Source organism: Pseudomonas sp. NUPR-001, from assembly GCF_052147955.1.
GTDB lineage: Bacteria > Pseudomonadota > Gammaproteobacteria > Pseudomonadales > Pseudomonadaceae > Aquipseudomonas.
On record NZ_CP197353.1, the window covers coordinates 1,415,760 to 1,528,899 of the forward strand.

100 protein-coding genes, 2 tRNA genes, 1 pseudogene and 1 riboswitch (2 of these 104 only partly in view) are annotated in these 113,140 nt (G+C 61.3%); of the genes and pseudogenes, 60 read left to right on the plus strand and 43 right to left on the minus strand.

Annotated features, from left to right (window positions below; genetic code table 11):
- The 7 genes from ACP6KB_RS06550 to ACP6KB_RS06580 form a co-directional block, all read right to left on the minus strand.
- Nucleotides 1-276 carry the 5' portion of a DUF1365 domain-containing protein gene (locus ACP6KB_RS06550; protein WP_442112664.1) on the minus strand. 534 nt of this gene lie to the left of the window's left edge, so only the first 276 of its 810 coding nucleotides appear in the window; its start codon is at nt 274-276; the stop codon falls past the left edge of the window.
- Nucleotides 273-1,520, minus strand: coding sequence for an NAD(P)/FAD-dependent oxidoreductase (locus ACP6KB_RS06555; RefSeq protein WP_442112666.1), 1,248 nt, complete (start codon nt 1,518-1,520; stop codon nt 273-275). The genes ACP6KB_RS06550 and ACP6KB_RS06555 overlap by 4 nt, the downstream gene beginning before the upstream one ends.
- 6 nt (nt 1,521-1,526) lie before the next feature.
- Nucleotides 1,527-2,279, minus strand: a complete 753-nt coding sequence (locus ACP6KB_RS06560; RefSeq protein ID WP_442112668.1) for an SDR family NAD(P)-dependent oxidoreductase — start codon at nt 2,277-2,279, stop codon at nt 1,527-1,529.
- The gene (locus ACP6KB_RS06565; protein ID WP_442112670.1) at nt 2,276-2,698 is read right to left on the minus strand and encodes a nuclear transport factor 2 family protein; all 423 of its coding nucleotides are present in this window, start codon (nt 2,696-2,698) and stop codon (nt 2,276-2,278) included. The genes ACP6KB_RS06560 and ACP6KB_RS06565 overlap by 4 nt, the downstream gene beginning before the upstream one ends.
- A 229-nt stretch (nt 2,699-2,927) precedes the next feature.
- Complete coding sequence (locus tag ACP6KB_RS06570) at nt 2,928-3,464, minus strand: BRO-N domain-containing protein (protein WP_442112672.1); 537 nt, start codon at nt 3,462-3,464, stop codon at nt 2,928-2,930.
- Nucleotides 3,465-3,817: 353 nt separating this feature from the next.
- Nucleotides 3,818-5,332, minus strand: coding sequence for a nucleobase:cation symporter-2 family protein (locus ACP6KB_RS06575; protein WP_442112674.1), 1,515 nt, complete (start codon nt 5,330-5,332; stop codon nt 3,818-3,820).
- Nucleotides 5,333-5,459: 127 nt separating this feature from the next.
- Entirely contained in the window at nt 5,460-6,818 is a 1,359-nt protein-coding gene (locus ACP6KB_RS06580) for an 8-oxoguanine deaminase (protein ID WP_442112676.1), read from the minus strand.
- Between the two features lie 700 nt (nt 6,819-7,518).
- Between ACP6KB_RS06580 and kynU the strand changes: the two genes are divergently transcribed.
- The 7 genes and pseudogenes from kynU (at nt 7,519) to ACP6KB_RS06615 (ending at nt 16,687) form a co-directional block, all read left to right on the plus strand.
- Entirely contained in the window at nt 7,519-8,763 is a 1,245-nt protein-coding gene (kynU, locus tag ACP6KB_RS06585; protein WP_442112678.1) for a kynureninase, read from the plus strand.
- A gap of 31 nt (nt 8,764-8,794) precedes the next feature.
- Nucleotides 8,795-10,210: an amino acid permease gene (locus tag ACP6KB_RS06590; protein WP_442112680.1), complete on the plus strand. Its 1,416-nt coding sequence runs from the start codon at nt 8,795-8,797 to the stop codon at nt 10,208-10,210.
- A 127-nt stretch (nt 10,211-10,337) separates the two neighbouring features.
- Nucleotides 10,338-11,666: an OprD family porin gene (locus ACP6KB_RS06595; RefSeq protein WP_442112682.1), complete on the plus strand. Its 1,329-nt coding sequence runs from the start codon at nt 10,338-10,340 to the stop codon at nt 11,664-11,666.
- 119 nt (nt 11,667-11,785) lie between these two features.
- Entirely contained in the window at nt 11,786-13,546 is a 1,761-nt protein-coding gene (locus ACP6KB_RS06600) for a hypothetical protein (RefSeq protein WP_442112684.1), read from the plus strand.
- Nucleotides 13,547-13,643: 97 nt separating this feature from the next.
- Nucleotides 13,644-14,705 carry a porin gene (locus ACP6KB_RS06605; RefSeq protein WP_442112686.1) on the plus strand — a complete coding sequence of 354 codons (1,062 nt, stop codon included), beginning with the start codon at nt 13,644-13,646 and terminating at the stop codon, nt 14,703-14,705.
- A gap of 92 nt (nt 14,706-14,797) precedes the next feature.
- Nucleotides 14,798-15,829, plus strand: a pseudogene (locus tag ACP6KB_RS06610) (HAMP domain-containing protein); the annotation flags it as partial.
- 93 nt (nt 15,830-15,922) lie between these two features.
- The gene (locus ACP6KB_RS06615; protein WP_442114266.1) at nt 15,923-16,687 is read left to right on the plus strand and encodes a methyl-accepting chemotaxis protein; all 765 of its coding nucleotides are present in this window, start codon (nt 15,923-15,925) and stop codon (nt 16,685-16,687) included.
- Between the two features lie 118 nt (nt 16,688-16,805).
- On the opposite strand, the gene ACP6KB_RS06620 is transcribed toward ACP6KB_RS06615, so the two are convergent.
- The 11 genes from ACP6KB_RS06620 to ACP6KB_RS06670 all read right to left on the minus strand — a co-directional run bounded on the left by ACP6KB_RS06620 (nt 16,806) and on the right by ACP6KB_RS06670 (nt 29,513).
- Entirely contained in the window at nt 16,806-17,792 is a 987-nt protein-coding gene (locus tag ACP6KB_RS06620) for an amidohydrolase family protein (RefSeq protein ID WP_442112688.1), read from the minus strand.
- Entirely contained in the window at nt 17,789-18,361 is a 573-nt protein-coding gene (locus ACP6KB_RS06625; RefSeq protein ID WP_442112690.1) for a 3-hydroxyanthranilate 3,4-dioxygenase, read from the minus strand. The genes ACP6KB_RS06620 and ACP6KB_RS06625 overlap by 4 nt, the downstream gene beginning before the upstream one ends.
- 10 nt (nt 18,362-18,371) lie before the next feature.
- Entirely contained in the window at nt 18,372-18,797 is a 426-nt protein-coding gene (locus ACP6KB_RS06630) for a RidA family protein (RefSeq protein ID WP_442112692.1), read from the minus strand.
- A 24-nt stretch (nt 18,798-18,821) separates the two neighbouring features.
- A complete protein-coding gene (locus tag ACP6KB_RS06635) occupies nt 18,822-19,592 on the minus strand; it encodes a 2-keto-4-pentenoate hydratase (protein ID WP_442112694.1) in 771 nt (256 codons plus the stop codon).
- Nucleotides 19,589-20,617, minus strand: coding sequence for a 4-hydroxy-2-oxovalerate aldolase (gene dmpG, locus ACP6KB_RS06640; protein ID WP_442112696.1), 1,029 nt, complete (start codon nt 20,615-20,617; stop codon nt 19,589-19,591). Before dmpG ends, ACP6KB_RS06635 begins: the two co-directional genes overlap by 4 nt.
- A 10-nt stretch (nt 20,618-20,627) precedes the next feature.
- On the minus strand, nt 20,628-21,566 hold the full coding sequence (locus ACP6KB_RS06645; protein WP_442112698.1) for an acetaldehyde dehydrogenase (acetylating): 939 nt from the start codon (nt 21,564-21,566) through the stop codon (nt 20,628-20,630).
- Nucleotides 21,567-21,577: 11 nt separating this feature from the next.
- Nucleotides 21,578-22,390 (minus strand): 2-keto-4-pentenoate hydratase, encoded by an 813-nt coding sequence (gene mhpD, locus ACP6KB_RS06650; RefSeq protein ID WP_442112700.1) that lies wholly within the window; start codon nt 22,388-22,390, stop codon nt 21,578-21,580.
- Nucleotides 22,391-22,404: 14 nt separating this feature from the next.
- The gene (locus ACP6KB_RS06655; protein ID WP_442112702.1) at nt 22,405-23,871 is read right to left on the minus strand and encodes a 2-hydroxymuconic semialdehyde dehydrogenase; all 1,467 of its coding nucleotides are present in this window, start codon (nt 23,869-23,871) and stop codon (nt 22,405-22,407) included.
- 104 nt (nt 23,872-23,975) lie between these two features.
- Nucleotides 23,976-24,938, minus strand: coding sequence for a LysR substrate-binding domain-containing protein (locus ACP6KB_RS06660; RefSeq protein WP_442112704.1), 963 nt, complete (start codon nt 24,936-24,938; stop codon nt 23,976-23,978).
- A gap of 234 nt (nt 24,939-25,172) precedes the next feature.
- Nucleotides 25,173-26,420 carry a ribonucleotide-diphosphate reductase subunit beta gene (locus ACP6KB_RS06665; RefSeq protein WP_442112706.1) on the minus strand — a complete coding sequence of 416 codons (1,248 nt, stop codon included), beginning with the start codon at nt 26,418-26,420 and terminating at the stop codon, nt 25,173-25,175.
- A gap of 210 nt (nt 26,421-26,630) precedes the next feature.
- Nucleotides 26,631-29,513, minus strand: a complete 2,883-nt coding sequence (locus tag ACP6KB_RS06670) for a ribonucleoside-diphosphate reductase subunit alpha (RefSeq protein ID WP_442112708.1) — start codon at nt 29,511-29,513, stop codon at nt 26,631-26,633.
- Nucleotides 29,514-30,293: 780 nt separating this feature from the next.
- Here ACP6KB_RS06670 and ACP6KB_RS06675 point away from each other — a divergent pair.
- The 3 genes from ACP6KB_RS06675 to fhuF are packed head-to-tail and all read left to right on the plus strand — an operon-like array spanning nt 30,294 to nt 33,174.
- Nucleotides 30,294-31,016 (plus strand): response regulator, encoded by a 723-nt coding sequence (locus tag ACP6KB_RS06675; RefSeq protein WP_442112710.1) that lies wholly within the window; start codon nt 30,294-30,296, stop codon nt 31,014-31,016.
- Complete coding sequence (locus ACP6KB_RS06680) at nt 31,013-32,629, plus strand: ATP-binding protein (protein WP_442112712.1); 1,617 nt, start codon at nt 31,013-31,015, stop codon at nt 32,627-32,629. Before ACP6KB_RS06675 ends, ACP6KB_RS06680 begins: the two co-directional genes overlap by 4 nt.
- Complete coding sequence (gene fhuF, locus ACP6KB_RS06685; RefSeq protein WP_442112714.1) at nt 32,626-33,174, plus strand: siderophore-iron reductase FhuF; 549 nt, start codon at nt 32,626-32,628, stop codon at nt 33,172-33,174. Before ACP6KB_RS06680 ends, fhuF begins: the two co-directional genes overlap by 4 nt.
- 3 nt (nt 33,175-33,177) lie before the next feature.
- On the opposite strand, the gene ACP6KB_RS06690 is transcribed toward fhuF, so the two are convergent.
- The gene (locus ACP6KB_RS06690; RefSeq protein ID WP_442112716.1) at nt 33,178-33,879 is read right to left on the minus strand and encodes a 4'-phosphopantetheinyl transferase family protein; all 702 of its coding nucleotides are present in this window, start codon (nt 33,877-33,879) and stop codon (nt 33,178-33,180) included.
- Between the two features lie 202 nt (nt 33,880-34,081).
- Between ACP6KB_RS06690 and ACP6KB_RS06695 the strand changes: the two genes are divergently transcribed.
- The 4 genes from ACP6KB_RS06695 (at nt 34,082) to ACP6KB_RS06710 (ending at nt 38,421) form a co-directional block, all read left to right on the plus strand.
- Nucleotides 34,082-34,684 carry an outer membrane protein gene (locus tag ACP6KB_RS06695; RefSeq protein ID WP_442112718.1) on the plus strand — a complete coding sequence of 201 codons (603 nt, stop codon included), beginning with the start codon at nt 34,082-34,084 and terminating at the stop codon, nt 34,682-34,684.
- 106 nt (nt 34,685-34,790) lie between these two features.
- Nucleotides 34,791-35,468 (plus strand): response regulator, encoded by a 678-nt coding sequence (locus ACP6KB_RS06700; protein WP_442112720.1) that lies wholly within the window; start codon nt 34,791-34,793, stop codon nt 35,466-35,468.
- Nucleotides 35,465-36,811 (plus strand): ATP-binding protein, encoded by a 1,347-nt coding sequence (locus ACP6KB_RS06705; RefSeq protein WP_442112722.1) that lies wholly within the window; start codon nt 35,465-35,467, stop codon nt 36,809-36,811. Before ACP6KB_RS06700 ends, ACP6KB_RS06705 begins: the two co-directional genes overlap by 4 nt.
- Before the next feature lie 287 nt (nt 36,812-37,098).
- Nucleotides 37,099-38,421, plus strand: coding sequence for a dicarboxylate/amino acid:cation symporter (locus ACP6KB_RS06710; protein ID WP_442112724.1), 1,323 nt, complete (start codon nt 37,099-37,101; stop codon nt 38,419-38,421).
- Nucleotides 38,422-38,492: 71 nt separating this feature from the next.
- Here the strand turns inward: ACP6KB_RS06710 and ACP6KB_RS06715 are convergent, their stop codons facing one another.
- Nucleotides 38,493-38,987: a SprT family zinc-dependent metalloprotease gene (locus ACP6KB_RS06715; RefSeq protein ID WP_442112726.1), complete on the minus strand. Its 495-nt coding sequence runs from the start codon at nt 38,985-38,987 to the stop codon at nt 38,493-38,495.
- Between the two features lie 205 nt (nt 38,988-39,192).
- Nucleotides 39,193-39,792 (minus strand): Yip1 family protein, encoded by a 600-nt coding sequence (locus ACP6KB_RS06720; RefSeq protein ID WP_442112728.1) that lies wholly within the window; start codon nt 39,790-39,792, stop codon nt 39,193-39,195.
- Nucleotides 39,793-40,063: 271 nt separating this feature from the next.
- On the opposite strand from ACP6KB_RS06720, the gene ttcA reads away from it, so the two are divergent.
- Both ttcA and ACP6KB_RS06730 read left to right on the plus strand, forming a co-directional pair.
- On the plus strand, nt 40,064-40,888 hold the full coding sequence (ttcA, locus tag ACP6KB_RS06725) for a tRNA 2-thiocytidine(32) synthetase TtcA (RefSeq protein WP_442112730.1): 825 nt from the start codon (nt 40,064-40,066) through the stop codon (nt 40,886-40,888).
- A 5-nt stretch (nt 40,889-40,893) separates the two neighbouring features.
- Nucleotides 40,894-41,565: a DNA-3-methyladenine glycosylase I gene (locus tag ACP6KB_RS06730; protein WP_442112732.1), complete on the plus strand. Its 672-nt coding sequence runs from the start codon at nt 40,894-40,896 to the stop codon at nt 41,563-41,565.
- Nucleotides 41,566-41,646: 81 nt separating this feature from the next.
- Here ACP6KB_RS06730 and ACP6KB_RS06735 read toward each other — a convergent pair whose 3' ends face one another.
- The 3 genes from ACP6KB_RS06735 to arsC are packed head-to-tail and all read right to left on the minus strand — an operon-like array spanning nt 41,647 to nt 43,005.
- A complete protein-coding gene (locus tag ACP6KB_RS06735) occupies nt 41,647-42,057 on the minus strand; it encodes a DUF2069 domain-containing protein (RefSeq protein ID WP_442112734.1) in 411 nt (136 codons plus the stop codon).
- Entirely contained in the window at nt 42,050-42,655 is a 606-nt protein-coding gene (gene wrbA, locus ACP6KB_RS06740; protein WP_442112736.1) for an NAD(P)H:quinone oxidoreductase, read from the minus strand. Before wrbA ends, ACP6KB_RS06735 begins: the two co-directional genes overlap by 8 nt.
- The gene (arsC, locus tag ACP6KB_RS06745) at nt 42,652-43,005 is read right to left on the minus strand and encodes an arsenate reductase (glutaredoxin) (RefSeq protein ID WP_442112738.1); all 354 of its coding nucleotides are present in this window, start codon (nt 43,003-43,005) and stop codon (nt 42,652-42,654) included. Before arsC ends, wrbA begins: the two co-directional genes overlap by 4 nt.
- Before the next feature lie 86 nt (nt 43,006-43,091).
- Between arsC and ACP6KB_RS06750 the strand changes: the two genes are divergently transcribed.
- A complete protein-coding gene (locus ACP6KB_RS06750) occupies nt 43,092-43,556 on the plus strand; it encodes a TlpA disulfide reductase family protein (protein WP_442112740.1) in 465 nt (154 codons plus the stop codon).
- 74 nt (nt 43,557-43,630) lie between these two features.
- On the opposite strand, the gene ACP6KB_RS06755 is transcribed toward ACP6KB_RS06750, so the two are convergent.
- The 4 genes from ACP6KB_RS06755 to ACP6KB_RS06770 form a co-directional block, all read right to left on the minus strand.
- Nucleotides 43,631-44,035, minus strand: coding sequence for an META domain-containing protein (locus ACP6KB_RS06755; protein WP_442112742.1), 405 nt, complete (start codon nt 44,033-44,035; stop codon nt 43,631-43,633).
- Nucleotides 44,032-44,469 (minus strand): hypothetical protein, encoded by a 438-nt coding sequence (locus ACP6KB_RS06760; RefSeq protein WP_442112744.1) that lies wholly within the window; start codon nt 44,467-44,469, stop codon nt 44,032-44,034. Before ACP6KB_RS06760 ends, ACP6KB_RS06755 begins: the two co-directional genes overlap by 4 nt.
- 31 nt (nt 44,470-44,500) lie before the next feature.
- Nucleotides 44,501-45,490: a 2-hydroxyacid dehydrogenase gene (locus ACP6KB_RS06765; RefSeq protein WP_442112746.1), complete on the minus strand. Its 990-nt coding sequence runs from the start codon at nt 45,488-45,490 to the stop codon at nt 44,501-44,503.
- A 65-nt stretch (nt 45,491-45,555) separates the two neighbouring features.
- Nucleotides 45,556-48,309, minus strand: a complete 2,754-nt coding sequence (locus tag ACP6KB_RS06770; protein ID WP_442112748.1) for a response regulator — start codon at nt 48,307-48,309, stop codon at nt 45,556-45,558.
- A 217-nt stretch (nt 48,310-48,526) separates the two neighbouring features.
- On the opposite strand from ACP6KB_RS06770, the gene ACP6KB_RS06775 reads away from it, so the two are divergent.
- From ACP6KB_RS06775 to ACP6KB_RS06805, 7 genes are all read left to right on the plus strand, one after another.
- Nucleotides 48,527-49,243 (plus strand): response regulator transcription factor, encoded by a 717-nt coding sequence (locus ACP6KB_RS06775; RefSeq protein WP_442112750.1) that lies wholly within the window; start codon nt 48,527-48,529, stop codon nt 49,241-49,243.
- The gene (locus ACP6KB_RS06780; protein ID WP_442112752.1) at nt 49,215-50,588 is read left to right on the plus strand and encodes a histidine kinase sensor domain-containing protein; all 1,374 of its coding nucleotides are present in this window, start codon (nt 49,215-49,217) and stop codon (nt 50,586-50,588) included. The genes ACP6KB_RS06775 and ACP6KB_RS06780 overlap by 29 nt, the downstream gene beginning before the upstream one ends.
- Before the next feature lie 186 nt (nt 50,589-50,774).
- Nucleotides 50,775-51,677, plus strand: coding sequence for a cysteine synthase CysM (gene cysM, locus ACP6KB_RS06785; RefSeq protein WP_442112754.1), 903 nt, complete (start codon nt 50,775-50,777; stop codon nt 51,675-51,677).
- Nucleotides 51,677-53,035, plus strand: coding sequence for a 23S rRNA (uracil(1939)-C(5))-methyltransferase RlmD (gene rlmD / locus ACP6KB_RS06790; RefSeq protein WP_442112756.1), 1,359 nt, complete (start codon nt 51,677-51,679; stop codon nt 53,033-53,035). The genes cysM and rlmD overlap by 1 nt, the downstream gene beginning before the upstream one ends.
- A gap of 99 nt (nt 53,036-53,134) precedes the next feature.
- A complete protein-coding gene (relA, locus tag ACP6KB_RS06795; RefSeq protein ID WP_442112758.1) occupies nt 53,135-55,375 on the plus strand; it encodes a GTP diphosphokinase in 2,241 nt (746 codons plus the stop codon).
- A 67-nt stretch (nt 55,376-55,442) separates the two neighbouring features.
- Nucleotides 55,443-56,273, plus strand: a complete 831-nt coding sequence (gene mazG, locus ACP6KB_RS06800) for a nucleoside triphosphate pyrophosphohydrolase (RefSeq protein WP_442112760.1) — start codon at nt 55,443-55,445, stop codon at nt 56,271-56,273.
- A gap of 25 nt (nt 56,274-56,298) precedes the next feature.
- Complete coding sequence (locus ACP6KB_RS06805) at nt 56,299-56,838, plus strand: DUF2058 domain-containing protein (protein WP_442112762.1); 540 nt, start codon at nt 56,299-56,301, stop codon at nt 56,836-56,838.
- Between the two features lie 46 nt (nt 56,839-56,884).
- Here ACP6KB_RS06805 and ACP6KB_RS06810 read toward each other — a convergent pair whose 3' ends face one another.
- The 4 genes from ACP6KB_RS06810 to purM all read right to left on the minus strand — a co-directional run bounded on the left by ACP6KB_RS06810 (nt 56,885) and on the right by purM (nt 59,728).
- Complete coding sequence (locus ACP6KB_RS06810; RefSeq protein WP_442112764.1) at nt 56,885-57,067, minus strand: hypothetical protein; 183 nt, start codon at nt 57,065-57,067, stop codon at nt 56,885-56,887.
- A gap of 230 nt (nt 57,068-57,297) precedes the next feature.
- A complete protein-coding gene (locus ACP6KB_RS06815) occupies nt 57,298-58,008 on the minus strand; it encodes a DUF3108 domain-containing protein (RefSeq protein WP_442112766.1) in 711 nt (236 codons plus the stop codon).
- A gap of 8 nt (nt 58,009-58,016) precedes the next feature.
- Nucleotides 58,017-58,670, minus strand: coding sequence for a phosphoribosylglycinamide formyltransferase (purN, locus tag ACP6KB_RS06820; protein WP_442112768.1), 654 nt, complete (start codon nt 58,668-58,670; stop codon nt 58,017-58,019).
- Nucleotides 58,670-59,728 carry a phosphoribosylformylglycinamidine cyclo-ligase gene (gene purM, locus ACP6KB_RS06825; protein ID WP_442112770.1) on the minus strand — a complete coding sequence of 353 codons (1,059 nt, stop codon included), beginning with the start codon at nt 59,726-59,728 and terminating at the stop codon, nt 58,670-58,672. Before purM ends, purN begins: the two co-directional genes overlap by 1 nt.
- A 409-nt stretch (nt 59,729-60,137) precedes the next feature.
- On the opposite strand from purM, the gene ACP6KB_RS06830 reads away from it, so the two are divergent.
- From ACP6KB_RS06830 to ACP6KB_RS06855, 6 genes are all read left to right on the plus strand, one after another.
- Nucleotides 60,138-61,193, plus strand: a complete 1,056-nt coding sequence (locus ACP6KB_RS06830; RefSeq protein WP_442112772.1) for a DUF2066 domain-containing protein — start codon at nt 60,138-60,140, stop codon at nt 61,191-61,193.
- A gap of 25 nt (nt 61,194-61,218) precedes the next feature.
- On the plus strand, nt 61,219-62,292 hold the full coding sequence (locus tag ACP6KB_RS06835) for an AI-2E family transporter (protein WP_442112774.1): 1,074 nt from the start codon (nt 61,219-61,221) through the stop codon (nt 62,290-62,292).
- 157 nt (nt 62,293-62,449) lie between these two features.
- Nucleotides 62,450-63,154: a DnaA regulatory inactivator Hda gene (gene hda, locus ACP6KB_RS06840; RefSeq protein ID WP_010220358.1), complete on the plus strand. Its 705-nt coding sequence runs from the start codon at nt 62,450-62,452 to the stop codon at nt 63,152-63,154.
- A gap of 116 nt (nt 63,155-63,270) precedes the next feature.
- Nucleotides 63,271-63,903, plus strand: a complete 633-nt coding sequence (locus ACP6KB_RS06845) for a C40 family peptidase (RefSeq protein ID WP_442112777.1) — start codon at nt 63,271-63,273, stop codon at nt 63,901-63,903.
- Nucleotides 63,904-64,037: 134 nt separating this feature from the next.
- A complete protein-coding gene (locus ACP6KB_RS06850) occupies nt 64,038-64,571 on the plus strand; it encodes a C40 family peptidase (RefSeq protein WP_442112779.1) in 534 nt (177 codons plus the stop codon).
- Nucleotides 64,572-64,587: 16 nt separating this feature from the next.
- Nucleotides 64,588-65,235, plus strand: a complete 648-nt coding sequence (locus tag ACP6KB_RS06855; protein ID WP_442112781.1) for an O-methyltransferase — start codon at nt 64,588-64,590, stop codon at nt 65,233-65,235.
- A gap of 69 nt (nt 65,236-65,304) precedes the next feature.
- Here ACP6KB_RS06855 and ACP6KB_RS06860 read toward each other — a convergent pair whose 3' ends face one another.
- Nucleotides 65,305-65,883 (minus strand): hypothetical protein, encoded by a 579-nt coding sequence (locus ACP6KB_RS06860; protein WP_442112783.1) that lies wholly within the window; start codon nt 65,881-65,883, stop codon nt 65,305-65,307.
- Between the two features lie 149 nt (nt 65,884-66,032).
- A riboswitch (cobalamin riboswitch) is annotated at nt 66,033-66,257 on the plus strand.
- 166 nt (nt 66,258-66,423) lie between these two features.
- On the opposite strand from ACP6KB_RS06860, the gene cobO reads away from it, so the two are divergent.
- From cobO to ACP6KB_RS06930, 14 genes are all read left to right on the plus strand, one after another.
- A complete protein-coding gene (cobO, locus tag ACP6KB_RS06865; RefSeq protein WP_442112785.1) occupies nt 66,424-67,035 on the plus strand; it encodes a cob(I)yrinic acid a,c-diamide adenosyltransferase in 612 nt (203 codons plus the stop codon).
- Nucleotides 67,032-68,327 carry a cobyrinate a,c-diamide synthase gene (locus tag ACP6KB_RS06870; protein ID WP_442112787.1) on the plus strand — a complete coding sequence of 432 codons (1,296 nt, stop codon included), beginning with the start codon at nt 67,032-67,034 and terminating at the stop codon, nt 68,325-68,327. Before cobO ends, ACP6KB_RS06870 begins: the two co-directional genes overlap by 4 nt.
- Nucleotides 68,324-68,971 carry a 5,6-dimethylbenzimidazole synthase gene (bluB, locus tag ACP6KB_RS06875; RefSeq protein ID WP_442112789.1) on the plus strand — a complete coding sequence of 216 codons (648 nt, stop codon included), beginning with the start codon at nt 68,324-68,326 and terminating at the stop codon, nt 68,969-68,971. Before ACP6KB_RS06870 ends, bluB begins: the two co-directional genes overlap by 4 nt.
- Nucleotides 68,971-69,879 carry an adenosylcobinamide-phosphate synthase CbiB gene (gene cbiB, locus ACP6KB_RS06880; RefSeq protein ID WP_442112791.1) on the plus strand — a complete coding sequence of 303 codons (909 nt, stop codon included), beginning with the start codon at nt 68,971-68,973 and terminating at the stop codon, nt 69,877-69,879. Before bluB ends, cbiB begins: the two co-directional genes overlap by 1 nt.
- A complete protein-coding gene (cobD, locus tag ACP6KB_RS06885) occupies nt 69,872-70,864 on the plus strand; it encodes a threonine-phosphate decarboxylase CobD (protein ID WP_442112793.1) in 993 nt (330 codons plus the stop codon). The genes cbiB and cobD overlap by 8 nt, the downstream gene beginning before the upstream one ends.
- Nucleotides 70,861-72,315 carry a cobyric acid synthase gene (locus ACP6KB_RS06890; protein WP_442112795.1) on the plus strand — a complete coding sequence of 485 codons (1,455 nt, stop codon included), beginning with the start codon at nt 70,861-70,863 and terminating at the stop codon, nt 72,313-72,315. The genes cobD and ACP6KB_RS06890 overlap by 4 nt, the downstream gene beginning before the upstream one ends.
- 1 nt (nt 72,316) lies before the next feature.
- The gene (cobU, locus tag ACP6KB_RS06895; protein ID WP_442112797.1) at nt 72,317-72,838 is read left to right on the plus strand and encodes a bifunctional adenosylcobinamide kinase/adenosylcobinamide-phosphate guanylyltransferase; all 522 of its coding nucleotides are present in this window, start codon (nt 72,317-72,319) and stop codon (nt 72,836-72,838) included.
- On the plus strand, nt 72,835-73,890 hold the full coding sequence (gene cobT / locus ACP6KB_RS06900) for a nicotinate-nucleotide--dimethylbenzimidazole phosphoribosyltransferase (protein ID WP_442112799.1): 1,056 nt from the start codon (nt 72,835-72,837) through the stop codon (nt 73,888-73,890). The genes cobU and cobT overlap by 4 nt, the downstream gene beginning before the upstream one ends.
- Complete coding sequence (gene cobC / locus ACP6KB_RS06905; RefSeq protein ID WP_442112801.1) at nt 73,887-74,456, plus strand: alpha-ribazole phosphatase family protein; 570 nt, start codon at nt 73,887-73,889, stop codon at nt 74,454-74,456. The genes cobT and cobC overlap by 4 nt, the downstream gene beginning before the upstream one ends.
- Before the next feature lies 1 nt (nt 74,457).
- Entirely contained in the window at nt 74,458-75,186 is a 729-nt protein-coding gene (locus ACP6KB_RS06910) for an adenosylcobinamide-GDP ribazoletransferase (protein WP_442114267.1), read from the plus strand.
- Between the two features lie 51 nt (nt 75,187-75,237).
- Complete coding sequence (locus ACP6KB_RS06915) at nt 75,238-75,642, plus strand: MarR family winged helix-turn-helix transcriptional regulator (protein WP_442112803.1); 405 nt, start codon at nt 75,238-75,240, stop codon at nt 75,640-75,642.
- Nucleotides 75,643-75,706: 64 nt separating this feature from the next.
- The gene (locus tag ACP6KB_RS06920) at nt 75,707-76,909 is read left to right on the plus strand and encodes an MFS transporter (RefSeq protein ID WP_442112805.1); all 1,203 of its coding nucleotides are present in this window, start codon (nt 75,707-75,709) and stop codon (nt 76,907-76,909) included.
- Nucleotides 76,906-77,028, plus strand: coding sequence for a hypothetical protein (locus ACP6KB_RS06925; protein WP_442112807.1), 123 nt, complete (start codon nt 76,906-76,908; stop codon nt 77,026-77,028). The genes ACP6KB_RS06920 and ACP6KB_RS06925 overlap by 4 nt, the downstream gene beginning before the upstream one ends.
- Before the next feature lie 43 nt (nt 77,029-77,071).
- A complete protein-coding gene (locus ACP6KB_RS06930; protein ID WP_442112809.1) occupies nt 77,072-77,629 on the plus strand; it encodes a glutathione peroxidase in 558 nt (185 codons plus the stop codon).
- Nucleotides 77,630-77,686: 57 nt separating this feature from the next.
- Here the strand turns inward: ACP6KB_RS06930 and ACP6KB_RS06935 are convergent, their stop codons facing one another.
- From ACP6KB_RS06935 to ACP6KB_RS06945, 3 genes are all read right to left on the minus strand, one after another.
- Complete coding sequence (locus ACP6KB_RS06935) at nt 77,687-78,946, minus strand: OmpP1/FadL family transporter (protein ID WP_442112811.1); 1,260 nt, start codon at nt 78,944-78,946, stop codon at nt 77,687-77,689.
- Nucleotides 78,947-79,092: 146 nt separating this feature from the next.
- Nucleotides 79,093-79,575, minus strand: coding sequence for a hypothetical protein (locus ACP6KB_RS06940; RefSeq protein WP_442112813.1), 483 nt, complete (start codon nt 79,573-79,575; stop codon nt 79,093-79,095).
- A 312-nt stretch (nt 79,576-79,887) separates the two neighbouring features.
- Nucleotides 79,888-80,112 carry a hypothetical protein gene (locus tag ACP6KB_RS06945; RefSeq protein ID WP_442112815.1) on the minus strand — a complete coding sequence of 75 codons (225 nt, stop codon included), beginning with the start codon at nt 80,110-80,112 and terminating at the stop codon, nt 79,888-79,890.
- 954 nt (nt 80,113-81,066) lie between these two features.
- On the opposite strand from ACP6KB_RS06945, the gene ACP6KB_RS06950 reads away from it, so the two are divergent.
- Both ACP6KB_RS06950 and rmuC read left to right on the plus strand, forming a co-directional pair.
- Nucleotides 81,067-81,495, plus strand: a complete 429-nt coding sequence (locus ACP6KB_RS06950; protein WP_442112817.1) for a tetratricopeptide repeat protein — start codon at nt 81,067-81,069, stop codon at nt 81,493-81,495.
- A 179-nt stretch (nt 81,496-81,674) separates the two neighbouring features.
- Entirely contained in the window at nt 81,675-83,063 is a 1,389-nt protein-coding gene (rmuC, locus tag ACP6KB_RS06955; protein ID WP_442114268.1) for a DNA recombination protein RmuC, read from the plus strand.
- Here rmuC and ACP6KB_RS06960 read toward each other — a convergent pair.
- Nucleotides 83,035-86,508, minus strand: coding sequence for a hybrid sensor histidine kinase/response regulator (locus ACP6KB_RS06960; protein ID WP_442112819.1), 3,474 nt, complete (start codon nt 86,506-86,508; stop codon nt 83,035-83,037). The two genes, rmuC and ACP6KB_RS06960, sit on opposite strands and share 29 nt — an antisense overlap.
- 366 nt (nt 86,509-86,874) lie before the next feature.
- On the opposite strand from ACP6KB_RS06960, the gene ACP6KB_RS06965 reads away from it, so the two are divergent.
- The 4 genes from ACP6KB_RS06965 to ACP6KB_RS06980 are packed head-to-tail and all read left to right on the plus strand — an operon-like array spanning nt 86,875 to nt 92,411.
- On the plus strand, nt 86,875-90,357 hold the full coding sequence (locus tag ACP6KB_RS06965) for a T6SS effector BTH_I2691 family protein (RefSeq protein ID WP_442112821.1): 3,483 nt from the start codon (nt 86,875-86,877) through the stop codon (nt 90,355-90,357).
- Between the two features lie 8 nt (nt 90,358-90,365).
- Nucleotides 90,366-91,118 carry a hypothetical protein gene (locus ACP6KB_RS06970; protein ID WP_442112823.1) on the plus strand — a complete coding sequence of 251 codons (753 nt, stop codon included), beginning with the start codon at nt 90,366-90,368 and terminating at the stop codon, nt 91,116-91,118.
- 49 nt (nt 91,119-91,167) lie between these two features.
- Nucleotides 91,168-91,656, plus strand: coding sequence for a hypothetical protein (locus ACP6KB_RS06975; protein WP_442112825.1), 489 nt, complete (start codon nt 91,168-91,170; stop codon nt 91,654-91,656).
- Nucleotides 91,657-91,664: 8 nt separating this feature from the next.
- Nucleotides 91,665-92,411 (plus strand): hypothetical protein, encoded by a 747-nt coding sequence (locus ACP6KB_RS06980; protein ID WP_442112827.1) that lies wholly within the window; start codon nt 91,665-91,667, stop codon nt 92,409-92,411.
- Nucleotides 92,412-92,528: 117 nt separating this feature from the next.
- Here ACP6KB_RS06980 and ACP6KB_RS06985 read toward each other — a convergent pair whose 3' ends face one another.
- Nucleotides 92,529-93,704, minus strand: coding sequence for an MFS transporter (locus tag ACP6KB_RS06985; protein WP_442112829.1), 1,176 nt, complete (start codon nt 93,702-93,704; stop codon nt 92,529-92,531).
- 186 nt (nt 93,705-93,890) lie between these two features.
- On the opposite strand from ACP6KB_RS06985, the gene ACP6KB_RS06990 reads away from it, so the two are divergent.
- Both ACP6KB_RS06990 and ACP6KB_RS06995 read left to right on the plus strand, forming a co-directional pair.
- Nucleotides 93,891-95,036 (plus strand): TDT family transporter, encoded by a 1,146-nt coding sequence (locus ACP6KB_RS06990; protein WP_442112831.1) that lies wholly within the window; start codon nt 93,891-93,893, stop codon nt 95,034-95,036.
- A gap of 79 nt (nt 95,037-95,115) precedes the next feature.
- The gene (locus ACP6KB_RS06995) at nt 95,116-96,990 is read left to right on the plus strand and encodes an MFS transporter (protein ID WP_442114269.1); all 1,875 of its coding nucleotides are present in this window, start codon (nt 95,116-95,118) and stop codon (nt 96,988-96,990) included.
- Nucleotides 96,991-97,005: 15 nt separating this feature from the next.
- Here the strand turns inward: ACP6KB_RS06995 and sugE are convergent, their stop codons facing one another.
- Nucleotides 97,006-97,323: a quaternary ammonium compound efflux SMR transporter SugE gene (sugE, locus tag ACP6KB_RS07000; RefSeq protein WP_442112833.1), complete on the minus strand. Its 318-nt coding sequence runs from the start codon at nt 97,321-97,323 to the stop codon at nt 97,006-97,008.
- 256 nt (nt 97,324-97,579) lie between these two features.
- The gene (rdgC, locus tag ACP6KB_RS07005; RefSeq protein ID WP_442112835.1) at nt 97,580-98,500 is read right to left on the minus strand and encodes a recombination-associated protein RdgC; all 921 of its coding nucleotides are present in this window, start codon (nt 98,498-98,500) and stop codon (nt 97,580-97,582) included.
- A gap of 159 nt (nt 98,501-98,659) precedes the next feature.
- Between rdgC and ACP6KB_RS07010 the strand changes: the two genes are divergently transcribed.
- The 3 genes from ACP6KB_RS07010 (at nt 98,660) to ACP6KB_RS07020 (ending at nt 100,675) form a co-directional block, all read left to right on the plus strand.
- Nucleotides 98,660-98,735 (plus strand) — tRNA-Val (locus ACP6KB_RS07010).
- Between the two features lie 16 nt (nt 98,736-98,751).
- Nucleotides 98,752-98,828: transfer RNA gene (locus ACP6KB_RS07015), tRNA-Asp, on the plus strand.
- A gap of 155 nt (nt 98,829-98,983) precedes the next feature.
- Entirely contained in the window at nt 98,984-100,675 is a 1,692-nt protein-coding gene (locus ACP6KB_RS07020) for an Hsp70 family protein (protein WP_442112837.1), read from the plus strand.
- Here the strand turns inward: ACP6KB_RS07020 and ACP6KB_RS07025 are convergent.
- Nucleotides 100,672-103,344: a DUF805 domain-containing protein gene (locus ACP6KB_RS07025; RefSeq protein ID WP_442112839.1), complete on the minus strand. Its 2,673-nt coding sequence runs from the start codon at nt 103,342-103,344 to the stop codon at nt 100,672-100,674. The two genes, ACP6KB_RS07020 and ACP6KB_RS07025, sit on opposite strands and share 4 nt — an antisense overlap.
- A complete protein-coding gene (locus tag ACP6KB_RS07030) occupies nt 103,341-104,039 on the minus strand; it encodes a DUF1266 domain-containing protein (RefSeq protein WP_442112841.1) in 699 nt (232 codons plus the stop codon). The genes ACP6KB_RS07025 and ACP6KB_RS07030 overlap by 4 nt, the downstream gene beginning before the upstream one ends.
- Before the next feature lie 326 nt (nt 104,040-104,365).
- Between ACP6KB_RS07030 and ACP6KB_RS07035 the strand changes: the two genes are divergently transcribed.
- Nucleotides 104,366-108,409: a molybdopterin-dependent oxidoreductase gene (locus ACP6KB_RS07035; protein ID WP_442112843.1), complete on the plus strand. Its 4,044-nt coding sequence runs from the start codon at nt 104,366-104,368 to the stop codon at nt 108,407-108,409.
- A 38-nt stretch (nt 108,410-108,447) separates the two neighbouring features.
- Here the strand turns inward: ACP6KB_RS07035 and ACP6KB_RS07040 are convergent, their stop codons facing one another.
- The gene (locus tag ACP6KB_RS07040; RefSeq protein WP_442112845.1) at nt 108,448-108,654 is read right to left on the minus strand and encodes a hypothetical protein; all 207 of its coding nucleotides are present in this window, start codon (nt 108,652-108,654) and stop codon (nt 108,448-108,450) included.
- A 28-nt stretch (nt 108,655-108,682) separates the two neighbouring features.
- Here ACP6KB_RS07040 and nirB point away from each other — a divergent pair, with 28 nt between their 5' ends.
- The 4 genes from nirB to ACP6KB_RS07060 all read left to right on the plus strand — a co-directional run.
- Nucleotides 108,683-111,241 (plus strand): nitrite reductase large subunit NirB, encoded by a 2,559-nt coding sequence (gene nirB, locus ACP6KB_RS07045; RefSeq protein WP_442112847.1) that lies wholly within the window; start codon nt 108,683-108,685, stop codon nt 111,239-111,241.
- On the plus strand, nt 111,241-111,603 hold the full coding sequence (gene nirD, locus ACP6KB_RS07050; RefSeq protein WP_442112849.1) for a nitrite reductase small subunit NirD: 363 nt from the start codon (nt 111,241-111,243) through the stop codon (nt 111,601-111,603). The genes nirB and nirD overlap by 1 nt, the downstream gene beginning before the upstream one ends.
- 176 nt (nt 111,604-111,779) lie before the next feature.
- The gene (gene pcaQ, locus ACP6KB_RS07055) at nt 111,780-112,712 is read left to right on the plus strand and encodes a pca operon transcription factor PcaQ (RefSeq protein ID WP_442112851.1); all 933 of its coding nucleotides are present in this window, start codon (nt 111,780-111,782) and stop codon (nt 112,710-112,712) included.
- A 227-nt stretch (nt 112,713-112,939) separates the two neighbouring features.
- Nucleotides 112,940-113,140, plus strand: the start of a protein-coding gene (locus ACP6KB_RS07060; protein ID WP_442112853.1) for an FKBP-type peptidyl-prolyl cis-trans isomerase. 522 nt of this gene lie beyond the right edge of the window; the window shows 201 of its 723 coding nt (coding positions 1-201); it begins with the start codon at nt 112,940-112,942; its stop codon lies off the right edge, out of view.

A 113,140-nucleotide genomic window follows, 5' to 3' on the forward strand; every position in this document is an offset into this window, starting at 1 on the left:
CACGGCGCCCTCGGGGAGGCGCCCGGTGGCCTGTTCGACCAGCAGGCGTGCGGCTTGGGCCAAGGGTTCACCGTTGCGGGTGAGCTGTGGCAAGTAATCGGTCTGGCGCCAGCTCAGGGGTGCCCACCGCGAGCGACCTAACCAGCAAGACAGGCTCAGCAACCAGGGTTGCTCATCCAGGTCCAGGTAGAACATGCCGACCCGATAGCGGAAGGCATGCTGGCGAGGCGTCAGGCGCCGATGACTGACCCAGCCTTGGCACAGGCGACTGTTCATAGGCGCTCTCCGAAGCACTGCGCCACCTGCAACGCGCTGAGCACGCCGTCTTCATGAAAGCCATTGCCCCAATAGGCGCCGCAGTAATAGCTGTGCTGGCAACCCTGCAGTTCAGCGTGGCGGGCCTGGGCGGTGAGGGCGGTGAGGCTGTATTGCGGGTGGGCATAGTTGAAGCGGGCGAGGACCTGCGCCGGATCCACCTGGGCGTTTTGGTTGAGGCTCACACAGAAGGTGACGGGCGCTTCGATCCCCTGGAGGATGTTCATGTCGTAAGTCAGCGCTGCGCCAGCGTGCTGCGGGTCGCCCAGGCGATAGTTCCAGCTAGCCCAGGCCTTGCGCCGGCGGGGTAGCAGGCGGGTGTCGGTATGCAGCAGCACCTCATTGTCTGCGTAGGTAATGGCACCCAGCACCGCGCGCTCGTCCATACTCGGCGCACCCAGCAGCGCCAGGGCCTGGTCACTGTGGCAGGCGAACACAACGGCGTCGAAACGCTGCGTTCCTGCTGCGCTGAGCAGGGTGACACCCGCCTCGTCGCGGTCGACCCGATGGACCGGGCAATTCAAACGGATGCGCTCAGCGAAAGGCCGGCACAAGGGCGCCAGGTAGCTACGCGAGCCCCCCTCGATCACCCGCCATTGCGGCCGCTGGTTCACCGACAGCAGGCCGTGGTTGCGGCAAAAGCGCACGAAGAACTGCAACGGGAAAGCGAGCATGTCAGCCCGCGACATCGACCAGATCGCCGAGCCCATTGGCATGATGTAGTGATCGATGAAGCGCTGCCCATAACCCTTTGCCCTGAGGTAGCTACCGAGGGTGGCGGAGTCGTCGATACGTTGTTGGTCAAAGTCCGCGAGAACCTGACGATTGAAGCGCAGGATGTCTCGCAGCATGCCCCAGAAGCCGGGTGATAGCAGGTTGCGGCGTTGGGCGAACAAGGTATCCAGCGTGTGACCGTTGTACTCGAAACCCGTATTTGGCTCATGCACCGAAAAGCTCATTTCGGTGGGGCGCGTAGCGACCTGCAGGTGCTTGAGCAGGTTGATGAAGTGCGGGTAGGTCCAATCGTTGAAGACGATGAAGCCGGTGTCTATCGCATACGCTTGACCTTGGCATTGCACATCAACGGTATGGGTGTGGCCGCCCACCCAGGGGGCGGACTCGAACACCGTGACCTCATGCTGGCGCGACAGCAAATAGGCGCAGGTCAAGCCGGAGATGCCACTGCCAATGATTGCAATACGCATGAGTGGCTATTCCTGTCTTGTGGGGGCCAAGCGTCTGCCCAGCGCCAGGCGCCAGCGCGCCGGCAGGGCGCCCAGCAGTCGCAGCACCAAGGTGAACAGGCAAGGGAAGTTGATCTCCAGCGGGCGTCGGGGCAGGCGCTTGATGATGTGCTCTGCGGCGCGCTCGACACTCCACAGTTGGGGCATGGCAAAGTCGTTTCGGCGGGTTAGTGGTGTGTCGACAAAGCCGGGGTTGATCAGCGTGACGTCTATACCCTCGCTGATCAGGTCGATACGCAGTGATTCGATCAGGTAGCGCAGGGCTGCCTTCGATGCGCCATACGCGCCTGCGCGCGGCAGGGCCAGCCAGGTGACCGAGCTGCCGGTGACCACCAGATGCGGGTGTTCGCCGCGACGCAGCAGCGGCAGTGCCGCCGCCAGGCAATGGCTTACCCCGAACAGGTTGGTGCGAACCACTCGTTCGACGAGTGTCGGATCGAAGCGGCCGGGTTCGAGGTACTCACAGGTTCCGGCGTTGAGGATAACCAGGTCGAGTGCGCCCCATGTGCGCGCAATCTGTTCGACGATAGCCGTTACGTGTTCGGGTACATCGACATCACCGATGGCCGCCAATGCCTGCCCTGGGTAGCGCTCCAGCAACAGCGACAGGCTCTCGGCTCGGCGGGCGCCCAAGGCGACCTGATGGCCTTGCTCCAGCAAGCGCGTGGCAAGCGCCGCGCCAATGCCGCTGCTGGTGCCGGTCATCCAGCAGCGGCTCATGCCAGCCTGCCTTTGAGCCAGCGCACCGCGCCGCCCATGATCGGCACGTGCTCGTACAGCAGCGCGCCTGCATCAAAGTAATCCTGATGGAAATAAACCCGCTCTTGCCACCTCAGGAAACTGCAACCCTGCAGGCTGACAGGCTTGCCGTGGGCCAGTCGGGGGTGACGGAAAGCCAGCGACCAACGCAAATAGCCTTGGCCCGGCTGGACTTCGTCGGCACCGGCGAAGGCGTAGCGAATGTCCTGGGCGTGGGCGTAAAGCGCCGCGAAATAAGTGCGAAGGGCTTGCAGGCCATCGATTTGATGCAAAGGGTCACGGAACTGTACATCATCGCTGTACAAGTCTTCGAGGCAATCGAGGCTTTGCCCATCAAGCTTGGCAAAGCGTTCGGCGAAATGTTCCAGGTAAATGGACATCCGAGGCTCCCGATAATCCTGTACAAAATTGAATTTATGTACAAGTTATAGGGAAAGCCTACGACTAAATCTATACAAGTCAACTTCCTTGTATAGATTTTTCCAGCTTTGCGTTACGAACAAAGGTAGGAGCGGGCTTGCCCCGCGATTGCGGTGTATCAGTCACATCTTATCGCGGGGCAAGCCCGCTCCTACAGGTGGTGCAAGACAGTCTCCCACCAGGCGCAGTTCAATCCCCCATCCCCTGCATTCGCAAGCACGCCCGCCAACTCAGCTTGCGCTTCACCGGCGCCACCACAGGCTGTTCCGCCGCCATGACCACCGGAACATCGCGCAAGCGCACCCACGGCTCGCTCTGCCAATACAACAAACTTGCCGTGTGCCCACCCGGCCAGCACATCCGCCCCAGGTGCGGCAGGTCTGCCATCGCCGATTCCTGCCCATCGCGCAACACTGCTACCACCTCGTGGGTCAGCCAGTGCCGCAGGTGGCGGTTTTCCGGAATGTGATGGTGAGCGAGAAGGGTATAGGCACCCGACTCGCTGACCATGGTGGTGGTTTGGTATCGACCGTAGCGCAGCAGCTGCACAGGGCGATGCTGGTCCGGGTCGAGCTTGCGGATGCAGTGTTGGTCGTAGAAGCGTCCGGTCATTCGGCCCAGTTCGTGAGCGCAGAACCAGGCCTGGGATTCCAGCCAGAGGGTATGAAGCGGGCGATTGTGGCGCGTGAAGAGGGTGGGGGCGTGAGCGCACGTCTCGATAGGCATTTACATTACCTCCGTGTAGATCAGCCATTTCAAGGCTGGGTGTCGGGAGCTAAGAAACCCCACACGGTAGGCCGGACGTATTTCCCTTTCAGGTCTTGTATTAGCCCACTCCCGACATAACAGAGTGTTTCATGCGCGCAGCAGTAAACCACACGCACAAAAATGCCGCATCTGTCGGGAGCGGGCTCAGCCGCCGTGGAGGCGTTTCTTAGGCGCCACGAGCGAAGGTAAAAGGGATCGCGCCCAAGGGCAACAAGCAAGGCTGTAGGCTATTTCTGAAATGTGTTCATGCGCATCGACGGACGCTACAGGAAAGCGACGTCTGCACGTCGCGTTCCTGAGCTCAAGGCAGATCAGTGCATCGGCTGGAGCTGCTGACCACGACGTGCCGAGGCCGGCTCGTGCCCTTCCTCGGTCTCGACGATAGGCACTTCGTTGCCGTCATAGTCGTACAGTTTGCCATCGCGGAAAACGTCGCCCTCGATGAGCCCGGCGATATCCCGGTAACGCAGGGTGCGCTCACTCGCAGCAACAAAGACTGACTGCTGGTCGGAGTTGCCCTGACGCAGATGGTTGAACAGCAGGTTCAGCAGGATAGCCATGATCGCGGCGGAGCTGATGCCCGAGTGGAAAATGGTCTCGAACCATGCCGGAAAATGATGGTAGAAGCTCGGCGCGGCAATGGGGATCATGCCGAAGCCGATGGAGGTGGCGACGATGATCAGGTTCATGTTGTTGCGATAGTCGACCTGGGCCAAGGTGCGAATGCCGCTGGCGGCAACGGTGCCGAACAGCACCAGCCCGGCACCGCCGAGCACGGCAGTGGGCACGGCGGCGACCAGGCGTCCCATCACCGGCAGCAGCCCGAGCGTCACCAGAATCAGCCCGGCGGTGGCGACCACATAGCGGCTCTTCACCCCGGTCACCGCAACCAGGCCAACGTTCTGCGCAAATGCACTTTGGGTAAAAGAACCGAACAGCGGCGCCAGCGCGCTGGAGATCATATCGGCGCGCAGGCCGTTGCCAAGGCGCTTGGAGTCGACTTTGGTTTCGATGATCGCGCCTACGGCCAGAATGTCGGCAGAGGTCTCGACCATAGTCACGATAATCACAATCAGCATCGACAGAATGGCGGCGACCTGGAACTGCGGAATACCGTAATGCAACACTTTGGGCAGGGCCACCAGCGGGCCTTCAAAGGTTTGCGAGAAATCGGTCATGCCAACGGCGGTTGCTACCAGGGTGCCAATGACAATCGCCAGCAGAATCGACAGGCGCGAAATGCTCGCGCTGCCCAGTTTGCTGAGCAGCAACACGGTGACCAGGGTAAACGCCGCAAGGCCGATGTTGGCCATGCTGCCGAAATCGGCGGCCTGGCTGTTGCCGCCCATGGCCCAGCGCGCGGTAACCGGCATCAGGGTCAAGCCGATGGTGGTGATGACAATACCTGTCACCAGCGGCGGAAAGTATTTGATGATGCGTGAGAACAGCGGGGTGATTAACAGGCCGATCAACGACGACACGACCACTGCCCCGAACACCACCGACAATCCGCCCGTGCCGTCGCTGCCGATGATGGCAACCATGGTTGCGACACCCGCGAACGATACCCCTTGAACCAGTGGCAGGCGGCAGCCGAAGAAGGGAATGCCCAGCGTCTGCAGCAGAGTCGCCAGGCCACCGGCGAACAGTGATGCGGCAATCAACAAGCCGACCTCGGCAGATGACAGGCCGGCAGCCTGACCGATGATCAGCGGGACTGCGATGATCCCCCCGTACATCGTCAGCACATGCTGCAGGCCATAGGCCAGGTTGGGGCCAATACCGAGGTTCTCGTCTTCAGGACGAGATGAAGCGGGAGATGTCATGGTGAGTAGCTCGCTTTTTTTATAGTGATGCGTCTAACAGCACGGTCTCAGTCGCAGTTGATGCTTCTGTGGGTACAGCAGGTGTTGCGCCGCTGCGCTCAGCATCGAGCGCAGCGGTGTGAAAGGGTCAGTCGCCGCTGACCAGTTGATGGGCCAATTGGTTGTGGCGCTCCAGCACCACGGGCAGGTCGATGGTGGTGATGCGGCCATCCTTGACCACCACCCGACCGTTGATCACGCTGGTATCGACGTGGGTCGGGGTGCAGAACACCAGGGCCGCCAGCGGGTCGTGATGGGCGCCGGCATACGCCACATGGCCCAGGTTGAAGGCGACGAAGTCGGCAATCATGCCCGGTGCCAAAGTGCCGATATCATTACGGTTGAGCACCTTGGCGCCACCCAGCGTGGCGATTTCCAGCGCTTCGCGAGCGGTCATCGCATCAGGGCCAAAACCGACGCGCTGCAGCAGCAGCGCCTGGCGTACTTCACCAATCATGCTTGCCCCATCGTTAGAGGCCGAACCGTCGACCCCCAGGCCTACCGGCACACCGTGGTCGCGCATCTTGCGGATAGGCGCGATCCCCGAGGCCAAGCGCATGTTCGAGCATGGGCAGTGGGCGACCCCGGTGCCGGTACGGGCGAACAGCTCAATGCCGTGCTGGTCGAGTTGAACACAGTGGGCATGCCAGACATCGTGGCCGACCCAGCCCAGGTCTTCGGCGTATTCGGCCGGTGTCATGCCGAACTTCTCGCGGCTGTAGGCGATATCGTTGACGTTCTCTGCAAGGTGCGTGTGCATCGACACACCGTACTGGCGCGCCAGCACTGCAGCTTCACGCATCAGGTCGCGACTGACCGAGAAGGGCGAGCAGGGCGCCACGACCACGCGCAACATCGAGCCATGGCTGGCGTCATGGTAGTCCTCGATCAGGCGCTGGGATTCCTTGAGGATGTCGCTTTCCTTTTCCACCACGGAATCGGGCGGAAGCCCGCCCTGGCTGCGGCCGACACTCATACTCCCGCGTGCGGCGTGGAAACGCATGCCGATTTCTTGCGCCGCATGGATGCTGTCGTCGAGCTTACAGCCGTTGGGGTAGATGTAGAGGTGGTCACTGGAGGTGGTACAGCCAGAGAGAATCAGCTCCGCCATCGCCGTTTGCGTCGATACCGCAATCATCTCAGGGGTGAGCTTTGCCCAGATGGGGTACAGGTTGGTGAGCCAGTTGAACAACTCACCGTCCTGAGCCGCCGGCACTACACGGGTGAGGCTTTGGTACATGTGGTGGTGAGTGTTGACCAAGCCTGGAATGACGACTTTGCCGGCCATGTCCAGAATTTCATCGGCGTGTTGCGGCAGGGTCTCGCTAGGGCCGACCTGCTTGATCACGTTGTCTTCAATGAACATGCCGCCGCGACGGATCTCCCGGCGCTCGCCATCCATGGTGACCAACAGTTCGGCGTTCTTGACCAGTAAAGTTTTTGGCATACGAGTGACTCTCTCGATTGTTGTTCGATTGCAGCTGAATTCGCTTGCAGGCACTGCTGACGGCTACTGTGGCCCGAGCGCAGTTACGCCCACGCGCTGACGCAGCGTGACGGCGCACCACATGAGCGCTGATTAACGCGCAGGCAGATGTCCGCAAAAGCGCGGCCCACGGTTAAAAGCCGAAGCGATTCACGGTGCGTGTGGGGGTGACGGTATTAGGAGGAACGAGTCGTTCTTGCGATGGCTGAAGCCTGTACCGCGGTGAAGGTTGAACGACATTCGAAGAGGGCGCTCGAGCTGATCGAGCTGAAGTGGGTGTTGCATGGCGTAAGACCGTCGCAATATGCATCGGCGATTACCGACGTCATAGGCGTGCGATACTGTAATCAAAAATTCTGGTTTTTGTACACAGAAATAATCGTGGGGTTGGCCGCAAGAGGCGGCCTGTAGCAACTGGATCAAGGACATTGGACTTCCAGACGCGATTGCAGTAACCGCCAAGCGGGAGCGCAACAGGCTCATGTATTACCAAGCGTAATAGCTAAGACCCTTCTTTCTATTTATAGGTAATTCACGGCTGGGGGTAACATCCCTTCCATGCACCGGGATGCGTCGAGCAGCACAGCTGCGAGCCCATGCATGGTTTCGCCGATCAGCGGCCGCCGCTCCTTCCATAAGAACAAGTAATAGAGGAACTCGCATGTCTTTGTCCGTCCCGCTCACCCGTGAGCATTTCGAACGTCTCGATCACGATGATCCCCTGGGCAACTCGCGTGCACAATTTGATCTTCCGGCGGGTGAGATCTATCTCGATGGCAACTCGTTGGGTGCGATGCCCGCTCATGTCCCTGCTCGCATCGAGCGAGTGCTGAAGCAGGAGTGGGCCCACGGCCTGATTCGCTCCTGGAATGACGCCGACTGGTACCCTGCGCCGCAGCGCGCCGGCGGCAAGATCGCCCGGTTGATCGGTGCGGGGACCAATGAGGTGATCGTTGCCGACTCCACCTCCGTCAACCTGTTCAAGGTGCTGGTAGCGGCTATTCGTATGCAGCCAGGCCGCAAGGTGATCCTCGGCGAACGGGGCAACTTTCCGACTGACGTTTATGTCGCCTCCGGCGTGGCCGAGTTGACCGGTTGCGAGCTGCGTTGCGTCGAGCCGGACGAGGTGCTGGCAGCGCTGAACGAAGAGGTCGCAATCCTTTCCCTGACCCATGTGAACTACAAGTCTGGCCGCCGCTACGACATGGCAGCAATCACGGCGCGTGCCCACGAAGTCGGGGCCTTGGTGGTCTGGGATCTGTGCCACTCCGCCGGTGCCATGCCCATTGACTTGAACGGCGCCCAGGCCGACTTCGCCGTCGGTTGTGGCTACAAGTACTTGAACGGCGGCCCTGGTGCGCCGGCGTTCGTGTATGTCGCCGAACGCCACATCCCGCAGGTGCGTCAGCCGCTGACCGGCTGGCACGGGCATGCTCGGCCGTTCGACTTTACCCACGACTACGAGGCGCATCCGACCATCGACCGCATGCTGGTGGGTACCGCTCCACAGTTGGGCATCCTGGCCCTGGAAGCGTCGCTGGAGGTGTTCGACGGCATCGACATGAACGTACTGCGCAACAAGAGCGTCGCGCTCTGTGATCTGTTTATCGAGCTGTGCGACGAACAGTTGGCTGGCCTGGGCGTGACGCTGCGCTCACCGCGCGATGCCGCGCAGCGCGGCAGCCAAGTGTCGCTGGCGCATGCCAATGCCTACCCGGTGATGCAAGCGTTGATCGCCCGCGGGGTGATCGGCGACTTCCGTGCCCCGGACATCCTGCGCTTTGGTTTTGCTCCGCTCTACAACAGCTACGTGGACATCTGGGACAGCGTTCAAGCGCTGCGCGAGGTACTTGCCAGTGGCGAATGGAACGCTCCGCGCTTCATCGCCAGGAAGTCGGTGACCTGATCCCTTCTTGACCAGACCTGAGCACTCGAACATGACAAAAATAACAAGCTCTTTCGATAACTTGGTTCAGCGTGAGCAGGGCCTTAAACAAAGCTTGAGCAGCGGCCAGCTGTCGATGATTGCCATCGGCGGCGCCATTGGCACCGGGCTGTTCCTCGGCAGTGGCTTTGCGATTGGCTTCGCCGGTCCCAGCGTGCTGCTGAGCTATAGCATTGGTGCGCTGATCGCGCTGCTGCTGATGGGTTGCCTGGCGGAAATGACCGTCCGCCACCCGACTTCCGGCTCCTTCGGCTCTTTCGCCGAGTTCTATGTGGCGCCCTGGTTCGGCTTCCTGATTCGCTATGCGTACTGGGCGTCCATCGTATTTGCGGTGGGCACCGAGATCACTGCGGCGGCCATGTACATGAAGTACTGGTTCCCGGACGTGCCGGGCGGCTACTGGATGGTCACATTCTCGGCGGCGCTGGTGTTAAGTAACATCCTCAGCGTCAAGGTCTTCGGTGCAATCGAGTACGTATTCTCTCTGCTCAAGCTGTGCGCCATCGTCGCCTTCATTCTGTTGGGCGCCTGGGTGGTTTATGGCGCGCCGGCGGATTCGTCCATCGGTTTTGCCAACTATACGAATGATCGCGGCTTCTTCCCCAACGGCATGTGGGGCACCTGGGTAGCGGTCATCGTGGCGTTCTTCAGCTACCTCAGCATCGAGATGATCGCGGTGGCAGCCGGGGAGGCCAAGGACCCCAAGCACGCAGTGACCAAGGCCTTTCGCATCACGGTGGTGCGCCTGGTGGTGTTCTACCTGCTGACTATCGCACTTGTCCTGGCGATTTTGCCATGGGGGCAGAACAACGGTGGTCAGAGTCCTTTCGTCACCGTGATGCATGCGACCGGCGTTCCCTATGCTGGCGCGGTGTTCAACGCGGTCATTCTGATCGCGGCGCTGTCGGCGATGAACAGCCAGCTGTACATCACGTCGCGGCTGATGTTCAGCCTGGCGCGAGCTGGCCAGGCGCCGGCGATGTTCGGCCGCGTGAACACTCGGGGCGTGCCGGTGGCGGCGCTGCTGCTGTCGTCGCTGGGGATCGGGCTGGGCACCCTGCTGTACATCGCCTACCCGGAGGATGCCTTCACCCTGATGATGTCGATTGCCATGTTCGGTGCGATGTTCACCTGGGCCGGAATCTTCCTCACCCACCTGTTCTTCCGTCGTCATCAGGACAGTGCGTCCCTGGAGTTCCGTCTGTGGGGCTACCCCTGGACCAGCCTGGCCGGCCTGCTGCTGATGCTGGCGGTGATGCTGACCACGATGTTCACCGAGGAGTTCTCCCTGACGCTGGTCTGTGGCGTGCCCTTCCTGCTGGTGATGGCGCTGATCTACTTCCTGCGCTTTCGCAAGGCCCGTTCCGTCGAGGGTGAGGCACCTAGCCCGCTGCCGATTCGGCGCTGAGTCCAACCCGGCCTGATCTGCCGATCGGGCCGTCGATTCCCTGAACAATTAGTCCCCGGGCGCTTCGCCGTCCGGGTGGGGAGCGGCTTGCCCGCTCACCTCGAGCATTCAGTCGTACGAGGATGATATGCGCGCATTCCGCTCAGCCTTGCCCCTGATTCCTGGCCTGCTGTTCATGCCGGCCCACGCGGCGACGGTGTCCGCCGAAGGCTGGGGCAACCTCGTCGAAGGCAGCCAGCTCAAGCTGTTGTTGCGCAATTCCTACTTCAATCGCAGCAAGCAAGCGGGTCGCCCCGACCAGCGCGACTGGACCCAGGGTATCAACCTGGACTTCACCTCTGGCTTCACCCCCGGCACCCTCGGAGTCGGGGTGGATGCATTCGTCTACCAGGGGCTCAAATTGGATGCCTCGGCGGGCAAGACTGGCACCCGTAACCTGCCGGTGCACGATAACGGCGAGCCGGCCGATGAGTACGCCAAGGGCGGGGCGGCGTTGAAGTTGCGGCTGTCGAAGACCGAGCTCAAGGTCGGCGAGCAGCGCCCGGATACCCCGGTATTTGGCGTCAGCCACTTTCGCATCGTGCCGCAAACCGCAACGGGGCTGACTCTGCGCAGTCGGGAGCGCGACGACCTGGATTTACAGGTCGGCCATTTCACCTCAGCCACCAGCCCGGTAACCACCAATGCCGATGGTGACCTGTGGGCAGTCATGGCCGAAGTCACCACGCCGCGCGCCGACTATGCCGGCGGTACCTGGCAATGGGCGCCGGGGCACTCCCTGGCACTGTACGGCGCAAGATTCGAGGACATCTGGTACCAGGGCTATGCCAGCTTGAATTCGCGATTCGTGCTGAACGACGAGCGCGAAGCGGGGCTGAACCTGACCCTGTACCGGACCACCGAGACCGGCGCGGCGCGCGCCGGCGAGATCGACAACCTGACACTAGGTGCCTCGACCTACCTGCGCCAGGGGAGCCACCGCTTCCTGCTCGGGCTGCAGAAGGTCCGCGGCGACACCCCCTTTGACTACCTCGGTGTGGGCGACAACGACAGCAAAGGTCGTAACGGCAACGACCAAGGGGCCTCCATCTGGCTGCCCAACTCGGCCCAGTTTTCCGACTTCAACGGCCCCCATGAGCGGTCCTGGCAGATTCGCTACGACTATTCGTTCGCGGGCTTGGGGCTGCCTGGCGGCTCGATGATGGTCCGCTACATCCAGGGCGATCAGATCGATGGCAGCGGGATTGCGCTCGGCAGCCCTTACGCCGGGCGCTATGGAGACGACGGCTCGCATCGCGAGACCAACCTGGAATTGCGCTACGTGGTGGCGTCCGGACCGGCCAAGGGGTTGAGCTTTCGGCTGCGCCAAGCCTGGCATCGCGCTGATGCCGGTCAGGGCTCCGGCGACCTCGATGATTTTCGGCTCATCACCGATTACCCGCTGGAGATTTTCTAACGCCTCGCGCAAGGCGGCCTGTGCGCAGGCAATGCGCTCAAAGAAGTTGTTCGGAAAGGATTCCGGGAAAGGTGAAACGCAAAGATTGCCCGATGGGGCACTACCAAACGGAGTAAATAATGAAAACAAAGCTGATCTCTGTTAATCCTGGCAATGCATACAAACGCAGTCGCCTTGCGCTTTCGCTGGCGCTCGCACTGGTCGCCAGCGCGAGCCTGCATGCCCAAGAGCATGCCCCGATGAACATCGTCGACCCCATCGTCAAGCGTCTGACCGAACTGGGACCGGAACGCATTCCGCCGGAACCGGCTCCGGGCAGCTATGGCATGGACAAGGCCACCGGCAAGTTCATCTGGCCGGTAGCCACGCCGTTCTCCCATGAAGGCAAGCCGTTCCCTGGCGAGTTGGATCACTGGGACACCAAGAGCTACATCAAGAACATGAAGGTGGAGGCTTACTACCCGATCGCGGTTGAGCCCTTCCACACGTGGCAGAACATCGTCGACTTCGCTGGCAAGCGCTACCTCTACCAGTACGTGCGCCGCGACCTGAAGATCTTTGATATCACCAATCCCAAAGACGTGAAGGTGCTGCTGTCCAAGGGCGCACCTTGGGGGGTGGAAGGCCCGGGTGAGGAGGTCAACCCGTATCCTGCGGACGACTTCTTCGGCGCCGCGTCGATCCAGTGGAACAAGAAGCTTGGCAAGAACATCATGGTGCAGTCTTTCGAGACCCGCCGTTTCGGCGTGCTGAGCGACAAGTATCGTGAGCCAGACAAGGTCGAAGCCATCCGTAAATCCAAGCACCTCAAGGGCTTCAAGGTTTACGAGATGAATGGCCCGTTGCCCGAGGACTGGAAGCTGATTGCCACTCGTACCACCGACATCGAGCACCCGGATGCGCCAATCGGCGAGCAACAGGGCTCCGGCTCACGCGACATTCCTGCCTACTTCGGCGGCGATGTGATGTATGTGGCGGCTGCACCGAGCGACAACTATGCACTCACCGAGTACCCCAACGATCTGTACAACTCAGGCTATCAGTCCTGGGATATGTCCGATCCGAGCAACCCCAAGCTGCTCGACGTATTGACCGTGCCGGGCCAGATTATCGGCGATCCTGAGCACGAGGCTGTGTTCAAGGCCAACCCGCGCGCTGGCAACCGTGCGTCCTGGATGGGATCACGTGCGTCGCTGTTCATTCCCAAGCCGGTGGAGCAAGGCGGCAAGTACGGTTATGCGGCCATGGGCGGCATGGGCCTGTACGTGGTCGACATCACCGACTCGGCGAACTTGAAGGTGGTCGGCCATCTCGAGTTCCCGGTCAGCGTGGCCGGCACTGAAGGCGACGGCATCGATGTGAGTCAGGTGGAGAAGACAGGCCTGATCTACTTCAGCGGCTACCCGCTGACCGAGGACTGCTACGAGGCGGAAAAGCCGATCTACGCCGTGGATGTTCGCAACCCGACTAAACCGGTGATCAAGCACACCTTGCCGATGCCGACGCCACCGGCCGACGCCGAGTTCACTGACTTCTGCCAGCGCAAGGGCAGCTTCGGTCCGAAGCGCAGTGGCTATTACACCCAGCCTGGGGTATCGCGTGACGGCATCCTGCCGTACGCCTACTACAACGCCGGTGTGCAGGTCTTTGATGTGCGCAACCCAGACAAGCCGACCATCGGTGCCTACTTCGTACCGCCGTACGACACCAAGAACGTAGTGAGCTGGGCCATGGGCAACCTCACCCACGGCACCTACACCGAGTACGACCGCAACCTGATCTGGGTCTTCACCAACCACGGCTTCTATGCGTTGTCGACCCCGTTGCTGGGCGAGCCGAGCTTCGAAGCGCCGAAGAAGATCTGGCCGCCTCGGGACTGATCCACCCCCGCAAGAACCAGTCATACCAATAAAAAACCAGGCCGCGACAGCAGGGGAGTGCTGTCGCGAGCCTCTACTCGTTCTATCGGAGCATGCAATGCGCAAACTTTTACTCATTCTGCCGCTGGTGAGCGGTTACGCCTGCGCGGACATCGCAGACCTTCAAGACGTCTCGGGCATCGACGTTATTGAGCTTTCCGGGGTCATCGACGTCAACTACGAGGTGGCCAAGTCCGGCGGACACACCGAGGAGCGTGCCAACGGCGGCGGCTTGAGCGCCAACCGCCTGCAACTGCACATGCAGGAAGCGGTCACCGACGACCTGTCGCTGAACTGGATTTACCAGGCGCAGTACAACCCGCATTCCGATGATGATATCGGCAAGCGCGAAACCTACTTCGAGGTCATTTCCAAGCGCTGGGGAACGCTGAGCGCAGGCCGCCGGGATACCCCGTCCGCCAACGCCTACGGTTATGCTGACCCGTTGTACAACAACGACTACAGCCTGATCAGTAACGTGATGGTGTTCTACGCGCCGTGGCGTGAAGACGGCTTGCTGATGTACATCAGCCCGCGAATCAATGGTTATGAGTTCCGCGGTGGCGTCTCCAAGGGTGAGGACGATGGCAGCCGCGACGGGCAAGTCATCAGCGTCGCCGTGGATCGCTGGACCGACAGCCCCTGGTACTTTTCAGCTGCTGTGGACCGCAAGTACCAGCGTAACCTGTGGGACAAACACACGATGCAGCAGTCCACCGACGCCTACCTGACCGCGGTGTACAGCATGGGCAAGACCGACCTGTCGGCGGTGTTCCACCGCTACGTGGGCTACTACGCCTACGCGCCCTGGGTGGATTTCGAATCCAACGGCAACGACCTGCAGCTCGGCATGCGCCACAACTTCGGTAACAAACACAATGCCACTGTCAGCTTCATCTACAAGGACGACCGCAAGGATGAAGCACTGAGCGATGCCGCGGCAATCAGCCTCGGTTACATCTACAACTACGACAAAAACATCGACCTCTACGGCGTTTACGCTTACATCCATCACAAGCGGGACAGCGAGATCCGCTATCCGGTCAGTTGGAGCCTGGACAGCCCGCTGCCGAACGAGAACCCGCAAGGCCTGCAACTCGGCGTGCGCATCAAGTTTTAAAGCCCCGCATCCCCGGCAGTGGCCGGGGATGCGCCTTTCTTACCGGGTTGGGCGGCCGGTCGAGCGTCCAGCCTTCTGACCGGAAGCCTCCCATGAACCGCTCCTTCGGTTTTGGCAGCAAGTTGCTGCTGGCCACCTCACTGCTGGTGGTCACCAGCTTCAGCGTATTCACACTGTATAACGATGCACATCTGCAGACCGCGCTCGGACACACGTTGGAGAGCCGCTTGCACAATGCTGGGCGGCAAGCCGCCAATACCGTGCAGCTCTGGCTGGGCGGGCGCCTGACACTGATCGAGCAGGCCGCGCAGGGCATTACCCAGCAGGGTGTCGAGCACGATGCCAGCAATCACCTGGCACTGCAGGTGATGCGCGACAGTTTCGTCCATGCCTACCTGGGGCGAGCCGATGGTACCTTCCAGATGTCGTCGGACGATCCACCTCCGGAGGGTTACGACCCGCGGCTGCGACCCTGGTACGTGGCCACCCGCAATAGCCAAGGCACGGTTGTTACCGAGCCGTATCAGGATGCAACCGCTAGCCAATTGATGTTGACCATCGCCGTTCCGCTCAGGCAACAGGAGCATTTACTGGGCGTGGTGGGCGGTGACCTGAGCCTGGCGACCCTGGTAAAAATCATCAATTCCCTGGATTTCGACGGCATAGGCTACGCCTTCCTGGTCAGCGCCGACGGCAAAGTGTTGGTGCATCCGGAGCAGGACAAGGTGATGAAGCACCTGCGTGACCTGTACCAGCAAGACACGCTGTTACCGAGCGCCGACTTGCGCGAAGTTGAATCCGCTGAAGGCACGCGCATCCTGACCTTCTCGCCAGTACACGGTTTGCCGACGGTGGACTGGTACGTGGGCATCTCGGTGGACAAAGACAAGGCCTACGCCATGCTCAGCGAGTTCCGCACCTCGGCGCTCATCGCCACGCTGGTGACCGTCGTTTGCATCATCCTCCTGCTGAGCATGCTTATCCGCGTGCTGATGCAGCCACTGCGCACCATGGGCCGCGCCATGCAGGACATCGCCGAGGGCGAGGGCGATCTCACCAAGCGCCTGGCGATACAGGCCAAGGATGAGTTCGGCGAACTGGCCGAGGCCTTCAACCGCTTCGTTGCGCGCATTCACGGCTCGATCAGCGAGGTGTCTTCGGCAACCCGCCAGCTCAACGATCTGGCCAAACGGCTGGTCGATGCGTCCAACTCGTCGATGGTCAATTCCGACGAGCAGGCCAACCGCACCCACAGCGTCGCCGCTGCGATCAACGAACTGGGAGCCGCAGCTCAAGAGATCGCTCGCAACGCCGCCGATGCTTCGCGTCAGGCTTCTGATGCTCGCCAGCAGGCTGAAGGTGGTCGTCAGGTGGTCGACTGTACCCTCACCGCGATGCATGAGCTGTCGGCAAAGATCAGCAGCTCCTGCGTCAACATCGAGCAACTCAACAGCAAGACGGTGAACATTGGCCAGATCCTCGAGGTGATCAAAGGCATCTCTGAGCAGACCAACCTGCTGGCCCTCAACGCCGCCATCGAAGCCGCCCGTGCCGGCGAGGCGGGTCGTGGTTTCGCCGTAGTCGCCGATGAGGTGCGCGGTTTGGCGCAACGCACGCGGGAGTCTGCGCAAGAAATCCACTCGATGATCGATGAACTGCAAGTCGGTGCGCGTGAGGCGGTGACTGCCATGGTCGAGAGCCAGCGCTATAGCGAGCAGAGCGTGGAAATCGGCAACAAGGCTGGGGAGCGCCTTGGCAACGTGACTCAGCATATCGTTGAGATCGATGCGATGAATCAGTCGGTAGCCACCGCTACCGAGGAGCAGACCGCGGTGGTCGATTCGTTGAACCTGGACATCAGCGCAATCAACATCCTCAACCAAGGTGGTGTGGAGAACCTGCGTACCACCCTGGGCGCTTGCGCTGAGCTGGAGCGCCAGGCCAGGCGCTTGCAACAACTGGTCGGCAGTTTTCGGGTCTGATGTTGTGGCTGCAAGCTGCAAGCTGCAAGCTTCAAGTATTCCGTAAAGAACCATAAAAAAGCCCCGTATCCGATCAGGGATACGGGGCTAAAAGGCCAAGTGGCCGGAACAAAAGAATTCAGAGACTGAAGAACTCTCGGGCGTTTCCGCCAGCAATACGACGCTTGTCGCTTTCAGACAATGACGGGTGCTCCAGGACGCCAGCGCCGATCTGCTGCTCCCCAAGCGGAAACGGTGCATCGGAGCCCAGCATCACACGATCGGTCCCCATCACATCAACCAGCAGCTTGAGCGAGCGCTGGTCGAAGACTGCGGAGTCGACGTAGAAGCGTTTGACATAGCTGGAGGGCAGGTTGGGGCAGTCTTCGCGGACAATGTCGCGGTGCAGCCATGCGTTGTCGACACGGCCAAGCAGGAACGCGAAGCCACCACCACCGTGAGCGAAACAAAGGCGCAGGGACTCGGGCAGGGTTTCGAAGGCGCCTGAGAGAATCAGCGAGAGGATGCCGAGCTGGGTTTCTGCCGGCATGGCGACCAGCCAGGGCAGCATCCACTTCTTCATGCGCTCGCGGCCCATCATGTCCCACGGATGCACCAGCAGAGGGATGTTCTCGCTGGCGCAGTGGTGGAGGAATGTCACCAGGCCATCGTGATCAAGGTCGTGCTCGCCGACGTGGTTGCCGATTTGCACACCGATGTGCCCACAGGCCTTGGCGCGGCTGGCCTCGCGACAGGCGGCGTCAATGTCCTGCAGCGGCACCTGGGCCAGCACCTTGAGGCGCTCAGGGGCGTGGGCAGCCATTTCCACTGCGCGGTCATTCATCAGTTGCGCCCAGGGCAGGGCGCGTGCAATGGGCTGGTCGTAGCCGAACATCACCGGAGTGGCGCACATCACTTGAATGTCCAAGCCTTGCTCGTCGAGGTGTTCGAGGCGACGCACCGGGTCCCAGAGTACGTCGTGCACCGGGCGGAAGGGCTTGTTGCCAATCATGATCTGCCCGCTGCGGCCTTCGGTATGCAGCCATGGCGCGCGTTCGGGGCTCAGCCGGGCGGCTTCTTCCTGGCTAATGAGGGGGAAAAAGTGCGAATGGATATCAATTTTCATGCGGGGTGGAACTCCTGGAGTGTCTGGTGCCAGGTTTGCCAATCTCGGCCGGGATGGACCTCACCGCATTCCAAGCAGCGGCGCTCTTCATCTGTGGTGGCGTAGAAACGCTCGTACACCGGTGGCAGGTCGGTAACGATACTTTCCAGTTGCATCTCGTAGCGCTTGGTCAGCTGGCCGCAGCGGGCGCAAGACCATTGCAATGCGTCATACAGCCCGGCGGGGCGCTGGCGCTCGATCACCAGGCACAGGCTGCCGGGCTCGGGGCGCTGGGGCGAATGGATGACATGCGGCGCCATCAGGTAGATGTCGCCTTCCTTCAGGTACACCCGCTCATAGTTGCCCCGGTCCCAGATGTTCAGGTAGGCGTTGCCCTTGAATTGGTAGAAAAACTCTTCCACCGGGTCGTCGTGAAAATCGGTGCGCTGGTTGGGGCCGCCGACCACGGTGACCATGAAGTCGCTGCCATGCCAGATCTGCTGGTTACCTACCGGAGGCTTGAGCAGGTGGGCGTGGTCTTCGATCCAGCGATTGAAGTTGAACGGCGGGCTGAAGTGATGCTTGTTCATTATTATTATCTCAACGTGAACGGGGCGCGTAGGCGACGGCTTTGATCTCGATGCGCAGGTGCGGGTGCGGCAGTTGGTGTACGGCGACGGTGGTACGGGTCGGCCCGGTTTCGTCGAAGTACTCGGCATAGACTTGGTTGTATCCACCGAAGTCGTTTATATCGACCAGGAAGGTACTGATCTCCACCAGGTTGTCGAGGCTGGCGTTCTCGCTGGCGAGAATGTCACGTATGTTTTCGATGACCGCGCGGGTTTGTGCGCGGATGTCCAGGTTGGTGGTGCCCATCTCATCGACTTCGACACCGACGAAGCTGTTGTCCGGGCGACGCGAGCTGGTGCCGGAGACAAACAGGAAGTCGCCGGCACGTTTTATGTGGGGGAAGCGGCCGCGAGGCTTGGCCTTGCCGGCGACGACGGTGGCGCGGTTGTCACTCATGATGCGGTTCCTTATGCGGTTGGGTCAGGGGCGCAGGCTGAAGCTGCTTTCGCCCAGACCCTGGATTTCGACGCTGACGTGCATGCCCGGGCGCAGCGCTTCGGCGGCAGTGGCGGCACCGGCCATTACCAGGCTGCCGGCCGGCAGCACCCGTTCGGCGTCGTGCAGCAAGCGCGAGGCTTGCACCAGGCTACGCAGTGGCTGGCCGAGGATCGCGGCGGTGGAGCCGACCTGTACGGCGCGGCCGTCCAGGCGCATCACCACACCGGCGTTGGCCAGCGCGGAGAAATCTCGCGACCAGGGGCCGACGGTCAGGCCGGAGGAGGAGCAGTTGTCCGCCACCACGTCCTCCAGGCTGAACTTGAACGCTTGGTAGCGCGAATCGATGATTTCCAGCGCCGGAGCGCATGCCTCTACATAGTCCGCCGCTTCCAGCAAGGTCAGCGGGCGGTCGATATCTCGGCGCGTGAGGAAACAGATTTCCGGTTCGGCGCGCGGGTGGATGTAGCGCGCCAGATCGACCAGGCCGCCGTCTTCCTCCAGCATGGCATCGGTGAGCCAGCCCCAGATCAGGCTGTCAACGCCCATCTGGATCATCTTGGCGCGGCTGGTGAAGCCCAGCTTGATGCCGATGCAGCGCTCGCCATCGTCGTAGCGGCGCTGCATGGAAGCACGCTGGATGCGGTAGGCGTCATCCAGCGAGAAGGGCGTTTCAACGCTGAACTGCGCCAGCGGTTGGGCGCGCCGTGCCGCTTGGTCGAGCGCGGTGGCGATGCGGGCGATATCGGTGCTCATGGACGGATCTCCGGGCGCTGGGCCAACAGGTCGAGGGCGACGTCAACAATCATGTCTTCCTGGCCGCCGACCATGCGGCGTTTGCCCAGTTCGACGAGGATGTCGAGGGTCTTCAGACCGTACTTGGCGGCGGCCACTTCGGCGTGGCGCAGGAAGCTGGAATAGACCCCGGCATAGCCGAGGCCGAGGGTTTCGCGGTCGACTCGTACCGGGCGGTCCTGCAGCGGGCGCACGAGGTCGTCGGCAGCGTCCATCAGGCGATACAGGTCGGTGCCGTGGTTCCAACCCAGGCGATCCGCGGCGGCGATAAACACTTCCAGCGGAGCATTCCCGGCGCCGGCGCCCATGCCGGCCAGGCTGGCGTCGATGCGGTCGCAGCCTTCCTCTACCGCAACGATGGAGTTGGCCACACCGAGGGACAGGTTATGGTGGGCGTGCATGCCGGTCTGGGTCTCGGGTTTGAGAAGCGCCTTGAAGGCACGCATGCGGTCGCGGATGTCGTTCATGTTCATGGCACCGCCAGAGTCGGCCATGTAGATGCACTGCGCACCGTAGCGCTCCATCAGTTGTCCCTGCCTGGCCAACTCTTCGGCCGGAATCATGTGGCTCATCATCAGGAAGCCGACGGTGTCCATGCCGAGCGAGCGGGCGTACTCGATGTGCTGCTTGGCGACGTCCGCTTCGGTGCAGTGAGTGGCCACCCGCACCGAGCGAGCGCCGGCATCGTAGGCGGCTTTCAGGTCGTGCACGGTGCCGATGCCAGGGAGCAGCAACACGGTGAGCTGGGCGTGCTCGATCACATCGGCCGCGGCTTCGATCCACTGCAGGTCGGTGTGAGCGCCGAAGCCGTAGTTGAAAGACGAGCCCTGCAGGCCGTCGCCGTGTGTCACTTCGATGGAGTCGACGTGGGCCTGGTCGAGGGCGCGGGCGATGGCCTGGACCTGTTCGAGGCTGTACTGGTGGCGGATCGCATGGCTGCCGTCACGCAGGGTCACGTCGGAGATATACAGCTTCTTGCCGTTCATGGGGCGTTCCTCAGGCGTTCAGCAACGATTGCGCCATGCGCTCGGCGGTGGCCAGCGCGGCGGAGGTCATGATGTCGAGGTTGCCGGCGTATGCCGGCAGGTAATGGGCAGCGCCTTCCACCTCGAGGAAAATCGAGGTCTTCAGCCCGCTGAATCGTCCGTGGCCGGGGATGTTCAGCGGCGTGGACTCGGGGATTAGGTCGAATTGCACTTTCTGCTTCAGGCGGTACCCCGGCACGTAGGCCTGCACGGCGACGGCCATTTCCTCCACGCTGGACTGGATGCGGGCCTGGTCGGCGGCCTCGGACAGCACGAATACGGTGTCGCGCATCATCACTGGCGGTTCGGCCGGGTTCATGACAATGATCGCCTTGCCCTTGGCGGCACCCCCTATCACCTCAATGGCCTTGCTGGTGGTCTCGGTGAATTCGTCGATGTTGGCGCGGGTACCTGGGCCGGCGGATTTGCTGGCAATCGAGGCGACGATTTCGGCGTAGTGCACCCTGGCTACTCTCGACACGGCCGCCACCATCGGGATAGTCGCCTGGCCACCGCAGGTGACCATGTTGACGTTAAGTGCCTGCAGGTGCTGCTCCAGGTTAACCACCGGCACGCAATAGGGGCCGATAGCAGCCGGGGTCAGGTCGATCAGGCGCAGGCTGGGCTTGTGGCTGCGCAGCAAGGCGTCGTTCTTCACGTGGGCACCGGCGCTGGTGGCATCGAAGACGAAGTCGATCTCGTTGAAGACTGGCAGGCGGGTCAGGCCCTCGACCCCTTCATGGGTGGTGGGCACGCCCATTCGTGCTGCACGCGCCAGACCGTCTGACGCCGGGTCGATACCGACCATGGCGCCCATTTCCAGATACTGTGCGTTGCGCATTACCTTGATCATCAGGTCGGTGCCGATGTTGCCGGAGCCGACGATGGCGACTTTGAGTTTCTTGCTCATGGGGGCTCCTCTTAACACCGGTTGGCAAAGGTGGCGCTGACGCTGCCCAGGCCCTGAATGTGGGCGGTGAACTGATCGCCCGGCTGGGCCGCGACCATCGGGCCGAGCGCCCCGGTAAGCAGGATGTCGCCGGCTCGCAGCGGCTCGCCGAGTCGAGCCATGGTGTCGGCGAGCCAGACGGCTGCGTTCAGCGGGTTGCCCAGGCAGGCAGCGCCAGCACCGACGGACACCGGCTCACCGCGTAGGGTCATGCTCATGCCACAGCGCACCAGATCCAACTGGTCCAGCTTCACTGCACGGGTACCGAGCACGAACAGGCCGGACGAAGCGTTGTCGGCGATGGTGTCGACCAGCGTGATGTCCCAGTTGGCAATGCGGCTGCCGACCACTTCGATCGCCGGCAGGGCAAAGGCGGTAGCGCGGATCAGGTCGGCCACGGTATGGCGTTCATGGGGAAGATCGTGCTCCAGCACCAGGGCGATCTCGGCCTCGACCTTGGGCTGGGCGCAATCGGCCCAGGCGATTGGTTGGTCGTCGTTGCGGGCCATGTCGGCCAGCAGCAGTCCGAAGTCCGGTTGGTCGACCCCCAGCTGGGCTTGCACCGCCGGGTTGGTCAGGCCGATCTTGCGGCCCACCGGGCGGCGCCCGGCGGCCAGCGCGAGCTGGTTGTTGTGACGTTGCACGGCGTAGGCCAGGGCTATTGCCTCGGCATTCGGTTCATCAGCCTGGGCGACGGCGATGAACTCGCGAATCGGCGGGCAGGGCTGGCCGCTCAGCTGCGCCTGGCGCAGGAGATCGGCGGCTTCGAGGAGGACGGCATGCATGGGAGTACTCCTGCTCAGGCGTTGACGCAAATGGTGGTGGCTTCCGAGTAGAAGTCCAGAGAGTGACGGCCACCCTCGCGACCCAGGCCGGAGAGTCGCGCACCGCCGAAGGGCGTGCGCAGGTCACGAAGGAACCAGGTGTTGACCCACACCATGCCGACGCGCAGCTGGCGGGACACCTTGTGGGCGCGCTTGAGATTGGTCGTCCAGACGGCGGCGGCGAGGCCATAGGCGGAGTCGTTGACACGACGGATCACTTCCTCGTCGCGGTCGAACGGGGCGACGTGGCAGACCGGGCCGAAGACTTCCTCACGCACACAGTGGGCGTCATCGGGCAGGTCAGTCCAGATGGTTGGCTGCACATAGGCGCCATTGTCTCGGGCATCGCCGAAGTGTGGCACGCCGCCACCGGTGACGACTGTAGCGCCCTCGCGGCGGGCCAGTTCAAAGTAGCCCAGAACCTTGTCACGGTGCTGGTGGGAGATCAGCGAGCCCATGTTGACGCCGTCCTCGTCCGGGTAACCGATCTTGAGCTTTTCCGTGCCCTCCTTGAGGGCAGCGACAAAGCGTTCGTAGATTGGCCGTTCGACGTAGACCCGCTCCGAGCAGAGGCATACCTGGCCGGCGTTGGTGAAGCTGGAGCGCAGCACGCCGGCGACGGCAGCGTCGAAGTCGCAGTCGGCGAAGACTACGGCAGCGTTCTTGCCACCCAGTTCGAACGATACCTCGCGCACGCCCTCGGCGGCCGCTTTCATGATGGTGGCGCCGGTGCGCGACTCACCGGTGAACGTAATGGCGTCGACATCGGGGTGACGGGTGAGGAACTCGCCGGCCGAGTTCGGTCCAAAACCATGCACCAAGTTGAACACGCCCGCTGGCACGCCGGCTTCCAGCATGACTTCGGCCAGCAGGGTGGCGGTGGTGGGCGAGTCTTCCGAGGGTTTGACCACTACCGAGTTGCCACAGGCCAGCGCAGGCGCCACCTTCCAGGTGAGCAGCAGCATCGGCAGGTTCCAGGGCGAAATAATGGCGACGACGCCGTGAGGCTTGCGCACCGTGTAGCTGAAGACATCGCTGTCATCGGCGGTACGCATCTCGAAGTACTCGCCGCCGGCCTGGCGAATCAGTTCGGCGAACGTGCGAAAGTTGTGAACACCGCGGGCGATATCCAGGGTCCGGGCCTGCTGTACGGGGCGGCCGGTATCGGCCACCTCCGCCGCGACGAATTCCTCGAAGCGGCGCTCGATGCCTTCGGCGATGCGCAGCAGGACGTCAGCTCGCTGGCTGGCACTGTAGCTGGCCCAGGGACCCTCCTGGGCAGCTTTGGCCGCAGTGACTGCACTATCCACCAGTGCCGCGTCGGCCTTGCAGACCCGGGCCAGGGTGCGACCGTCGATGGGAGACACCTTGTCAAAGGTCGAGGCGGTCGCCACGAACTTTCCGTTCACGAAGTGGCACAGCAGGGGCAAGGGATTGGGCACGGTAACCTCCGATTCTTGGATTTTCGGAGGAGTCTATGGGGTCTTCCTATAAGCGAGTAATGAAAGAATTGCCGTCAGGTATTAGCAAATGGAATTTCTGGCGGTTAGCCTTGCAGTTCGCCATGTTGCTCTTGGGCAGCCTGCTCGAGGCACTCGCGGAACAGCCGGGCTGCCGGCCCCAGCTCGCGGTTGCGCGTTTGGAAGTAGCCGATGTCGCCGAATTGCAGGTGGGTACCCAGGTCCAGGGTGGTCAGCAGTCCGGCTCCGGTAAATTGCCGGGTCGCTTCCAGCGGCATAACGGCGACGGTTTGCTGGTCCTGCATCAGGCTGATGTTGGTGAGAATCGATAAGGACTCGACCACGTTCGGTGGTGCCGTCAGTCCGGCGTCGTCGAACAGGCTATCGACGGTGCGGCGGAGCAACGAATCGCGCGTTGGCAGTACCCAGGGATACTCGAGCAGGGCCTTGAGGTTGACCGGGTTCTGGCCAACTAGCGGGTGATTCGCGCCAGCGACGACGGATAACTCCTCACCATAGAGCACTTGCGCCTCCAACTGTGACGATTCCTGGTACCAACGCCAGTCGTCTGGTACACGCCCCACCACCAGGTCGACCTCGCCCACGGACAGGGCCGGGAACAACTGGTCCATCTGGCCGACCCGCAGTGATACCAGCACCTTGGGTGCTCGTTGTTTGAGCAGTTGCAGGGCACGCGGTAGCAGCGAGCTGGATGCGGAGATCAGGGTGCCAACCAGCACATGTCCCGAGGTGCCTTCCTGGTAGGCATTGACCTCGTCCGTCAGTGAGCGCAGTTCGGCAAGCAGCGATTTGCTACGCCGCACTACCAGTTCGCCCAATGGTGTGGCTCTGACACCCCGGTTACCACGGACCAGCAACGGTGCATCGAAGTAGGATTCCAGCTCGTGGATGATCTTGGTGACCGCAGGTTGGGTCAGGCTCAGTGCCTGGGCAGCGCGTAGCAAGGAGCCGCTCTGCAGGACCTGGTCGAATACCATCAACTGGTAGAACTTGAGTTTGCGCGCAACTGACAGGTGAGTGAACTGCATGCTTGACCTTCGAATGACGGGCTTGTGAGGCGCAGCATTGCACAATAGCTGCAGCTTGAAGCTTGAATCTTTTGCGTACCCGCTCGTTCAGATGACGCTCACAGTTCGCAAAGCCAACCCTTCACCGGGCATTCCGTGAAGAGCCAAAAAAAAACCACCTCAGCGTGTGGCTGAGGTGGCTCAGTTTCTTAGGCTACGGGTTCAGCTGATCGTGAACGCCTGCGGAGCAAGGAATCAATCCCAGCTCAACGCACCACCAGTCTGATACTCGATAACCCGCGTCTCGAAGAAGTTCTTCTCTTTCTTCAAGTCCATGATTTCGCTCATCCATGGGAACGGGTTGGTGGTACCTGGGTACTCTTCCTTCAAGCCGATCTGCGACAGGCGACGGTTGGCGATGAACTTGAGGTAGTCCTCCATCATCGCTGCGTTCATGCCCAGTACGCCGCGCGGCATGGTGTCGCGTGCGTATTCGATTTCCAGCTGGGTGCCCTGCAGAATCATCTGCGAGGCTTCTTCTTTCATTTCGGCATCCCACAGGTGCGGGTTTTCGATCTTGATCTGGTTGATCACGTCGATACCGAAGTTCAGGTGCATGGATTCGTCACGCAGGATGTACTGGAACTGCTCGGCAACGCCGGTCATCTTGTTGCGGCGGCCCATCGACAGGATCTGGGTGAAACCGCAGTAGAAGAAGATGCCTTCCAGAACGCAGTAGTAGGCGATCAGGTTGCGCAGCAGTTCTTTGTCGGTTTCGACGGTGCCGGTGTTGAACTCCGGATCCGAGATCGCACGGGTGTAGCTCAGGCCCCAGGCGGCTTTTTTCGCGACCGACGGGATCTCGTGGTACATGTTGAAGATCTCGCCTTCATCCATGCCCAGCGATTCGATGCAGTACTGGTAGGCGTGGGTGTGGATCGCCTCTTCGAAGGCCTGGCGCAGGATGTACTGGCGGCATTCCGGGTTGGTGATCAAACGGTACACGGCCAGGGCGAGGTTGTTGGCAACCAGCGAGTCGGCGGTGGAGAAGAAGCCGAGGTTACGCATGACGATGCGGCGCTCGTCGTCGGTCAGGCCTTCCGGGCTCTTCCACAGGGCGATGTCCGCGGTCATGTTGACCTCTTGCGGCATCCAGTGGTTGGCGCAGCCGTCGAGGTACTTCTGCCAGGCCCAATCGTACTTGAAGGGCACCAGCTGGTTGAGGTCGGCGCGGCAGTTGATCATGCGCTTTTCATCAACCGCGACGCGGGCGGAAGAGCCTTCCAGCTCAGCCAGGCCTTCGGCGATGTCGAGTTTGTCCAGGGCGGCCTTGGCGCGCTTGACGGCTTCCGAGTCATCGGCGGTCACGGCGCGGGCTTCCAGGGCGGCTACGCCACCGGCGTTGTCCAGCTTGTCGATACCAGCGGCAGCGGCTTGAGTGGCAGTGGCGCCTTTGGCAGCTTCTTCGCTGTCGTCTTTATCGAATTCGTCCCAGCTCAGCATGGTGGGTCTCCTGCTTGAGGGCCATATTCAGTATGGCCGGTGGATCTTGGTTGCGGTGCTTGCGGTTAGGTACGGCGGTGCACGCAAAAACTTGGAATGCTTCCGGGAGCGGGGCTCCGCGGAGGAGGTCAGGGTGGGCCCTGACCTTCTTCTTTGTACTGTGGGAGGGGACTTATCGCGGGGCAAGCCCGCTCCCACAGGGAGACTGCCTTATTGGCAGGCTTCGCAATCCGGCTCGTCGATCGCGCAGGCCTTCGGCACTGGCGCTGGGCCTGCTGCCTGGACCGGGGCGCTGTCGCCACCGCTGGACACGGCGTTGAGCTTGCCGGTGTTGATGGTCGACTTCTCGGTGCTGGTCGCCGCCAGGGCACGGAGGTAGTAGGTGGTTTTCAGACCACGGTACCAGGCCATGCGGTAGGTGACGTCGAGTTTCTTGCCCGAAGCACCAGCGATGTACAGGTTCAGCGACTGCGCCTGGTCGATCCACTTCTGACGGCGGCTGGCAGCGTCGACGATCCACTTGGTCTCGACTTCGAACGCGGTGGCGTAGAGGTCTTTGAGCTCCTGCGGAATACGCTCGATCTGTTGTACCGAACCGTCGTAGTACTTCAGGTCGTTGATCATGACCGCGTCCCACAGGCCGCGGGCCTTGAGGTCGCGAACCAGGTACGGGTTGATCACGGTGAATTCGCCCGACAGGTTCGATTTCACGTACAGGTTCTGGTAGGTCGGCTCGATGGACTGCGATACGCCGGTGATGTTGGCGATGGTCGCGGTCGGCGCGATGGCCATGATGTTCGAGTTACGAATACCTTTCTGTACGCGAGCACGGACCGGTGCCCAGTCCAGGGTTTCGTTCAGGTCGACGTCGATGTACTTCTGGCCACGGGCTTCGATCAGGATCTGTTGCGAATCCAGCGGCAGGATGCCTTTGGACCACAGCGAGCCCTGGAAGGTCTCGTAGGCGCCACGCTCGTCGGCCAGGTCACAGGAGGCCTGGATGGCGAAGTAGCTGACCGCTTCCATCGACTTGTCGGCGAACTCGACGGCAGCGTCGGAACCGTAAGGGATGTGCTGCAGGTACAGCGCGTCCTGGAAGCCCATGATGCCCAGGCCAACCGGACGGTGCTTGAAGTTCGAGTTGCGCGCTTGTGGTACCGAGTAGTAGTTGATGTCGATTACGTTATCGAGCATGCGTACGGCGGTGTTCACGGTGCGTTGCAGCTTGGCGGTGTCCAGCTTGCCGTCAACGATGTGGTTCGGCAGGTTGATCGAGCCCAGGTTGCAGACGGCGATCTCGTCCTTGTTGGTGTTCAGGGTGATCTCGGTGCACAGGTTCGAGCTGTGGACCACGCCCACGTGCTGCTGCGGGCTACGCAGGTTGCACGGATCCTTGAAGGTCAACCATGGGTGGCCGGTCTCGAACAGCATCGAGAGCATTTTGCGCCACAGGTCTTTGGCCTGGATGGTTTTGAACACCTTGATCTTGTTGTACTCGGTCAGGGCTTCGTAGTACTCGTAGCGCTCTTCGAAGGCCTTGCCGGTCAGGTCGTGCAGATCAGGTACTTCGTTCGGCGAGAACAGGGTCCACTTGCCGTCATCGAAGACACGCTTCATGAACAGGTCAGGGATCCAGTTGGCGGTGTTCATGTCGTGGGTACGACGACGGTCATCACCGGTGTTCTTGCGCAGTTCGATGAATTCTTCGATGTCCAGGTGCCAGGTTTCCAGGTAGGCACACACAGCGCCTTTGCGCTTGCCACCCTGGTTAACGGCAACGGCGGTGTCGTTGACCACTTTCAGGAACGGTACGACGCCCTGGGATTTACCGTTGGTGCCTTTGATGTAGGAGCCCAGTGCACGCACAGGGGTCCAGTCGTTGCCCAGGCCACCGGCGAATTTCGACAGCATGGCGTTGTCGTGGATCGCGTGGTAGATGCCCGACAGGTCATCCGGAACGGTGGTCAGGTAGCAGCTCGACAGCTGTGGACGCAGGGTACCGGCGTTGAACAGGGTCGGGGTCGAAGCCATGTAGTCGAAGGACGACAGCAGGTTGTAGAACTCGATCGCACGGGCTTCTTTGTCTTTTTCTTCCAGCGCCAGGCCCATGGCCACACGCATGAAGAACACCTGAGGCAGCTCGAAGCGCACGCCATCCTTGTGGATGAAGTAACGGTCGTACAGGGTCTGCAGGCCCAGGTAGGTGAACTGCTGGTCGCGCTCGTGGTTGATTGCCTTGCCCAGTTTTTCCAGGTCGAAGTCGGCCAGGGCAGGGTTCAGCAGTTCGAATTCGACGCCTTTGGCGACGTAGGCCGGCAGGGCCTTGGCGTACAACTCGGCCATTTCGTGGTGGGTGGCGCTGTCGGCCACGCCGAGGAAGCCCAGGCCTTCGGCACGCAGGGTGTCCATCAGCAGGCGGGCGGTGACGAACGAGTAGTTCGGCTCACGCTCAACCAGGGTACGGGCGGTCATCACCAGGGCGGTGTTGACGTCTTTGATGGCCACGCCGTCGTAGAGGTTCTTCAGGGTTTCGCGCTGGATCAGGTCGCCATCGACTTCGGCCAGGCCTTCGCAGGCCTCGGAGATGATGGTGTTCAGGCGGTTCATGTCCAGCGGCGCGAGGCTGCCGTCGGCCAGGGTGATGCGGATGCTTGGGTGCGGCTGCACGTTGCTGTCTTCGGCGTGGACGCGGGTCGCACGCTCTTTGGCGCGCTGGTCACGGTAGATCACGTAGTCGCGGGCGACTTTTTGCTCACCGGCACGCATCAGGGCCAGTTCGACCTGGTCCTGGATTTCTTCGATGTGGATGGTGCCGCCCGAAGGCATGCGACGCTTGAAGGTTGCAGTGACTTGTTCGGTCAGACGGGCAACGGTGTCGTGGATGCGCGACGAGGCAGCAGCGGTGCCGCCTTCAACTGCGAGGAACGCCTTGGTGATGGCCACGGTGATCTTGTCGTCGGTGTAGGCGACGACAGTGCCATTGCGCTTGATCACACGCAGTTGGCCTGGGGCGGTAGCAGCCAGATCCTGGTTCGAATCAGCGGCCTGCGGCGCCTTGGCCTGCGGGTTCTCGCGAGTTGTGTCGGTTTGCATGGGTGTCTCCACGTTCTCTAAGTTTGTTTAGGCGCCTTGTGGGCGCCAACCGTTCCGTCCGAAAGCTCAACAACCGACGCCGATGGCACACAAGAGCACGGCGCTCTGGCATGCCGACCAGGTCGGGCATACTCACTTCGGGACAGATCAGGAAAAAAGGGGCAATCGTTTGCCGCTCCCTGGCCGAAGTCAAAGGTTCTGAATCCACGACTCAAAACTGTTGCTGTCAGGTGTGCCGATGGCTTGCAACACCCGTACCCGAAACAACACCCTCCGAGGGTTTGCATCGGTCGCCTCCGCAGGAGCGGTTTGGCTGCTGATTCCGTTTAAAGTTCAGGCAAAAAAGCACCGTTTAAGGGCTTGAGTTCTTTGCTTGACTTGTGCTTGGGATTTGCTTCAAACCCCAAGATGTAGTGTTTTGTTTCAATGGGGATACAAGATAATGCGGTCTCGGGGGTATTGCAAGTTGGTGCTCTGTGGATAACTTGTGCGTAGTTTGTGAGTGATTTTCGCCAACGCCTTGTAGGCCGCGTCTTAGCGCCAGATGACCGTCCGTCACCCTTTTTTCACTGACAGCGGTTATCCAGGTGGAATTTTTCGGGCGCGCACCCTACCACAAATCTGTAGGCCTTCCGAGCATTCTGCGTTGTGCTGTATCAGCGCTGCTGGCGACGGTTGGCAGGCGTCGGTGCCCGACGTAGTATCCGGGGCCGGTGTTGCCTTTTGGTGCAGCAATATTCAAGGCACGCTTTCAATAACAACAAGCCGTCGAGGTGAGCCGTGGAGCAGCAGCGCAGTCAGGTATTGATCGTCGAGGATGACCAGCGTCTGGCCGATCTGACCCGCGAGTACCTGCAGGCCAACGGCTTTGACGTCGGGGTCGAGGGCGATGGTGGCAAGGCCGCAGCACGGATCATTGCCGAGCAGCCGGACCTGGTGATTCTCGACCTGATGCTGCCCAATGAAGACGGCTTGAGTATCTGTCGTAAGGTGCGCCAGCAGTTCGCCGGGCCGATCCTGATGCTCACCGCTCGTAGCGACGACCTGGATCAAGTCCAGGGCCTGGATCAGGGCGCCGACGACTATGTTTGCAAGCCAGTGCGGCCACGGCTGTTGCTGGCGCGGATCAACGCGCTGCTGCGGCGCACCGAACCTGCGCCCAGCGAACCGGCTCAATGCCTGGAGTTCGGGCCGCTGCGGGTAGACAACAGCTTGCGCGAAGCCTGGCTGCGCGATGAGCGCATCGACCTGACCAGCGCCGAGTTCGACTTACTCTGGTTGTTGGTCAGCAACGCCGGGCGGATTCTCTCCCGTGAGGAGATCTTCACGTCGTTGCGTGGGGTCGGCTATGACGGCCAGGACCGCTCCATCGATGTGCGTATTTCCAGGATTCGCCCGCGAATTGGCGACGACCCGGAGCACCCCCGGATGATCAAGACCATCCGCAGCAAAGGCTATCTGTTCGTACGCGAGGCAGCCGAGGCCATGGGCCAGGCGCGATGAATTCGATTTTCCTGCGCATCTACGGCGGCATGCTCGCCGCGCTGGTGCTGGTGGCGGTGTTGGGGGCGCTGAGTGTGCACCTGCTCAACGAGGTGCGTGCCGACCAGTACCGCGAGCGTCTGGCGCATGGCACCTTTACCTTGATGGCTGACAACCTGGTGCCGCTGGGCGAGCTTGAGCGCAAGCGCACCTTGTTGATCTGGGGGCGCTTGCTGGGGATTCCGCTGCAACTGCAGAGCATGGCGGTGGCCGGTGTCGATGGTGGCCAGCGCAGTCAATTGCAGCGCGGCCTGGTGCTGGTGGAAAAGACCGGCCCGCATGCAGCCAAAGTCATGCGCCAAATTGGTACAGAAGACCTGCTGCTGACCGGCGAAGTGGAGCAGATCAGCGAGCAATTGGCGCGAGCGACTATTTACCTGTTGGTCGATGAACTGGTTCGCTACCCGATTGGAGAACAACCGCGACGGCTCGCCGAGCTGAAAAAGAACAAAGGTTTTGGTTTTGACCTGAGTCTGCGTCGTCTGGAACAGACCGACATGGACGACGACCAGCGGCGGCGTGTCGATGAAGGCGACACAGTGATGGCGCTGGGCAAGGATGGTGACTCGATCCGCGTAGTGGCTGGCCTGGCCGGCACGCCCTGGGTGCTGGAGATCGGCCCGCTGTACCAGATGAACCCCTATCCACCGCAGTTGCTGGCGCTGATTGCGCTGCTGGGGCTGTGCCTGATTGGCTTGATCGTGTATCTGCTGGTGCGCCAGTTGGAGCGGCGCCTGTCCGGCCTGGAAACTGCCGCCACGCGCATTGCCCAGGGCAGCCTGGATACCCGCGTGGCGGCGGATGACGCCGATTCGGTCGGACGCCTGGCCGCCGCCTTCAATGGCATGGCCGAACACTTGCAGCGTTCGCTGGCGATTCAGCGTGAGCTGGTACGCGCGGTGTCCCATGAACTGCGCACACCGGTAGCGCGCTTGCGTTTCGGTCTGGAAATGATTGCCAGCGCCCGCGATGACCAAGCCCGTGAAAAGTACCTGCTGGGCATGGACGGCGATATCCAGGACCTGGACAAGCTGGTCGATGAAATGCTCACCTACGCCCGCCTGGAACACGGCGCACCGGCGTTGAATTTTCAGCGTGTCGACCTCGACGCCTTGCTGGATCAGGTGATTGCTGAGCTGGCGCCGCTGCGCCGCGACGTCAGGGTGGTGCGCGGGCCGTGCCAGGTGGAAGAGGCAGGCGGCGAGGCGCAGGAGCATTGGGTCGAGGCCGAGCCGCGTTACCTGCACCGCGCCCTGCAGAACCTGGTGAGCAATGCCATGCGCCATGCTGAATCACAGGTCAGCCTCAGCTATCAGTTGGGTGTACAGCGTTGCCGGATCGACGTCGATGATGATGGCCCGGGCATCCCGGAAAATGTCTGGGACCGCATCTTTACCCCCTTTACCCGCCTGGATGACAGCCGTACCCGTGCCTCCGGCGGGCATGGCCTGGGCTTGTCGATTGTGCGTCGGATCATCTATTGGCATAACGGGCGGGCGCTGGTCGGGCACAGCGAGCGCCTGGGCGGCGCGTGTTTCAGCTTGAGCTGGCCGCGTACTCAGAGCGCGCCATGAGCACCACGCTGTCGCTACCGCAGTTGCTGCAACAGGCCCGTTTCGAACCTTTGCTGCTTGAGCTGTATGGCCCTGAGCTGATGCCTGCGCAACAGCCGGTACTGGTGTCGCAGTGGTCCAAGTATTACTTCGCGACGGTCTGGCAGATGTTGCTGAGCGGTGCAGTGCTGCCGGTGTTCGATGCCACCGAGGTCACCCTCGACCGCCGCGGCCTGCCGCAAGCGCTGAGCGGGCAGGACGCTGCTTGCCAAGGACTGGAAGCGATCATGGTGTCTCATCTGCAGCCGCTGGTGGCGCGTCTGGCGGCGCTGGGCCCGTTGATGCCTCGGGTGCTCTGGGGCAATGCCGGCGATTGCCTGGATCAGGCGTTGCAGCGTGCCGACGCTGATACCGGTGAATTGGCGCGCTTGCTGAGCTCAGTCGATAGCCCGTTGTATGCGGCCGTCAGCCTGGATGCCTCAGGTCGGCGCCGACGCCGCAGCTGTTGCCTGAGCTACAAGGTGGAATGGGTGGGGCATTGCGAGCACTGCCCATTGCTCGACTGAACCTCAGACGCTGACCAGGCTGAGCAACTGCTCATCCTGCAGGCAAAACTGCCCCTCAAGTTCCCGTCCTTTATGCCACTGCGCCGACAGATCGGTGAGCAGGCGCAGGCGCGCATGACCGTCGGCGGTCCACGCCAGCACTTCGGCATGCTCGAAGTAGAAACGCTGCTGGACGATAGGGTAGAGGGCCTTGAACAGGCTTTCCTTGAGGGAAAAGGTCAGGGTGACGGTCAAGCCCAGCTGGCTGGCATCCATCCTGGCCAATTCCGCTTCAGTGAGGATTTCCCGCGCCAGGCGTTCGGCGCGTTCGTCGCTGAGCAGGCATTCCTGATCCAGCCCCAGCCCCTGACAGTCACTGCTGTGTGCCACCACGGCGGCGGCCCAGCCTTTGCCATGGGTGATCGAACCACTGATGCCGACCGGCCAGATTGGCGAGCGATCTTCGTGGGTACCGGGCACGTATTCACGGCCATCCAGGCGTTGTAGCGCCGCACGTGCACACACACGTCCAGCCAGGTATTCGGCCTGACGCTTGGCGACCGAGCGTTGCAGGCTTGGCGTTTGCTCGATGCCCGCGCGGGCGAAATCGTCGCTGGCCAGCAAGGCCGGATCGAACGGGCAACTGACCAACACCGCCCCTGGAACCGGGCGCGGCAGGGGCCAATGGTGCAGCAGCGGGGCACAACAGGTGGGGAGTGGCTTCATGCGCGCCATTGTGCCATAGGACAGAACCGGTAGGAGCGGGCTTGCCCCGCGATTGCGGTGTGTCAGTGGAATCGAATCGCGGGGCAAGCCCGCTCCTACCAGGTTGTTCAGCTCAGGTTCAGCGAGGGTTCAGCGGTCGTTCAGGCAGTTTTCCTTACTCTGGCTTCAACACCCAAACGGCACATTGCCAGGAGTAAACCTTATGAAAGCGCTCAACACGCTGTTCCTCGCCGTCGCCTTTTTCGGCGCCAGTGCTGCTGTCCAGGCAGCTGACACGACCTTCGCCGGTGTCACTTACGGCCAGACCAGCGACAAGATCAAAAAGTCCGGCCTGCTCAGCAGCAATACCGATCACCTCAACACCGACGGCATCATCAGCAAAGACGACACCTGGGGCGTCCGTGTCGGGCAGATGAATGACCAGCGCCGCTACTACCTCACCTATGACAACGTTTCCAACGACCATAGCGGCCTGAAAATGCGTCAGGAAAACCTGCTCGGCAGCTACGACATGTTCTACCCGCTGGGTAACAGCACCAAACTGTTCGGCGGCGCCAGCGCCGGTGTCACCAAGCTCAGCCAGGAGTCGTCCGGCTATAGCCGCGACACCGACACCGGCTATGCCGTAGGCCTGCAGGCCGGTGTGCTGCAACAGGTCACCGACAATGCCTCGGTGGAACTGGGCTACCGTTACCTGCGCAGCAATGCCAGCACCGAGCTGGTCGAGCATGGCGGTTCGAAGATCGGCACCCTGCGCCTGGACAGCAGTGCGCAAACCTATCTGTCGGCCAACTACGCCTTCTGAGCCGCTGATCAGACGCGCCGAACCGGCTGTGCAGGGGCAGGGCCGGTTCGCTGTTATGCTGCAGGCGCCAGGTAGGTTGCCGCAGGTGTGTATTAGGGAGGAAGCTATGAAACTGCTGGTGGTTGAGGACGAAGCGCTGCTGCGTCATCACTTGTACAGCCGCTTGAGTGAAAGCGGCCACGTGGTTGAGGCCGTGGCAGATGCCGACGAGGCGTTGTACCAGGCCGAGCAATACAACCATGACCTGGCGGTGGTCGATCTGGGCCTGCCAGGCATGAGCGGCCTGGACCTGATCCGTCAATTACGCTCCCAGGGCAAGAGTTTCCCGATTCTGATCCTCACCGCGCGCGGCAACTGGCAAGACAAGGTCGAAGGCCTGGCGGCCGGTGCGGACGACTATGTGGTCAAGCCGTTCCAGTTCGAAGAGCTGGAGGCGCGCCTCAATGCCCTGTTGCGTCGCTCCAGTGGCTTCGTGCAGTCGACCATCGCCGCGGGGCCATTGCTGTTGGACCTGAACCGTAAGCAGGCAACCCTCGACGATGAACCGCTGGCGCTGACGGCCTATGAGTACCGCATTCTGGAGTACCTGATGCGCCATCATCAGCAGGTGGTGGCCAAGGACCGTTTGATGGAGCAACTGTATCCCGATGACGATGAGCGCGATCCGAATGTGATCGAAGTGCTGGTCGGCCGTCTGCGGCGCAAGCTTGAGGGCAACAACGGCTTCAAACCGATCGATACGGTACGTGGCCTGGGCTATCTGTTTACCGAGCGCTGCCGATGATCCGCTCGCTGCGCTTGCGTTTGATGGCGGCGGCGGCGTTGCTGGCCGTGTTGTTCATGCTGGCGCTGCTGCCGGCCTTGCAAAAGACCTTCAGCCTGGCGTTGCAGGAGGCGATCGAAAAGCGCCTGGCGTCAGACGTGACCACCCTGATTTCTGCGGCACGCATCGAGCATAACCAGCTGCAGATGCCGATGTTGCTTCCCGATGAACAATTCAACCTGCCAGACAGCCGCTTGCTCGGTTACATCTACGATCGCCAGGGCAATCTGGTCTGGCGTTCACGCGCGACCGCCGATGAAAACATCAACTACACCCCGCGCTATGACGGCCGTGGTAACGAATTTGCGCGGATCCGCCAGGACGATGGTGAGGAGTTTTTTGTCTACGACGTCGAGGTCAAGCTGCTCGGCGGCAAAACCGCCGCCTTCAGTATCGTTGCCCTGCAACCGGTGCGTGAGTACCAGCAAACCCTCAATGGTCTGCGTGAGCGCCTGTACCTGGGCTTTGGTGCGGCGCTGCTGGCCTTGCTGGTGTTGCTCTGGGCCGGTCTGACCTGGGGGTTGCGTTCCTTGCGCCAATTGAGCCACGAGTTGGACGATGTCGAGTCCGGTGCCCGTGAAGGGCTCAGTGCGCAACACCCGCGGGAGTTGCTGCGCCTGACTGGCTCGCTGAACCGGCTGCTGCGCAGTGAGCGTGAACAGCGCCAACGCTACCGCGATTCATTGGGCGACCTGGCCCACAGCCTGAAAACCCCGCTGGCAGTGCTGCAAGGGGTGAGTGAAAGCCTGGGCCAGCGTCGCGAAGACCGCGAGCAGTCGCGAATCCTGCAAAGCCAGATCGAACGCATGAGCCAGCAGATCGACTACCAGCTGCAGCGTGCCAGCCTGCGCAAGAGCGGCCTGGTGCGTCACCAGGTGCTGCTGCGGCCATTGCTGGAAAGCCTGTGCAGCACCCTGGCCAAGGTGTACCGCGACAAGCAAGTCAAAGTCACCCTGGATATTCCCGAACACGCCGTGGTGCCGATGGAGCAGGGCGCTTTGCTGGAGCTGCTTGGCAACCTGCTGGAAAACGCCTACCGCCTGTGCTTGAGCCAGGTGCGTGTCAGCCTGCGTGATCAACCCACACAGGTTGAACTGTGCGTCGAAGATGATGGCCCTGGCGTGCCGCCGGCGCAGCGCGAACGCATCCTGCAGCGCGGCGAACGCCTGGATCGGCAGAACCCGGGGCAGGGCATCGGTCTGGCGGTGGTCAAGGACATCATCGACAGCTATGACGCCAGTCTCACCCTCGAAGATTCGCCCTTGGGCGGCGCCGCGTTTCGTATTGGCCTGAGCCGCGACTAAGGTGCTTCACGCCGGGCGGATTACCGCCATCCTTGTCCCTTTGCAAAACATGTCGGGCGGAAATCCGCCAAGCCGCTCGGCATTTCTGCTTCCTCATTGTGCGTTGAACCCCAGCAAATACGGGGTCTGCACCGCTAAAGCGCATTTTGGCATCGGGCTTGCTATTGCCTAGACAGAGTTCTGCCAGGCAGCTCGACACAACAAATCCCTCCAGTGCAGGAGGGTTCGCGCTTTAGGTACCCCCGCGTCCTGGGAAGGATCGGTCCGGTACACTTGAGGAAATAGCCATGACGACGCGTCAGCCACTGTACAAATCGCTGTATATCCAGGTGTTAGTAGCGATCACCATCGGTATCCTGCTGGGCCACTTCTACCCTGAAACCGGCGTTGCCCTGAAACCGTTGGGTGACGGGTTCGTCAAACTGATCAAGATGGTTATTGCCCCGATCATCTTCTGCACCGTGGTCAGCGGCATCGCTGGCATGCAAAGCATGAAGTCGGTCGGCAAGACCGGTGGCTATGCGCTGCTCTACTTCGAAATCGTCTCGACCATTGCCCTGATCATCGGCCTGGTCGTGGTCAACGTGGTCAAGCCTGGCGCTGGCATGCACATCGACGTCAGCACCCTGAACGCCAGCAGCGTGGCCGCGTATGCCGCCGCCGGCGCGCAGCAGACCACCGTCGGCTTCCTGCTCAACATCATCCCTAACACCGTGGTTGGCGCCTTCGCCAACGGTGACATCCTGCAAGTACTGATGTTCTCGGTGATCTTCGGTTTTGCCCTGCATCGCCTGGGTGCCTACGGCAAACCGCTGCTCGACCTGATCGACCGTTTCGCCCATGTCATGTTCAACATCATCAACATGATCATGAAGCTGGCGCCGGTCGGTGCCTTTGGTGCCATGGCGTTCACCATCGGCCAGTACGGTGTGGGTTCGCTGGTGCAGTTGGGCTACCTGATGGCCTGCTTCTATGTCACCTGCGTACTGTTCATTCTGGTGGTGCTGGGTGGTATTGCCCGCGCTCACGGCTTCAGCGTTATCAAGCTGATCCGCTACATCCGTGAAGAGCTGATGATCGTACTCGGCACCTCGTCGTCCGAGTCGGCCCTGCCACGCATGCTGACCAAAATGGAGCGCCTGGGTGCGAAGAAGTCGGTAGTGGGTCTGGTGATCCCGACCGGCTACTCGTTCAACCTCGACGGTACCTCGATCTACCTGACCATGGCGGCGGTGTTTATCGCTCAGGCCACTGACACCACCATGGACATCACCCACCAGATCACCTTGCTGCTGGTGCTGCTGGTGGCGTCCAAAGGTGCTGCGGGCGTGACCGGCTCGGGCTTTATCGTGCTGGCGGCAACCCTGTCGGCTGTTGGCCACCTGCCGGTTGCCGGCCTGGCGCTGATCCTCGGTATCGACCGCTTCATGTCTGAAGCCCGCGCCTTGACCAACCTGATCGGTAACGCCGTGGCGACCGTGGTGGTGGCCAAGTGGGTCAAGGAGCTGGACGAAGACAAGCTGCACAGTGAGCTGGCTTCGGGTGGTTCGCCGCTGGTTGATACCCGTCCGATGGATGATCTGGGTGTGGCTGAAGGTCCGGCTCGCTAATAGTCGTCGGCCTTATTCGCGGGGCAAGCCCGCTCCCCCAGTGTGGGAGCGGGCTTGCCCCGCGATGCTTTCTACTCCACCCGCGTCTCGCCGCTATACACCAAGGTATGCCGACAGCGCCGACACAGGTAGCGCCGCCCCTGGCGCACCAGGCTGTGACGTTGGGCCGAGAAGGCGAAGTCGCTGTCTACACATGGGCAGCGATAGATGTAGCGCGTCACCGTGCGCCGTTTCACGGCATAGTTGTGGCAGCGGTTAGGCGGCAGCTCGTACACCCCACGCATAATCAATTGCCACTCTTCGCCATGCGGCTGGATACGGTCACCAAACAATTGGTGCGCCACCAGGTGGGCAACTTCGTGGGCCACGGTTTGCTTGAGAAAGTCTTCACTGTTTTCACGGTACAACTGCAGGTTGAAACGCAGCAGGTTCTCATGCAAATGGGCGACGCCAGCCTTTTGCCCACGCAGTTTGAAACTGACTTCAGGGCGAGGGAAGGGGCGCTTGAAAAAGGTTTCGGCTTGCTGGTAACAGGTTTCGACGCGTGATTTGAGCAGTTCGGGCATATCGGGGAACACTCCTGACCGGCAATTATGCCGCAACCGTCGCAGCACTGCCGAGCCACCTGTCAGCGCACAGCATCAGGCCACCTTGCGGTGGCCTGATGGTTTCTGCGCCTATGTTGCAGTGTTTCTTATAGTGGTAGGGGCGGGCTTGCCCCGCGATGGCGGTGTCTCAGTCACATCGTATCGCGGGGCAAGCCCGCTCCTACTAGTTGGTGTACACAGGCCCCACGCCAAGTCCCCAGACAATCACGGTGAAGGCCATGATGGCGACCAGCACCACCAGGCCGACCGCCAGTACCGAACTCGAGAACAGGAAGCCTTCATCTGAAGGTATGTTCATGAAGGTCGGCAGGCCGACATAGAGCAGATAAACCGTGTAGCACACGGCTGCCGTGCCGATGATCATTCCCAGCCACAGGTGGGGGTAAAGCGCCGCCAGGCCGCCAACGAACAGCGGCGTTGCGGTGTAGGTGGCGAACGCGATGCAGCGCGCCATACTCGGGTTGGCATCGTAGGTTCGCGCCATCCAGTGAATGAACGCACCCATCACGGCGACGCCGGCCAGCATGGCCAGGTACGACATGATGGTCATCCATAGCGCGCTTTCCTGGGTCAGCATGACCGGGGCGCGATCGCCGATGACCCAGCCGACCTGGGTGGTGCCGATAAACGCTGATACCGCAGGGATTGCCGCCAGTATCAGGGTATGGGTCAGGTACATGTGGCTGATGCTTTCTTCCTCGCCACGGATTTCTTTCCATTCTTGGTCAGGATGGGTAAACAGCCCCAAAACGTGATGGATCATGCCAGTCACTCCTTCCGTTGTTGCCATCGCCCCCCAGCGGAGCGCTTGCGACCCCAAGTGATGGGGGCCAGAGGATCGAGGTCACCTTTGATGTGGCCTTATGTCGCAGTATAGGAAGGAGTTAGCTGCTCAAAGCCCGCTTTTTAGAGCAAATTGCGCTGTCAGTGCTGCGGCTAATCACCTTGCAGTCTTTATCGGATTGGCCTACGCCTATCGGCGGTTTGTGCGTAAAATAGCCCGCTTTTGTCACACCTCGCGGATTCCAAGCGCTATGGGCACCCTTTCGGTCAACCAGAACAAACTGCAAAAACGCCTGCGTCGTCTCGCTGGCGAAGCCATCACCGACTTCAACATGATTGAAGACGGTGACAAGGTCATGGTCTGCCTGTCCGGCGGCAAAGACAGCTACACCATGCTCGATGTTCTGCTGTACCTGCAGAAAGTGGCGCCGATCAAGTTCGAAATCGTCGCGGTGAACATGGACCAGAAGCAACCGGGCTTCCCTGAGCACGTGCTGCCGGCCTACCTCAAGAGCCTCGGCGTCGATTACCACATCGTCGAGAAAGACACCTACTCGGTGGTCAAGGAGCTGGTTCCGGAAGGCAAGACCACTTGCTCGCTGTGCTCGCGCCTGCGTCGCGGCACCCTGTACACCTTCGCCGACGAAATCGGCGCGACCAAGATGGCCCTCGGTCACCACCGTGACGACATTGTCGAGACCTTCTTCCTCAACATGTTCTTCAACGGCACGCTCAAGGCCATGCCGCCGAAGCTGCGCGCCGATGACGGCCGTAACGTGGTGATCCGCCCGCTGGCCTACTGCAGCGAGAAAGACATCCAGGCTTACTCGGACCTGAAAGAATTCCCGATCATTCCGTGCAACCTGTGCGGTTCGCAGGAAAACCTGCAGCGTCAGGTGGTCAAGGACATGCTGGTGGAGTGGGAACGCAAAACCCCGGGCCGTACCGAGAGCATCTTCCGTGGCCTGCAGAACGTGGTGCCGTCGCAACTGGCCGACCGCAACCTGTTCGACTTCGTTAACCTCAAGATCGACGACACGGCGCCGCCTCGCTTTCTCGACGTGCTGAACCTCTGACCGGCATGCGTGACTATCAATGGCTGCATGAGTACTGCCTGAATCGCTTCGGCTCTGCCGAGGCGCTGGAGGCGTACCTGCCTCAGGCGAAAAGCGCAGAGCAACTGCGTGCCCTCAGTGCCGACCGTTACCTGTCGCTGCTGGCCCTGCGGGTGTTTCGCGCTGGGCTCAAGCACAGCCTGGTAGACGCCAAGTGGCCAGCCTTCGAGCAGGTGTTCTTCGGTTTTGATCCGCACAAGGTCGTGCTGATGGGCGCCGAGCACCTTGAGCGGCTGATGCAGGACACACGGATCATCCGTCACCTGGGCAAGCTCAAGAGCGTGCCGCGCAATGCGCAGATGATCCTCGACGTCGAAAAGCAGCAGGGCAGCTTTGGCAATTTCATTGCCGACTGGCCGGTGACCGATATCGTTGGCCTGTGGAAGTTTCTGGCCAAGCATGGCAATCAGCTCGGTGGGCTGTCGGCGCCGCGTTTCTTGCGCATGGTCGGCAAAGACACCTTCATCCCCACCGATGACATGAGTGCGGCGTTGATAGCCCAGGGCATCATCGACAAGCCGCCGACCAGCCAGCGCGATCTGGCCTTGGTCCAGGCGGCGTTCAACCAGTGGCATGCCGAAAGTGGCCGGCCGCTGTGTCAGTTGTCAGTGATGTTGGCGCACACCGTCAATCATTAGTGCTCTGTGGGAGTGGGCCTGCCCCGCGATTGCGATCTGCCAGACACATCGCATCGCGGGGCAAGCCCGCTCCTACAGGTTTCAGTTTTCTCCAGCCAACCGCCGGTCGTACTGAAAACGCCAGCGCACATACAGCAAGGCGCTGACAAACAGTGCCAGGCTGATCGCCACTTCCAGCCAGCCGAACAGCGCCCGTGCCGGGTCGAAGGCGGCCAGTACCCCTTTGATGAAGTACAGGTTGACCACGAAGCAGGTCCAGGCGTGGGCACGTGCATTACCCAGGAGCATCCCGGGCAACAGCAGCGCCAATGGCACCAACTCGACCGCCAGGATCACCCCGATGCGCGCACCGTGCAGGTCGGCGAACATCAGGTTGTTGATCGTCAGCAGCGCGATCAGGCCGAAAAAACTCGCCAGGCTCAACGCCCGCGCCAGGCGCAGGCGGGGTGCCAGCCAGTCTAACGAGGGCAGCACCTTGGGCTTTTTAGCCACGGCTGTTCTCCAGCAGTTTGGCGGTGGTTGCCAGGCGTTGCCCCAAGGCGCGGCACAGGGCGATTTCGTCGGCATCCAGGTCGCGTTTACCGTCGGCCCCGGCGTGGTGGCTAGCGCCATACGGGGTGCCACCGCCACGGGTTTCCAGCAAGGCCGACTCGCTGTAGGGCAGGCCCATGATCAACATGCCGTGGTGCATCAACGGCAGCAGCATCGACAGCAAGGTCGACTCCTGACCGCCGTGCAGGCTGGCGGTAGAGGTGAACACTGCCGCTGGCTTGCCGACCAGGCCACCGCTGAGCCACAGGCTGCTGGTGCCGTCGATGAAGTACTTCAGCGGCGCGGCCATATTGCCAAAGCGCGTCGGGCTGCCCAGGGCCAGGCCCGAGCAGTGGCGCAGGTCGTCGAGGGTGGCGTACAGCGCGCCGGATTCGGGAATGTCCGGGGCGACCGCTTCACATTCGGTGGAAATCGCTGGGACGGTGCGGATACGCGCTTCCAGGCCGCTCATTTCGACGCCACGGGCAATCTGCCGCGCCATCTCGCTGGTCGAGCCGTGGCGGCTGTAGAACAGAATCAGAATGTACGGTGCGCTCACGGCAGGATCTCCAGCACCTTCTCTGGCGGACGGCCGATCACGGCTTTGTCACCGGCGACCAGGATCGGCCGCTCGATCAGTTTCGGGTGCTTGACCATGGCCTCGATCAACTGCGCCTCGCTTAAGTCCGGGGCGGCCAGGTTCAGGTCTTTGTACTCGTCTTCACTGGTGCGCAGCAGTTGGCGTGCGCTGATGCCCAGCTTTTCCAGCAGGGCCTTGAGCGTGGCTGCATCGGGGGGTGTTTCCAGGTAGCGAACCACCGTTGGCGCCAGGCCGCGGGCTTCGAGAATTTCAAGCGCGCCACGGGATTTGGAGCAGCGAGGATTGTGATAGAGGGTCAGGTCAGTCATGTTCGGGTCGCATCCAGCAGGGTGTGGCGGCTATTCTAACCGCAGCGACTTCGCATTTTGCTTGAATCTTCGAGAAGGATTGACCCATGACAAGGCGTTTGGCAGCAGCACTGGCCATCACCGCGAGCTTGCTGCTCGGTGGTTGCGGTGCAGACTATGGCCTGGACCAGAACGGACAGACCGTGAAAGCCGAGCAGATGGACGGGCACTGGCTGGTGCTCAATTACTGGGCCGAGTGGTGTGGCCCGTGCCGGACTGAAATTCCGGAACTCAACGCCGCCGCTAAACAGTGGCAGGCGCAAGGCATCAAGGTGGTCGGGGTGAACTTCGATGGCCTGCAGGGAGAAGAGCTGAAAAAAGCCAGTGAGGCCCTGGGGATCGGCTTCACCGTATTGGCCAGCGACCCGGCCGAGCGTTATGAGCTGCCGCGCAGCGAAGCCTTGCCGGTGACTTACATCATCGATGACAAGGGCAAGGTACGTGAGCAGTTGATGGGCGAGCAGACCCTGGAAGGGTTGAACGCCAAGATCAAGGCGCACAAGGGTAGCTGATCGGGGTGGGTTCTATCGCGGGGCAAGCCCGCTCCTACCGGACTGGTGGGAGCGGGCTTGCCCCGCGATGCATTTCAGCCCTCTTCAGGCCAAAAGCGCAAAGGCTTGCCTTCGGCAGGCCAGAACCGTACCTGCTCGATCGGCGAGATGTCCCAGCGCTGGACCGTCTCCAGCGCCTGCAGGAAGCGCTTTTCCTGTTCCATCAAGGCCGGGGCGCACAGTTTGCGGGTGCTGCCGACTTTGCCGAAGGTCAGTGTGTGGCCGTCCAGCTGGTAAGGCGCGAACCAGTGGTTGCAGCCCGCGTTGCCATAGGCGCGGCCGTCGTCAGCCAGGGTCAGGGTCAGGTGGCTGTAGTCCATCAACGGGCGTTCGCCGATCCATTCCAGAATATAGCTACGCTCTTGTTCCAGCTTCATCGGCTCTGCGGCGCACCCCAGCAGGGTGGTGCCGGCCAGGGCTGAGAGCAACAGGGTTTTCACTGGGCCGTCTCCTTGCATTTCGGGCACAGGTGCTTGTCGCTACGGCTGCTCCAGCCCAGTTCGGCAATGCGGGCAGTGGCGGCAGGCTGCAGGGCTTTTTTGCCCAGCTTGGCATCAACCGCAAACTCGAAGCTCAGGTTGGCCTGGCAGCTGTCGCAATTGACTTGCCAAGTGTGGATGGCCAGCTCGCCAAACACCGGGCCACTGGCAACCGCGACCCATTGACCGGTCGGGTTGATCAGGTGGCGTACGGTTTCCACGGTCAGGCGCATGGACAAGTCTTTGCTGCCCTTGAGGGTGACCAGCAAAACATCGTGCTTCTGGATCGAGCCACCGTTGCCAGTCACCTGGTAGCGGCCTGGCACCAGGGCGCGGCATTCGATCAGGGTGTGTTGCGGGTTAAACAGGTTGTAGCGGAAATCGTGTTCGACCATGGGTCCTCCAAATCTGCCGCGTATCCTAGCATCAACCCTCGACCAAGTTTTGCGGATTGCCTGCCGCCCAGCGGGTAATGTTGTCGAGTGTCGTTTCAGCAATCGCCGCCAGGGCTTCACGGGTAAGGAACGCCTGGTGGGCGGTAACGATCACGTTGGGGAAGGTCAGCAGGCGCGCCAGCACGTCGTCTTGCAATGGCAGGTCGGAGCGGTCTTCGAAGAACAGTTGGGCTTCTTCTTCGTAGACATCCAGGCCGAGGTAGCCCAATTGACCCTCCTTCAAGGCTTCAATCAGCGCCGGGGTATCGATCAGCGCGCCGCGTCCGGTGTTGATCAGCATGGCGCCGGGCTGCAGTTGGGCCAGGCTCTGTGCGTTGATCAAGTGGCGGGTGTGCTCGGTCAATGGGCAATGCAGGCTGATGATCTGTGCCTGGCGCAGCAGTTCGGGCAGTTCCAGGTAGCGTGCGCCGAGGGCCAGCAGTTCGGGGTTGGGGTAGGGGTCGTAGGCCAGCAGCTGGCAGCCGAAACCGGCCATGATCCGCGCAAAGGTGGCGCCGATCTGGCCGGTACCGACCACGCCGACGGTTTTCCCGTGCAGGTCGAAGCCGGTCAGGCCATGCAGGCTGAAGTTGCCTTCGCGGGTGCGGTTGTAGGCACGGTGCAAACGCCGGTTGAGGGCCAGGATCAGGGCGACGGCATGCTCGGCGACGGCGTGGGGGGAGTAGGCGGGGACGCGTACCACCGCCAGGCCCAGGCGTTTTGCTGCCGCCAGGTCGACATGGTTGTAACCGGCCGAGCGCAGGGCGATCAGGCGCGTACCGCCTGCGGCAAGGCGCTCAAGCACCGGGGCACTGAGGTCATCGTTGATGAAGGCGCAGACCACTTCATGGCCTCCGGCAAGCGCGGCGGTGTCTTCAGTCAGGCGTGCGGGCTGGAAATGCAGCTCCAGGCCGTGGGTCGCCGGGGCGTGGTTGAAGCTGTCCTGATCGTAGGTCTGGCTGCTGAAAAACAGTACACGCATGGGGTCTTCCTGAGTCGATTGCGGGTCACTTTAGCCGTAAGGGCTGTTCGTCATCTTGCTGCAGATCAGGCGCTCAGGCGCGCCTGGGCAGTGAGTCGGATAATCGCCCGGTCCAGCTCGTCCAGAGCATGGGGTGCTTCGGGGTCATTCTGTTTGAGCAGGGTTTCGCTGCGCTGGCAGGCGGCGCGCAATTGTGGCACCCCGCAGTAGCGAGAGGCGCCGTTGAGGCGGTGCACCCGTTCGATCACCCCATTGCGGTCGGCGGCATCGCGGGCGATGCGAATCGCCTCACGGTCGGCTTCCAGCGAAGCCAGCAGCATGGCCAGCATGTCGGCAGCCAGGTCGGGTTTGCCAGCCGCCAGGCGCAAGCCTTCCTCCGGATCGAGCACCTTGAGTTCACTGTTGTTGGCGATGCGTTCTGGCTGGCGTTCACTGTGCGGCGCGGCGATGTTCAGCCCGGTCCACTTGAGCACCACTTGCGCCAGTTGCCGCTCACTGATCGGTTTGGTCAGGTAGTCGTCCATCCCACTGTGCAGCAAGGCACGTTTTTCGTTAGCCATGGCGTGCGCGGTGAGGGCGACGATCGGCAGCGGTGCGCCGTTCTGGCTGCTTTCCCAGCGGCGGATCTGCTCGGTGCACTCGCGACCGTCCATGCCCGGCATCTGCACATCCATCAACACCAGATCGAAGCGTTCATCCTGCACGGCCTGCACGGCGGCATAACCACTGTCGACCGCCAGCACCGAGGCGCCCATGTCTTCGAGCAAGGTCTGCACCAGCAGCAGGTTGGCCGGGTTGTCGTCGACACACAGTACTTTCGGCAGCGGCTGTTCGCTGTTGGCCTGGGCCTCGTTGATACCGCGTCGAGGCTGCACCAGATCAAGCAGGGCGCGGCGCAACTTGCGGGTACAGGCCGGCTTGGCCTGGAGCTGGCTGTGGGCGTTGGGCAGATACGGGTGATAGAGCGCCTGCTCGGTGGTCGGGCACAGCACCAGGGCCTGGCACTCCAGGCGCTCCAGTTGTTGGATGTATTGGCCCAGGCGCTCTGGCGATACGCTGTCGAGGTTGACCCCCAGTACCGCCAGGGTAAAGGGTTCGCCTGCCATCCGCGCTGCTGCCGTGGCGTGCAGCAGCGGATCGATTGAGTTGAACGCCGTGACCCGCAAGCCGCAGTCTTCCAGTTGGTGTTCCAGGGCCTGACGCGCCAGCTCATGGGCATCGACAATCGCTACCCGGCGATCCACCAGCGATTGCAGCGGCAGGTCCTCGGCGTCGTCACGGGCTTTGGGCAGGCGCACACTGACCCAGAATTGCGAGCCTTCGCCCGGCGTGCTGTCGACCCCGATCTCGCCACCCATTTGCTCAATCAGGCGTTTGGAAATCACCAGGCCCAGGCCGGTGCCGCCGGGTTGGCGAGACAACGAGTTGTCGGCCTGGCTGAAGGCTTGAAACAGTGCTCGCACATCCTGGCTGGACAGGCCGATGCCGGTGTCTTGAACACTGATTCGCAGTTGTACGCTGTCTTCGTGCTCTTCTTCGAGCATGGCGCGGGTGACGATGGTGCCTTCGCGGGTGAACTTGATCGCATTGCTGATCAGGTTGGTGAGGATCTGCTTGAGCCGCAACGGGTCGCCCACCAGCGACAGCGGCGTGTCACGGTACACCAGGCTGACCAGCTCCAACTGCTTGGCGTGAGCGGCAGGGGCGAGGATGGTCTGGGTGTCCTGGATCAGGTCGCGCAGGTTGAATGGAATGCTGTCGAGCACCAGCTTGCCGGCCTCGATCTTGGAGAAGTCGAGAATCTCGTTGATGATTCCCAGCAGGCTGCTGGCCGACTTCTCGATGGTGCCGAGGTAGTCGAGCTGACGCGGGGTCATCTCACTTTTCTGCAGCAGGTGGGTGAAGCCGAGAATGCCATTGAGCGGCGTGCGAATCTCGTGGCTCATGTTGGCGAGGAACTCGGACTTGATCCGGCTGGCCTCCAGGGCCTCCTTGCGCGCCATGTCCAGCTCGATGTTCTGGATCTCGATGGTTTCCAGGTTCTGGCGCACATCTTCAGTGGCCTGGTCGATGCTGTGCTGCAACTCTTCATGGGCGTTGTGCAGGGATTCGGCCATGCGGTTGATACCGGCGGCCAGCTCATCCATTTCGTAACTGCCCATGGCCGGCAGACGCTCTTCCAGGTTGCCGTCCTTGAGCTGGGTCACCGCGTGCTTGATCTGACCGATCGGGTCGTTGATCGTGCGGCTCATGCGCATCGCCAGCAGGGCTGTGGCGAGCAGGCCGAAAAATATCAGCAGCAGGCTGGTAAACAGGCTGCGGTAGCCGCGCAACAGCGTGCCGTCGTGGGACAGCTCGATTTCTACCCAGCCCAGCAGCCGATCGGTTTCGCTGGGAATATGTTCGCCGGCCAGGTCACGATGGTGGCCGAATACCGGCAGCAAGTAGCGGGTCGCATCACGGCCAGTGCGTTGCAATAGCTCAGTGCCGCCACCGGCCGGGGCCTGGTTGAGCATGCTCGGCCCCGCGTGGGCAAGGTTGTTGCGCTCCGGGCTGAGCAGGGCGACGGCGCGCACATCGGCTTGTTCCAGGGTTTGCGCGGCGACGCGCTCCAGCTGTGCCAGGTCGTGGCGCGCCAGGGCCGGTGCCACCAAAGGCGCCAGATGCTCGGCGATCATCTTGCCGCGCTGCAGCAATTGGGTTTGCAGCTCGCTCTGCTGCAGCCAGGTGAAATAGCTGCCCAGCACCAACGCCATCAGGCCGGCAGGCATCAAGGCCAGCAGCAATACGCGGCTGCGGATTCCCAAACTGTTGAGCACGCAACTCTCCTGTGCCTGGCAAGTGCTGTAAATCGCCGTCGGCGCTAAGCGACGGAGCAAATCGGAAAAGTACCGCGCCTGCTGACGCAATGCACTCATTTGTAGCTATTTTCGACGTGGGCAAAATCTTAGTGGCAGCCCCGGCCAGCAGTTGCGGGTTGAATGAGCAAGGCAATTACTCAATAATCGCGTAACTGAGAATTGCTAGCACCCGCCAATGAATCCCGAAGTCGTTAGTGAATCCACCATACTTGCCATTGAGGACGATCCCGTTCTCGGCGCGCACCTGCACGAAACACTGCAACGTGGCGGCTTCAAGGTCACCTGGTGCAGAAGTGGGCGCGACGGCCTGGATGTCGCGCGCCAGTCACGTTTCGATGTGGTGCTGATGGACATCCTGCTGCCGGGCCTCAATGGTCTGGACGTGCTGGCAAAGTTTCGCGAAAGCAGCTCGACGCCGGTAATCATGATGTCGGCCCTGGGCGCCGAGGCTGACCGTATCAGTGGCTTCCAGCGCGGCGCCGACGACTACCTGCCCAAGCCGTTCAGTATGGCTGAATTGCAGGTGCGTATCGAAGCGATCCTGCGCCGTGTGGCACTGGAGCGCCGCCGTCAGGCGCCAGTCACGCACGCGGTCAGTGCCTTGCAGTTCGACGAGCAGGCCTGTGATGTGCACTGCGGCGAGCGCTGGGCGGGTTTGACCCTGAGCGAGTACCGTCTGCTCGACACGCTGCACCGCAGCCATGAAGAAGTGCTGAGCAAAGCCTTCCTTTACCAGCAAGTACTACAGCGCGGCTACGCACGTCACGACCGCAGCCTGGACATGCATGTCAGCCAGATCCGCCGCAAGCTCAAGGCTATCGGCTATCAAGAGCGGGAAGTGCGCACGGTGTGGGGTAAGGGCTATGTGCTCAGCGCCGCTGAGGTCAACTGAATTGCCCAGCCGTCACTCGTTGTTCTGGAAGCTGGCGATCCTGCTGGTGGGCTTCTGTTTGCTGATGATCGGCCTGAGCTGGAGCTGGGGTCGGCACATGGAAACCCAGAACGCTTTTCTTTCTAAAGAAGCGCGCGCGACCCTGACCCACTATGCTGCCGAAGCCGAACAGGCCTGGGAGCAGGGCGGGCAGTCGGGTGTGGATGCCTGGTTGGTTGACATGGCCAGCAAGGAAAACACCTGGCTCGCTGTGCTCGGGCCCGACTTGCAGTCGTTGAGCAGCACCCCGCTGACATCAGAACAAGCGCGCAAAATCACCTTCCTGCGCGGTATCGACTGGCCTGTCAGCCGCCGCGTGATCGGCTTGCCATGGATGCGCGTCCCCTTTGTTGAACACCCCGAGCAGGGATTGCTGGTGATTGAATTGCCGCAACGCCTGTTACCCGGCCAGTACCGCCTGTTCTGGCGGATCATGACCAACGGCATCATTCCCGGTTTGTTCACCCTGTTGCTGTGCGTAGGGTTGTACCGCATGTTGATCATGCCGTTGATCCAGCTGCGCGAGCAGGCCAACGCCTGGCGCGCGGATCAACTGTCGGCACGGGTAGCCAGCAGTACCACCAGCCGCCGGGATGAGCTGGGCGAGCTGGGCCGTGCCTTCGATGACATGGCCGAACGCCTGCAGGGCACGGTTGCCTTGCAGCAACAGTTGTTGCGTGACCTGTCCCACGAGTTGCGCACACCCTTGAGTCGGCTGCGCGTCGCCAGCGAAGGTGAAGTGGACGCCGAGCAACTTCGCGACCGCGTGAGTCGAGAAATCGATTGCATGCAGCGACTGGTGGAAGACGCCTTGCAACTGGCCTGGCTCGACACCGAGCGGGCACCGCTGAGCAAAGAGCCCATCCAGGTTCAGGCGTTGTGGGAGATGCTCGCTGAGGATGCCTGTTTCGAAAGCACCTGGCCGACGGCGCAACTGCATTGCGCGCTGGATGCCTCGTGTTGGGTGCAGGGTAACCTCAACACCCTGGCGCAGGCGCTGGAGAACATCCTGCGCAATGCCATCCGCCATTCGCCTGCTACCGGCGTGATTCGCCTGGATGGGCGTCGTCAGGGCGATCACTGGCTACTGTGGCTGGAAGATCAGGGCGGGGGGGTGGCCGAGTCTGAGCTGGAGCGCATCTTCGCGCCGTTTACCCGGCTGGACGGTTCGCGTCCGGGGGATGGTGGATTTGGCCTGGGCCTGAGCATCGCCCGCAACGCCATCGCCCGTCAGGGCGGCCGCTTGTGGGCGCAGAACACCGGTGAAGGCTTGCGCCTGAACATCCAACTGCCAATCGCCGTGTAGGAGCGGGCTTGCCCCGCGATACGATGTGACTGACACACCGCAATCGCGGGGCAAGCCCGCTCCCACAGTAAGCCCGCTCCTACAGCTTATAGCTTTGCGCTATAACCCCTACACATTGCGTGATATGGGCAACGCGCGTTTGCCGGTATGATAGGCGCCCCCGCAGTCTGGATTGCGAACTACGCCATGACCTTGCAGTACCCAACCATCGCCGATTGCGTCGGCAACACGCCTCTGGTCCGCCTTCAGCGCATTGCCGGTGAGACCAGCAACACCCTCCTGCTCAAGCTTGAAGGTAATAACCCGGCAGGTTCGGTCAAGGACCGCCCAGCGCTGTCGATGATCACCCGCGCCGAACTGCGTGGGCAGATCAAGCCAGGCGACACGCTGATCGAAGCGACCTCGGGCAATACCGGGATCGCCTTGGCCATGGCGGCGGCGATCAAAGGTTACAAAATGATCCTGATCATGCCTGACAACTCCAGTGCCGAGCGCAAGGCGGCCATGACCGCTTATGGCGCCGAGCTGATTCTGGTCAGCAAGGAAGAAGGCATGGAAGGCGCGCGCGATCTGGCAGATCGTCTGCAAGCCGACGGCCGTGGCCTGGTACTCGACCAGTTCGGCAACGGTGACAATCCCGAAGCCCACTATGTCAGCACCGGCCCTGAAATCTGGCAGCAGACCCAGGGCACTATTACCCATTTCGTCAGTTCCATGGGCACCACCGGCACCATCATGGGCTGCTCGCGTTACCTCAAAGAGCAGAACCCAGCGGTACAGATCGTCGGTCTGCAGCCGATGGAAGGCTCGGCTATTCCGGGCATCCGTCGCTGGCCTGAAGAATACCTGCCGAAAATCTACCAGGCCGATCGTGTCGATCGCGTGGTCGATATGGCGCAGAGTGAAGCTGAAGAGACGACTCGCCGTCTGGCCCGAGAAGAGGGCATTTTCTGTGGCGTGTCTTCTGGTGGTGCAGTGGCAGCCATGTTGCGGCTGTCGCGCGAGCTGGAAAACGCCGTGATCGTGGCAATCATTTGTGACCGTGGCGACCGTTACCTGTCGACCGGCATTTTCGACGCGGCGAACTGATGTCCAAAAGTAAACGTAACAGCGGCCTGCGCTTCCAGCCGGCCGGCGGTAGCCGTACTCCGCAGATCCCCACCGGCAAAAAGCAGCGCTTGCGTATTGAGCGCCTGACCGGTGATGGTCGCGGCATTGCTTTTCTCGAAGGGCGCACCTGGTTTGTCAGTGGTGCGCTGGCCGAGGAAGAGGTTGAAGCACGGGTGCTCAACGCCCACGGCAAAGTGGTCGAAGCGCGTCTGGAGCGGGTGTTCACCGCCAGCCCGGAACGCCGTGAAGCACCCTGCAAACATTTCGATCGCTGCGGCGGCTGCAATTTGCAGCACCTGCCGCATGCCGATCAACTGGCGCTGAAACAGCGCTTGCTGGCTGAGCAGTTGCAGCGCGTTGCCGGTGTCGTCCCTGAGCGCTGGGCCAGCCCGTTGAGCGGTCCTGAGTTTGGTTACCGGCGTCGTGCGCGGGTCGCGGTGCGCTGGGACAACAAAGCGAAAAAGCTCGACGTCGGGTTCCGCGCTGAAGCCAGCCAGGACATCGTCGCCATCGATGACTGCCCGGTGCTGGTACAACCCTTGCAGGCCATCATGCGTCATTTGCCGCTGCTGTTGCAGAGCTTGAGCAAACCGCAGGTGGTTGGCCATGTCGAGTTGTTCAGTGGTACCGCAGTGGCTTTGCTGCTGCGCCACACCGCGCCATTGGCAGATGCAGACCTTGCGCGGGTACAGGCGTTTTGCGCCGAGGCCAACGTGCAGCTGTGGTTACACGGTGACGGTGAACCTTATCCGGTTGATGCCAGTCAGAGCCTCGGCTTTACCCTGACACCCTGGAACCTGGAGCTGGCGTACCGGCCTGGGGACTTTGTGCAGGTCAACGCTGAGGTCAACACGGCAATGATCGAGCAGGCGCTGGCCTGGCTGGCGCCGCAAGCCGACGAGCGCGTACTCGATCTGTTCTGCGGCCTGGGCAATTTTGCCTTGCCGCTGGCCCGTCAGGTGCGCGAAGTGGTGGCGGTTGAAGGGGTACAGGCAATGGTCGAGCGGGCAGCGGCCAATGCACGAAACAACAATTTGCATAATACGCAGTTTTTTCAGGCCGATTTATCGCAGCCTTTGTCTGCCTCCGGCTGGGCCGCTGGAGGCTTTTCTGCGGTACTCTTGGACCCACCGCGAGACGGTGCTTACGAGGTAGTGCGAAATATCGCAGACCTTGGGGCGAAACGTCTGGTGTATGTATCGTGCAACCCGGCAACCCTGGCCCGCGACACGCTCGAGCTGGTCAGGCAGGGTTACCGGCTAAAATGTGCCGGGATTCTCGACATGTTTCCTCAAACGGCGCATGTCGAAGCCATGGCGTTATTCGAAGCGGGCTAGCGGGACTGGCGCGTCAGGCGCTGCACCTTGGGTCCGGCAGGGGCAGCACCAGTGATTTCAAGCGCATCGCGAATGCGCTGTAGGGAAAGGTAAACAAAGATGGTACAGGTGAGAGTGCACCAGCCGGTCAACACAGACGGCAGTATCAATCTCGAAGCATGGCTGGATCATGTGGTGAGCGTCGACCTGGCGCTGGACCGTGAAGCCCTCAAGGCGGCTTGCGAGTTCGCTCAGGAAATCGAGAAAAAGGGGAACCCGGCCAAGCATTCCTGGGCCGATGGCACCTCCAGTTTTCAGGCCGGCCTGGAAATTGCCGAAATCCTCGCTGACCTCAAGCTTGACCAGGATTCGCTGGTAGCCGCAGTGATTTACCGCGCCGTGCGCGAAGGCAAGGTGACCCTGGCCGAAGTCGGTCAACGCTTTGGCCCGGTGGTGTCAAAACTGATCGACGGCGTGCTGCGCATGGCCGCCATCAGCGCCAGTCTCAGCCCTCGCCAGTCGCTGGTGCTGGGTTCCCAGGCGCAGGTCGAGAACCTGCGCAAAATGCTTGTGGCCATGGTTGATGACGTGCGCGTGGCGCTGATCAAGCTGGCTGAGCGTACCTGCGCGATCCGTGCGGTCAAAGGCGCCGACGACGAAAAACGTCACCGCGTCGCCCGCGAAGTCTTCGATATCTACGCCCCGCTGGCGCATCGCTTGGGCATCGGCCATATCAAGTGGGAGCTGGAAGACCTGTCGTTCCGCTACCTGGAGCCGGAGCAGTACAAGCAGATCGCCAAGCTTCTGCACGAGCGCCGCCTGGACCGTGAGCGGTTCATCAGCGATGTGATGAACCAGCTGCAGAATGAGTTGCTGGCTACCGGGGTCAAGGCCGACATCAGTGGCCGGGCCAAGCACATCTATTCGATCTGGCGCAAAATGCAGCGCAAAGGCCTGGAATTCAGCCAGATCTACGACGTGCGCGCCGTGCGTGTACTGGTGCCGGAAATGCGCGATTGCTACACCGCGCTGGGTATCGTGCACACCCTCTGGCGGCATATCCCGAAAGAATTCGACGACTACATCGCCAACCCCAAGGAAAACGGCTATCGCTCCTTGCACACCGCAGTGATCGGCCCCGAGGGCAAGGTGCTGGAAGTGCAGATCCGTACCCACGCCATGCACGAAGAGGCCGAACTCGGCGTTTGTGCGCACTGGCGTTACAAGGGCACCGACGTCAAGTCCAGCTCCAACCATTACGAGGAGAAGATCTCCTGGTTGCGGCAGGTGCTGGAGTGGCACGAAGAGCTGGGTGACATCGGCGGCCTGGCTGAGCAGCTGCGGGTTGATATCGAACCCGACCGGGTCTACGTGTTTACCCCGGACGGCCATGCGATCGACCTGCCCAAAGGCGCCACGCCGCTGGACTTCGCTTACCGCGTGCATACCGAAATCGGTCACAACTGCCGCGGCGCGAAGATCAACGGACGGATCGTACCGCTCAACTACAGCCTGCAGACCGGTGAGCAGGTCGAGATCATCACCAGCAAACACGGCAACCCGAGCCGTGACTGGCTGAACTCCAACCTCGGTTACGTCACCACCTCGCGGGCGCGGGCCAAGATCGTTCACTGGTTCAAGCTGCAGGCCCGTGACCAGAACGTGGCCGCCGGCAAAACCCTGCTTGAGCGTGAACTCAACCGCCTGGGCCTGCCGCAGGTCGACTTTGAGCGGTTGGCGGAAAAAGCCAACCTCAAGGCGGCTGAAGACATGTTCGCCTCGCTGGGGGCCGGTGACTTGCGCCTGGCGCACCTGGTCAACGCTGCCCAGCAGTTGGTTGAGCCGGAGCGCAGTGGCCACGTTGAGCTGGTGCCGCGCAAGGCGACCGGGTACAAGCCAGGCAAGCGTGGCGATATCCAGATTCAGGGTGTTGGCAACCTGCTGACGCAAATGGCCGGTTGCTGCCAACCGCTGCCAGGCGATGCGATTGTCGGCTACATCACCGTAGGGCGTGGGGTAACGATTCACCGTCAGGACTGCGCCTCGGTGTTGCAACTGGCGGGGCGCGAGCCCGAGCGGATCATCCAGGTCAGCTGGGGCCCGGTGCCGGTGCAGACCTACCCGGTCGACATCATCATTCGTGCCTACGACCGTCCGGGCTTGCTGCGTGACGTCTCCCAGGTACTGCTCAACGAGCGGATCAACGTTCTGGCGGTCAATACCCGCTCGAACAAGGAAGACAACACCGCGCTGATGTCGCTGACCATCGAGATTCCGGGGCTGGATGCGCTTGGGCGGTTGCTCGGGCGGATATCGCAGTTGCCGAACATCATCGAGACGCGGCGTAATCGTACCCCTTGAAATCATGATCGCGGGGCAAGCCCGCTCCTACAGTAGGAGCGGGCATGCCCCGCGATAAGGACCCGAGATGTACAACCTGGATGACCTGCTACACCTCATGGCCCGCCTGCGTGACCCGCAGTACGGTTGCCCGTGGGACCTCAAGCAGACCTACGCAACGATCATTCCCTATACCCTCGAAGAAGCCTACGAAGTGGCCGACGCCATCGAGCGCAGCGATTTCGAGCATTTGCAGGGTGAGCTGGGCGACCTGCTGTTTCAGGTGGTGTATTACAGCCAACTGGCCCGTGAAGAAGGCCGTTTCGAGTTTGCCGGGGTGATTGACAGCATTACCCGCAAGCTGATCCGCCGCCATCCCCATGTGTTTCCTACCGGCGAGCTGTACGCGCCGCTGGATGCGCCGAAGCTCGATGAGGCCCAGGTCAAGCAACGCTGGGAAGAGATCAAAGCTCAGGAGCGCGCCGAGAAGGGCGTTCCTGAACAGCTGTCGTTGCTCGATGATGTGCCGGCAGCCTTGCCCGCATTGTCCCGCGCCGCCAAGCTGCAAAAGCGCACGGCCAAGGTCGGCTTCGATTGGCCGGATGCCTTGCCGGTGCTGGACAAGGTCCGTGAAGAACTCGACGAAGTGCTCGAGGCAATGGCCAATAATGACAGCGCAGCGCTGGCCGAAGAGCTGGGTGATTTGCTGTTTGCCACCGTCAACCTGGCTCGGCACCTGAAGGTTGATCCGGAGAACGCCCTGCGTGGCGCGAACCAAAAGTTTGAACGACGTTTCCGATTTATTGAGCAGGCATTGCGCGAAAGCGGGCGTCCGATTGAAGATTGCACCCTGGAAGACATGGATGCGCTGTGGGGCGAAGCCAAACGTCAGGAAAAGAACCAGCCCAGCTGCGGCTGAACTGAAGTTTATAAGTGAGTGAACAATGAGCCTTTCCCTTCGTGACCAATTGCTCAAAGCCGGTCTGGTCAACCAGAAGCAGGTCAAGCAGGTCAACAAAGAGCAGAAGAAACAGAAGCGCCTGGAACACAAGGGCCAGGTCGAAGTAGACGATAGCCAGCAGCGGTTGGCCAAGGAAGCGATGGCGGAAAAAGCCCAGCGCGACCAGGAGCTCAACCGCCAGCAGCAAGAGAAAGCCGAGCAGAAGGCCCGGGCGGCGCAGGTCAAGCAGTTGATCGAAGTGTCGCGCCTGCCCAAGCTGACCACCGAGGATTACTACAACTTCGTCGACGACAAGAAGGTCAAGCGCCTGTCGGTCAACGCCCTGATGCGCAGCAAGCTGAGCAGCGGCTCGCTGGCCATCGTTGCCCACGGCGGTGGCTACGAAGTGATCCCTCGCGAGGCGGCCTTGAAGATCCAGGAGCGCGATCCCAAGCGTATTGTCTTGCTCAATACCCAGGTTGAAGCGCCGGATGCCGATGATCCGTACGCCGCTTACGTCATCCCTGACGATCTGATGTGGTAAAAACGACAAACCCCGCTTCGGCGGGGTTTGTGTTTTCTGGAGGGCGTTATTGCGGCTGCTGCCTGCTTTCCAGGAACTCAAGTTCAATCCGGTAATCATGGGCTTCATGCTCATTGTGGAACATGCCCACCAGCTCATCCTGCTGGTGCACATCCCAGATGCGCAGACCTGCTGCCAGGCTTTCATAAGACATTTTGCTTTCGTCGCGCTCAGTTACTTTGACAGTCATCTGCAAACTCCAGGTTCAGTTAACTGCGGCACTTTGTCGCAGGTCTCTTTTATAGAATTTGTTAGCTGACTAAGTAAATGCTTGCCTCATGAAACATCTTTCATGTGGGGGAGGGCTTACTGTAGGAGCGGGCTTGCCCCGCGATTGCGGTGTGCCAGGTTTACCGCAATCGCGGGGCAAGCCCGCTCCTACAGCCCATAAAAAACCCCGCACTGGGCGGGGTTCAGTAATCAGTTGCCTTTGACAGCCTTGCCATCAACCGTACCGTCTTGCAGCACGATCACGTACTCTTTGCCGTCGGTCTCGACCTGGCGCAGTTGTACCAGCAGGTAGTCCCAATCTTTGGCGAACCACAGTTCGGTAATACGTTTGCTCTGGCTTGGGTCGCGTACGCGCTCAACCTTGATGGCATCGACCTGGCCGGTTTTGGTGGTGACCTTTTCGGTACCCAGAACGCGGAAGTCGTAGGTGTCGATTTCGTCGCCATCAACCACCTGGTAGCTCACGCTTTTCTTGCCGGCAGCCACGTCGTGCTGCAGGGCCAGTTGGTAGGTGGACTTGTCGAGCACGCCACGGTTCAGCGGCAGCTTGATCGCGTCACCACGATCGGTGCCGGTGATCTGCTTGCTGTTCCAGTCAAAGTTCAGATCGACCTTCTTGGCTTTGCCCAGGCCGCCACGTTCAAAGTGGTAGGTCTGTGGCAACAGGGTGTCCTTGTCCAGGCGCAGGGTGCTTTGCTCTGTCAGGCTGGCGATCATCATCGATGCCTTGAAGTTCAGGCTCCAGGTACCGTTGGCGTTCTTTTCCAGGCTGCGCTCGGCGGTGCCGCTCATGGGCAACTGCTTCCAGTCAGCGGTGTAGCTGGCCGAGAATGGCTTGAGGTCTGCTGCCTGAAGCGGCAGTGCGAGCACGGCAAGAGCGAAGAGCAGGGCGCGACGCATAGTATCTCCTAGGGTCGAATCAAGTGGCCGCTGGCCGCCAGGGGCTGGCCATCCAGTAGAGCACCGTGTTCACCAAGGCGCAAACGGCCTTCGGCGAACCAGCGCACTGCCAGCGGGTAAATCTGATGTTCCTGGCTGTGAACCCTTTGTGCCAGGCGTTCCGGCGTGTCATCCAACTCTACCGGTATTACAGCCTGTACGACCAGCGGGCCGCCATCGAGTTCCTCGGTAACGAAATGCACGCTGCAGCCATGCTCCTGGTCACCGGCCTCAAGGGCGCGCTGATGAGTGTGCAGGCCTTTGTACTTGGGCAGCAGCGAAGGGTGGATGTTCAGCAGGCGGCCCTGATAGTGGCGGACGAAGCCGGCACTCAAGATGCGCATGAAGCCTGCGAGCACCACCAGTTGAGGCTGGTAGCCGTCGATCAGCTCGACCAGTGCGGTATCGAACGCTTCGCGGCCTTCGAAGGCCTTGTGGTCGAGTACCGCAGTGTCGATACCGGCATCACGGGCGCGCTGCAGGCCGTAGGCATCAGCGCGGTTGGAGATGACAGCACGGATCCGCACCGGGCTATCGCCGGTGCGGAAGCTGTCGATCAAGGCTTGCAGGTTACTGCCGGTGCCAGACAGCAGCACCACCACATCACAGGGCGTGCTTGGCATCAGTGCGCCTTGACGTTTTTCAGCTCGACCTGGGCAGCGCCTTCGGCAGCGACGCCGATCTGGCCGATGACCCATGGTTGCTCGCCGGAATCACGCAGGTTCTGCAGGGCGACTTCGACCTGGTCCTGGGCCACGCAAATGACCATGCCAACGCCGCAGTTCAGCACGCGGTGCATTTCGTGCTCGTCGACGTTGCCTTGCGCTTGCAGCCAGTCGAACACGGCAGGGCGGTTCCAGCTAGCGACGTCAACAACGGCCTGGGCGCCTTTTGGCAGGACGCGCGGGATGTTGTCGAGCAGGCCGCCACCAGTGATGTGGGCCATGGCTTTGACCGCGCCGGTGTCTTTGATCAGCTTGAGCAGCGGCTTGACGTAGATGCGGGTCGGGGCCATCAGCAGTTCGGTCAGCGGCTTGCCGTCGAGCTGGATGTTTTCGATGTCGGCACCGGCCACTTCGATGATCTTGCGGATCAGCGAGTAACCGTTGGAGTGCGGGCCGGAAGACGGCAGGGCAATCAGGGCATCGCCAGTGGCAACTTTGGAGCCGTCGATGATTTCGGCTTTTTCCACCACGCCAACGCAGAAGCCGGCCAGGTCGTAGTCTTCGCCTTCGTACATGCCAGGCATTTCAGCGGTTTCGCCGCCGACCAGGGAGCAGCCTGCCAGTTCGCAGCCAGCGCCGATGCCAGTGACCACGGTGGCCGCTACGTCGACGTTGAGCTTGCCGGTGGCGTAGTAGTCGAGGAAGAACAACGGCTCGGCGCCGCACACCACCAGGTCGTTGACACACATGGCGACCAGGTCCTGGCCGATGCTGTCATGCTTGTTCAGGTTCAGCGCCAGGCGCAGCTTGGTGCCAACACCGTCGGTGCCGGACACCAGAACCGGTTGTTTGTAGCCGGCCGGGATTTCACAGAGGGCGCCAAAACCGCCCAGGCCGCCCATGACTTCCGGGCGCGCCGTGCGCTTGGCAACGCCTTTGATGCGTTCGACCAATGCTTCACCGGCGTCGATGTCTACACCGGCGTCCTTGTAGCTCAGGGAGGGTTGCTTGCTCATGATCCAGGCCTTTAAGAGGGAGGGATTCAGGGGAATCGACCGTGACCTGCCAGACAAGGTGGGGAAATTCCGCCTGCCTGACCGTCAGCGGTCTGCGAAGGCGCGCGATTTTATCAGGGTTGCCCGGTAGCGGCCATCCTCAGGCCGACGGGCAGGGCCCTGATTGGGCAAAAAAATCATTGGCTGCGGCTTTTCCTGGTAGGCGCGGGCTTGCCCCGCGAGGCGATGTGCCTGAAAGATCGCTGTCGCGGGGCAAGCCCGTGAACAAACAAAAAATAGCCTTTAATAGTGTCTGACTGGTTGCCAGGGCACAGGCTGTATAAGGTATAGCAAAGGCGATGAGGTGGAACTGGACGCCCAGGCCGTTGCTCAAAGCATCGCTTCTTTATTATCAGGACAGGAATCCTTCATGCGTTTGCGTAAATACCTGGCCGCTGGCTGTCTTGCCTTGTTTGGCCTGTCGGCACAGGCCGAAACCGTCTCTGGCCTTTATCAGGTGCGTGAACCGGTCGATGGCCAGGGGGCCGAGGCCCGTACTCAGGCCACCGGTAAAGCCCTTGAAACCCTCATTCTGCGCTTGACGGGCGACCCCAAGGCGGCGCAGAGCCCGGCCCTGGCAGGGTTGCGTAAGGACCCCCAACAAATCATCAGTCAGTTCGGCTTCGAAGCCGGACCGCCGGAAACCGTACTGGTGGACTTCGACCCGGGCAGCACCGAGCGCACCTTGCGTCAGGCTGGCCTGGCCTTGTGGGGCAACAACCGGCCTGCAATCCTCGGCTGGTGGCTGAACGACAGCGCCGAAGGCTCAAGTCTGGTCGGCGATGGCCAAAACAGTGCCGCACCCTTGCGCCGCGCCGCGCAACATCGCGGTCTGCCATTACGACTGCCATTGGCCGACCTCAACGAACAATTGGTGGCCACCGCAAAAAACCTGGAAGGTTCAGACCCAGCGCCGCTGCGCGATGCTTCGGAACGATACGGCGCAGATGCCTTGTTAGCGGTGCACGCCAGTGAGGCCGATGGCAAGTGGCAGGGCACCTGGCGCCTGTGGCTGGGCGAGCAGCGCGAGCAGGGCAAGGTTGAGGCAGGCGACCAGGCCGCGCTGGCCGATGCAGTGATGCTGGCGGTCAGTACCCGTCTGGCGCCGCGCTTTGTGGCACGCCCAGGCGCCAGCAGCGTCATGCAAGTGCAGGTTCAGGGCATGACCCTGGCACGCTATGCCGAGTTGGGCCGGGTGCTGGAACCTTATGGCGCACGCCTTAATCAGGTAACCGGCGACACCCTGACCTATCAGGTGACCGGCAACAGCGATCAGTTGCGTGCCCAGCTTGGCTTGGCCAAGTTGCAGGAACTGCCCGCCGAAGCACCGGCAGCACAGGCGCAACCGGTGGTTGACCCGGCCAATCCGGCCGCCACTCAGGCAACTGCTGTAAAACCGTTCGATGGCCTGCGTTTTCGTTGGTAATCCCTGACCAGGCTTGGAGCCGTTCATGATTGATATGCGTCGTTGGGTATGGCCCGGCGTAATTGTGCTGTGCGCAGCACTGTTGTACTGGCTGCATCCGATTCTCTCGCCGTTTCTGGTGGGCATCATGCTGGCGTACCTGGCCGATCCGCTGGTGGATCGCCTGGAGCGAGCCGGCATGTCACGCACCTGGGGCGTCGTGGTGGTATTTGCCCTGTTCACCCTGCTGTTGACCCTGCTGCTGTTGGTACTGGTACCGATGCTCGCCAAGCAATTGGTGCGCCTCTACGAGCTGGCGCCGCAGATGCTCGACTGGCTGCAGCACGATGCCTTGCCCTGGCTGCAGACCCGTTTCGGGCTGGCCGAAGGCTTCTGGAAGTTCGACAAGATCAAGGCCGCAATCAGCGGGCATATGGGGCAGACCGGCGACATTGTCGGCGTCATCCTGTCCCAGGCAACCGCCTCGGGGCTGGCACTGCTGGGCTGGCTGGCCAATCTGGTGCTGATCCCGGTGGTGAGCTTCTACCTGCTACGCGACTGGGACGTGATGATGGCCAAGCTGCGCAGCCTGTTGCCGCGTCAGCGCGAGGAGCAGGTGGTGGGATTGGCGGGCGAGTGCCATGAAGTGCTCGGTGCATTCGTTCGCGGTCAGTTGATGGTGATGCTGGCGCTGGGTGTGATCTACGCCTCTGGCTTGATGCTGGTTGGCCTTGAGCTTGGGCTGTTGATCGGCCTGCTGGCTGGGTTGGCGGCCATCGTGCCGTACATGGGCTTCATTATTGGTATCGGCGCGGCAATGATTGCGGGCTTGTTCCAGTTCGGCGCAGACCCTTATTCGTTGCTTGCTATCGCTGCGGTGTTCATGGTCGGCCAGGCGCTGGAAGGGATGGTGCTAACCCCGTTGCTGGTGGGGGATCGAATTGGATTGCACCCGGTGGCGGTGATTTTTGCCATTCTTGCTGGCGGAGAGCTGTTTGGCTTCACCGGGATTTTGCTGGCGCTGCCCGTGGCGGCGGTGATCATGGTGCTGCTGCGGCATGTCCACGATCTCTATAAAGAGTCGGATATGTACGGCGGTGAGATCGACCCCGAGCTCTAGCTTAATGGCCAAAGGCTTTCATCGACCGCCAGGCATCGATGCAAGCCTTTGATTTTACTTGTGGTCCGCGCCGATTGTGCCAGGGGCGCCACGGGTATAAACTTTGCAGACTTTTCACAAAAGGCCCTTTGTGGTTCTTCGGAACTGCCCAGCCAGCATGAAACCGATCCAGTTGCCCTTGGGTGTGCGTCTGCGTGACGACGCCACCTTCATCAACTACTACCCGGGTGCCAACGCCGCCGCATTGGGCTACGTCGAGCGACTCTGCGAAGCCGACGCCGGCTGGACCGAAAGCTTGATCTATCTCTGGGGCAAGCAGGGCGTCGGGCGTACCCATCTGTTGCAAGCCGCCTGCCTGCGCTTCGAGCAATTGGGCGAGCCTGCCGTTTACCTGCCGCTGGCACAGTTGCTGGACCGGGGTGTCGAGCTGCTCGATAACCTCGAGCAATACGAGCTGGTGTGTCTGGATGACCTGCATGTGATTGCCGGTAAGCCCGAGTGGGAAGAGGCGATGTTTCACCTGTTCAACCGCCTGCGCGACAGCGGCCGCCGCTTGTTGCTGGCGGCCTCCAGCTCGCCGCGGGAGTTGCCGATCAAACTGGCCGACCTCAAGTCGCGTCTGACCCTGGCGCTGATTTTCCAGATGCGCGCGCTGTCTGACGAAGACAAGCTGCGTGCCCTGCAACTGCGTGCTTCGCGCCGCGGCCTGCACCTGACAGACGAAGTCGGGCATTTCATTCTGACCCGCGGCACGCGCAGCATGAGCGCATTGTTCGACCTGCTCGAACGCCTCGATCAAGCCTCTTTGCAGGCTCAGCGCAAGCTGACGATCCCGTTTCTGAAAGAAACTTTAGGCTGGTAAGGTAGGGGCTAGAGCCTCGGAACATAAAAGTCACATTTTTTTCGATTGAATTTGCAAATCGATGCGATAGAAGGCATAGTCTCGACTTCTTTAAATCTCAAGACACGGTCGTGCCCATGCTAAATCGCTTCGCACCCCTCGTGCCCCTCGCACTTGTGACCCTGCTTTTTGGCTGCGCGGCGCATAGCCCGGTTTCGCAGCAGCAGGATCAACAATCGGTCATTTCTCAGGTCTCGGCCAAATCCTCCACCTCGTCGGTGTTCGAGGAAGAGCTGGCCACTGAAGAAGACCTGCAAGATTTCGCCAGCAGCAAGCCTTACCAATTGCCAGCCCTGGCTGACAACATTCTCGAACGCGGCATGTCGCTGATCGGTACCCGTTACCGTTTTGGCGGTACCTCCGAGAACACCGGCTTTGACTGCAGTGGCTTCATCGGCTACCTGTTCCGCGAAGAAGCCGGCCTGAACCTGCCACGTTCCACCCGCGAAATGATCAACGTAAAAGCCCCGCTGGTTGCTCGCAACAACCTCAAGCCGGGTGACCTGTTGTTCTTCAGCACCAATGGTCGCGGTCGTGTCAGCCACGCCGGGATCTACCTGGGTGACGATCAGTTCATTCACTCCAGCAGCCGCCGCAGCGGTGGTGTGCGCATCGACAAGCTCGGTGATCGCTACTGGAGCAAAACCTTTATCGAAGCCAAGCGTGCATTGGCCATGGCACCGACTGCGACGACTATTTCGCGCAACTGAACCCTGGCCTTGCCATACCACGGCGACGTCGCTGAAAAGCGCGTCGCCGTGCGTGTTTACAGAAAGCGTCTAATCTAAATTCTCAACTATTTCCGGCCACACCGCCGGACGGCTTCAGACAGGATGTTCTGACCATGGCGATGAAGGCGCGCTTCGCTCTACTTTCCCTGCTGGCACTGCTCGGTGCCTGCTCCAGTCATGCCCCGAAACCCGCCAAAGTGGTTAAACCGGTGGTCATGGCGCCTCAAGTGTATTTCTCTCCCGTTGCTGAAGATGTGCTGTTTCAGGCCCTGGGTCTGGTCGGTACGCCTTATCGCTGGGGTGGCAATACCCCCGATTCGGGTTTTGATTGCAGCGGCCTGATCGGTTACGTCTATCGTGACTCTGCGGGTATTTCACTGCCGCGTACCACCCGTGAAATGATCGGCATGCGTGCGCCCACTATCGACCGCACCGCGTTGCAGTCGGGCGATCTGGTGTTCTTCGCCACCAATGGCGGCTCCCAGGTCAGTCACGCTGGCATTTACGTGGGTGAGGGGCGCTTCGTGCATGCCCCGTCTGCCGGTGGCACCGTGCGTCTGGATTACCTGTCCAACAGCTACTGGAACAAAGCCTACCTCAACGCCAAGCGCGTTCTGGCGCCGCCTCAACTGGCGCGTAACCCCTGACCTGGCGAGGTAGGCGATGACGGCACAAACGCTATACCTCGACGATGCGCTCTACCACTACCTGCAAGCGGTGTCTGTTCGCGAGACACCGCTGTTGGCGCGTTTGCGTGTGGAAACCCAGGCCTTGCCCGAGGCGCGCTGGCAGGTAGCGCCGGAGCAAGGGCAATTGCTGGCCTTGCTGGTACGCCTGATCGGTGCACAGCGAGTCATCGAGGTGGGTACCTTCACCGGCTACAGCGCGCTGTGCATGGCCCAGGCCATGGAGCAGGGGCAACTGCTGTGTTGTGATCTTGAAGGCAGCTACAACGCGATTGCCTGGCGCTACTGGCGTGAGGCGGAGGTGGCACAGCGCATTGAATTGCGCCTGGGGCCTGCCTTGAAGACCTTGGCGAGTCTGCCGTCAGAGCGCTACGACCTGATCTTCATCGATGCCGACAAGGCCAATTATCCGGGTTATCTGGAAGAGGCGCTGCGTTTGCTGCGTTGCGGTGGGCTGGTGCTGTTCGACAACACGCTGTGGAGCGGGCGGGTGTTGCAGGAACAGCCTGACAGTGACGATACGCGGGCGATCCAGGCGTTGAATCTACAGCTCAAGGATGATGCGCGGGTGGACCTTTCCCTGTTGCCGATTGGGGACGGTTTGACGTTGTGTCGTAAGCGTTGAGACTCAATCGCGGGGCAAGCCCGCTCCTACCCTGTAGGGACGGGCTTGCCCCGCGATCGTGCCCTGATTTCAAGCCTGCTTGAGCAGCAAGGCAACCCCCGGATAATACTGCCCCGCCTCGTTATGCAGCTTGCGGTAGGCATAAGGGAAATACCAGGCAATGGCGCAAGCCGTATGCTTTTGCAGATCTTCAACCAGGTCCTGCAGCTCTTCCGGGCTGGCATGCTGCCCGGCTTTCCACGGGCTGGCGAACAGCGCAGCCACTTTGAGCTGACTGGGGGCGGCCACCTGGCGGGCAGCGAACACGGTTTCCTGCAGGGCGTTGCTCAAGTCAAGGCGGCCGATACGCGGCCAGCGCTGGCTGCCTTGCAGGTAGGCGGCCTCTTCACGATTGGCGATGTACAGGTCGCAATGTCCTTCGCGGTCGCCTTCGTCGCGCTGCTTTTTACTCGGGTGGTGTTGCAAGGTCACGAGCTCAGCTTGCCAGGCGGCAGCGCAAAGCACACTGAGGTTGGTTTGAGCGCCGTGCCAGTAAGGCGCTTCGCTGTCGCCCAGGGTCTGGTTGAGTCGGTCAATGCATTCAACCCAGCGCTCCAGCGCCGGGCGCAGGAATTCCAGGCGCGGGTTGTTGATGATCAGACCTTGCATGCCGTTCTCTCCTTTATCGTTGTAATTGAGTGCAGCCAGATCATGGCTATTTGATATCACTGATATCAGGGTGACACAAGCCGACAAACACGCCATTGATCCAGGCCAGTGCAGCACCTTTCATTGACGCTCCGGGTGCAACCCTCTAACCTTCGCGACTTGTTTCAGGTGCTCTGTGGGCTGCGGTCTGGCAGGGTGAAACAGGGAAGCCGGTGGCTGCGCTAATGCGTGCGAGTCCGGCGCTGCCCCCGCAACGGTAGGTGAGTCAAGGTCGCGCATGGCCACTGGGTAATGAACCCCGGGAAGGCGCACGACCCTGGGTGTTCAAGGCCCCGCTCACAAGCCCGGAGACCGGCCTGTTACAGCCAACGGCATCACGGAGGGTGATGCGCGTATCCTTCGGCCCATGCCGCAGCCTTGCGCGTTTCTCCGTCTGCCTTATCCATTCATCTATTACTGTCTTTTTTGCCGCGAACGCTGTACGGCCCTGTGCCGACAAGCTCGCTGCGAACTGACGGATAGTGCTATGCGGAGACTGCGATGACTGAATCCAATGAGCGTGACGAACGCCACCTGGCGCGTATGCAGCGCAAGAAGGCGGTGATCGACGAGCGTATTGCCAATGCGCCGAACGAGTGCGGTTTGCTGCTGGTGCTCAGCGGCAATGGCAAAGGTAAAAGCAGCTCCGCTTTCGGCATGCTGGCCCGGGCCATGGGCCACGGTATGCAGTGTGGCGTGGTGCAGTTCATCAAGGGCCGCAACAGCACTGGCGAAGAACTGTTCTTCCGGCGCTTTCCAGAGCAGGTGCGTTACCACGTGATGGGCGAGGGATTCACCTGGGAAACCCAGGACCGCCAACGCGATATTGCCGCCGCTGAAGCTGCCTGGGCGGTGTCGCGTCAACTGCTGCAAGACCCGGCCATTACCTTTGTGGTGCTGGATGAACTGAACATCGCCCTCAAACACGGCTACCTCGACCTGGAGCAGGTGCTCAGCGACCTGCAGGCGCGCCCGCCGATGCAGCACGTGATTGTCACCGGGCGTGGCGCCAAAGACGAAATGATCGAACTGGCCGACACCGTCACCGAGATGGGCATGATCAAGCACGCCTTTCAGGCAGGCATCCGCGCCCAGAAAGGCGTTGAGCTATGAGTGACACGCGCCACTGCCCGGCGGTGCTGATCGCCGCCCCGGCCTCTGGTCAGGGCAAGACCACCGTGACCGCCGCTCTGGCGCGGTTGCACCGCAATCTCGGGCGCAAGGTGCGGGTGTTCAAGTGCGGCCCGGACTTTCTGGACCCGATGATCCTAGAACGGGCCAGCGGCGCCCCGGTGTACCAGCTGGACCTGTGGATGGTCGGTGAGCAGGAAAGCCGTCGGCTGCTCTGGGAGGCAGCAGGTGAGGCCGATCTGATTCTGATCGAAGGGGTCATGGGTTTGTTCGACGGCACGCCATCGAGCGCTGACCTGGCCCGGCATTTTGCCGTGCCTGTGCTTGCGGTGATTGACGGGACCGCCATGGCCCAGACCTTCGGTGCACTGGCCCTGGGCCTGGCGCGCTACCAGCCGGACTTGCCGTTTGCAGGCGTGCTGGCCAACCGTGTCGGTACCTTGCGTCATGCGCAGTTGCTTGAAGGCAGCCTGACCGAAGGGCTGCGTTGGTACGGTGGCCTGTCGCGGGAAACCGGGATCGAGCTGCCAAGCCGCCACCTGGGCCTGGTGCAGGCCAGTGAACTCAACGATCTGGATGTGCGCCTGGACGCCGCCGCTGCGGCGCTGGCAGCCAGTTGCGAGTCGTCGTTGCCGCCGGCTGTGGCCTTCGCTGCGCCGAGCGTGCAGGTCATCGAACCCTTGCTCGAGGGCGTAACCGTCGCTGTGGCCCGGGATGAGGCGTTTGCCTTTACCTATGGCGCCAACCTCGAGCTGCTGCGCGCCATGGGCGCCGAGCTGAAGTTCTTTTCACCGCTGCATGATCGTACGCTGCCGCAGACCGACAGCCTGTACCTGCCGGGTGGCTATCCGGAGCTGCATCACCAGGCGCTGGCTGCCAACACCTCGATGCTGGCGGCGATTCGCGATCATCACCAGGCCGGCAAGCCGGTGCTGGCAGAGTGTGGCGGCATGCTCTACCTGCTGGAGAGCCTCACCGATGTCGCGGGTACGCGTGCCGAGTTGCTCGGCCTGTTGGCAGGCGAGGCGGTCATGCAGAAGCGCCTGGCTGCCCTGGCGTTGCAAGCGGTGGAGTTGCCGGAGGGCACCTTGCGCGGGCACACCTACCACCATTCGCTGACCACCACCGAGTTGCAGCCGATTGCCCGCGGGCACAGCCCCAATGGCGGGCGCGGTGCCGAGGCGGTCTACCGTCAGGGCCGCTTGACGGCGTCCTACGTGCATTTCTACTTTGCTTCCAACCCCCATGCGGCGGCGGCGCTGTTGGCGCCATGAGCGATCAGGCTTTCAGCGATGCCGAGCGCGCCGCGGTGTACCGCGCCATCGGCGAACGCCGCGACATGCGCCATTTCATCAAGGGCGAGGTAGCCCCTGAGCTGCTGGCGCGCCTGCTGGCGGCGGCGCATCAGGCCCCCAGTGTCGGGCTGATGCAGCCCTGGCGTTTTATCCGCATCACCGACCAGGCCTTGCGCCAGCGTATACAGGCGCAGGTGGAAGCCGAGCGGGTGCGCACGGCCGAGGCGTTGGGCGAGCGTTCGGATGAGTTCATGAAACTCAAGGTCGAAGGCATCAGCGAGTGCGCTGAGTTGCTGGTGGCCGCCTTGATGGATGACCGTGAGAAGCACATTTTCGGCCGCCGCACCTTGCCGGAGATGGACCTCGCTTCGCTGTCCTGCGCAATCCAGAACCTGTGGCTGGCGGCGCGTGCCGAAGGGTTGGGCATGGGCTGGGTGTCGTTGTTCGAACCTCAGGCGTTGGCCGAGCTGTTGCACATGCCGGCGGGCGCCAAGCCGCTGGCGATTCTGTGCCTGGGCCCGGTCCGGGCGTTTTACCCGGCGCCGATGCTGGTGCTGGAGGGCTGGGCTGCCGAGCGCCCGCTGAGCGACATGCTCTTTGAAAACCAGTGGGGAGAGTCTTGATGAGTGTGGCGTTGCTGACCGTTGCCGGTGTAGCGCTGGATGCGCTGCTGGGCGAGCCCCGGCGTCGGCATCCGTTGGTGGCTTTCGGGCGTCTGGCCGGGCGCCTGGAGCAGCGTTTCAACGCCGGGGGATGTGGCTGGCGCAGCCACGGCGTCACGGCCTGGTTTCTGGCAGTGATTCCCCTGACCTTGTTGGCCACCTTACTGTCCTGGCTGCCCTACATCGGCTGGCTGGTGGAAATTCTGGCGCTGTACTGCGCGCTGGGGCTGCGCAGTTTGGGCGAACACGTGACCCCGGTTGCCGCCGCATTGCGTGCCGGTGATCTGGAGCAGGCACGCCAGCGCGTGGGCTATCTGGTCAGCCGCGAAACCCGCGAGCTGGACGAAACCGCCGTGGCACGCGCCGCCACCGAATCGGTGTTGGAGAACGGCAGCGATGCGGTGTTTGCAGCGCTGTTCTGGTTTGTCGTGGCGGGCGCGCCGGGTGTGGTGCTCTATCGCCTGAGCAACACCCTGGACGCCATGTGGGGTTACCGTAACGAGCGCTTCGAGCGTTTTGGCTGGGCGGCGGCGCGTATCGATGATGTGCTCAACTACATTCCGGCACGCCTGGTGGCGTTGACCTACGCTCTGCTCGGCAAGACCCGACTGGCCCTGAGCTGCTGGCGCCGTCAGGCACCGCTGTGGGACAGCCCCAATGCCGGGCCGGTGATGGCCGCTGGCGCGGGCGCCCTGGGTGTCGAACTGGGCGGCCCGGCGGTGTACCACGGTGAATTGCACGAACGCCCGCAACTGGGCGAAGGTCCGGCGGCGGATGCCGACGCCATCGAGCGTGGCTGGCGTCTGGTGTGTCAGGGTGTGTGGTTGTGGTTGCTGCTGATGTGCCTGGGGGCTGAACTCTATGCTTGAACACGGTGGGCGCCTGCAACGCGCCGTGCAGCACTACGGCATTGCCCGGGAGCAATGGCTGGACCTGTCCAGCGGCATTGCCCCGTGGTCGTTTGCCATTCCAGAGATTCCACTGCGTGCCTGGGCGCGCTTGCCCGAGACCGACGATGGCCTGGAGCAGGCCGCCGCCGGGTATTACGGTGTCGAGCACCTGCTGGCGGTCGCCGGTTCCCAGGCCGCGATTCAGGCCTTGCCCCAGCTACGCGCGCGCGGCACGGTGGGCGTGCTGTCGCCGTGTTACGCCGAGCATGCCGAGGGCTGGCGCCGTGCCGGGCATCAGGTGCTCGAACTGCGCAGTGAGGAGGTCGATGAGATGCTCGACAGCCTTGATGTGCTGGTGGTGGTCAACCCCAACAACCCAACCGGTTGCCTGCATCCGGCTGCACAGTTGCTGGGCTGGCACCAGCGTCTGGCGCGGCGCGGCGGTTGGTTGCTGGTCGATGAAGCGTTCATGGACAACAGCCCGCAGCACAGCATTGGCGCCCATGCCCAGCAGGCGGGGCTGATCGTACTGCGCTCGTTTGGCAAGTTCTTCGGCCTGGCCGGGGTGCGGTTGGGCTTCGTGCTGGCGGAGCCGCTGCTGTTGCAACGCCTGGCGGAATTGCTGGGGCCCTGGACCGTCAGCGGGCCGACGCGAACGCTGGGCCAGGCGTGTTTGCTCGACAACGCCGCGCACCAGCAGCAGATCGCTCGTTGTGCCGCTGCCAGCCAACGCTTGGCCGCTTTGCTGAGCCGGGTCGGCTTTGCCCCGACGGGGGGCTGTGATCTGTTCCAGTATCGGGTGATTGATCAGGCTGCACAGGTGCATGAGTTCATGGCCCAGCGCGGCATCCTGCTGCGGCTGTTCAGCCAGCCCGCCAGCCTGCGCTTCGGCCTGCCAGCCACTGATGCGGATTTTCAGCGCCTGGAACAGGCACTCAACGATTACTGCAAGGAAACACCATGACGACCCTGATGGTGCAGGGCACCACCTCCGATGCAGGCAAAAGCACACTGGTGACCGCGCTGTGCCGCTGGTTGCTGCGTCAAGGCGTGGCAGTGGTGCCGTTCAAACCGCAGAACATGGCGCTCAACAGTGCGGTGACTGCCGACGGTGGCGAGATTGGCCGGGCTCAGGCGGTTCAGGCCCAGGCAGCGCGGCTGGCGCCGCACACCGACATGAACCCGGTACTGCTCAAGCCCAACAGCGACACCGGCGCTCAAGTCATCGTTCACGGCCGTGCCGTTACCAGCATGAATGCCGTGGCGTACCACGACTACAAGGTTATCGCCATGCAGGCGGTGCTGGACTCGCACCAGCGTCTGGCTGCGCAGTACCCGGTGGTGATGGTGGAAGGGGCAGGCTCACCCGCAGAGATCAACCTGCGCGCTGGCGATATCGCCAACATGGGCTTTGCCGAGGCGGTGGACTGCCCGGTGATCCTGGTTGCCGACATCAACCGCGGTGGCGTGTTCGCCCATCTGGTCGGCACCCTGGAACTGCTGTCGCCCAGTGAGCAGGCGCGGGTCAAAGGTTTTGTGATCAACCGTTTCCGTGGCGACATTGCCTTGCTGCAGCCCGGCCTGGACTGGCTGGAGGCGCGTACCGGCAAACCAGTGCTCGGGGTGCTGCCTTACGTGATGGACCTGCACCTGGAAGCCGAAGATGGTATCGACCAGCGCCAGGGCGACAAGGTTGCACGCGCCCTCAAGGTGATCGTGCCGGTACTGCCACGCATCAGCAACCACACTGACTTCGACCCGTTGCGCCTGCACCCGCAAGTCGACCTGCAGTTCATCGGCCCGGGTGATTCGATTCCCCCCGCAGACTTGATCATCTTGCCAGGCTCCAAAAGCGTACGCGGCGATCTGGCGCAGTTGCGTGCCCGCGGCTGGGACCAGGCCATCACTCGCCATCTACGCTACGGTGGCAAGGTCCTGGGGATCTGCGGTGGCCTGCAGATGCTCGGCAAGCGAGTGGACGATCCGCTCGGCCTGGAAGGTCCGGCCGGTAGCAGCGAGGGGTTGGGCCTGTTCGATTTCGTCACGGTGTTGGAGGCGCAAAAACAACTGCGCAACGTTGCCGGTACCTTGCAGTTGGAGCAGGCGCCGATCAGCGGTTATGAAATTCACGCCGGGGTGACGCAGGGCGCGGCGCTGGAGCAGCCTGCGGTGCAACTGGCGGATGGACGCAGCGATGGCGCCATCAGTGCCGACGGGCAGATTCTGGCGACCTACCTGCATGGCCTGTTCGAGAGCCCGCAGTCGTGCGCGGCGTTGTTGCGCTGGGCGGGTTTGCACGAGGTCGAGCAGGTTGATTATCAGGCGCTGCGTGAGCGTGATATCGAACGCCTGGCTGATCTGGTCGAGCAGCACCTGGATACCATCCAACTACGGCAACTGTGCGGGCTGAACTGACATGCTCAATCTGATTCTCGGCGGTGCCCGTTCCGGCAAGAGCCGCCTGGCCGAGCAATTGGCCGAACGCAGCGGCTTGCCGGTGACCTACATCGCCACCAGCGAGCCGCTGGACGGTGAAATGAATGCCCGGGTGCAACTGCACCGTGAGCGTCGCCCGGCCAGTTGGGGGCTGATCGAGGAGCCGCTGGCCCTGGCGCAGGTGCTGCGCGCCAATGCCAGCGCCGATCGCTGCCTGCTGGTTGACTGCCTGACCCTGTGGCTGACCAACCTGCTGATGCTGGACAACCCCGAGCGCCTGCTCGCTGAGCGCACGGCGTTGCTCGAGTGCCTCGACACGCTTCCGGGCGAGATCATTCTGGTCAGCAACGAGACCGGTCTGGGCGTGGTGCCACTGGGTGAGCTGACGCGTCGCTATGTCGATGAAGCCGGCTGGCTGCACCAGGCCATTGCCGAGCGCTGCCAGCGGGTAGTGCTGGCGGTCGCTGGTCTGCCACTTACTTTGAAAGGAACCGCACCATGAGTCAGACCTGGTGGCTTGATGCCTGCCGTGCCGTCGATCCTGCTGCCCGCCAGCAGGCGTTGGCGCGTCAGCAACAATTGACCAAACCCAGCGGCTCGCTTGGCCGCCTGGAGTCGCTTGCGGTGCAACTTGCCGGACTGCAGGGGCAACTCAAGCCCAGTGTGGAACAGGTCAGCATTGCGATCTTCGCCGGTGACCATGGCGTGGTGGCCGAAGGCATTTCCGCCTATCCGCAGGCGGTCACCGGGCAGATGCTGCAGAATTTTGTCGCCGGTGGCGCGGCGATCAGCGTGCTGGCGCGTCAGCTCAATGCCCAGCTGGAAGTCGTTGACCTGGGCACCATCGACCCGGACCTGAACCTGCCGGGTGTGCGTCACCTGCGCGTGGGGCCCGGTACAGCGAACTTTGCCAAGGCCCCGGCGATGACCCGTGAGCAGGGCCTGCAGGCGCTGCAGGGCGGGCGAGACGCTGCCTTGCGTGCTGCCGCCTGTGGCGCCCGGCTGTTCATTGGCGGTGAGATGGGCATTGGCAACACCACCGCTGCCAGCGCACTCGCATGTGCCTTGCTGGGCTGCCCGGCCAGCGAACTCAGTGGCCCGGGTACCGGCCTGGATGGCGCAGGGGTTGCGCATAAGGCCGAGGTTATCGAGCGGGCGTTGGCACTGCACGCAGGCCTGGCAGATGACCCGTTGCGGCGCTTGTTCTGCTTTGGCGGCTTTGAAATCGCCGCCTTGGTAGGGGCTTATCTGGGCTGCGCGCAAGCCGGAGTCGCGGTACTGGTTGATGGTTTTATCTGCACGGTCGCTGCGTTGGTGGCTGTGCGCCTCAACCCGGATTGCCGTGACTGGCTGTTGTTTGGCCACTGCGGCGCTGAGCCTGGGCATCGCCGGGTGCTGGACGCGTTGCAGGCCGAGCCGCTGCTGGCGCTGGGCTTGCGCCTGGGCGAGGGCAGTGGCGCGGCGCTGGCGGTGCCGTTGCTGCGCCTGGCCTGCGACCTGCACGGGCAAATGGCGACTTTCGCCGAAGCGGCCGTGGCGGATCGCCCGGCATGATCATCGACCTGTTGCGCCACGGCGAAACCGAACTTGGTGGCGGGCTGCGCGGTAGCCTGGATGATGCGCTGACCGCCAAGGGCTGGGCGCAGATGCAGGCCGCAGTGGACACGGCCGGGCCCTGGCAGGTCTTGGTCAGTTCCCCGTTGCAGCGTTGCGCACGATTTGCCCAGTTGCTGGGTGAGCAGCGAGGCCTGCCGGTGCACTTGGCGCCCGGGCTGCAAGAGTTGCATTTTGGTGAGTGGGAAGGGCGTAGCGCCGCTGACTTGATGCTCACCCACGAGCAGCAATTGGGTCAGTTCTGGGCTGACCCCTACAGCTTCACCCCGCCAGCGGGAGAGCCGGTCAGCGACTTTTCTGCGCGTGTACTGACGGCACTTGCCGCCTTGCGTGCTGAGTATGCCGGCAAGCATGTGTTGCTGGTCACCCACGGCGGTGTGATGCGCCTGTTGCTGGCGCGTGCCAGGGGCTTGCCGCGTGAACAACTGCTGCAAGTAGAAGTCGGCCATGGCGCCCTGTGCCGCCTTGAAGTGCTGGCCGATGGCACTCTGCGAGAAGCGCTCTAAGATGCTGGCGTTCTGGATAGCCCTGCAATTTCTAAGCAGCCTGCCTGTACGCCTGCCGGGGATGCCGACAGCCGAGCAGATGGGGCGCTCGCTGCTGTTTTACCCAGCGGTGGGATTCGTGTTTGGCGTGCTGCTGTGGGGGCTGAATACCGCACTCGACGGCAGCCCGCTGCTGTTGCACACGGCCCTGTTGCTCAGTGCCTGGGTGCTGCTCAGTGGCGCCTTGCACCTTGATGGCCTGGCCGACAGTGCCGATGCCTGGTTAGGCGGCTTCGGTGACCGCGAACGCACCCTGCAGATCATGAAAGACCCACGCAGCGGGCCGATCGCGGTGGTGACTCTGGTGCTGGTGTTGCTGCTCAAGTTCTGCGCCTTGTTGGTGTTGGTCGAGCGTGGCCAAGGGCTGTTGTTGATGGTAGCGCCACTTTTGGGCCGAACCGCCATGCTCGGGCTGTTTCTCACCACACCGTATGTGCGCGCAGGTGGATTGGGACAGGCGCTGGCCGAGCATCTGCCGCGACGCAGTGGCTGGTGGGTACTGCTGGCCAGTGGCGTGCTGTGTTTGGGCCTGACAGGCCCGCAAGGTCTGTATGTGCTGGCTGCGGCGGGCGTCGTGTTTTTCTGCTTGCGTCGCTTGATGATGCGTCGACTGGGCGGAACCACCGGCGATACTGCTGGCGCGTTACTGGAGTTGCTGGAGTTGGCGGTGTTGCTAAGTCTGGCGTTGTAGTCGAGCAGGAAATGCTTGCACCTGAATAGATGCGGGTATATACACGTATTCATGTTGACCAGCGAATGCATCTGCACCCACCTGCGTCGAGCGGCCCGTGGGGTTAGCCGACATTACGACGAGGCCCTCGAAGGCTTCGGGATCAACGTCGCGCAGTTTTCCCTGTTGCGTCATTTGCGCCGCCTCGATCAGCCGAGCATTTCCACCCTGGCCGAGGCCATGGGGCTGGATCGCAGTACCCTGGGGCGTAACCTGCGGGTGCTGGAAGCTGAAGGGCTGGTGGCCTTAGCCGAAGGCCGTGATTTGCGTAATCGTCTGGTATTGCTGACAGCGCAGGGCCATGAACGTCTGTGCCTGGCAGAGCCAGCGTGGGAAAAGGCGCAGATCAGTTTGATCGACACCTTGGGTGAAGGCCAGCGTGATGAGCTGGTGCGTTTGCTGGAGCTGCTTGCTTGAGCTTTTTCCGACCTAAAGCGGGTATATACCCGCATAACCTTGCGGTGCTGTGGAGAAAACAATAATGACATCGGTATGGCGAACCAGTGGGTGGATTCTCCTCGGCGCAGCGTTGATTCTGGCGCTGTCGCTGGGCGTGCGGCATGGCTTCGGCCTGTTTCTGGCGCCGATGAGTGCCGAGTTTGGCTGGGGGCGTGAAGTGTTCGCCTTCGCCATAGCCTTGCAGAACCTGATCTGGGGCCTGGCGCAACCCTTTGCCGGAGCCCTGGCTGATCGCCTGGGCGCGGCGAAAGTAGTGATGGTCGGCGGCATTCTCTACGCCACCGGGCTGGTGCTGATGGGCATGTCCGATTCGGCGCTCACCCTGTCATTGAGCGCTGGCTTGTTGATTGGTATTGGCCTGTCCGGCACCTCGTTTTCGGTGATTCTCGGTGTGGTTGGCCGCGCGGTACCGGCGGAGAAACGCAGCATGGCCATGGGTATTGCCAGCGCGGCGGGGTCGTTCGGTCAGTTCGCCATGTTGCCGGGCACCCTTGGCCTGATTGGTTGGCTGGGCTGGTCGGCGGCCTTGCTGGTGCTGGGCTTGCTGGTGGCGTTCATTGTGCCGATGGTGAGCTTGTTGAAAGACCGTCCACTGCCGAGCAACGGTGCCGAGCAGAGCCTTGGTCAGGCGCTGCGTGAAGCCTGTTCGCATTCCGGCTTCTGGCTGCTGGCGCTGGGCTTTTTCGTTTGTGGTTTCCAGGTGGTGTTCATCGGTGTCCACCTACCGGCCTACTTGGTCGATCAGCACCTGCCGGCCACCATTGGTACCACGGTGCTGGCCTTGGTGGGGCTGTTCAATATTGTCGGCACCTACACCGCAGGTTGGCTGGGCGGGCGGATGTCCAAGCCGCGCCTGCTGACGGCGCTTTATCTGTTGCGCGCGGTAGTGATTGTGTTGTTCCTGTGGGCGCCGGTGACACAGTTCAGCGCTTACCTGTTCGGCATTGCCATGGGCTTGCTGTGGCTGTCGACCGTGCCGCTGACCAACGGTACAGTCGCCACGCTGTTCGGCGTGCGCAACCTGTCGATGCTCGGCGGTATCGTGTTCCTGTTCCATCAATTGGGGGCATTTCTGGGCGGTTGGCTGGGTGGCGTGGTGTACGACCAGACCGGCAACTACGACCTGGTCTGGCAGATCTCGATCCTGCTCAGCCTGTTGGCCGCAGCGCTTAACTGGCCGGTGCGGGAGCGTCCGGTGGCGCGCTTGCAGGCGCAAGCGGCATGAGCCGCGTGGCGCTGCGCGGGCTGCTGGCCCTGGCCGCACTGCTGCTACTGCTGCTGGTGTGGTGGGGCTGGCAAGAGGGCGGCCTGGCGTTGATGCAGTTGGGCATGGGCGTGTGCTAAGCGTATCCTCAATGGCAGATGCCGGCTCAAAGGAGAGACAACAATGCGCACACGCTGGATATTGGTTCCGCTGTTCACCCTGATGGCTGCGGCAGGCGCGCAGGCGGCTGGGTGTCCAGCGCTGTATGAAACGCAAGGCAGCCTGCCGGAACTGCGGGGCAAGGAGCAGCTCGACCTGTGCAAACGCTTTGCCGGTAAGCCGCTGGTGGTGGTCAATACCGCCAGCTATTGCGGTTTCGCGCCTCAGTTCGAAGGCCTGGAAAGTGTCTACAAGGCTTATCATGAGCAGGGTCTGGAAATGCTTGGGGTGCCGTCCAATGACTTCAAGCAAGAGGACACTGACGCCGAAAAAACTGCCAAGGTGTGTTATGCCAACTACGGCGTAACCTTCACCATGACCAAGGCCCAGCCGGTGCGGGGCAGTGACGCCATTCCACTGTTCAAGAAGCTCGCCGACCAGAGCAGCGCGCCGAAGTGGAACTTCTACAAGTATGTGGTCGATCGCCAGGGCAAGGTGGTTGCCAGTTTTTCCAGCCTGACCAAGCCGGACGACCCTGAGTTTACCGCCGCGATCGAGAAAGCCATTGCTTCGCAGCCCTGACATCCGCATATAAAAAAACCGCCGATATCGGCGGTTTTTTGTGTTGCCAGCGTTGAATCAGAAGCGGTAGGTGAGCGACGCACCCAGGCCGTGAGCGCTGTTCTCGTACTTGGCCTTGTAGGTGCCCTTGGTTTGGCTGGCCAGGTTGACCTTGGTGTCTTCTTCCCACAGGTAGGAGTAGGCCAGGTCGATGGTCATGTCTTCGTTCGGGCTGTAGCCGGCACCGAAGCTGATGACCTTGCGGTCGCCAGTTGGAATGCGTGGCGAACGGTCGTGGTTGTTGGTTGGCGACTGGTCGACGGTGAAACCGGTGCGCAGTACCCACTCTTTGTTCAGCTTGTACGAAGCACCGATGGCGTGAGCCCAGGTGTCGTGCCAGTTCTGGTCTTCGCTGATGGTGCCGAACTGAGGATTCAGTGGCGCAGGCACATCGTTGTTTACCGTGATCGCTTCCAGGCGGCTCCAGCGAGTCCAGGTGCTGCCCGCGTAGAGGGTCCACTGATCATCCAGCTCGTGGGTGACCGACATGTCGACCGACTCTGGGGTTTTGATCTTCAGCTCAGCGTCGAACTTGCTGCCGCTGAACGGGCCGATCAGGGCGTTGTTGATCTTGGTGTTACCTTCGAGCTTGTAATCGACCATCGAGTGGTAGGTCAGGCCGACGCGGGTTTTGTCGGTGGCCTGGACGAGCACACCGATGTTGTAACCAACGGCGGTATCGTCACCTTTGATCTTCACTTCACCATCATTGGAACCCGGGGTGAAGGGGTTGATGGTGTTGGAGCTCAGCTCGCCCTTGATCTTGTTGATGGTCGGGCCGAAACCGATCGACACCTTGTCGTTGAAGGCGTAGCTGACGGTTGGCTGGAAGGTGACGACTTCAACGTAGCTTTTCTTGCCGTAGTAGCGGCTGGCAGCAGTGCTTTCGTAGTCGGTTACCAGGCCGAATGGGACGTAGACACCGAAGCCGACGCTCCAGTTGTCATCCAGCGGCTTGACGTAGTAACCCATAGGCACGCCCACGAAAGGCACCATGTCGCCATCGGTAGTGCCGCCTGGGAAGCCGCCACCGGAGATGTCGGACTTGGCAATCACGGCTGCGCCACCAACGGTAACCTGTTCACGTTTCAGGCGCGACATACCGGCAGGGTTGCCGAATACGGTGCTGGCATCATCGGCAGAAGACGAACGCCCCGCGAAACCTGTGCCCATGCCGCTGACGCTTTGTTCGTTAAGGGCAAAGCCGCTGGCGAACAGTTGAGTCGAGGCAAGAGTGATGGCGAGGCCGAGAGACGATTTGAGCATTACTTTTTTCATTATTAGAACTCCTTGGGATCTCCGGGGCGAAAATTACCAACATTTCGCCCGCAGCGCTATAGGCTGTATCGCAGGAGATAGAGCGGTTTTGTAGGACAATCCAACCAGATTGGTAGGAGTTTTCCGAATGTGGGTTTCAGTGACTATCAGCAGGCCTGAAGAGTCACAGGGGCGATGCAGGTTTGCCAGGCGCAAGTGAAATCGCGCAGGCGTCCCTGAGGTTGGAAAGTCTGGCGCCAGATACGTGCCAGACCGAGCAGATCGTCGGCATCGGGGAGTTGCGGGGCTTGTTCTTCGATCAGCATCCAGGCGATGGCCGTGGCGTAGCGCAGGTTGACGGTCAGTTCCAGGTGCGGGCCGCTGAGGAAGGCGTGCTGGCTGGCCAGGCCGCGCACCAGGCTGGCCAGTTCCGGGTCACGGGCCAGAAATTGGTCCCAGATACTTTGGTGGCGCAACTCGCCAATTCGGTACAGCCCGTGGCCGCGTCGATCATGCAGGGCAGAGCCTAGTGCTGACTGGCTGGCTGCAACACCGAGCAACAAAGCTTCGGCGCTTGCGCAGTGGCGGCCCAGGTAGATCAGGGTCGGGCGGATGACAAATTGGCTTAACTCGCTCGCGGCGATACCCATAACACCCTCGAACTTGAATTTGACCGGCGGACGCTGGAGCTTGGCAGCTGGAGAGTCGGTCAGGTCCGCCGGAAGCGGTGCTGGCCGCTTGAGTTGAAGTGTAGTGTCATCTTCGCGCTGTAAAGGGCTGTTTTTAAAACATTTGCGGCTTTTAGTTATAAATCATATGCCGTGGAGTGATTAGCTTTGGCTTAGTGGGCTGTCCCTTTCGCGGCGCAAGGCCGCTCCCACAGTGACTGTGAATCGGCTCGAACACAGGTAATAAAAAGCCCCGCACAGTGGCGGGGCTTGAGCTGTTGCAGCGAAGCGCGATCAGGCGGTCAGGGCCTGACGGGTGCGCTCGATGACCGCTTGAAGCGGCTCGGATTGGCTGTACTGCTCGGGGTACAGTCGCTCGCTGTGACGGGCAATGCCGTGCTCGTTGACCAGGGTGAAGCTGAAGCCGCCTTTGCGCGACGCCAGGATCAAGCAGTTCAATGGGGCAAATGCCTGGGAAAGGGTGCGAATCGCAGCCTGAGTATGGATAGAGTGAGTCATAGTTATTAGATGTTCCTGCAATAGACACGGATTCGATCCGTGCACACTTAAAACGTTCCAGTAACGCCCGGATTTAGCCGTGGCGAAGAACCTGACTGGAACAGGGCAGCCAGTTTTGGGCGCATTTATAGGTGGCGCTGGGGCTGACTGGTAGGTACGTCGGAGGACAGGCAACACGCCGGGTCGAGGTTCTATGCCACGGGGTGAAGATCCTGATCATTCTGCAGGTTGGCTCGGTCAGCGTAAGAAGTGATTTACGTGGGAGCCATCAAGTGGGCCGGTCCTGGTTTCAACAGGCGCTGTTCCAAGGTGGAGCAGGGCGCTGTAAGGACTGCTTTGGCCAGAATTGACTTTCAGCTTGGTACTAACGGCGGCAAGACTACAGCACAAGCCATCAGTTGGCAAGGAATGCTGACTTGTCGTTCGAGGAGCCGGCCAGTATCTCGTGTTTTTCCCGGGTTGGGAAGGGCCTGCGCAGGAGGGAAACGCAGGGAACGTGCCAAATTCGTGCAACGAAGTGCCTTCCTTTGGGGCGGTTGTACACACTTGGCGCAATCGATGTTACAGCCCTGCAACACTCCCTGGTTAGGCTGTCGATGACTTGGCTGAGGTCTTAAGTCAATGAAAAAAAACACTTATTTTAGCTGGTGAAAAAATCGACAGTTTGAGCCGGAGCCCCATTCTATGGGGGTTTGCGGGGTCTTGGAGGGGGTTGTCCACCGAGTTATCCACAGCTTCTGTGGATTGTCCCGAGCGCTTGCTCTAGGACGGGCGTGCTAGGTTTTTCCGATGTGTCCGACAATCGTCGAACAGACTTCTGGTGGAGAAAATTTCCGTCATCGAGGTCAACAAAAAAAGCTGAAATATTTTGAAAAAAGTATCGGCCCAACTCGGGCCATTGGTCGAAAAAAGGAGTAGAGTGGCGCGCCTCTCGAGTTGCCTTCGCTGTTGGTTATGAAGTTCCGCGCCAAAATTCCTGCAATTTCTTCCACACCACCCCCTTTGCCCGAGCCCAAGCGCTTTTCGTTGAAAGTAGCCTTGTGGCTGCTCGATAGCCCTCGGCTGGGCGACAACCCTAACGTCAAACATTTTGCCGGGCGCCTGCTCAAGCAACCTGCGCGTCAGGGTGTGGTGGTTGCGCAAAGCCGTCTTGGGCAGATGCTCTGTCGTGACTGTGGCAATGCCCGCGACCGGCGTATCGGTCACGACCTGTTGCGTCAGGCTGCCCGTGCCGGCGACCGGCGTGCCCAACTCGAATACGGTCGGCTATGCGCTCAAGCGCAGATCAATGAGCCCGAACAAGCCCGCTACTGGCTGGAGCTGGCAGCGTCGCAGGGCTCGCAGGAAGCGCGACGTTTGCTCAAGCAACTGCCCGACGCCTGACTGCAGCAAGCTGACAAGGCTGATAAGCTCAGGCGTTGAATGGAGCCGGGGGAATTGGGGTGGCAATAGCGTTTGATCTGACCAGCATTGTGCTGGGCATGGTGGTGGCCGCAGTGCCAACCCTGGGCTGGGTGTTTCAACAGCAACGGCGCCTGGCCGCCCGTGAGGCGCAGGCCGCGTTGCTTGAGGAGCGCCTGAGCAGCGCGCAGATGGCTCAAGAGGGTGTGCTCGCCCAACTCGATGCCAGTCGCGACGAAATCAGCGACCTGAGCCAGGCCAATGCCGCCAAGCAAGCCACGCTGGCAGCACAGGCGCGTGAACTGGAGCTGTTGCATATCGACCGCGACAATGCCCGCGATGCCGCGCATGCCTGGCAGCTCGAGCGTACGGCGCGCGAGGCTGAATTGCGGCGTCTGGATGCACAGAGTGCAGCCCTGAGTGCCGAGCTGCGCGAGCAGCAAGACAGTCATCAGCAGCGTCTGGATGACCTGCAAGGCTCGCGTGACGAGCTGCGCGCCCAGTTCGCCGAAATGGCGACGAAAATCTTTGATGAGCGCGAGCAGCGTTTCGCCCAGACCAGCCAGCAGCATCTGGGGCAACTGCTTGACCCGCTCAAAGAGCGCATTCAGGCATTTGAAAAGCGTGTTGAAGACAGCTACCAGCAAGAGGCCAGGGAGCGTTTCTCGTTGGCCAAGGAGCTGGAGCGCCTGCAGCAACTGAACCTGCGCCTGAGCGATGAAGCGACCAACCTGACCCAGGCGCTGAAAGGCCAGAAAACCCAAGGTAACTGGGGTGAGCTGATTCTGGAGCGTGTGCTGGAGCATGCAGGCCTGGAGAAGGGCCGCGAATACCAGACCCAGGTCAGTCTCAAGAGCGCCGACGGTGAGCGCTTCCAGCCAGACGTGCTGATTATGTTGCCTGGCGATAAACAGGTGGTCGTCGATTCCAAGGTCAGCCTGACGGCCTATCAGCAGTATGTTGCCGCCGATGACAGTGAAATTGCCCAGGCGGCACTGAAGCAGCATGTGCTGTCGCTGCGTAATCATGTCAAAGGATTGTCGGGCAAGGATTACAACCGCCTGGAAGGCTTGCACAGCCTCGATTTCGTCCTCCTCTTCGTACCGATCGAGGCGGCGTTCTCGGCAGCGCTGCAGGCCGAGCCGAACCTGTTTCAGGAAGCCTTTGACCGGCAAATCGTGATTGTCAGCCCGACCACCTTGCTTGCCACGCTAAGGGTGATCGACAGCTTGTGGAAACAGGAGCGCCAGAGCCAGAACGCCCGGGAAATCGCCGAGCGTGCGGGCTGGCTCTACGACAAGTTCGTGCTGTTCATCCAGGACCTGGACGAACTGGGTAGCCGTTTGCAGCAGGTCGATAAAGCCTACAGTGCAGCGCGCAATAAGCTGTGTGAAGGGCGTGGCAACCTGATCAGCCGTAGCGAGCAGCTCAAGTTGTTGGGGGCCAGGGCCAGCAAGAGTCTGCCGGCCGATTTGCTTGAGCGCGCAATGAGCGAAGGCGACCCGCTGGCCGCCAGCGCCCTTACTGGACCAGGCTCAGATGCCGATTGAGCAGGGCGCGCAAGGCGGCCGGCTTGACCGGCTTGGCCAGAAAGTCGAGGCCGGCGGCGTGCACCTGGGCCACGGTTTCGCTACGGCCGTCGGCACTGATTACCACGCCGGGAACCGGCTCGCCCAGGCGGGTGCGTAGCCAGGCCATCAACTCGGTACCGGTTTCGCCATCGTCCAGATGGTAATCCACCAAGGCCAGGTGAGGGCGCATGCCCTTGTTCAGCAAGGCATCGCACTCTTGTTGATTGCGCGCGGTCCAGACCTGGCAACCCCAGCGACTGAGCAGGCTGTTCATGCCGATCAGGATGCTGTCTTCGTTATCGACACACAGCACCTGCATGCCCGCCAGCGGCTGACCGGCTTGTTCGGCAGGCGTTGCGGCCACGGCGGCCGGGGCGGTGGCCAGCGGCACGCTGACACGGAACACGCTGCCTTTGCCGGGCCAGGAGCGCACTTCCAGTGAGTGACCGAGTACCCGGCACAAGCCATCGGCGATCGCCAGGCCCAGGCCCAGGCCTTTTTCGGCACGGGTCTGGTGGCTGTCCAGGCGTTTGAATTCTTCGAAGATCACCTGCAGCTTGTCATCGGCAATGCCCGGGCCACGGTCCCAGACTTCCAGCCACAGCTTGCCCTGGGTGCGGCGTACGCCCAGGAGGATCGGGCTTTTGCCATAGCGGAAAGCGTTGGTGAGGAAGTTCTGCAAAATCCGCCGCAGCAGCTTCATGTCGCTGTGCACCCGCAAACGGCTGCCACGCACACGGAAGTCCAGGCCCTGTTGCTGGGCCAGCACCTTGAATTCGGCGCCCAGGGTGTCGAACAGCTCGTTAAGGGCGAAGGGCTTTGGATCAGGGGTGATCTTGCCGTTTTCCAGGCGCGAGATGTCGAGCAGGTCGCTGATCAGTTCTTCGGCAGAACGCAGCGAGCTGTCCAGGTGCTGGACCAGTTGCTGGGCGTCGGCCGAAAGCCCGTCGCCCTGGTGCGAGAGGGCGGCGGAGAACAGCCGGGCAGCGTTCAGCGGTTGCATCAAGTCATGGCTGACGGCCGCCAGGAAGCGGGTTTTCGATTGGTTGGCGGCCTCGGCGTGGCTCTTGGCTTCGGTTAGTGCCTGGTTCAGCTGCGACAGTTCCTGGGTACGTTCAGCAACCCGCTGTTCGAGGCCCTCGTTGGCATCCTTGAGCGCTTGTTCGGCTTCGCGGAACGGGGTGATGTCGGTGAAGCTCATCACGAAACCACCGCCGGGCATGGGGTTGCCGATCAGTTCGATCACCCGGCCGTTGGGGAACAGTCGCTCAGAAGTGTGGGCGCGGCCCTGGCGCATCCAGTGCAGACGGCGCGCCACATGCACCTGGGCTTCGCCCGGTCCGCACAGGCCGCGTTCGGCGTTGTAGCGGATGATGTCGGCAATCGGGCGGCCAACGCTGATCAAGCCATCCGGGTAATTGAACAGCTCCAGATAACGACGGTTCCACGCCACCAGGTGCAGGTTCTGGTCGACCACACTGATGCCCTGGCTGATGTTCTCGATCGCGCCTTGCAACAGGGCGCGGTTGAACTGCAGCACTTCCGAGGCTTCGTCGGCGATGCGCACCACGTCTTCCAGCTGCATGTCGCGGCCTTCGATCGCCGCCTTGACCACCGCACGCGTCGAAGAAGCGCCGAGGACACCGGCGAGCAAGCGTTCGGTGTGTTCGATCCAGTCACCGTCAGCGTTCTGGTTGGGGTTGAAGCCTTTGCCTTGTCGATAGGCAAAGCGGATGAAACTTTGCCGAGCGCGTTCTTCCCCGACAAAGCGGGCGGCCAGTTCAAGCAGGTCTTCGATCTGCACCGCCAGCAATGAGCGGCTGTTGGGTCGGGCGCTGGTTTGTTGGCCAATGAAACGGCCGGCTTGCCAGTGTTCGGAGACTCGGGTGCGCGACAGGATCGAGACCCAGGCGAACAGGGTGAAGTTGCCCGCCAGTGACAGTACAACGCCCTGGGTCAGCGGGGTGATTGGCAAGTCCAGCGGGTTGCCGTGCAGCCAGGCCAGGCCCGGGAACAGGTCCAGTGACCAGCCAACGCTGTGGGCGGCAATCGGCAGCACCAGGGTGTAGAACCACAGGAAGATGCCGGCCGCCAGACCGGCAAACACGCCACGGCGGTTGGCCTGTTTCCAGTACAGTGCGCCGAGCATGGCCGGGGTCAACTGGGTAACCGCAGCAAAGGCGACCTGGCCAATGGTGGCCAGGCTGGCGGTAGAGCCAAGCAGGCGGTAGCTGACATAAGCCAGCAGCAAAATCACCACGATGGTCACCCGGCGTACCGAGAGCATCCAGTGGCGGAACACTTCGAACGGCCGCTCGGCGTTGTTGCGTCGCAGCAACCATGGCAGCAACATGTCGTTGGAAACCATGGTCGACAGCGCCACCGCCTCAACAATCACCATGCCGGTAGCGGCCGAGGCACCGCCAATGAATGCCAGCAAGGCCAGCGCCGGATGGGCCTCAGCCAGCGGCAGGCTGATGACGTAAGAGTCCGGGATGACGCCCGGCAAGAGCATCTGCCCGGCCAGGGCAATGGGCACCACAAACAGTGCTGCCAGAATCAGATAGGTCGGAAACACCCAGCGGGCCAGGCGCAGATCCTGTGGCTCGATGTTCTCTACCACGGTGACATGGAACTGACGCGGCAGACAGATAATCGCCATCATCGCCACGCCAGTCTGCACAATCATCGACGGCCAATTGATGGTCTCTTTCCAGAAACCTTCCAGGCGTGGTGCCAGATGCGCTTTGCTGAACAGGTCTTCGAATCCGTTATACAGGCCGAAGGTAATGAAGGCGCCAACGGCCAGAAACGCCAACAGCTTGACCAGCGATTCGAAAGCAATCGCCAGCACCATACCGCGGTGGTGCTCGGTCACGTCCAGGCTGCGGGTACCAAACACAATCGAGAACAGCGCCAGCACCAGCGACACCACCAATGCCGTGTCTTGAACGCGGCTGCCAGTGGCGTCGGCGCTGGCACCGATCAGCAGGTTGACGCCGAGCACAATGCCTTTGAGCTGCAAAGCGATATAGGGCAGCACACCGACCAGGCAGATCAGCGCCACCACCACCGCCAGTGATTGCGACTTGCCGTAACGGGCAGCGATGAAGTCGGCAATCGAGGTGATGTTCTCCTGCTTGCTGATCAGCACCATCTTCTGCAAGACCCAGGGCGCGAACAGCAACAACAGCACCGGGCCTAAATAGATCGGCAGGAACGCCCAGAGTTGTTCGGCGGACTGGCCAACAGCGCCGAAGAAGGTCCAGCTGGTGCAGTACACCGCCAGCGACAGGCTGTACACCCATGCGCGCAGACGCGGTGGCAGCGGCGTTTTACGGCGGTCACCATAGAATGCGATAGCGAACATGATGGCCATATAGGCCAGGGCGACCATAGCGATCAGCCCACTGGACAGCGACATGACAACTCCGAAACAGAAAAATGCAGCGAACCTCGATCAATCAGTCTGGCACGCCGTTGACGCTTCGTCAGCGCCGACCATGGTAGCAGTGGCAGAGCGTCGCAGGTTGGAGGAGCGGCGTGCCTTGCGAACACGGACGAAGACCGTGCCATTCACCGCAGTGCCCGCTTCTACAGAGTCTTTATTTCCAAGTGGGAGCGGGCTTGCCCCGCGATACGGTGTGGCTGAACGATCGCTATCGCGGGGCAAGCCCGCTCCCACCGAGAGCATTTTCAGACGCGTCTGACATCAATTTTTTTTTGCACCCTGTAGCGTTTCCGTTGGCTTTGCTCAGCCCGTCCCGCAAATCGTCAACAAGGAAGCGCTATGTACCCGCCCGTAACAGAAGCCGAACTGAACCAGGCCCGGCGCAACCAGGAATTCACCAACGCGCCGCTGGGCATCGGTAAATGCGCCTTCCGCCACCCCGACGTGTCGATTTTCCCGGTGCGCTATGCACTGGACGAATCACCGCACAGCAAAGGCAGCAACCAAGGGCCCAACCCGCTGCCCAAGGGCTGGACAGGCAAACTGCCGGAACTGCATACCCGCAGCTACACCCTGCGCCAGTTGCGCGATGGCTGGCTGTATGTGTGGAACAACAGCGACCAGACCTTCCATGAATACCAGGTCAGCGCAGAGCGTTTCACCCGCCACCTGTGGACCGACGCCCAGCTGTATCAGGATGCCCGCCACAACCCGGGCGAAACCCAGCCGTACCTGCTGTACCCGCGGCGCAGCCAACTGCGCATCGCCTACTCGCCAGTGCAATGGACCTGGCGGATGTGCGAACTGATGCGCAGCAACCCTGCTGCCCAAAGCCGGTGGATGCGCGCCCTTGATCTGCCGGCCTATTGTGCCAACGGCAAAACCGAGCACGGCGGCAAGTTGACCGGATTGGGCAACAGTGTCGCGGACATTTACGTGTTCGGCGCCAGCGCACCAACCTTCACCAGCACACTGTTGCCGACCATCGCCGGCGCGCCGGGCCAGCCGTATAAACCGGCCTTCGAAGAAGCCTTGGTGCGCGGCCGGGTGCCTGAGCAAGACACCGCGCTGTACATCGCCCTGGACGACCCGTTGGCCCTGATCGACGACCTGAGCATGAACCTCTCCGGTCGCCTGCAGGAACAGCAGGCGTTCGACAGCGTGCACCAAGCCAGCCTGGAAAGCGCCCTGGCCGTCGAGCGCTTGTGTGGTTTCGATACCGAAGCCTTTATCCCCGAAACCCTGCACGACCCGCTGCAGCGCCAGGCCTACAGCGACGACCTGTACCGCCTGCTGGGCACCTTTGACGAGCTTGAACGCGCCAAGGACATGGTCCCGGCCGAGGAGGAACAGCTGGTGATGATGGGCGCGGCCAAGGAAGTCAGCGCCGCCCAGGCCCGCTTCAAGCAGACTTGGGGGCATCTGCCGGCCCACGCGGATTGGCAAGCCGCCCTGGAAGAATGGAACGCCAAGCGCTTATGGCGCGAAGACGTGCGCTTTGATGACCTGCGTCGTTACCTGAGCGAGGTCCGCGTCGAGGCGCAACAACTGCAAGCGCATTGCCAGCGCAGCGAAGCCGACCTGCTCACCTGGCTCAATCGCCTCAGCCCCAGCGCCGAAGCGGTGTACCACGACACCTGCAATCGCGAGCAGGCCCGCCAGTTGCTGGAAACCGCGCACATGCTCTACACCTTGCTCGGCAATGGCCAGCAAGGGCAACAGTGGCTGTGCCAGCAGGCCGAGCGCCCGAGCACCCTGTTTGGCCTGGCACTGTTCAACTTCAACGCGGAACTGGCCAGCCTGATCCGCACCCTGTCGCACAACTTCACCACCTACGGCACCCTTGACGACCAGGGCCGTCAAGGCGATGGCAGCAGCGGGGCGCTGACGCCGTCTTCGTCGGGCGACGCCACCAGCATGACCACCCGCGTCAATGAACTGAAATCGGTGTTCGACCTCGAAAGCGTGCGCAACAGCCGGCTGTACCAGGCCGTGAGCAGTGTCACCCGCGAGGCCATGAGCAGCCTGATCGAGGTCGCCAACCACCAGGCCCGTGAGGCCTGGCATGGCCTGAGCGGCCTGCTGCTGCCGGCGATGAAACAGCACACGGCGTTTGCACTCGTCGCGACCCAGGTACTGATCTCCACGGAAATCGCCAGCACCACCCAACTGCTGTTCAACCCCGCCTACCCGCGTGCGTTCCAAGCCTGGTTGCTGCACGTGCAAGCCCTGAATAACCAGATCGCTGGCGTCAAACGTGTGCTGCACACCCCCGGACAGGTGTACGACCAGCGCGCCGCGCGTCGATCGCTGCAGATCCTTGAACAACAGCGGCAAGCGCGGTTCCTCGAACGCCCGATCCAGATCATCGCCAAAGCCTCGGGCAGCACCCGCCTGGAAGTCAGCCTGTGGCAAATCAACCACTGGTTCGAAAACCTCGGCCAGAACGAAGTGACGGCACAACTGAAACTGCTGGGCACACGTGAATACCTGACGCGGACCAAAGCCTGGATGGCGCAGAACCTCGGCAGTGCCCTGCCGACGGTGCTGGTGGGCCTGAACGCGTGGAACCTGTGGAGCAGTGCCCAACAGGCGCAAAACGACGGGCAGTTCACTGCGGATGAATGGCGGGTGATGGGGGCGAATGCGGCGTATGCGGGGAATGCGCTGGCGGCGTTGTGGGTTGGGCCGGCTTGGAGTCGGGCGGGGGGGATGGTTGGGAAGTTGAGCGATGAAACGCTGAAAGTTGCCCAGGCAAGCTACTCGGCATGGATTGCAAAGTACAAAGCTGCCTCCGCAGGGAGCGCCCAAGCTGCGGCGGCAAACGAGCTTGCTACGGTGTCGAAAGGTCTGATTTTACGCACTGTGACGTGGGCTGCTTTGGGGGCTGTTGCGGCAGGTCTTGAGGCCTGGCAGATCTTCGAAGACGCAGGCAATGCCGCTAGTGAGATAGAAAGCTCACTACTTTGGACGAAGCTTGGTGTCGTCTCACTAATGGCCCTGGTTGCAGGCATACAAACTATCGGTGCAGGCCTCGGCTATTGGTTGGGTTTCTCCTGGGTAATGTCGACGCCAGTGACGATCATTATTGCGCTGCTGGGTATTGCCTATTTTCTGGTCTCCATGGCCGCCAACCGTTTCAAGCGCGAGGGCCTGCGTTTGTGGCTGTACCGTTGCAGTTGGGGGCGCGGGTCAATCCCAGAATGGCGAGGCGATGGCAATCATCTCAAGCAGATGCACGCGTTGCTGGAAACCTTGCAGCGCCCGACGGTAGTGGGAAGAGCTTTTTATAAAGACGGTGAGCGTGCTCTCAGGAGGTGGCTGGGCTTCTGGGTGCAGATTCAAGTGCCGGTAGCGTTGGCGGGTAAAGAGTTGACCCTACAACCGACGGTCGTGAACCGGTGGACATTGGAAGAAAACCTCACGGACTTCGAGCACAACAGGTTTTACGATCAGTTTCTAAATGGCCATTGGGTCGATCCGAAGCTACTGGGAGAGTTGCCCAGTGTTCCGGGCAGCAGCCTGCGCTTAACCGATTTCACTTACGCCCCGCAGGATCAACACCGCCTATGGCAAGTTTGGATCAATGATCCGACGGATAACCCGCTTCTTGAGCTAGAGGTTAAATACCCGTCCGGTGTGTGGCAGGGCTCAAGCGGCCACAGTTACATGTTCCGGTTGGCACTGAAATGGGCGGCGAGTGAAGCTGACCGAGTCAACGCTGCCGTAAGCGGGGAGTTGCGGGAAAAAGACCGTGTTGTGATCTATAGCCCGTGCAGCAAGCTGTTGAAGTTGTCAGTCCCCAATTCAAGTGATGGTTGAGTCTAAACATGTTTATTTTTAATAAGCCCCTTGAGCTACCGCCGCAGCTGGAGTGGAAATTTGCGCATGAGCCTGAGTTGATGGCGTGGACGATTCGGGCGCGTGATTACAATACATTTGTGGCTAATGGCATGTTTGTGGGGGTGGCTTTTTTGTCGGCTACTGTTACGTATGCACTCTACTCAGCGTACGAGGGGGTGGAGCAGCCTTGGCGAACATTATCATGTATTGTTTTTTATTTGATTGCATTGTTTGTGACGTTAACTATGACTCATCAGAGAGTGAATTTTGCCTACCGAATTGCTGAATCTGGAGTTGAGTATTGTGTTTGGAAGGATTTCCCAGAGTGGGCTTTAAAATTTTTAAAATGGATTGCAGGAATAACGGCGGTAATTTTTCTTTTCATAGCGACTATCGATCCTTCATTTTTGTTGGGTGCGTTGTTAGGTCCAGGGGGGATGGGGTTGACGTACCTCTCGATGGCGCACTCAAAAAATTACCGGGAAATGCATACCCGATACCATAATTATGCATTTAAATGGGGGGATTTTACGCAGCTTGCCATTGCAAGCAATCGAGAGGTAGTCGATTTGAAATACACAATAACCATGGAAGGCGATGACTTTGAAACCCGTTGGAGCCTGAACGTTTTTTGCAGGAGAAAGCAGAAAGAAAAAGTAGCGGAGCTCATAAGGCCTTATCTTTCTCCGGACGTTCCTTTTATCAGGGCCAAGGTCAACGTTCCGCTCAGTACTGATTGATGGAACAAACACTCCAAATGGGTACGCCACGAAGGCGACTGATTTCTGGGTGCAGATTCAAGTACCGGCAGCGTTGACCGGTAAAGAGTTGACCTTACAACCGACGGTCGTGAACCGGTGGACACTGGAGGAAAACCTCACGGACTTCGAGCACAACAGGTTTTACGATCAGTTTCTAAATGGCCATTGGGTCGATCCGAAACTACTGGGAGAGTTGCCCAATGTTCCGGGCAACAACCTGCGCTTAACCGACTTCACTTACACCCCGCAGGATCAGCATCGCCTATGGCAGGTTTGGGTCAATGATCCGACGGATAACCCGCTTCTTGAGATGGAGGTCAAATATCCGTCCGGTGTGTGGCAGGGTTCAAGCGGTCACAGTTACATGTTCCGGTTGGCACTGAAGTGGGCGGCGAGTGAAGCTGATCGAGTCAATGCTGCCGTAAGCGGGGAGTTGCGGGAAAAAGACCGTGTTGTGATCTATAGCCCGTGCAGCAAGCTGTTGAAGTTGTCAGTCCCCAATTCAAGCGATGGTTGAGTCTAAACATGTTTATTTTTAATAAGCCCCTTGAGCTACCGCCGCAGCTGGAGTGGAAATTTGCGCATGAGCCTGAGTTGATGTCGTGGACGATTAAGGCGCGGAATTACAATATATTTGTGGCTAATGGCATGTTTTTGTTCATGGCTATTTTCATACTGGGATGTGCATTCATTATGTACTCTGTGTATGAGGAGATGGATCAGCCTTGGCGAACATTATCCTGTATCGTTTTTGGCGTTATTATGTTGTCGGTGATTTCATCTATGACTCATCAGCGTATGAACTTTGCCTTTCGCTTTACTAGGTCTGGATTTGAGCACTGTAAGTGGAAAGACTTTCCGGAATGGGCGCTCACATTTTTGAAGTGGCTGGCTGGGGTGACGGCAATTATTTTTCTTTTTTTGGCAACTATAGACCCTTCGCTCCTGCTCGGGGCACTGATAGGCCCCGGCGGGATAGGTTTGACGTATTTGTCGATGGCGTGTTCGAAGAATTACCGAGAGTTGCATACTCACTACCACCACTACGCATTTGAGTGGAAAGAACTTACTCAGCTTGCCGTTGTGATCAATAGAGAGATTGTTGATTTGAAATACAGTGTGATCCAAGAGGGGGAGGATCATATAACCAAAGGAGGTATTAATATTTTTTGCAAGCGTAAACAAAAAGAAAAAGTGGCTGAGTTTATCAAGCCTTATCTGTCTCCAGATGTTCCTTGCATAAAAATCAAGGCCGACGTTCCGCAGTATTGATGGCAAAGCTGCTGCAACGACTGAAGGCAATGGGACGACCTTTTCTCATAGCGGCGGTAATACCCAGGGAGGTAGCTGTGCTTCTGCAGGCTCCAGCACCTCCCCAATCGCTGACACTCAGCGCCGAGCTCCCAGGTAATAGAACAACGCCGCCAGCACCACCGCAGCAATCAACAGATAGAAAGTCGCCACCGGCACCAGATGGGCCAGGGCAAAGCCGCAGATCACCGGCCCCAGCGCCGCCCCCAGGTTAGACAGGTTCTGCGCCCCGTAATACACCCCGCGCAGATGTTCCGGGGCGATGCTGTCGATGAACATGTATTCGGCGGGAATGACGATGATTTCGCCGAGGGTGAAGACCAGCATCGCCAGGCACCAGACCAGCAGTGTCTGCGCCACGGAGAAGCCCAGCAAACCGACCAGGAACAGCGCCATGCCGGCCAGCAGCCAGGGCATCAGCTGGCGGCTGCTGATGCGGCGGCCGATGACATACTGCAGGGCGATGACGGTGACCGCGTTGGTCGCCACCAGGTAGCTGATGTAACGCGCGGCCTCGCTGGGATTGCTGGTTACCACCAGGTACTGCGACAGGTACGCGGTGAACTGGCCGAACACCACGGCGCTGAGGGCGCCGCCGAGGGTGAAGCAGATCAAGCGGCGATCCTTGAGCAGTTGCCCGCCAATGCTGAGAAAGCCGGCTTGCGGGTTGCCTTCCAACTGAGCCCGCGCCGAGCGTTCACCCCAATGCCGGTAGCACAGGCATATCAGCAGGCCCAAGGCGGCTGAGAGCAAGAAGGGCAGGTGGCCGTCCAGTGTCACCAGCGCTACGCCAATAAAGGGGCCAACCGCATAGGCGACGTTGCTCAGGGTGTACTTGATCGAGAACACCTCGGAGCGTTCTTCCAAGGGTAACAGCGCGCAAAAACCGGCCTTGGCGGCAATGTCGACCACTGCCAGGGTCAGGTTGATCAGAACCAGGCTGATGAAGAACAGGCTCAGCTCGCGGCTGGCGATCGCGGCAATGAAGGCCAAGGTAAACACCAGGGTCGAAACAATGATCACCGTGTAGCTGCGCAGGGTATCGATCAGGTAGCCGCCATACAGGCTCAGCAGCGAGGCGACGATCAGCGCGCCGCCGATCATCAAGCCGATGCCACTGATGTCCAGGGCGAAATTTTCTGCCAGGTAAACCACCAGGTAGGGCAGGGTGATCGCCCGCGCCAGGGTCAGCACGAAGGTGGTGGCCAGCAGCAGGCGCACTTGGGGTGCATAGCGCTTTACGGCGTCGAGCATGTCACGTCCTTGTTGTGTAATTGCGTTGGGCCGTTCGCCGCCAAGCATACGCCTGGTTAGGAAGCTGGGACAATATTGGATCCATATCTATGTAATAGATAACAGATAGAGAAAATACCCGTTATATGGATATTCTTTGTGAGCATAAGATGGTCATACGTCACTGGACTACAGGAGACCCCGACCATGCCCTGCTTACAACAAACCACTTCGCCCCTGCGGCCGCTGAGCCATCTGGCTCACCCGCGGGAAGTCATTCGCCAGTTCACCCCCAATTGGTTCGCTGCAACCATGGGTACCGGCGTGTTGGCCCTGGCCCTGATGCAGATCGGCATCGACAGCCTGCATGGGCTGGCAGAATCGCTGTGGTGGCTGACCATTGCCTTGTTCGTGCTGTTCACGGCGCTGTATACCGCGCGCTGGGTGATGTTCTTCCACGAAGCCCGGCAGATTTTTGCCCACTCCACCGTGTCGATGTTCTTCGGCACCATCCCTATGGGCCTGGCGACGATTCTCAATGGTTTCTTGCTGTTCGGCATCAATCGCTGGGGTGAGGGGATCGTGCCGTGGATCGAAGCCCTGTGGTGGTTCGATGTCGGTCTTGCCCTGCTGTGCGGGGTGGCGATTCCTTATCTGATGTTCACCCGTCAGGAGCACAGCATCGACCAGATGACTGCCGTTTGGCTGCTGCCGGTGGTTGCCGCCGAGGTCGCCGCCGCCAGCGGTGGCCAGTTGGCGCCGCACCTGGTCGATGCCCATAGCCAGTTTCTGGTGCTGATTACCAGCTATGTGCTGTGGGCGGTGTCGCTGCCGGTGGCCTTCAGTATCCTGACCATCCTCATGCTGCGCATGGCCTTGCACAAACTGCCGCACGCCAACATGGCCGCCTCGAGCTGGCTGGCGCTGGGGCCGATCGGTACCGGTGCCTTGGGTATGCTGCTGCTGGGTGCAGACGCTCCGGCGATCTTTGCCGCCAATGGTTTCGGTGAACTGGGTGAAATTGCCAAAGGCCTTGGCCTGGTCGCCGGGATTGTGTTGTGGGGCGCAGGCCTGTGGTGGTTGCTCACCGCTGTGCTGATCACCTTGCGCTACATCCGCCACGGCATGCCGTTCAACCTCGGCTGGTGGGGGTTCACCTTCCCCCTGGGTGTTTATACCCTGGCGACCCTGAAGCTGGGCGCCTGGCTGGGTCTGGCGTTCTTCCAGCACATGGGCGTGGTACTGGTGGTGGCACTGGCCGGCTTGTGGATGATGGTCACTACCCTGACCGTGCGCGGTGCCTGGCGCGGTGAGCTGTTTGTGTCGCCGTGTATTGCCGGGTTGAACAAGTAGATTGCAATTACCTGAGTGATTGTGGCTTTGTGCGCGTTGGATGCCTCCAATGCTAAAGCCCCACTCAGGTACACGGATGATGAGTCAAACCTCGCAATTCAGCCTTCTTGGCAAGCAGCGGTTTTTGCCCTTCTTTATTACCCAGTCGCTGGGTGCGTTCAACGACAACCTGTTCAAGCAGTCGTTGATCCTGGCCATTCTCTACAAGCTGGCCATCGACGGTGATCGCTCGATCTGGATCAACCTCTGCGCGCTGCTGTTCATTCTGCCGTTCTTCCTGTTTTCGGCGCTGGCCGGGCAGTTCGGTGAAAAATACCCCAAGGATGCTTTGATCCGTCTGATCAAGCTGGCGGAAATCGGCATCATGGCCGTTGGTGCGATCGGTTTTTTGACCAATCATCTCGCGTTGATGTTGCTGGCACTGTTTGCCATGGGGACCCACTCGGCCCTGTTCGGCCCGGTCAAGTACTCGATCTTGCCGCAAGCCCTGCATGAGCAGGAATTGGTCGGTGGTAACGGGCTGGTGGAGATGGGCACGTTCCTGGCTATTCTGGCCGGCACCATTGGTGCCGGGGTGATGATGTCCAGCAGTCACTATGCACCTGTGGTGGCCTGTGCCGTGGTTGCCGTGGCGGTGCTGGGCTACCTCTCCAGTCAGTGGATTCCACGGGCCAGCGCGGCGTCGCCGCAGATGAAGCTGGACTGGAACATCTTTACCCAGTCCTGGGCCACCTTGCGCCTCGGGCTGGGGCAGACCCCAGCGGTATCGCGTTCGATCGTCGGCAACTCCTGGTTCTGGTTTGTCGGGGCCATTTACCTCACCCAGATTCCGGCCTACGCCAAAGACTGGCTGCACGGCGACGAAACCGTCGTCACCCTGGTACTGACCTTGTTTTCAGTGGGGATCGCCCTCGGCTCTCTGCTCTGTGAGCGCCTCAGCGGCCATAAAGTGGAAATCGGCCTGGTGCCGTTTGGCTCGTTCGGCCTGACCCTGTTCGGTTTGCTGTGGTGGTGGCATTCCGGCGATGTTCCGGCGGCGGCAACCCCTTACGACTGGTTGGCCTTGCTGGGCATGGCCAAGGCCTGGTGGATCTTGCTGTCGATTGTCGGCCTGGGCGTGTTTGGCGGCTTCTATATTGTGCCGCTGTATGCCTTGATTCAGTCGCGTACGCCCGAGCAGGAGCGCTCGCGGGTCATCGCCGCCAACAACATTCTCAATGCGCTGTTCATGGTGGTGTCGGCGATTGTCACCATCGTGCTGTTGAGCGTGGTGGAGTTGAGCATTCCCCAGCTGTTCCTGGTGGTGTCGCTGTTGAACATTGGCGTTAACACCTACATCTTCAGGATCGTTCCCGAGTTCACCATGCGCTTCATGATCTGGCTGCTCAGCCACTCCATGTACCGGGTCGAACACCGTGACTTGCAGCAGATCCCCGAGGAGGGCGCGGCACTGTTGGTGTGCAACCATGTGTCGTTCGTGGATGCGCTGTTGATCGGCGGCGCGGTGCGGCGGCCGATTCGCTTTGTCATGTACTACAAGATTTACCAGCTGCCGGTGCTCAATTTCATCTTCCGCACGGCGGGTACCATCCCGATTGCCGGACGCAATGAAGACGCCGAGATTTACGAGCGTGCTTTCAAGCAGATCGCCGCGTATCTGGCAGACGGCGAACTGGTGTGCATCTTCCCAGAGGGCAAGCTGACCAGTGACGGCGAAATTGATGAATTCAAAGGCGGGCTGAGCCGGATTCTTGAGCAAACCCCAGTGCCGGTGATTCCGTTGGCGTTGCAGGGGTTGTGGGGGAGCTTTTTCAGCCGCGATCCGGCCAAGGGCTTTTTCCGTCGGTTGTGGTCGCGGGTCACCTTGGTTGCCGGGGCCGCCATCCCGGTAGAGGCAGCGGCGCCGGCGATGTTGCGCGAGCGGGTCAGCCAGTTGCGTGGCGACGCTCGCTGAAGGGGCAGGGCAAGGTCAGCTGGCGCTGACCTTGAGGCCTACCAGGCCAGTCACAATCAAGGCCACGCTGGCCAGGCGCACCAGCGCCATGGATTCACCGAACAGGATAATGCCGGCGATCACCGTGCCAACGGCGCCGACACCGGTCCAGATCGCGTAGGCCGTGCCCAGCGGTAGCTCTTTCATGGCCAGGCCCAGCAGGCCGAGGCTGATAACCATGGCGCCGACCGTCAGCAGCGTGGGCAACGGACGGGTAAAGCCGTCGGTGTATTTCAGGCCAACCGCCCAGCCTACTTCGAACAGGCCAGCGAAAAACAGGATGATCCAGGACATGCAGGGTCTCCATCAGGGTGATGGGGCCGTCCCCGAAATGGTCACGCAAAGCGTCGTGAGGCCGTCCTCACTGGGAGGGTAGGGTAAAGTTGCACGCTTCAAGCTGCAAGCGGCAAGTAAAAGCACAGGGCTCGGTGGGGTGGGGGCGGGCTTGCCCCGCGATAGCGATCTGTCAGGCAAATCGCATCGCGGGGCAAGCCCGCTCCCACCGGGTGCTGCATTAATAGCCCGATAGCCTGGCCATCACGGGCACCGTTTAAACCCCTTGCGGAATCTCTTCGCCGCCCAGCGCTTCGAACAGCGCTGGCAGGAACTCGCCAAAGGTCAGCATCATCAGGGTGAAGCTGGCGTCCAGTTGGCCCAGGGCTTCGTCGCCGCCGTCTTCTTCTGCCTGATCCTGCAGCAGTTCCTCAAAGCGCAAGCGCTTGATCACCATCTTGTCGTCCAGCACGAACGACAGTTTGTCTTGCCAGGCCAGGGACAGTTGAGTCACCACCTTGCCGGTACCCAGGTGCAACTGGATCTCGTCGCTGGTCAGGTCCTGGCGTTTGCAGCGCACGATGCCGCCGTCTTCGTGGGTGTCACGCAGTTCGCATTCGTCCAGCACAAAGAAGTCTGGCGCCGCTTGCTGGGTCTTTACCCAGTCGGTCATGGTCGCGCTTGGGGCGATTTTTACGGTGACCGGGCGCACCGGCAGCGAGCCCATCACTTCACGCAGGGTCGAGAGCAGGTCTTCGGCGCGTTTGGCACTGGCCGAGTTGACCAGGATCAGGCCCTGCTTGGGGGCGATAGCGGCGAAGATCATCGAGCGGCGAATAAAGGCACGCGGCAGGAAGGCCTGGATGATCTCATCCTTGATCTGGTCGCGCTCCTTCTTATAGACCTTGCGCATTTGTTCGGCTTCGATCTCGTCGACCTTCTCTTTGACTGCATCACGCACCACGCTGCCAGGCAGAATGCGTTCTTCTTTACGCGCGGCAATCAGCAGGAAGTCACCGCTGACATGAACCAGCGGGGCATCTTCACCTTTACCGAATGGCGCGACGAAACCGTAGGTGGTCAACTCCTGGCTGGCGCAAGGGCGTGCAGGCTTGCTGGCCAGAGCGGTTTCCAGTGCTTCGGGGTCGAACGGGACTTCCTGGGTCAGGCGATAGGTCAGCAGGTTTTTGAACCACATGGGGTGAATCTCTCCTTACATATAAGGAGGGCATTATTCTCCGAGCGGGTGCTTGAGGCCAAGCCTGCTAAGTCGTTGGAACGCCTGAAAAAATTTTTTAAAAAAGTGCTTGCCAGAGTGTTCGGTGCTCCGTAGAATGCGCGCCACACCGAGACGAAAGGGTGATTAGCTCAGCCGGGAGAGCATCTGCCTTACAAGCAGAGGGTCGGCGGTTCGATCCCGTCATCACCCACCACTTCTCAGTGTATCGCGCAGCGGTAGTTCAGTCGGTTAGAATACCGGCCTGTCACGCCGGGGGTCGCGGGTTCGAGTCCCGTCCGCTGCGCCATATTTAGCTTCCAGGGCCCACTGAACACCCGGAAGCAACAAAGAAAGCGACCTTAGGGTCGCTTTTTTTGTTTCTGGCATTCGTCCAGAATCCACCAGCACGCTGGTACGTCGCTGCTTTCTCGGTGCCAGCCCCTACTGAGCAAGAGATCAATCATGCAGGATGCAAACAACACCCCAGCGCCTTTGCTGGGTATCGACCTGGGAACCACCAACAGCCTGGTCGCTGTCTGGCGCGATGGCCAGGCGCAATTGATCCCCAACGCCCTTGGCGATGTCCTCACCCCTTCGGTTGTCAGCCTCGATGAAGACGGCAGCATTCTGGTCGGGGCGGCAGCGCGAGCGCGCCTGACCACGCACCCTGATCGCACCGTCGCTGCCTTCAAGCGTTTCATGGGCAGTGATAAAAAACTGGAACTGGGTCAGCAGTCGTTCAGCCCCGAAGAACTCTCGGCGTTGGTGCTTGGCGCCTTGAAAGCAGACGCTGAGGCCTTTCTCGGTTGCCCGGTGAGTGAGGCGGTGATTTCGGTACCGGCGTATTTCAGTGACGAGCAGCGTAAACGCACCAGTTTTGCCGCCGAGCTTGCCGGGCTCAGCGTGCAGCGCTTGATCAACGAGCCGACTGCGGCAGCCATGGCCTACGGCCTGCATGAAAAGAAGTTCGAGCGCACGCTGATCTTCGATCTGGGCGGCGGCACCTTTGACGTTACCGTGCTGGAGTACGCGCTGCCGCTGATCGAGGTGCATGCGTCGACCGGCGATAACTTTCTCGGCGGTGAAGACTTCACTGCGGCGCTGCTGCAAGCCTGTCTGCAGGACTGGCAGCTCAAATCGTCAGCGCTGACGCCACAAGCATTGTCCAGCCTGGCCGATGCCATCGAACAGCTCAAGTGCAAGCTGGGCGAGGGTGAGCAGCAGCTGAGTTGGGACGGCGCCGGTGAAAATCGCCAATGGTCACTGGATGAAGCGCGTGCGCAAAAAATCTGGGCCGGGCTGCTGGCGCGCATTCGCGCCCCGATCGAGCAGGCCATGCGTGATGCCCGGGTCAGCCCCAAAGACCTCGACAGTCTGGTGCTGGTTGGCGGCGCCACGCGGATGCCGGCGGTACAGCAAATGGTTGCCACGCTGTTCGGCCGTTTGCCGTACCGGCACTTGGATCCGGACACCATCGTCGCCCTCGGCGCCGCCACCCAGGCGGCGTGCAAGGCCCGTGACGAGGCGATCGAAGAGCTGATTCTCACCGATGTCTGCCCGTATACCCTGGGCATCAGTGCCATGCGCGGCGAGGAAGCCGTCGGTGTGTTTGCACCGATCATCGAGCGCAATACGGTGATCCCGACGTCCAGGGTCAAGCGGTTCTACAGCACCCATGCCGATCAAACGATGATTCGTATCGAGGTGTACCAGGGCGAGCGACCGTGGGTGCGTGACAATATCTTTGTCGACGCGTTCGACATTCCACTGCTACCCAATGGCGCGATCCAGAGCCTGGATGTGCGCTTCAGCTACGATATCAACGGCTTGCTGGAAGTGGATGTAACCCTGCTCGCCACCGGCAAAAAGCTCAGCCACAGCATTGATCGCAGCCCCACAGGGCTTGATCAGAAGGCCCGCAAGGCCAGCCATGCACGGCTGGCGGAGCTGAAAATCCATCCCCGTGATGCATTGCCCAACCGCACCCTGCTGGCCCGCCTGGAGCGCGCCTGGATGCAGAGTCTGGGTGAGGATCGAGAGCAGATCGGCGGCTGGCTGGACGAGTTTTCCACGGCCTTGGCCAGCCAGCAACCGGAGCAGATCAAGCGTCAGCGCCAGCGCCTCACAGAGGCGCTGGAACATCTGCGGTTCTAGCCGTTCAAGCGTCGCAATGCAGCTTGCAGGCCGCCCTGCAGGTTGTCTTGCGAGGCGTTTTGCGGCGGTAAACCGTAGCGATTGGGCAGCGGTTCACCGCGCAACATCAGCAGCACCAGCGGCAGAAAGGGCAGGAACGGCGTCAGCGCTGCGAACACGATCAGCGTTGGGATTCCCCGGCCGATGTCGTGCAGGCGGCGCAGGCTGGCACTGACGAGCAGAGCGATGAACAGCACGCCGCAGAGCAGCTGCATCGACGCATTGGGCGCCATCAATGTCAGTATCGGGCCGAGGAGGATGCTGCCCAGCACTTGCGCGGCATAGCCCTTGCGACCGAGGCGGCTGCCCAGTTTCCACACGTGTGAGGCGGGTGCCGCCAGACGGCCGGATTTCTCCGCCAGCAACCGCTCAGACCACGACAACAACGCCATCATGGCGGCACGAATGCCGGTGTCCATGCCGGGGAAGTCTTTGGCCCGTTGCAGTTCCATGAGCACTTTGACCTGCGGCACACCGGCATGGCCGTAGCGGGCCAGGTTCTTCAAGGTGTCGAGCGCGGAGTAGATCAAGTCACTGTTGAGTAGAAAGTCTTTTTCGAGGATGTTGCTGGGTGGGCGTACCGGTTCGCCTTTGATCAGGCCATCGCGGAACGGCTCGAACCAGTCCCCGGAGCAAGTCAGGTTGGCGATGCGTTGCAGCACGTCGCGGTGCTGCTCGGCGTTCAGGCTTGGGTCGTGATAGAGCACGGCGCACAGTAGCAACAGCCCGAGCATGTCGTCTTCGAAGGCGACAGGGTCGCGTTCAAGGCAGGCGTACAGCTGCTGGTTGCTTGGCAAGATGCTGCTGTCCAGCGCTTGTTGCACGTTCGACAAGCGTTCGCCTATCAACCGCTGCAGTGGGTCGTTCTGGTCCAGCCAGCCCAGCAAGCCGTTGAGGTTACCCTGCTGCGCTTGCAGTTGCAGCATCACCTGCTGCAGGGGCATAAAGGGGTGATCTGCCGGGTAGGGCATGGCCAGCAAAGCCGGTGATGTCATGTCCAGCCAACGTTCCGGCTGATCGATCAAGGTCAGCATGAACAGATTTTGTTGGTGCCAGGTCCACACGTCGCCCTCGGCAGGCAAGGGCGGCAGTTCGACACCCGCTGCCGCCAGTTGCGCGATCAACGCAAGGCCGTACGGCGCCGGGAACAGCGATCCCGGATTGATCTCCTCGGTCAGTTGCAGCACGCCCGCAGCAGGGTAACTGCGCATACGCCGCATCCACTCGCGACACACGGCCCGGGCATTGCCTTGGAGCAACGCTTCGGGCAGCTGTGCTTGCGCAAAGGGTGGATTGATGAAGTCGGTCAGGGTCAGGGCAATCGGCGATTCGCCGAGCCAGTGCAGCTGCTGTGTGGCCTGATACTGGAAGCCTTCGATGATCAGCGCGTCGAGCGGGTCATCGCCGAGCGCCTGGTCTTTGACCTGGCGCAGTAGCTTGATGTCGCCGCGATGCAATGCCCAGGCATGACGGTACAGGTGCTGCAGGTGCGGGTCGGGGTGTTCATCCAGTAACCAGGCCAACAACGGCTGTTCATCGTTAGCGTACAAGCGCCAGCGGACGAAGGTGCCCGCAATGTCAGGCAACTCCAGGCGAGCGGCTTCGAACCAGCGTGTCAGGGTTTCCGGGCACTGCGATGGGCTGCCCCAGATCTGTTCTTCGGCGTCCAGCGCTTCTGGCCAGGTACGCACCGGCTGCAGCCGGTCGAAAGCTTGAATCAGCAGTGGCAAACGTTGTGGCTGGTGCGTGCGGCAGAGGTCCAGCAGCCAGCGTGCAGCCCGCGGATGCTGATGTTCTCGCCACAGGCGGGTCCAGCACTGGCGCGCCAGCGCTTCCTGACCACAGGCGCTGCTCTGGCAGGCCAGCAGGTACAACAGGTCGACATCGTCCGGGGCCTGGCGTTGCTGTTCGGCCACCAGGGCGCACAAGGTCGGGCTGCCAATACCGGCCTGGCTGAACTGCACCAGCACACGCTGGATAAAGCTGGCATCGTCGGGCAACGCCACGCAAGTGTGCATCGATACGAAGTGTTTGTACTCGGACAGTGGCCGATGATGGAACAGGTGTTCAAGGGAGCGGGCGTACCACAGGGTTTCCACTTGAGCTTCTGCCGACCAGTCTTTCATCAGCGAGGTGTCGAAGGGGTCTGATTCGGCGATACGCTCAAGGAAGGCTTCCACCTGCTCCGGTTGCTCCAGGTACAGCAACTGGCTGGCCCAACCCATGCGTGCGGCCAGCAACTGCACGCAGTTGTGCGACAACGGACTGGTGTGCATCAAGTCGTTCAGTAGCGGCCAACGAACCTGCTCCAGCTCATCCAGCGACAACTGATCGAGCTGTTCGATAAAGGCATGCCAGGCGGCCAGGTTGAAGCGCTGGGCCGGGTCGTTGAGCAGCTGTTTGAAGGCCGCTTTGCTGCGCTCGTGCGGTCGTTCCTCGCGGGGCGACGCGTCGTCGGTTGCTTGTTGCTCACGGGCCTGCTGCAACGCTGTTTCATAGGCCTGGCGCAGGGCCTGGAAACCTTCCGGGTCGGTTTCCGGATGGTGCTCTGGCAGGCGCGCGCGGTAGGCGCCACGAATCACGTCGGGGTCGGTGGTCGGCTCAATGCCCAGGTGGATCCAGCAACTCATGACCAGGCATCCTCTTCCAGCGTGTCAGGGCGTTCAGGCAGGTTCAACGGCAGGTCCCAGGGCAGGTTGGCGAGCAGTTCACCGGCACCGTTGTAAAGGTTGTTGAGCAGGCAGCGGTTCCAGTGCTCGTCACCTTGACGCATGAGGGTCTGGGCCAGCTCGGCGTCGTTGGCTTCCGAGCAATTCCACAGGGCCTTGCCGAAGAGGTAGCCAGCGATATAGGCGTTCCAGCTGCTGTAGTAATGCCGTGCACGCAGGGCCAGGCGACCTTGTAGCCAGAGGCTTTCATGGAGACTGATAAAGCCTTTGCGCAGACCGCTGCGCAGCAAGAAGCCCATGCGCCCCAGGTCCCACGCGCGTACGCCGCCCGGGCCGCATTCGGCCAGGGTGCGGTAGGCGAATTGGTACTGGATCTGCTGGCGCGGCTCCAGTTGCGCCACAGCCTCCTGCCACTCGCTGGGCAGGCAGCGCCCGGCTTGCCAATAGGCGTTGTTAAGCTCGGTGGCATGACCGTTGTCGGCCATGGACAGCATGTCGAGCAATTGCCGGCGATTGGTGATGCCCCACCATTTCTGCAAGTCCGCTTCGTCTTCGTCTTCGACGGCGTAATAGGTGGCGGCGGTGTAGCTGGCGCCATTGAGGGCGGCCATGGGCGCGGAAAGGGCGAAAAGCCAGTGCTGCTCTATTTCTTCCATGAAAAAACTCCGGGGCCGGGAGGCGAAGGTGCGGGGCCGGCCAAAGTGGCGTGAATTGTAAAGTCCTACAGGCTGTGCGGCAAATTCGCTATGAGCTGCCTTGGTGCAGGCACACCCAAGACGGTGCGCAGCTGACACAGCGCTGCTGCGCGCAAGCCCGCAACAGCGGGCTTCTGCTGTTCTGGCGCGGCCCTTGCAACGGCTTGCGCATTCGGCAATCAACGCAGATTGCCCCGATCACGACAAAGGCGCCGTGTTGCCCAGCTTGTTAATACAAGCCGGGGCAGCAGGGCGCCTTTTTGTTTGCGCAAGCAGGAGGTAGGCAGATGAGCAGCACTCAAGTGCGCAGTGTTTGCCCGTATTGTGGTGTGGGCTGCGGTATTGTCATGACGGTTGAGGGTAACCGGGTGAGCAAAGTCAGCGGTGACAAGCAGCATCCGAGCAACGTGGGTCGCTTGTGTACCAAGGGGCTGACCGCGCATCAACCGCTGCGCGAGTCCGGACGTATGGAGCATGCTTACCTGCGTGAACTGCGTCAGCGTGACCCGGTGCAAAGCGCAATGGATGCAGCAATCGAGCAGACTGCCCAGCGTTTGCGCGCAACTCTTGAGGCGCATGGCCCAGATGCCCTGGCGTTCTATGTGTCCGGGCAGATGTCGCTGGAAGCCCAATACCTGATCAACAAACTGGCCAAGGGCTTTATTCGCAGCCGTCACATCGAGTCCAACTCGCGCCTGTGCATGGCCAGCGCCAGCAGTGGCTACAAATTGTCGTTGGGGGCCGACGGCCCGCCCGGCAGCTACCAGGACTTCGAGCGCGCCGAGGTGTTTTTCGTCATCGGTGCGAACATGGCCGACTGTCATCCAATCCTCTTCTTGCGCCTGCTCGACCGCCGCAAGGCCGGTGCCAAGTTGATCGTGGTTGACCCCCGACGCACCGCCAGCGCCGACAAGGCCGACCTGTTCCTGCAGATCAAGCCAGGCACCGACCTGGCGCTGCTCAATGGCCTGTTGTACCTGCTAAGGCTCAACGGCCACTGCGACGCGGATTTCATCGCGCGCTACACCGAAGGCTGGCCCGCGTTGGACGAGTTTCTCGATGACTACACCCCGGAGCGGGTCGCGGCCATCACCGGGCTTGCCGAAGCGGATATCCGCCAGGCGGCCGAGTGGATTGGCCAGGCGCCGGAATGGATGAGCTGCTGGACCATGGGCCTGAACCAGAGCATCCATGGCACCTGGCACACCAATGCCGTGTGCAACCTGCACCTGGCCACCGGGGCGATCTGTCGGCCAGGCAGCGGGCCGTTTTCCCTGACCGGCCAGCCCAACGCCATGGGCGGGCGCGAGATGGGCTACATGGGCCCCGGCCTGCCTGGCCAGCGCTCGGCCCTGGTCGACAGTGACCGCGCCTTCGTCGAGCAGCTCTGGCACATCCCCGCTGGCAGCCTGCGCCGTGAAAGCAGTGACGGCACAGTGGCGCTGTTCGAGCAGATGGCGGCCGGGCAGATCAAGGCCTGCTGGATCATTTGCAGCAACCCGGTGGCCAGTGTCAGCAACCGCCAACAGGTGATCGACGGCCTGCAGCGAGCAGAGCTGGTGATCACCCAGGATGCTTTTCTCGACACCGAGACCAATCGCTACGCCGATGTGCTGTTACCTGCCGCGCTCTGGGCCGAGGGTGAAGGGGTGATGATCAACTCCGAGCGCAACCTCACGCTGATGGGCAAAGCCATCGAACCACCGGGTGAAGCATTGCCCGACTGGCAGATCATTGCCCGGGTCGCCTGCGCCATGGGCTACGCCGAAGCGTTCAGCTACAGCAGCGCCGAGGCCGTGTTCGAGGAAATCCGCCAGGCTTGGAACCCCGCCACCGGTTACGACATGCGCGGTATCAGCTATGCCGGCTTGCGCCAGGCGCCGCAGCAATGGCCTAGCGCGCCTGGTCGCCGCGACACGCGCAGCCCGGTGCGCTATCTCAACGATGGCAGCAGCCAAACGCTGCACCGCGACGCGGATGGCCAGGCACCGGCCATCGCCTTTGCCACACCCACCGGCAAAGCGCGGTTTTTCGCCCGGCCTTGGCTGCCCAGTGCAGAACTACCTGACGATGAGTATGCGCTGGTGCTCAACACCGGACGCGTCCAGCACCAATGGCACACCCTGACCAAGACCGGCAAAGTCGCGACCTTGAACAAGCTCGATCCCGGCCCTTACGTGGAACTGCATCCCGACGATGCCCAGCGTCTGGGCATTGCCGAGCATGATCAGGTCCAGGTGCGGTCGCGCCGAGGCCAGGCGCTGTTGCCGGCACGCATCAGCACGCGGGTGTTGCCGGGTAACTGTTTTGCGCCGTTTCACTGGAACGATGTCTACGGCGACAACCTGGCGATCAACGCGGTCACCAGTGATGCCATCGACCCGCTGTCGCTGCAGCCTGCGTTCAAGTATTGCGCGGTGGCCTTGAGCCGGGTCGCAGGTCCACGAATCCCCGCCACACCGATTGATCAGGAGTACGCCCCGATGCCGACCGACCCCCTGAGCCGCTTGCTCGGCCTGGAAAGCAGCGTTGAACTGGTGCTGGCTGAGGATGAAAAACACTACATGCACGGCTTTGCCCTTGGCTTGCGCAGTGCACAGACGAGCGTAGCGGGTGTGCCCACCTTGCCGCTCAGCGCGCCCTTTACCGCGGCACGGCGGCTGCTGATCGATGGGCTGCTGGCAGGCTTGTACTCGCGTTGCGCTGAACCACAAATGCCGACACTTGAAGCGCCCCGGCAGTCGCGGCATTGGCTGCTCTGGGCCTCGCAAACCGGCAACGCTCAGGCCTTGGCAGAACAGAGCGCCGAGCACCTGCGCAACGCGGGCTTTGCCGTGCAATTGAGTTGCATGGAGGCGGTCACCCTCGAACAATTGCAGGACGCCGCCAGCCTGTTGCTGATTGCCAGCACTTTTGGTGACGGTGACGCCCCCGACAGCGGTGCAGCGTTCTGGCAGGCGTTGCAGGGCCAGCAGGCTGCTCGCTGCGCAGGCGTGCCCTATGCCGTGCTGGCGCTGGGCGATTCCAGCTACGACCAGTTCTGCGGCTTTGGTCGCAAACTTGATCAGCGTCTGGCTGAGCTGGGTGGGCAGCGCTTGCTCGAGCGGGTCGAGTGCGAGGGGGACATCGAAGCGCCCACGGCGCAGTGGCTACAAGCGCTGCTCGACAAACTGGGAAGTACCACCTCGGTGGCTCCAGCGCCCAAGCCGGTCGCCGCCGCATCGGCTTTCAGCAAGCAGCAACCGCTGCAGGCACGGCTGTTGGAAAACCGCGTGCTCAACAGCCCGGGCGCCAGCAAAGAGACTCGGCAGATCGTGTTTGAACTGGCCGACAGTGGCTTCAGTTATCAAGCGGGTGATGCCCTGGGGGTGTGGCCGCGCAACTGCCCGGCGCTGGTCGACGAACTGCTGACAGCGGCTAATCTGCACGGCGGCGCAGCGGTCAGCCTCAAGGGCCATGCCGACATGCCGCTGGCCAAGGCCTTGAGCGATCATCTGGAGATCGCCCGGATTACCCCGGTAATGCTCGAGCACTTTGCGCAAAACCGTGCTGACAGCGTGCTGCACGACTTGCTCAGACCGCAGAACAAAGCAGCGCTCAAGGACTGGCTATGGGGCAAGCAACTGATCGACCTGGTACACACCGTCAAGCCTGAGCTCGATCTCGACACCTGGCTGAGCCTGCTCAAGCCCTTGCAACCACGGTTGTATTCGATCAGTTCCAGTCCTAAATGCCACCCGGATCAGGTGCACCTGACCCTGTCCACCGTGCGCTATGGCCAGCGCAAAGGTGTTTGCTCCAGCTACCTGGCCGACCGTGCGGCGCAGGCTGAAGTGGCCATTTTTACCCAGTCCAGCGCGCACTTTCGCTTGCCCAAGGACAGTAATGCGCCAGTGATCATGGTCGGCCCCGGTACCGGCATCGCGCCGTTTCGGGCGTTCTTGCAGGAGCGTCAGGCCGAGGGCGCCAAGGGGCGTAACTGGCTGCTGTTCGGCGAGCAAAAAGCGGCCAGTGATTTCTACTACCGTGATGAACTGCTGGCCTGGCAACGCGAGGGGCATCTTACCCGACTGGATACCGCGTTTTCACGTGACCAGCCGCAAAAGATCTATGTGCAACAACGCATGCTCGAACACGGCGCCGAACTCTGGCGCTGGCTGCAAGAGGGTGGCCACTTCTATGTGTGTGGCGATGCCGAGCGTATGGCCCGCGATGTCGATGCCGCCCTCAAGCAGGTGGTCGCTGCGTACGGTGACTTGAGCGCTGAGCAGGCCGACGCCTATGTGACGGAGCTGAGTCGCAGTAAACGCTACGTACGCGATGTGTACTGAGCGCCCCATAACAGGGAACGCTGCACCAGGCTGGGTCGTCATTGACTGGCTGAAACAGTAGAAACCGCCGTTTTAAAGGCTTTGGCAGTTGGCACGCTCCCTGCTTTTGTACCGTTACAACGTTCCCGCAGGTCAATGGCGATCTGCAGGTGGAACCACATAAAACGACCAGGCAAAGGCGCCTGGAGCTTCGGCTCCAGGCGCCTTTTTTGTTTTTTCGGGGCACGCCCCAGCAGCACCGCCACCGTGAATGGCCTTGAGTGAGGATCGGCTATGAATGCAGCAACAACCATCGCCCAACGGCAAAAACTGATCATCGTCGGCAACGGCATGGTTGGGCATCACTGCGTCGAACAATTGATCGAGCGGGGCGCCTTGAGTCGCTACGAACTGCGGGTGTTCGGTGAAGAGCCTCAGCGTGCCTACGACCGTGTTCACCTGTCTGAGTACTTCAGCGGCAAAGACGCTGAAACCCTGGCCCTGAGCAGTGCCGGGTTGTATGCCGAGCATGGCGTTACCCTGCACCTGAACGAAGCGGTGCTGGAAATTGATCGCCAGCGCCGCGAGGTGCTGACCTCGCGGGGGCGCTACCGGTACGACCAACTGATTCTGGCTACCGGCTCTTATCCCTTTGTGCCACCGATCGATGGCTGCGAGGGGGCGTCGCGTCTGGTGTATCGCACCCTTGATGACCTCGATGCCATCCGCGCAGCGGCAGCCAACGCCCGGCGTGGGGTGGTGGTCGGCGGTGGTCTGCTTGGCCTGGAGGCGGCCAATGCGCTGAAGTCGTTGGGCCTGCAAGCCCATGTGGTGGAGTTCGCCCCGCGTTTGATGCCGGTGCAACTGGACGCTGAAGGTGGCGCGGCCTTGCGGGCGCAGATCGAGGCGCTGGGCGTCGGCGTACACGTATCGCGGGCGACCCAGGCCGTGGTGGCAGGTGACGAGTATCGCTACCGCATGAACTTTGAGGGCGGCGAATTTATCGAGACTGACCTGATCGTGTTTTCCGCCGGTATTCGCCCGCAAGATGCCCTGGGCCGCAGCAGCGGCCTGGAAGTGGCCGCCCGCGGCGGCGTGGTGATCGACAGCGACTGTCGCAGCAGCGATCCGCGCATCTACGCCATCGGTGAGTGCGCCTCATGGAACGGCAGTGTGTTTGGCCTGGTGGCGCCCGGCTACAGCATGGCCCGCAATGTCGCTGCAGCCTTGGCCGGTGAGAGCGGCGCCGGTTTTGCAGGCGCCGATATGTCGACCAAGCTCAAACTGCTGGGCGTCGACGTTGGTTCGATTGGTGATGCCCATGGCGCAACACCGGGGGCGCGCAGCTACCGATTCATCGACGAAGCCAATGCGGCTTACCGCCGCCTAGTGGTCGATGCCAGCGGTAAACGCGTGCTCGGTGCGGTACTGGTGGGCGACAACAGCTACTACGACACGCTGTTGCAGTACGTCCAAAACGGCATTGCCCTGCCAGCAGATCCAGCCGCCTTGATCCTGCCGCAAACCGCCGGCGCCCCTGCGCTGGGGGCCGACGCGTTGCCGGACACTGCCACCATCTGCTCCTGCCATAACGTCAGCAAAGGCGCGATCTGCAGCGCCATCGACAACGGTTGTGGTGAGTTGGCAGCGCTCAAACAGCAAACCAAGGCCTGCACCGGTTGTGGCGGTTGTGCGGCATTGCTCAAGCAGGTCTTCGAACATGAACTGATTGCCCGTGGGGTCAGCGTCGATAAGAGCCTGTGCGAGCACTTCGCCTACACCCGGCAAGAGCTCTATGCCTTGGTGCGGGTCGAAGGCATCCTTAGCTTCGACGAGATGCTCGCCCGCCATGGTCGCGGCCACGTCGGCTGCGATATCTGCAAGCCCACCATCGGCTCGATCCTCGCCTCGTGCTGGAACCAGCCGATCATGGACCCATCGCTGGTGCCGTTGCAGGACACCAACGACACCTTCATGGCCAACATGCAGAAAAACGGCACCTACTCGGTGGTGCCGAGGATTCCTGGTGGCGAGATCACCCCGGAGAAACTGATCGTTATCGGTCAGGTGGCGAAAAAATACGACCTCTACACCAAGATCACCGGTGGCCAGCGCATCGACCTGTTTGGCGCGCAACTGCACGAATTGCCGGCGATCTGGAGCGAGCTGATCGACGCCGGTTTTGAAACCGGTCATGCCTACGGCAAGTCCACGCGCACGGTGAAGTCCTGCGTTGGTAGCACCTGGTGCCGTTACGGCGTGCAAGACAGCGTACAAATGGCCCTGACCCTGGAAGACCGCTACAAGGGCTTGCGCTCACCGCACAAACTCAAGTTCGCCGTCTCCGGCTGTACCCGTGAATGCGCTGAAGCGCAGAGCAAGGACATCGGCGTGATTGCCACCGAAAAAGGCTGGAACCTGTACATCTGCGGCAATGGCGGCATGCGTCCGCGGCATGCCGAGCTGTTCGCCACCGACCTGGATGATGCCGGGCTGATTCGCCTGATTGACCGGCTGCTGATGTTCTACATCCGCACCGCCGACAAACTGCAGCGCACCTCGGTATGGCGCGAGAGCCTGGAAGGCGGGCTGGGCTACCTCAAGCAGGTGATCATCGACGACAGCCTGGGCCTGGGCGCCGAGCTTGAGACGCAGATGCAACTGGTGGTCGATCGTTACGAGTGCGAATGGGCCAACGCCCTTAAAGACCCGGAAAAGCTCAAGCGCTTCAGAACCTTCGTCAACGACCAACGGCCAGACCCTGGTGTGCATTTTGTCCGTGAACGCGGCCAGCGCAGGCCGATAGCGGCGGCTGAACTGCATTTGATTCCAACCACTGAAGAGGTGCTGTGATGAGCCTGTCCACTGTTGCTGTAAACCTGCAAACGCATGACTGGCAAGTGGTCTGTAGCCGCCAGGATCTGGTTGCGCAATCGGGGGTGGTGGTGTGGTTTGAAGGCCGTCAAGTCGCGCTGTTCTACCTGCCGGAGCAGGACACGCCGGTGTTTGCGATCGATAACCAAGACCCCAAGTCCGGGGCCAATGTCATCGGCCGTGGCCTGGTTGGCCAGCTCAAGGGCGAACTGGTGGTAGCCGCGCCGTTGTACAAACAGCATTTCAGCCTGAACGATGGGCATTGCCTGGAAGATCCGCAGCAGGCCTTGCAGGTCTGGCCGGTACGGATCACCGGCGAGCAAGTAGAAATCGCCCTGTAGGCGCAACTACTGGTGGGAGCGGGCTTGCCCCGCGATTGCAGTGCGGCAGGCATATAGCATCGCGGGGCAAGCCCGCTCCCACAATTATCGGTGTGTAGGAGCCGGCCTTGTCGGCGATTGGGTCAGTGCAAGGCAGTTGCTCCCACAGTGGTGCATGCTCCTATAGACTCTGGGGCATGAACCTCGATACCCGCATCAAATTCCGCCATCTGCTGTGCTTTCTCGAAATTGCCCGCCAGGGCAGTTTCGCCAAGGCGGCAGATGCCATGGCGATTAGTCAGCCGGCGATTTCCAAAACCCTCAAGGAGCTTGAGGACCTGCTGCAAACCCGGCTGTTCGAACGCAGCAAGCAGGGCGTCGAATTGACCGCTGCCGGGGTGCATTTCATGCGCTACGCCGGGCCCAGCGTGCAAGCCTTGCGCGAAGGCGTAAGCAGCTTGCGCGGTGAACAGCATGCACCGCCGCAGGTGCGGATCGGCGTGCTGTCTACCGTCGAAAGTCTGCTGATGCCAGAGGTGCTGTGCCGCCTGCATCAACGCCATGAGCAACTGGTGGTGAGTGTCGCGACCGGGCCGAGTGCCCACCTGTTGGCACAATTGCACGTCGGCGAGCTGGATCTGGTCATCGGGCGCATGACCGACAGCCCGCAAATTCAGGGCCTGATGTTCGAGCACCTGTACAGTGAATCGATGTCGCTGGTGGTGCGCCCCGGGCATCCATTGCTGTCCCACAAGCCAATCGAGCGCAGTCTGCTCGGGCGTTATCCGCTGGTGCTGCCATTGGCCGGCACCACCATTCGCAAGCATGCCGACAGCCTGTTCGTGCAGTGCGCCATCGAACAGCCTGCGCAACGCCTGGAAACCCTTTCGCCGGCCTTGAGCCGCCGCTATGTACAAAGCAGCGACGCAGTCTGGGTGGCGCCGCGTGATGCGGTGCGTGTCGATCTGGGCCGTGGCGAGTTGTGCGAGCTGGACCTGGGCGTCCAGGAACCGGGCGGTTCGGTGGGTATTTGTAGCAACGCTGCGCTGCCGCAGAGCCTGGCGGCGCGCTGGTTGTGCGAGGTGCTGCGGGAAGTGGCGGGGCAGTACCGCGACGGCAGCTATCCATGAAAGAGAGGCAATCTTACAAACAGCTACAAAACCTCGGTAATCAAGTTGCCCAACGGCGTTGTCCCGTCAATACTGGCCACTGGCTGCAGCTCGGTATGAAGAAGGTTTTACCTGGCTGAACTTATCCGGCTTTTCTTGCTCTCATGCCGGTAGCCATTGGTTGTGGCCGCCTGATAAGCTCGCGGCTTTACTCGATTGCCCTATTGGCGCATGAACAAGGAAATAGCATGAAACAGCATCGGTTGGCGGCTGCGGTTGCCCTGGTTGGTCTGGTCCTGGCGGGTTGCGATTCGCAGACCAGCGTAGAGCTCAAGACGCCGGCACAGAAAGCCTCCTACGGTATTGGCCTGAACATGGGCAAAAGCCTGGCTCAGGAAGGCATGGACGACCTTGATTCAAAAGCGGTTGCTCAAGGCATCGAAGATGCT

Coding starts and splice junctions, on each gene's coding strand:
- cobT (WP_442112799.1), top strand. CDS start 72,835: ATGAGTCAGACCTGGTGGCTTGATGCCTGCCGTGCCGTCGATCCTGCT.
- cbiB (WP_442112791.1), top strand. CDS start 68,971: ATGAGTGTGGCGTTGCTGACCGTTGCCGGTGTAGCGCTGGATGCGCTG.
- ACP6KB_RS07030 (WP_442112841.1), bottom strand. CDS start 104,039: ATGGAAGAAATAGAGCAGCACTGGCTTTTCGCCCTTTCCGCGCCCATG.
- ACP6KB_RS06700 (WP_442112720.1), top strand. CDS start 34,791: ATGAAACTGCTGGTGGTTGAGGACGAAGCGCTGCTGCGTCATCACTTG.
- relA (WP_442112758.1), top strand. CDS start 53,135: ATGGTACAGGTGAGAGTGCACCAGCCGGTCAACACAGACGGCAGTATC.
- sugE (WP_442112833.1), bottom strand. CDS start 97,323: ATGTCCTGGATCATCCTGTTTTTCGCTGGCCTGTTCGAAGTAGGCTGG.
- cobO (WP_442112785.1), top strand. CDS start 66,424: ATGACTGAATCCAATGAGCGTGACGAACGCCACCTGGCGCGTATGCAG.
- ACP6KB_RS06645 (WP_442112698.1), bottom strand. CDS start 21,566: ATGAGCAAGAAACTCAAAGTCGCCATCGTCGGCTCCGGCAACATCGGC.
- ACP6KB_RS06620 (WP_442112688.1), bottom strand. CDS start 17,792: ATGAAAATTGATATCCATTCGCACTTTTTCCCCCTCATTAGCCAGGAA.
- purN (WP_442112768.1), bottom strand. CDS start 58,670: ATGCCAAGCACGCCCTGTGATGTGGTGGTGCTGCTGTCTGGCACCGGC.
- ACP6KB_RS06765 (WP_442112746.1), bottom strand. CDS start 45,490: ATGCGTGTACTGTTTTTCAGCAGCCAGACCTACGATCAGGACAGCTTC.
- fhuF (WP_442112714.1), top strand. CDS start 32,626: ATGAGCACCACGCTGTCGCTACCGCAGTTGCTGCAACAGGCCCGTTTC.
- ACP6KB_RS06815 (WP_442112766.1), bottom strand. CDS start 58,008: ATGCGTCGCGCCCTGCTCTTCGCTCTTGCCGTGCTCGCACTGCCGCTT.
- ACP6KB_RS06780 (WP_442112752.1), top strand. CDS start 49,215: ATGTGCTCAGCGCCGCTGAGGTCAACTGAATTGCCCAGCCGTCACTCG.
- ACP6KB_RS06635 (WP_442112694.1), bottom strand. CDS start 19,592: ATGAGCACCGATATCGCCCGCATCGCCACCGCGCTCGACCAAGCGGCA.
- ACP6KB_RS06910 (WP_442114267.1), top strand. CDS start 74,458: ATGCTGGCGTTCTGGATAGCCCTGCAATTTCTAAGCAGCCTGCCTGTA.
- ACP6KB_RS06605 (WP_442112686.1), top strand. CDS start 13,644: ATGCGCAAACTTTTACTCATTCTGCCGCTGGTGAGCGGTTACGCCTGC.
- cobU (WP_442112797.1), top strand. CDS start 72,317: ATGCTCAATCTGATTCTCGGCGGTGCCCGTTCCGGCAAGAGCCGCCTG.
- ACP6KB_RS06715 (WP_442112726.1), bottom strand. CDS start 38,987: ATGCCCGAACTGCTCAAATCACGCGTCGAAACCTGTTACCAGCAAGCC.
- ACP6KB_RS06845 (WP_442112777.1), top strand. CDS start 63,271: ATGCTAAATCGCTTCGCACCCCTCGTGCCCCTCGCACTTGTGACCCTG.
- ACP6KB_RS06810 (WP_442112764.1), bottom strand. CDS start 57,067: ATGACTGTCAAAGTAACTGAGCGCGACGAAAGCAAAATGTCTTATGAA.
- ACP6KB_RS06670 (WP_442112708.1), bottom strand. CDS start 29,513: ATGCAAACCGACACAACTCGCGAGAACCCGCAGGCCAAGGCGCCGCAG.
- ACP6KB_RS06595 (WP_442112682.1), top strand. CDS start 10,338: ATGCGCGCATTCCGCTCAGCCTTGCCCCTGATTCCTGGCCTGCTGTTC.
- ACP6KB_RS07035 (WP_442112843.1), top strand. CDS start 104,366: ATGAGCAGCACTCAAGTGCGCAGTGTTTGCCCGTATTGTGGTGTGGGC.
- ACP6KB_RS06830 (WP_442112772.1), top strand. CDS start 60,138: ATGCGTTTGCGTAAATACCTGGCCGCTGGCTGTCTTGCCTTGTTTGGC.
- cobC (WP_442112801.1), top strand. CDS start 73,887: ATGATCATCGACCTGTTGCGCCACGGCGAAACCGAACTTGGTGGCGGG.
- ACP6KB_RS06960 (WP_442112819.1), bottom strand. CDS start 86,508: ATGTCGCTGTCCAGTGGGCTGATCGCTATGGTCGCCCTGGCCTATATG.
- ACP6KB_RS06980 (WP_442112827.1), top strand. CDS start 91,665: ATGTTTATTTTTAATAAGCCCCTTGAGCTACCGCCGCAGCTGGAGTGG.
- rlmD (WP_442112756.1), top strand. CDS start 51,677: ATGTCCAAAAGTAAACGTAACAGCGGCCTGCGCTTCCAGCCGGCCGGC.
- ACP6KB_RS06600 (WP_442112684.1), top strand. CDS start 11,786: ATGAAAACAAAGCTGATCTCTGTTAATCCTGGCAATGCATACAAACGC.
- ACP6KB_RS06930 (WP_442112809.1), top strand. CDS start 77,072: ATGCGCACACGCTGGATATTGGTTCCGCTGTTCACCCTGATGGCTGCG.
- ACP6KB_RS06615 (WP_442114266.1), top strand. CDS start 15,923: ATGGTCAATTCCGACGAGCAGGCCAACCGCACCCACAGCGTCGCCGCT.
- ACP6KB_RS06575 (WP_442112674.1), bottom strand. CDS start 5,332: ATGACATCTCCCGCTTCATCTCGTCCTGAAGACGAGAACCTCGGTATT.
- ACP6KB_RS06760 (WP_442112744.1), bottom strand. CDS start 44,469: ATGGTCGAACACGATTTCCGCTACAACCTGTTTAACCCGCAACACACC.
- ttcA (WP_442112730.1), top strand. CDS start 40,064: ATGGGCACCCTTTCGGTCAACCAGAACAAACTGCAAAAACGCCTGCGT.
- ACP6KB_RS06750 (WP_442112740.1), top strand. CDS start 43,092: ATGACAAGGCGTTTGGCAGCAGCACTGGCCATCACCGCGAGCTTGCTG.
- ACP6KB_RS06985 (WP_442112829.1), bottom strand. CDS start 93,704: ATGCTCGACGCCGTAAAGCGCTATGCACCCCAAGTGCGCCTGCTGCTG.
- bluB (WP_442112789.1), top strand. CDS start 68,324: ATGAGCGATCAGGCTTTCAGCGATGCCGAGCGCGCCGCGGTGTACCGC.
- ACP6KB_RS06850 (WP_442112779.1), top strand. CDS start 64,038: ATGGCGATGAAGGCGCGCTTCGCTCTACTTTCCCTGCTGGCACTGCTC.
- dmpG (WP_442112696.1), bottom strand. CDS start 20,617: ATGAACGGCAAGAAGCTGTATATCTCCGACGTGACCCTGCGTGACGGC.
- purM (WP_442112770.1), bottom strand. CDS start 59,728: ATGAGCAAGCAACCCTCCCTGAGCTACAAGGACGCCGGTGTAGACATC.
- ACP6KB_RS06860 (WP_442112783.1), bottom strand. CDS start 65,883: ATGCAAGGTCTGATCATCAACAACCCGCGCCTGGAATTCCTGCGCCCG.
- nirB (WP_442112847.1), top strand. CDS start 108,683: ATGAATGCAGCAACAACCATCGCCCAACGGCAAAAACTGATCATCGTC.
- ACP6KB_RS06775 (WP_442112750.1), top strand. CDS start 48,527: ATGAATCCCGAAGTCGTTAGTGAATCCACCATACTTGCCATTGAGGAC.
- ACP6KB_RS06625 (WP_442112690.1), bottom strand. CDS start 18,361: ATGAACAAGCATCACTTCAGCCCGCCGTTCAACTTCAATCGCTGGATC.
- ACP6KB_RS06835 (WP_442112774.1), top strand. CDS start 61,219: ATGATTGATATGCGTCGTTGGGTATGGCCCGGCGTAATTGTGCTGTGC.
- ACP6KB_RS06965 (WP_442112821.1), top strand. CDS start 86,875: ATGTACCCGCCCGTAACAGAAGCCGAACTGAACCAGGCCCGGCGCAAC.
- ACP6KB_RS06915 (WP_442112803.1), top strand. CDS start 75,238: ATGTTGACCAGCGAATGCATCTGCACCCACCTGCGTCGAGCGGCCCGT.
- mazG (WP_442112760.1), top strand. CDS start 55,443: ATGTACAACCTGGATGACCTGCTACACCTCATGGCCCGCCTGCGTGAC.
- ACP6KB_RS06570 (WP_442112672.1), bottom strand. CDS start 3,464: ATGCCTATCGAGACGTGCGCTCACGCCCCCACCCTCTTCACGCGCCAC.
- ACP6KB_RS06665 (WP_442112706.1), bottom strand. CDS start 26,420: ATGCTGAGCTGGGACGAATTCGATAAAGACGACAGCGAAGAAGCTGCC.
- ACP6KB_RS06720 (WP_442112728.1), bottom strand. CDS start 39,792: ATGATCCATCACGTTTTGGGGCTGTTTACCCATCCTGACCAAGAATGG.
- ACP6KB_RS06970 (WP_442112823.1), top strand. CDS start 90,366: ATGTTTATTTTTAATAAGCCCCTTGAGCTACCGCCGCAGCTGGAGTGG.
- ACP6KB_RS06940 (WP_442112813.1), bottom strand. CDS start 79,575: ATGGGTATCGCCGCGAGCGAGTTAAGCCAATTTGTCATCCGCCCGACC.
- ACP6KB_RS06555 (WP_442112666.1), bottom strand. CDS start 1,520: ATGCGTATTGCAATCATTGGCAGTGGCATCTCCGGCTTGACCTGCGCC.
- mhpD (WP_442112700.1), bottom strand. CDS start 22,390: ATGCATGCCGTCCTCCTCGAAGCCGCCGATCTCCTGCGCCAGGCGCAG.
- rdgC (WP_442112835.1), bottom strand. CDS start 98,500: ATGTGGTTCAAAAACCTGCTGACCTATCGCCTGACCCAGGAAGTCCCG.
- ACP6KB_RS06990 (WP_442112831.1), top strand. CDS start 93,891: ATGCCCTGCTTACAACAAACCACTTCGCCCCTGCGGCCGCTGAGCCAT.
- cobD (WP_442112793.1), top strand. CDS start 69,872: ATGCTTGAACACGGTGGGCGCCTGCAACGCGCCGTGCAGCACTACGGC.
- ACP6KB_RS06805 (WP_442112762.1), top strand. CDS start 56,299: ATGAGCCTTTCCCTTCGTGACCAATTGCTCAAAGCCGGTCTGGTCAAC.
- ACP6KB_RS06890 (WP_442112795.1), top strand. CDS start 70,861: ATGACGACCCTGATGGTGCAGGGCACCACCTCCGATGCAGGCAAAAGC.
- ACP6KB_RS06920 (WP_442112805.1), top strand. CDS start 75,707: ATGACATCGGTATGGCGAACCAGTGGGTGGATTCTCCTCGGCGCAGCG.
- ACP6KB_RS06855 (WP_442112781.1), top strand. CDS start 64,588: ATGACGGCACAAACGCTATACCTCGACGATGCGCTCTACCACTACCTG.
- ACP6KB_RS06945 (WP_442112815.1), bottom strand. CDS start 80,112: ATGACTCACTCTATCCATACTCAGGCTGCGATTCGCACCCTTTCCCAG.
- ACP6KB_RS06630 (WP_442112692.1), bottom strand. CDS start 18,797: ATGAGTGACAACCGCGCCACCGTCGTCGCCGGCAAGGCCAAGCCTCGC.
- cysM (WP_442112754.1), top strand. CDS start 50,775: ATGACCTTGCAGTACCCAACCATCGCCGATTGCGTCGGCAACACGCCT.
- nirD (WP_442112849.1), top strand. CDS start 111,241: ATGAGCCTGTCCACTGTTGCTGTAAACCTGCAAACGCATGACTGGCAA.
- ACP6KB_RS06925 (WP_442112807.1), top strand. CDS start 76,906: ATGAGCCGCGTGGCGCTGCGCGGGCTGCTGGCCCTGGCCGCACTGCTG.
- hda (WP_010220358.1), top strand. CDS start 62,450: ATGAAACCGATCCAGTTGCCCTTGGGTGTGCGTCTGCGTGACGACGCC.
- ACP6KB_RS06705 (WP_442112722.1), top strand. CDS start 35,465: ATGATCCGCTCGCTGCGCTTGCGTTTGATGGCGGCGGCGGCGTTGCTG.
- ACP6KB_RS06935 (WP_442112811.1), bottom strand. CDS start 78,946: ATGAAAAAAGTAATGCTCAAATCGTCTCTCGGCCTCGCCATCACTCTT.
- ACP6KB_RS06560 (WP_442112668.1), bottom strand. CDS start 2,279: ATGAGCCGCTGCTGGATGACCGGCACCAGCAGCGGCATTGGCGCGGCG.
- ACP6KB_RS07020 (WP_442112837.1), top strand. CDS start 98,984: ATGCAGGATGCAAACAACACCCCAGCGCCTTTGCTGGGTATCGACCTG.
- ACP6KB_RS06870 (WP_442112787.1), top strand. CDS start 67,032: ATGAGTGACACGCGCCACTGCCCGGCGGTGCTGATCGCCGCCCCGGCC.
- ACP6KB_RS06565 (WP_442112670.1), bottom strand. CDS start 2,698: ATGTCCATTTACCTGGAACATTTCGCCGAACGCTTTGCCAAGCTTGAT.
- kynU (WP_442112678.1), top strand. CDS start 7,519: ATGTCTTTGTCCGTCCCGCTCACCCGTGAGCATTTCGAACGTCTCGAT.
- ACP6KB_RS06580 (WP_442112676.1), bottom strand. CDS start 6,818: ATGCCAAAAACTTTACTGGTCAAGAACGCCGAACTGTTGGTCACCATG.
- ACP6KB_RS06995 (WP_442114269.1), top strand. CDS start 95,116: ATGAGTCAAACCTCGCAATTCAGCCTTCTTGGCAAGCAGCGGTTTTTG.
- ACP6KB_RS06950 (WP_442112817.1), top strand. CDS start 81,067: ATGAAGTTCCGCGCCAAAATTCCTGCAATTTCTTCCACACCACCCCCT.
- ACP6KB_RS07025 (WP_442112839.1), bottom strand. CDS start 103,344: ATGAGTTGCTGGATCCACCTGGGCATTGAGCCGACCACCGACCCCGAC.
- pcaQ (WP_442112851.1), top strand. CDS start 111,780: ATGAACCTCGATACCCGCATCAAATTCCGCCATCTGCTGTGCTTTCTC.
- arsC (WP_442112738.1), bottom strand. CDS start 43,005: ATGACTGACCTGACCCTCTATCACAATCCTCGCTGCTCCAAATCCCGT.
- ACP6KB_RS06730 (WP_442112732.1), top strand. CDS start 40,894: ATGCGTGACTATCAATGGCTGCATGAGTACTGCCTGAATCGCTTCGGC.
- ACP6KB_RS06660 (WP_442112704.1), bottom strand. CDS start 24,938: ATGCAGTTCACTCACCTGTCAGTTGCGCGCAAACTCAAGTTCTACCAG.
- ACP6KB_RS06690 (WP_442112716.1), bottom strand. CDS start 33,879: ATGAAGCCACTCCCCACCTGTTGTGCCCCGCTGCTGCACCATTGGCCC.
- ACP6KB_RS06695 (WP_442112718.1), top strand. CDS start 34,082: ATGAAAGCGCTCAACACGCTGTTCCTCGCCGTCGCCTTTTTCGGCGCC.
- ACP6KB_RS06710 (WP_442112724.1), top strand. CDS start 37,099: ATGACGACGCGTCAGCCACTGTACAAATCGCTGTATATCCAGGTGTTA.
- ACP6KB_RS06590 (WP_442112680.1), top strand. CDS start 8,795: ATGACAAAAATAACAAGCTCTTTCGATAACTTGGTTCAGCGTGAGCAG.
- ACP6KB_RS06680 (WP_442112712.1), top strand. CDS start 31,013: ATGAATTCGATTTTCCTGCGCATCTACGGCGGCATGCTCGCCGCGCTG.